General features: G+C 69.1%; 106 protein-coding genes and 1 tRNA gene (2 of these 107 cut by a window edge). 56 read left to right on the top strand and 51 right to left on the bottom strand.

Going from position 1 to position 113595, the window contains the following annotated elements; all coding sequences use genetic code 11:
• Window positions 1-227 carry the 3' end of an SDR family NAD(P)-dependent oxidoreductase gene (locus tag LRQ07_RS05345; RefSeq protein WP_047521679.1) on the top strand. The gene continues 589 nt to the left of window position 1, outside the view, so 227 of the gene's 816 nt are visible here — the last part of the coding sequence; its start codon lies beyond the left edge, outside the window; its stop codon occupies window positions 225-227.
• Between the two features lie 12 nt (window positions 228-239).
• On the opposite strand, the gene LRQ07_RS05350 is transcribed toward LRQ07_RS05345, so the two are convergent.
• The 8 genes from LRQ07_RS05350 to LRQ07_RS05385 form a co-directional block, all read right to left on the bottom strand.
• Complete coding sequence (locus LRQ07_RS05350; protein ID WP_256536051.1) at window positions 240-890, bottom strand: HAD-IA family hydrolase; 651 nt, start codon at window positions 888-890, stop codon at window positions 240-242.
• Between the two features lie 39 nt (window positions 891-929).
• Window positions 930-1622 (bottom strand): ABC transporter ATP-binding protein, encoded by a 693-nt coding sequence (locus LRQ07_RS05355; RefSeq protein ID WP_047521675.1) that lies wholly within the window; start codon window positions 1620-1622, stop codon window positions 930-932.
• Window positions 1619-3391, bottom strand: coding sequence for an ABC transporter permease subunit (locus LRQ07_RS05360; RefSeq protein WP_256536052.1), 1773 nt, complete (start codon window positions 3389-3391; stop codon window positions 1619-1621). Before LRQ07_RS05360 ends, LRQ07_RS05355 begins: the two co-directional genes overlap by 4 nt.
• Window positions 3378-4238, bottom strand: a complete 861-nt coding sequence (locus LRQ07_RS05365) for a branched-chain amino acid ABC transporter permease (protein WP_256536053.1) — start codon at window positions 4236-4238, stop codon at window positions 3378-3380. The genes LRQ07_RS05360 and LRQ07_RS05365 overlap by 14 nt, the downstream gene beginning before the upstream one ends.
• Window positions 4239-4311: 73 nt before the next feature.
• The gene (locus tag LRQ07_RS05370) at window positions 4312-5484 is read right to left on the bottom strand and encodes an ABC transporter substrate-binding protein (protein WP_047521669.1); all 1173 of its coding nucleotides are present in this window, start codon (window positions 5482-5484) and stop codon (window positions 4312-4314) included.
• An 82-nt stretch (window positions 5485-5566) separates the two neighbouring features.
• A complete protein-coding gene (locus LRQ07_RS05375; protein WP_047521667.1) occupies window positions 5567-5956 on the bottom strand; it encodes a nuclear transport factor 2 family protein in 390 nt (129 codons plus the stop codon).
• 23 nt (window positions 5957-5979) lie between these two features.
• Window positions 5980-6768 (bottom strand): MoaF C-terminal domain-containing protein, encoded by a 789-nt coding sequence (locus LRQ07_RS05380; protein ID WP_256536054.1) that lies wholly within the window; start codon window positions 6766-6768, stop codon window positions 5980-5982.
• A gap of 229 nt (window positions 6769-6997) precedes the next feature.
• The gene (locus LRQ07_RS05385; protein WP_047521664.1) at window positions 6998-7954 is read right to left on the bottom strand and encodes a helix-turn-helix domain-containing protein; all 957 of its coding nucleotides are present in this window, start codon (window positions 7952-7954) and stop codon (window positions 6998-7000) included.
• Window positions 7955-8056: 102 nt separating this feature from the next.
• On the opposite strand from LRQ07_RS05385, the gene LRQ07_RS05390 reads away from it, so the two are divergent.
• Entirely contained in the window at window positions 8057-9163 is a 1107-nt protein-coding gene (locus LRQ07_RS05390; RefSeq protein ID WP_256536055.1) for a DUF998 domain-containing protein, read from the top strand.
• Between the two features lie 18 nt (window positions 9164-9181).
• On the opposite strand, the gene LRQ07_RS05395 is transcribed toward LRQ07_RS05390, so the two are convergent.
• Window positions 9182-10039 carry a MurR/RpiR family transcriptional regulator gene (locus tag LRQ07_RS05395; protein ID WP_256536056.1) on the bottom strand — a complete coding sequence of 286 codons (858 nt, stop codon included), beginning with the start codon at window positions 10037-10039 and terminating at the stop codon, window positions 9182-9184.
• A gap of 135 nt (window positions 10040-10174) precedes the next feature.
• Here LRQ07_RS05395 and LRQ07_RS05400 point away from each other — a divergent pair, with 135 nt between their 5' ends.
• Window positions 10175-11068 carry an N-acetylglucosamine kinase gene (locus LRQ07_RS05400; RefSeq protein ID WP_256536057.1) on the top strand — a complete coding sequence of 298 codons (894 nt, stop codon included), beginning with the start codon at window positions 10175-10177 and terminating at the stop codon, window positions 11066-11068.
• Complete coding sequence (murQ, locus tag LRQ07_RS05405; RefSeq protein WP_047523144.1) at window positions 11058-11993, top strand: N-acetylmuramic acid 6-phosphate etherase; 936 nt, start codon at window positions 11058-11060, stop codon at window positions 11991-11993. The genes LRQ07_RS05400 and murQ overlap by 11 nt, the downstream gene beginning before the upstream one ends.
• A gap of 164 nt (window positions 11994-12157) precedes the next feature.
• Here the strand turns inward: murQ and LRQ07_RS05410 are convergent, their stop codons facing one another.
• Complete coding sequence (locus LRQ07_RS05410) at window positions 12158-14143, bottom strand: primary-amine oxidase (RefSeq protein ID WP_256536058.1); 1986 nt, start codon at window positions 14141-14143, stop codon at window positions 12158-12160.
• 94 nt (window positions 14144-14237) lie between these two features.
• Window positions 14238-14822, bottom strand: a complete 585-nt coding sequence (locus LRQ07_RS05415; RefSeq protein ID WP_131493772.1) for a TetR/AcrR family transcriptional regulator — start codon at window positions 14820-14822, stop codon at window positions 14238-14240.
• Window positions 14823-14888: 66 nt separating this feature from the next.
• On the opposite strand from LRQ07_RS05415, the gene LRQ07_RS05420 reads away from it, so the two are divergent.
• The 3 genes from LRQ07_RS05420 (at window position 14889) to LRQ07_RS05430 (ending at window position 18353) form a co-directional block, all read left to right on the top strand.
• Window positions 14889-15440, top strand: coding sequence for a hypothetical protein (locus tag LRQ07_RS05420; protein WP_256536059.1), 552 nt, complete (start codon window positions 14889-14891; stop codon window positions 15438-15440).
• 39 nt (window positions 15441-15479) lie between these two features.
• Window positions 15480-16145, top strand: a complete 666-nt coding sequence (locus tag LRQ07_RS05425) for an SDR family oxidoreductase (protein WP_232762292.1) — start codon at window positions 15480-15482, stop codon at window positions 16143-16145.
• 1536 nt (window positions 16146-17681) lie between these two features.
• Window positions 17682-18353 carry a tetratricopeptide repeat protein gene (locus tag LRQ07_RS05430; RefSeq protein ID WP_256536060.1) on the top strand — a complete coding sequence of 224 codons (672 nt, stop codon included), beginning with the start codon at window positions 17682-17684 and terminating at the stop codon, window positions 18351-18353.
• 107 nt (window positions 18354-18460) lie between these two features.
• On the opposite strand, the gene LRQ07_RS05435 is transcribed toward LRQ07_RS05430, so the two are convergent.
• The 6 genes from LRQ07_RS05435 to LRQ07_RS05460 form a co-directional block, all read right to left on the bottom strand.
• Window positions 18461-19681, bottom strand: a complete 1221-nt coding sequence (locus tag LRQ07_RS05435; protein ID WP_256536061.1) for a multidrug effflux MFS transporter — start codon at window positions 19679-19681, stop codon at window positions 18461-18463.
• Window positions 19678-20661 (bottom strand): alpha/beta hydrolase, encoded by a 984-nt coding sequence (locus tag LRQ07_RS05440; protein WP_256536062.1) that lies wholly within the window; start codon window positions 20659-20661, stop codon window positions 19678-19680. Before LRQ07_RS05440 ends, LRQ07_RS05435 begins: the two co-directional genes overlap by 4 nt.
• Window positions 20658-21656 carry an alpha/beta hydrolase gene (locus LRQ07_RS05445; protein WP_256536063.1) on the bottom strand — a complete coding sequence of 333 codons (999 nt, stop codon included), beginning with the start codon at window positions 21654-21656 and terminating at the stop codon, window positions 20658-20660. Before LRQ07_RS05445 ends, LRQ07_RS05440 begins: the two co-directional genes overlap by 4 nt.
• 33 nt (window positions 21657-21689) lie before the next feature.
• Window positions 21690-22652 carry an aldo/keto reductase gene (locus LRQ07_RS05450; protein ID WP_256536064.1) on the bottom strand — a complete coding sequence of 321 codons (963 nt, stop codon included), beginning with the start codon at window positions 22650-22652 and terminating at the stop codon, window positions 21690-21692.
• A 7-nt stretch (window positions 22653-22659) separates the two neighbouring features.
• Window positions 22660-23760, bottom strand: a complete 1101-nt coding sequence (locus LRQ07_RS05455; RefSeq protein WP_256536065.1) for a zinc-binding dehydrogenase — start codon at window positions 23758-23760, stop codon at window positions 22660-22662.
• 139 nt (window positions 23761-23899) lie between these two features.
• Entirely contained in the window at window positions 23900-24634 is a 735-nt protein-coding gene (locus tag LRQ07_RS05460) for an SDR family NAD(P)-dependent oxidoreductase (RefSeq protein ID WP_256536066.1), read from the bottom strand.
• A gap of 100 nt (window positions 24635-24734) precedes the next feature.
• Here LRQ07_RS05460 and LRQ07_RS05465 point away from each other — a divergent pair, with 100 nt between their 5' ends.
• The 11 genes from LRQ07_RS05465 (at window position 24735) to LRQ07_RS05515 (ending at window position 36353) form a co-directional block, all read left to right on the top strand.
• Window positions 24735-25697: an aldo/keto reductase gene (locus LRQ07_RS05465; protein ID WP_256536067.1), complete on the top strand. Its 963-nt coding sequence runs from the start codon at window positions 24735-24737 to the stop codon at window positions 25695-25697.
• A 92-nt stretch (window positions 25698-25789) separates the two neighbouring features.
• Complete coding sequence (locus LRQ07_RS05470; RefSeq protein WP_256536068.1) at window positions 25790-26200, top strand: hypothetical protein; 411 nt, start codon at window positions 25790-25792, stop codon at window positions 26198-26200.
• Window positions 26201-26249: 49 nt separating this feature from the next.
• Window positions 26250-26855, top strand: coding sequence for a hypothetical protein (locus tag LRQ07_RS05475; RefSeq protein ID WP_256536069.1), 606 nt, complete (start codon window positions 26250-26252; stop codon window positions 26853-26855).
• A 146-nt stretch (window positions 26856-27001) separates the two neighbouring features.
• Window positions 27002-28342 (top strand): HNH endonuclease signature motif containing protein, encoded by a 1341-nt coding sequence (locus LRQ07_RS05480; protein ID WP_256536070.1) that lies wholly within the window; start codon window positions 27002-27004, stop codon window positions 28340-28342.
• Between the two features lie 371 nt (window positions 28343-28713).
• Window positions 28714-30243 carry an ABC transporter substrate-binding protein gene (locus LRQ07_RS05485; RefSeq protein WP_256536071.1) on the top strand — a complete coding sequence of 510 codons (1530 nt, stop codon included), beginning with the start codon at window positions 28714-28716 and terminating at the stop codon, window positions 30241-30243.
• A 75-nt stretch (window positions 30244-30318) separates the two neighbouring features.
• The gene (locus LRQ07_RS05490) at window positions 30319-31260 is read left to right on the top strand and encodes an ABC transporter permease (protein WP_256536072.1); all 942 of its coding nucleotides are present in this window, start codon (window positions 30319-30321) and stop codon (window positions 31258-31260) included.
• Window positions 31257-33092 carry a dipeptide/oligopeptide/nickel ABC transporter permease/ATP-binding protein gene (locus LRQ07_RS05495; RefSeq protein WP_256536073.1) on the top strand — a complete coding sequence of 612 codons (1836 nt, stop codon included), beginning with the start codon at window positions 31257-31259 and terminating at the stop codon, window positions 33090-33092. Before LRQ07_RS05490 ends, LRQ07_RS05495 begins: the two co-directional genes overlap by 4 nt.
• A complete protein-coding gene (locus LRQ07_RS05500; protein ID WP_256536074.1) occupies window positions 33089-33922 on the top strand; it encodes an ATP-binding cassette domain-containing protein in 834 nt (277 codons plus the stop codon). The genes LRQ07_RS05495 and LRQ07_RS05500 overlap by 4 nt, the downstream gene beginning before the upstream one ends.
• A 47-nt stretch (window positions 33923-33969) precedes the next feature.
• Window positions 33970-34557, top strand: coding sequence for a TetR/AcrR family transcriptional regulator (locus LRQ07_RS05505; RefSeq protein WP_131494410.1), 588 nt, complete (start codon window positions 33970-33972; stop codon window positions 34555-34557).
• 34 nt (window positions 34558-34591) lie between these two features.
• Entirely contained in the window at window positions 34592-35290 is a 699-nt protein-coding gene (locus LRQ07_RS05510) for an alpha/beta fold hydrolase (RefSeq protein ID WP_256536075.1), read from the top strand.
• A gap of 73 nt (window positions 35291-35363) precedes the next feature.
• Entirely contained in the window at window positions 35364-36353 is a 990-nt protein-coding gene (locus tag LRQ07_RS05515; RefSeq protein ID WP_256536076.1) for a methyltransferase dimerization domain-containing protein, read from the top strand.
• A 129-nt stretch (window positions 36354-36482) separates the two neighbouring features.
• Here LRQ07_RS05515 and LRQ07_RS05520 read toward each other — a convergent pair whose 3' ends face one another.
• Entirely contained in the window at window positions 36483-37826 is a 1344-nt protein-coding gene (locus tag LRQ07_RS05520) for an amidohydrolase (protein WP_256536077.1), read from the bottom strand.
• Window positions 37827-37986: 160 nt separating this feature from the next.
• Here LRQ07_RS05520 and LRQ07_RS05525 point away from each other — a divergent pair, with 160 nt between their 5' ends.
• Both LRQ07_RS05525 and LRQ07_RS05530 read left to right on the top strand, forming a co-directional pair.
• Window positions 37987-39435 carry a glyceraldehyde-3-phosphate dehydrogenase gene (locus tag LRQ07_RS05525; protein ID WP_134353260.1) on the top strand — a complete coding sequence of 483 codons (1449 nt, stop codon included), beginning with the start codon at window positions 37987-37989 and terminating at the stop codon, window positions 39433-39435.
• Between the two features lie 44 nt (window positions 39436-39479).
• Entirely contained in the window at window positions 39480-40526 is a 1047-nt protein-coding gene (locus LRQ07_RS05530) for a winged helix DNA-binding domain-containing protein (protein ID WP_256536078.1), read from the top strand.
• 27 nt (window positions 40527-40553) lie between these two features.
• Here the strand turns inward: LRQ07_RS05530 and LRQ07_RS05535 are convergent, their stop codons facing one another.
• The gene (locus LRQ07_RS05535) at window positions 40554-41996 is read right to left on the bottom strand and encodes a helix-turn-helix transcriptional regulator (protein WP_047523168.1); all 1443 of its coding nucleotides are present in this window, start codon (window positions 41994-41996) and stop codon (window positions 40554-40556) included.
• 111 nt (window positions 41997-42107) lie between these two features.
• On the opposite strand from LRQ07_RS05535, the gene LRQ07_RS05540 reads away from it, so the two are divergent.
• Complete coding sequence (locus LRQ07_RS05540) at window positions 42108-43970, top strand: phosphoenolpyruvate carboxykinase (GTP) (protein WP_256536079.1); 1863 nt, start codon at window positions 42108-42110, stop codon at window positions 43968-43970.
• A gap of 268 nt (window positions 43971-44238) precedes the next feature.
• Here LRQ07_RS05540 and LRQ07_RS05545 read toward each other — a convergent pair whose 3' ends face one another.
• Both LRQ07_RS05545 and LRQ07_RS05550 read right to left on the bottom strand, forming a co-directional pair.
• Entirely contained in the window at window positions 44239-46125 is a 1887-nt protein-coding gene (locus LRQ07_RS05545; RefSeq protein ID WP_256536080.1) for an ABC transporter ATP-binding protein, read from the bottom strand.
• Window positions 46126-46202: 77 nt separating this feature from the next.
• A complete protein-coding gene (locus LRQ07_RS05550) occupies window positions 46203-46409 on the bottom strand; it encodes a hypothetical protein (protein WP_047523260.1) in 207 nt (68 codons plus the stop codon).
• Window positions 46410-46482: 73 nt separating this feature from the next.
• On the opposite strand from LRQ07_RS05550, the gene LRQ07_RS05555 reads away from it, so the two are divergent.
• Window positions 46483-47514 carry an LD-carboxypeptidase gene (locus tag LRQ07_RS05555; RefSeq protein WP_256536081.1) on the top strand — a complete coding sequence of 344 codons (1032 nt, stop codon included), beginning with the start codon at window positions 46483-46485 and terminating at the stop codon, window positions 47512-47514.
• Here LRQ07_RS05555 and LRQ07_RS05560 read toward each other — a convergent pair whose 3' ends face one another.
• The 5 genes from LRQ07_RS05560 to LRQ07_RS05580 form a co-directional block, all read right to left on the bottom strand.
• Window positions 47515-48975: an MFS transporter gene (locus LRQ07_RS05560; protein ID WP_153243781.1), complete on the bottom strand. Its 1461-nt coding sequence runs from the start codon at window positions 48973-48975 to the stop codon at window positions 47515-47517.
• Window positions 48976-49122: 147 nt separating this feature from the next.
• Window positions 49123-50871: a glycoside hydrolase family 35 protein gene (locus LRQ07_RS05565; RefSeq protein ID WP_256536082.1), complete on the bottom strand. Its 1749-nt coding sequence runs from the start codon at window positions 50869-50871 to the stop codon at window positions 49123-49125.
• Between the two features lie 77 nt (window positions 50872-50948).
• Window positions 50949-52310, bottom strand: a complete 1362-nt coding sequence (locus tag LRQ07_RS05570) for an ABC transporter substrate-binding protein (RefSeq protein WP_256536083.1) — start codon at window positions 52308-52310, stop codon at window positions 50949-50951.
• Between the two features lie 67 nt (window positions 52311-52377).
• On the bottom strand, window positions 52378-53268 hold the full coding sequence (locus LRQ07_RS05575; RefSeq protein ID WP_256536084.1) for a carbohydrate ABC transporter permease: 891 nt from the start codon (window positions 53266-53268) through the stop codon (window positions 52378-52380).
• Window position 53269: 1 nt separating this feature from the next.
• Window positions 53270-54187, bottom strand: coding sequence for a carbohydrate ABC transporter permease (locus LRQ07_RS05580; RefSeq protein WP_047523174.1), 918 nt, complete (start codon window positions 54185-54187; stop codon window positions 53270-53272).
• Between the two features lie 159 nt (window positions 54188-54346).
• On the opposite strand from LRQ07_RS05580, the gene LRQ07_RS05585 reads away from it, so the two are divergent.
• Window positions 54347-55333 carry a LacI family DNA-binding transcriptional regulator gene (locus LRQ07_RS05585; protein WP_413775546.1) on the top strand — a complete coding sequence of 329 codons (987 nt, stop codon included), beginning with the start codon at window positions 54347-54349 and terminating at the stop codon, window positions 55331-55333.
• Window positions 55334-55346: 13 nt separating this feature from the next.
• Here LRQ07_RS05585 and LRQ07_RS05590 read toward each other — a convergent pair whose 3' ends face one another.
• From LRQ07_RS05590 to LRQ07_RS05620, 7 genes are all read right to left on the bottom strand, one after another.
• Complete coding sequence (locus LRQ07_RS05590) at window positions 55347-55706, bottom strand: Fe-S protein (protein ID WP_256536086.1); 360 nt, start codon at window positions 55704-55706, stop codon at window positions 55347-55349.
• A gap of 174 nt (window positions 55707-55880) precedes the next feature.
• Entirely contained in the window at window positions 55881-56354 is a 474-nt protein-coding gene (gene ribH, locus LRQ07_RS05595; protein ID WP_047523177.1) for a 6,7-dimethyl-8-ribityllumazine synthase, read from the bottom strand.
• Window positions 56351-57619, bottom strand: coding sequence for a bifunctional 3,4-dihydroxy-2-butanone-4-phosphate synthase/GTP cyclohydrolase II (locus LRQ07_RS05600; protein ID WP_047523178.1), 1269 nt, complete (start codon window positions 57617-57619; stop codon window positions 56351-56353). Before LRQ07_RS05600 ends, ribH begins: the two co-directional genes overlap by 4 nt.
• Window positions 57616-58245: a riboflavin synthase gene (locus LRQ07_RS05605; RefSeq protein WP_256536087.1), complete on the bottom strand. Its 630-nt coding sequence runs from the start codon at window positions 58243-58245 to the stop codon at window positions 57616-57618. Before LRQ07_RS05605 ends, LRQ07_RS05600 begins: the two co-directional genes overlap by 4 nt.
• Window positions 58245-59288, bottom strand: a complete 1044-nt coding sequence (gene ribD, locus LRQ07_RS05610; protein ID WP_256536088.1) for a bifunctional diaminohydroxyphosphoribosylaminopyrimidine deaminase/5-amino-6-(5-phosphoribosylamino)uracil reductase RibD — start codon at window positions 59286-59288, stop codon at window positions 58245-58247. Before ribD ends, LRQ07_RS05605 begins: the two co-directional genes overlap by 1 nt.
• 287 nt (window positions 59289-59575) lie before the next feature.
• Entirely contained in the window at window positions 59576-60439 is an 864-nt protein-coding gene (locus LRQ07_RS05615; RefSeq protein WP_256536089.1) for an Fpg/Nei family DNA glycosylase, read from the bottom strand.
• Between the two features lie 49 nt (window positions 60440-60488).
• Window positions 60489-61052 carry a GNAT family N-acetyltransferase gene (locus LRQ07_RS05620; RefSeq protein ID WP_256536090.1) on the bottom strand — a complete coding sequence of 188 codons (564 nt, stop codon included), beginning with the start codon at window positions 61050-61052 and terminating at the stop codon, window positions 60489-60491.
• A 76-nt stretch (window positions 61053-61128) separates the two neighbouring features.
• Here LRQ07_RS05620 and mfd point away from each other — a divergent pair, with 76 nt between their 5' ends.
• A complete protein-coding gene (gene mfd, locus LRQ07_RS05625; protein ID WP_256536091.1) occupies window positions 61129-64704 on the top strand; it encodes a transcription-repair coupling factor in 3576 nt (1191 codons plus the stop codon).
• Window positions 64705-64739: 35 nt separating this feature from the next.
• On the top strand, window positions 64740-65366 hold the full coding sequence (locus LRQ07_RS05630; RefSeq protein WP_047523184.1) for a gamma carbonic anhydrase family protein: 627 nt from the start codon (window positions 64740-64742) through the stop codon (window positions 65364-65366).
• A gap of 100 nt (window positions 65367-65466) precedes the next feature.
• Here LRQ07_RS05630 and gdhA read toward each other — a convergent pair whose 3' ends face one another.
• Together gdhA and LRQ07_RS05640 are read right to left on the bottom strand one after the other, a co-directional pair.
• Window positions 65467-66837 (bottom strand): NADP-specific glutamate dehydrogenase, encoded by a 1371-nt coding sequence (gene gdhA / locus LRQ07_RS05635; RefSeq protein ID WP_131493460.1) that lies wholly within the window; start codon window positions 66835-66837, stop codon window positions 65467-65469.
• Window positions 66838-66969: 132 nt separating this feature from the next.
• Window positions 66970-69663, bottom strand: a complete 2694-nt coding sequence (locus LRQ07_RS05640) for a phosphoenolpyruvate carboxylase (RefSeq protein ID WP_256536092.1) — start codon at window positions 69661-69663, stop codon at window positions 66970-66972.
• A 132-nt stretch (window positions 69664-69795) separates the two neighbouring features.
• Between LRQ07_RS05640 and nhaA the strand changes: the two genes are divergently transcribed.
• The 4 genes from nhaA to LRQ07_RS05660 all read left to right on the top strand — a co-directional run bounded on the left by nhaA (window position 69796) and on the right by LRQ07_RS05660 (window position 73871).
• Window positions 69796-70965 (top strand): Na+/H+ antiporter NhaA, encoded by a 1170-nt coding sequence (gene nhaA, locus LRQ07_RS05645; RefSeq protein ID WP_256536093.1) that lies wholly within the window; start codon window positions 69796-69798, stop codon window positions 70963-70965.
• A 37-nt stretch (window positions 70966-71002) separates the two neighbouring features.
• Window positions 71003-71671: a MazG family protein gene (locus LRQ07_RS05650; protein WP_256536094.1), complete on the top strand. Its 669-nt coding sequence runs from the start codon at window positions 71003-71005 to the stop codon at window positions 71669-71671.
• Between the two features lie 73 nt (window positions 71672-71744).
• Window positions 71745-72995 carry a histidine--tRNA ligase gene (hisS, locus tag LRQ07_RS05655; protein ID WP_232763155.1) on the top strand — a complete coding sequence of 417 codons (1251 nt, stop codon included), beginning with the start codon at window positions 71745-71747 and terminating at the stop codon, window positions 72993-72995.
• 72 nt (window positions 72996-73067) lie between these two features.
• On the top strand, window positions 73068-73871 hold the full coding sequence (locus tag LRQ07_RS05660) for an SGNH/GDSL hydrolase family protein (protein WP_413775533.1): 804 nt from the start codon (window positions 73068-73070) through the stop codon (window positions 73869-73871).
• Here the strand turns inward: LRQ07_RS05660 and LRQ07_RS05665 are convergent.
• Complete coding sequence (locus LRQ07_RS05665; RefSeq protein ID WP_131493468.1) at window positions 73843-74382, bottom strand: VOC family protein; 540 nt, start codon at window positions 74380-74382, stop codon at window positions 73843-73845. The genes LRQ07_RS05660 and LRQ07_RS05665 overlap by 29 nt on opposite strands.
• An 87-nt stretch (window positions 74383-74469) precedes the next feature.
• Here LRQ07_RS05665 and LRQ07_RS05670 point away from each other — a divergent pair, with 87 nt between their 5' ends.
• Window positions 74470-75264: an AraC family transcriptional regulator gene (locus LRQ07_RS05670; RefSeq protein WP_256536095.1), complete on the top strand. Its 795-nt coding sequence runs from the start codon at window positions 74470-74472 to the stop codon at window positions 75262-75264.
• Window positions 75265-75266: 2 nt separating this feature from the next.
• Here LRQ07_RS05670 and LRQ07_RS05675 read toward each other — a convergent pair whose 3' ends face one another.
• On the bottom strand, window positions 75267-76496 hold the full coding sequence (locus tag LRQ07_RS05675; protein WP_256536096.1) for an APC family permease: 1230 nt from the start codon (window positions 76494-76496) through the stop codon (window positions 75267-75269).
• A 43-nt stretch (window positions 76497-76539) separates the two neighbouring features.
• Complete coding sequence (locus tag LRQ07_RS05680; RefSeq protein ID WP_256536097.1) at window positions 76540-77010, bottom strand: PaaI family thioesterase; 471 nt, start codon at window positions 77008-77010, stop codon at window positions 76540-76542.
• 107 nt (window positions 77011-77117) lie between these two features.
• On the opposite strand from LRQ07_RS05680, the gene LRQ07_RS05685 reads away from it, so the two are divergent.
• From LRQ07_RS05685 to LRQ07_RS05730, 10 genes are all read left to right on the top strand, one after another.
• The gene (locus tag LRQ07_RS05685; RefSeq protein WP_047523193.1) at window positions 77118-77516 is read left to right on the top strand and encodes a GntR family transcriptional regulator; all 399 of its coding nucleotides are present in this window, start codon (window positions 77118-77120) and stop codon (window positions 77514-77516) included.
• Window positions 77513-78571: a DUF1648 domain-containing protein gene (locus LRQ07_RS05690; RefSeq protein ID WP_256536098.1), complete on the top strand. Its 1059-nt coding sequence runs from the start codon at window positions 77513-77515 to the stop codon at window positions 78569-78571. Before LRQ07_RS05685 ends, LRQ07_RS05690 begins: the two co-directional genes overlap by 4 nt.
• Window positions 78568-79515, top strand: coding sequence for a CPBP family intramembrane glutamic endopeptidase (locus LRQ07_RS05695; protein WP_248539986.1), 948 nt, complete (start codon window positions 78568-78570; stop codon window positions 79513-79515). The genes LRQ07_RS05690 and LRQ07_RS05695 overlap by 4 nt, the downstream gene beginning before the upstream one ends.
• A gap of 31 nt (window positions 79516-79546) precedes the next feature.
• A complete protein-coding gene (locus LRQ07_RS05700) occupies window positions 79547-80206 on the top strand; it encodes an O-methyltransferase (RefSeq protein ID WP_256536099.1) in 660 nt (219 codons plus the stop codon).
• 112 nt (window positions 80207-80318) lie between these two features.
• Window positions 80319-81599 (top strand): phosphopyruvate hydratase, encoded by a 1281-nt coding sequence (eno, locus tag LRQ07_RS05705; protein ID WP_232762254.1) that lies wholly within the window; start codon window positions 80319-80321, stop codon window positions 81597-81599.
• 80 nt (window positions 81600-81679) lie between these two features.
• Window positions 81680-82234 carry an FtsB family cell division protein gene (locus LRQ07_RS05710; RefSeq protein ID WP_248539987.1) on the top strand — a complete coding sequence of 185 codons (555 nt, stop codon included), beginning with the start codon at window positions 81680-81682 and terminating at the stop codon, window positions 82232-82234.
• Window positions 82235-82281: 47 nt separating this feature from the next.
• Window positions 82282-82824 carry a DUF501 domain-containing protein gene (locus LRQ07_RS05715; protein ID WP_232762252.1) on the top strand — a complete coding sequence of 181 codons (543 nt, stop codon included), beginning with the start codon at window positions 82282-82284 and terminating at the stop codon, window positions 82822-82824.
• On the top strand, window positions 82821-84128 hold the full coding sequence (locus LRQ07_RS05720) for a S8 family serine peptidase (protein ID WP_232762251.1): 1308 nt from the start codon (window positions 82821-82823) through the stop codon (window positions 84126-84128). Before LRQ07_RS05715 ends, LRQ07_RS05720 begins: the two co-directional genes overlap by 4 nt.
• A gap of 25 nt (window positions 84129-84153) precedes the next feature.
• Window positions 84154-85665, top strand: a complete 1512-nt coding sequence (locus LRQ07_RS05725; RefSeq protein WP_232762250.1) for an NAD(P)/FAD-dependent oxidoreductase — start codon at window positions 84154-84156, stop codon at window positions 85663-85665.
• Window positions 85666-85986: 321 nt separating this feature from the next.
• On the top strand, window positions 85987-86652 hold the full coding sequence (locus LRQ07_RS05730) for a DedA family protein (protein WP_131493489.1): 666 nt from the start codon (window positions 85987-85989) through the stop codon (window positions 86650-86652).
• A 6-nt stretch (window positions 86653-86658) separates the two neighbouring features.
• Here LRQ07_RS05730 and LRQ07_RS05735 read toward each other — a convergent pair.
• Window positions 86659-86731, bottom strand: a tRNA-Leu gene (locus LRQ07_RS05735).
• Between the two features lie 86 nt (window positions 86732-86817).
• On the opposite strand from LRQ07_RS05735, the gene LRQ07_RS05740 reads away from it, so the two are divergent.
• The 3 genes from LRQ07_RS05740 to LRQ07_RS05750 all read left to right on the top strand — a co-directional run bounded on the left by LRQ07_RS05740 (window position 86818) and on the right by LRQ07_RS05750 (window position 90032).
• Window positions 86818-88065, top strand: coding sequence for an alanine racemase (locus LRQ07_RS05740; protein ID WP_256536101.1), 1248 nt, complete (start codon window positions 86818-86820; stop codon window positions 88063-88065).
• On the top strand, window positions 88062-89375 hold the full coding sequence (locus tag LRQ07_RS05745) for a D-arabinono-1,4-lactone oxidase (protein ID WP_256536102.1): 1314 nt from the start codon (window positions 88062-88064) through the stop codon (window positions 89373-89375). Before LRQ07_RS05740 ends, LRQ07_RS05745 begins: the two co-directional genes overlap by 4 nt.
• 90 nt (window positions 89376-89465) lie before the next feature.
• Window positions 89466-90032: a LemA family protein gene (locus tag LRQ07_RS05750; protein WP_029262976.1), complete on the top strand. Its 567-nt coding sequence runs from the start codon at window positions 89466-89468 to the stop codon at window positions 90030-90032.
• A gap of 48 nt (window positions 90033-90080) precedes the next feature.
• Here the strand turns inward: LRQ07_RS05750 and LRQ07_RS05755 are convergent, their stop codons facing one another.
• Together LRQ07_RS05755 and LRQ07_RS05760 are read right to left on the bottom strand one after the other, a co-directional pair.
• Window positions 90081-90995: a hypothetical protein gene (locus LRQ07_RS05755; RefSeq protein ID WP_256536103.1), complete on the bottom strand. Its 915-nt coding sequence runs from the start codon at window positions 90993-90995 to the stop codon at window positions 90081-90083.
• Window positions 90992-92248: a winged helix-turn-helix domain-containing protein gene (locus LRQ07_RS05760; protein ID WP_256536104.1), complete on the bottom strand. Its 1257-nt coding sequence runs from the start codon at window positions 92246-92248 to the stop codon at window positions 90992-90994. The genes LRQ07_RS05755 and LRQ07_RS05760 overlap by 4 nt, the downstream gene beginning before the upstream one ends.
• Before the next feature lie 89 nt (window positions 92249-92337).
• On the opposite strand from LRQ07_RS05760, the gene LRQ07_RS05765 reads away from it, so the two are divergent.
• Together LRQ07_RS05765 and ilvA are read left to right on the top strand one after the other, a co-directional pair.
• Entirely contained in the window at window positions 92338-93534 is a 1197-nt protein-coding gene (locus LRQ07_RS05765) for an AI-2E family transporter (protein ID WP_131493498.1), read from the top strand.
• Window positions 93531-94760 (top strand): threonine ammonia-lyase, encoded by a 1230-nt coding sequence (ilvA, locus tag LRQ07_RS05770; RefSeq protein WP_047523205.1) that lies wholly within the window; start codon window positions 93531-93533, stop codon window positions 94758-94760. Before LRQ07_RS05765 ends, ilvA begins: the two co-directional genes overlap by 4 nt.
• A gap of 85 nt (window positions 94761-94845) precedes the next feature.
• Here the strand turns inward: ilvA and greA are convergent, their stop codons facing one another.
• Window positions 94846-95334, bottom strand: a complete 489-nt coding sequence (greA, locus tag LRQ07_RS05775) for a transcription elongation factor GreA (protein WP_047523206.1) — start codon at window positions 95332-95334, stop codon at window positions 94846-94848.
• Between the two features lie 97 nt (window positions 95335-95431).
• On the bottom strand, window positions 95432-95818 hold the full coding sequence (locus tag LRQ07_RS05780) for a DUF4307 domain-containing protein (protein ID WP_047523207.1): 387 nt from the start codon (window positions 95816-95818) through the stop codon (window positions 95432-95434).
• Between the two features lie 68 nt (window positions 95819-95886).
• Here LRQ07_RS05780 and LRQ07_RS05785 point away from each other — a divergent pair, with 68 nt between their 5' ends.
• On the top strand, window positions 95887-96192 hold the full coding sequence (locus LRQ07_RS05785) for a hypothetical protein (protein WP_232762245.1): 306 nt from the start codon (window positions 95887-95889) through the stop codon (window positions 96190-96192).
• 42 nt (window positions 96193-96234) lie between these two features.
• On the opposite strand, the gene trhA is transcribed toward LRQ07_RS05785, so the two are convergent.
• Window positions 96235-96966 carry a PAQR family membrane homeostasis protein TrhA gene (gene trhA, locus LRQ07_RS05790; protein WP_052193639.1) on the bottom strand — a complete coding sequence of 244 codons (732 nt, stop codon included), beginning with the start codon at window positions 96964-96966 and terminating at the stop codon, window positions 96235-96237.
• Window positions 96967-97063: 97 nt separating this feature from the next.
• Between trhA and LRQ07_RS05795 the strand changes: the two genes are divergently transcribed.
• The 4 genes from LRQ07_RS05795 to LRQ07_RS05810 all read left to right on the top strand — a co-directional run bounded on the left by LRQ07_RS05795 (window position 97064) and on the right by LRQ07_RS05810 (window position 101672).
• The gene (locus LRQ07_RS05795; protein WP_134353981.1) at window positions 97064-97843 is read left to right on the top strand and encodes an isoprenyl transferase; all 780 of its coding nucleotides are present in this window, start codon (window positions 97064-97066) and stop codon (window positions 97841-97843) included.
• 39 nt (window positions 97844-97882) lie between these two features.
• Window positions 97883-99013 carry an aminotransferase class V-fold PLP-dependent enzyme gene (locus tag LRQ07_RS05800; RefSeq protein ID WP_232762244.1) on the top strand — a complete coding sequence of 377 codons (1131 nt, stop codon included), beginning with the start codon at window positions 97883-97885 and terminating at the stop codon, window positions 99011-99013.
• A gap of 159 nt (window positions 99014-99172) precedes the next feature.
• Window positions 99173-100555, top strand: a complete 1383-nt coding sequence (locus LRQ07_RS05805; protein ID WP_131493506.1) for a PhoH family protein — start codon at window positions 99173-99175, stop codon at window positions 100553-100555.
• A 286-nt stretch (window positions 100556-100841) separates the two neighbouring features.
• On the top strand, window positions 100842-101672 hold the full coding sequence (locus LRQ07_RS05810) for an endonuclease domain-containing protein (protein ID WP_256536105.1): 831 nt from the start codon (window positions 100842-100844) through the stop codon (window positions 101670-101672).
• A 199-nt stretch (window positions 101673-101871) separates the two neighbouring features.
• Here the strand turns inward: LRQ07_RS05810 and LRQ07_RS05815 are convergent, their stop codons facing one another.
• Genes LRQ07_RS05815 through xseA form a run of 5 tightly spaced genes read right to left on the bottom strand, consistent with a single transcriptional unit; the run spans window position 101872 to window position 106167 of the window.
• Window positions 101872-103293, bottom strand: a complete 1422-nt coding sequence (locus LRQ07_RS05815; protein WP_047523211.1) for a class II fumarate hydratase — start codon at window positions 103291-103293, stop codon at window positions 101872-101874.
• Window positions 103290-103964 (bottom strand): carbonic anhydrase, encoded by a 675-nt coding sequence (locus LRQ07_RS05820; RefSeq protein WP_047523212.1) that lies wholly within the window; start codon window positions 103962-103964, stop codon window positions 103290-103292. Before LRQ07_RS05820 ends, LRQ07_RS05815 begins: the two co-directional genes overlap by 4 nt.
• Entirely contained in the window at window positions 103961-104614 is a 654-nt protein-coding gene (locus LRQ07_RS05825) for a DUF4245 family protein (RefSeq protein WP_248539998.1), read from the bottom strand. The genes LRQ07_RS05820 and LRQ07_RS05825 overlap by 4 nt, the downstream gene beginning before the upstream one ends.
• A complete protein-coding gene (locus tag LRQ07_RS05830; protein ID WP_047523214.1) occupies window positions 104611-104853 on the bottom strand; it encodes an exodeoxyribonuclease VII small subunit in 243 nt (80 codons plus the stop codon). The genes LRQ07_RS05825 and LRQ07_RS05830 overlap by 4 nt, the downstream gene beginning before the upstream one ends.
• Before the next feature lie 36 nt (window positions 104854-104889).
• On the bottom strand, window positions 104890-106167 hold the full coding sequence (gene xseA, locus LRQ07_RS05835) for an exodeoxyribonuclease VII large subunit (RefSeq protein WP_256536106.1): 1278 nt from the start codon (window positions 106165-106167) through the stop codon (window positions 104890-104892).
• Between the two features lie 91 nt (window positions 106168-106258).
• Here xseA and LRQ07_RS05840 point away from each other — a divergent pair, with 91 nt between their 5' ends.
• The 4 genes from LRQ07_RS05840 (at window position 106259) to LRQ07_RS05855 (ending at window position 110181) form a co-directional block, all read left to right on the top strand.
• Complete coding sequence (locus LRQ07_RS05840) at window positions 106259-107311, top strand: 4-hydroxy-3-methylbut-2-enyl diphosphate reductase (protein ID WP_374199068.1); 1053 nt, start codon at window positions 106259-106261, stop codon at window positions 107309-107311.
• Between the two features lie 2 nt (window positions 107312-107313).
• A complete protein-coding gene (locus LRQ07_RS05845) occupies window positions 107314-108102 on the top strand; it encodes an IclR family transcriptional regulator (protein WP_232762239.1) in 789 nt (262 codons plus the stop codon).
• Between the two features lie 258 nt (window positions 108103-108360).
• A complete protein-coding gene (locus LRQ07_RS05850; RefSeq protein ID WP_256536107.1) occupies window positions 108361-108900 on the top strand; it encodes a DUF6264 family protein in 540 nt (179 codons plus the stop codon).
• Between the two features lie 30 nt (window positions 108901-108930).
• Window positions 108931-110181: a hypothetical protein gene (locus tag LRQ07_RS05855; protein ID WP_256536108.1), complete on the top strand. Its 1251-nt coding sequence runs from the start codon at window positions 108931-108933 to the stop codon at window positions 110179-110181.
• Window positions 110182-110261: 80 nt separating this feature from the next.
• Here the strand turns inward: LRQ07_RS05855 and fbaA are convergent, their stop codons facing one another.
• The gene (gene fbaA, locus LRQ07_RS05860) at window positions 110262-111290 is read right to left on the bottom strand and encodes a class II fructose-bisphosphate aldolase (protein ID WP_047523221.1); all 1029 of its coding nucleotides are present in this window, start codon (window positions 111288-111290) and stop codon (window positions 110262-110264) included.
• Between the two features lie 185 nt (window positions 111291-111475).
• On the opposite strand from fbaA, the gene glpX reads away from it, so the two are divergent.
• Window positions 111476-112462 (top strand): class II fructose-bisphosphatase, encoded by a 987-nt coding sequence (glpX, locus tag LRQ07_RS05865; protein ID WP_047523222.1) that lies wholly within the window; start codon window positions 111476-111478, stop codon window positions 112460-112462.
• A gap of 203 nt (window positions 112463-112665) precedes the next feature.
• Window positions 112666-112956 (top strand): hypothetical protein, encoded by a 291-nt coding sequence (locus tag LRQ07_RS05870; protein WP_047523223.1) that lies wholly within the window; start codon window positions 112666-112668, stop codon window positions 112954-112956.
• A 30-nt stretch (window positions 112957-112986) separates the two neighbouring features.
• Here LRQ07_RS05870 and LRQ07_RS05875 read toward each other — a convergent pair whose 3' ends face one another.
• On the bottom strand, window positions 112987-113595 hold the final stretch of the coding sequence (locus LRQ07_RS05875) for a DNA recombination protein RmuC (protein WP_256536109.1). The gene runs 681 nt beyond the window's last position; only the last 609 of its 1290 coding nucleotides appear in the window; the start codon falls outside the window, past its right edge; it ends in the stop codon at window positions 112987-112989.

Here is a 113595-nt window from a genome sequence, read left to right on the forward strand (position 1 = left end):
ACGAGTTCGCCTCGCACGCCGGCCTCGACTCCCGGGAGGAGGCCTACGCCAAGGTCACCGCGGACGTTCCGCTGCGTCGACCGGCACGCCCTGCCGAGATCGCGTCGGTAGTCCGGTTCCTCGGCTCGGGCGAGTCGTCGTACATCACCGGTGCGGTGATCGTCGCCGACGGGGGTTCGCACGTGGTCGATGTGCCCACGATCGCTTTCGACCATGCCGGGATGTGACCCGGCGCGAGATCAGTCGATCGTGAGGTCGAAGCCCTGGGCGGTCGGGACGACGGTCACCGCGGTGAGGTCGTCCACGCGGTAGGTGGGCTCGTGGGCGGCGGCGTGTCTGCCCACCCCGATCACCCGCATGCCGGCCGCGAGACCGGCCTGGATCCCCGCGCCGGAGTCTTCGAACACGACGCAGTCGGCGGGCTCGATTCCCAGCAGCTCCGCCGCGCGGAGGAAGCCCTCGGGATCCGGCTTCGACGCCGTGACGTTCTCGGCGGTCACGGTGAGGTCGGGGATCGTGAGTCCGGCCTCTCCCATGCGCGCGGTCATCAGGGCCACGTTCGCGGAGGTGACGATCGCGTGCGGGTGGGGGCGCAGGGAATCGAGCAGGGCGTCGGCGCCGGCGATCCGGATCACGCCGTCGACGTCGTCGGCCTCGGTGGCGAGCATCACGTCGTTCTCGCGGAGGTTGATCTCGTGGTCGCGCTCCGGCAGCAGGATCGCCATGCTCTGGTGACCCTGTCGGCCGTGGACCACGCTGAGCACGGTCTCCGGGGCGATCCCGTGCGGCTCGGCCCACGCGAGCCACAGCCGTTCCACCACCGCGGTGGAGTCGACGAGGGTGCCGTCCATGTCGAGGAGGGCGGCGCGGGCGGAGATCGTCTGGGTCACCTCTTCAGGCTAATGCCCGAAGGCTCCGCGAGTGCCGGGTCAGCCGCCGAGGTAGGCGCGGTGCAGCAGCTCCGGATCCGCCTGCAGGGCCTCGGAGGTCCCCTGGAACGAGACCCGGCCGCCGGCGACGACCACCGCTTCCTGCGCAAGGCCGAGCGCGAGCTGGGTGAACTGCTCGACCAGCAGCACGCCCACCCCGGAGTCCGCGATCGACTTGACGATCGGCATCAGCCGCATGAACACCACGGGCGCGAGGCCGAGAGACATCTCGTCGATCAACAGGATGCGCGGCTTCGCGGCGAAGGCGCGCGCCAATACCACCATCTGCTGCTCGCCCCCGGAGAGCAGGGCGGTCGGTGCATCGATGCGCTTCTGGAGTTCGGGGAACGGCGTGAGCGCGGCGTCGAGTTCACCGGCGGTCCGTGCGGTGAGGGAGATGTTTTCGCGCACGGTCAGCGAGGGGAACACGGCGCGCCCCTGCTCGATGTGGACGATCCCACGGCGGGCTCGCGTGACGCGCGACAGTTTGTCGATCGGTTCGCCGTCGAGGGTCATCGTGCCTGCCGAGTGGGCGGTGACGCCCGACACCGACTCGATCAGGCTGGTCTTGCCCGCGCCGTTCGGACCCACGAGGGCCAGCACCTCGCCGCCGGCGACCCGCAACGAGACGTCGGAGATCACGGGCCCGGCGCCGCGGCGGACGGTCACGGAGTCCAGGACGAGTTCGCTCATTTCAGCAGCTCCGTCTCTCCCATGTACGCCTTGACGACGTCGGGGTTCGCGAGGACCTCGGCCTGCGGTCCGCTCGCCAGCACGCGGCCGAAATCGAGCACCGTGAGGGTGGGGCAGACGGAGCGGACGAGATCGAGATCGTGCTCGATGATGATCAGCGCCACACCGTAGCGCGCCGGCAGTTCCCGCAACCGCGCCGCGAGCGCCAGATGCTCTTCGTGGGACAGGCCGGCGGCCGGCTCGTCGAGGATCAGCAGCCGGGGGCGGGAGACCACGTTCGCGGCGACCTCCACGAGCCTCCGCGTGCCGACGTCGACGCTCGACAGCCGCGCTCGCGCGGGCGGGCAGCCGAAGAACTCGAGCACCTCGTCGATGTCGGCGGCCGCGAGTCGGCGCCGGGCCACGAACCTCACGTACGCGCCGACCGTGAGGGAGGGAGGCACCCGGTCCTGCTGGAACGTGCGGCGCAGACCCAGGCGGGCGCGTCGGGTGGGGGACAGGCCGGCGAGGTCGCGGTCCCCGAGCAGAACGCGTCCGCCGTGCTTCGGGAGGAAACCGCTGATCGCATCGACGAAGGTCGACTTCCCCGCACCGTTGGGACCGATGAGTCCCATGATCGAGGCGGGCGGAACCTGGAAGGAGACGTCGTCCAGGGCTTTGAGGGCACCGAACTGCACGGTCAGGCCCTCGACGGTCAGCACGGGTGCGCCGTCGAGCATCGCTTCGTCGACGGTCGCCGTGGTCGTGGTGGTGATCTCCGTGGCGTCCGGACCGGCATCCGGAGGAAGCGCCGACAGTGCGGCTGCGGCCGTCTTGCGGTCCGCGCGACGCCAGATCAGGTTGCGGATGCCCTGTCCGAGGTTCGTGCCGCTGGTGAGCGCCTGGACGCCGAGCACGCCGAAGACGACGAAGGCCCAGTCCTGGGGGACGCCCCAGCGCTTGAGGAGCTCGGGGACCAGCACCCAGAGGATCCCGCCGAAGATCGCCATGTCGATCAGATGGGCGCCGGACATGATCGCGAGCACGTAGAGCGCGAGCGACTGCAACGGGGTGAAGCTCGACGCGAACGGAAGCTGCACCTGGCCGGCGAGCAGCCCGCCCGAGATGCCGCCGAGCGCGGCCGAGACCGCGAAGGCGGTGAGCTTCGCGGTGCGCACGCTCTGCCCCGCTGCGGCCGTACCGCGCTCGGAGAATGCGACGGCCTTCCAGCTCGACCCCCAGCGGCCCCGCTGCAGGAAGAAGGCGCCGAGCGCGCAGACGGCGAGGACGATGATCGAGAGGAAGAAGAACTGCCGGTCGTTGGAGAACATCTCGGGGCGTTCGACCGCGATGCCGTCGGCCGAGCCGGGGAACTGGATCTGCACGAGGGTCACGCCGGCCGCCGCCGCGAAGCCCAGGGTGACGACGGCGAGGTTCACGCCGCGCAACCGCAGTGCCGGGAGGCCGACGAGGATGCCGACCAGGCCCGCCGCGATCCCCCCGAGGATGAGCCAGACGATGAACCCGCCCGGAGCCTGCATGACGTTCAGCAACGAGACGACCCAGGCCCCGACGGCGGCGAAGGTGAGCTGGCAGAGCGCGATCATCCCGGCCGAGCCGGTGACGATGCCGAGGCCGAGGATGGCGATCGCGGCGGTGACGGCGCTGATCGCGAGGAAGACGAAGTACCCCGGCAGGGCGGCGCTGAGGATCGCGCCCACGCCGATGCCGGCGAGGGCGACCGCGAACGGCCAGGTGGTCCGGAACCAGGGACGGTCAGCGAGCGGCATCCCACACCTCCTTGCGCTGCGTCCAGAGCAACAGGACGACGATGAACAGGAACGGGAGGAAGTTGCGCACCAGCGCCACTTCGTCGATCTGGGCGACGAGGCCGCCCAAGACGCCCAGGACGATGCCGCCGACGACGGCGAGGTCGAGTCGGCGGAAGCCGCCGAGCAGGGCGGCCGCCGCGGCGGGGACGATGAGCATCGACAGGCTGGTCGCGTCGTTGGACTGCGAGGGGGCGACGATGATGATCGCGATCGCGCTGATGACGCCCGTGACGAACCAGACCGCGATCGACAACGGGCGTGAGCGGATGCCGAGGAGCTCGGCGGTGGTCGGGCGCTCCGAGAGCGCCCGCAGCTGGGTGCCGACCCTCGTGCGGCGCAGGACGATGTGGACGACGATGGCCGTGACGATCGCCATCGCCACGGTCGCGACCGTGACCTGGCTGATCACGACGCCGCCGAACGAGAAGGCCGGGCCCGCGATGATCGGTGTGAACGGCTGCGGCTTGTTGCCGAACAGGATGAACGACATCGAGATGAGCAGGAGGAGCGGGCTCACGGTCATCGCCGAGCGCGTGGTGGTCGACGCCTCGGAGAGCCAGGTCGCAGCGATGAAGCCGATCGCCGCGGCGAGGACCCCGGCGACAAGGACTCCCAGGACGGATCCCAGCCAGATCGGCAGGCCGAGCTCGCGCACGAACCACACCGCCGTGAAGGCGCCGAACATCCCGGTCGCGGCCTGAGCGAAGTTCACCACCCGCACGAGGCGTGACATCAACGTCAGGCACACGCCGAGGACGGCGTAGAGGCCGCCGGCGGCGAGACCGGCGATGGCGCCTTGCAGCATGAGGCGTCCTTTCTGTTCCGAGGGGAGTGGGGGCCTGCCGCCGGGAATGCGCCCGGCGGCAGGCGAGAGGTGGCTACTCGCCGATGCGGAGCCAGTCGTCGGCGACCTTCTCCCAGGCGTTGGTGCCGGATTCGAGCACGATGGGCCAGCCCGCGGTGTTCTGCGTGCCGAACGCGTAGGGCGTCCCGACCATCGGGTTCTCGATCGGCTCCATGCTCTTCAGCGCCTCGGAGACGGTTTCGCGGGTGATGTCGCCGTCCATGCCCTCGAGCACCTCGATGAAGTACTTCGCGGCCAGGTAGCCGCCCTGACTGAACGAGGTGAGCGGGATGTCGTTGGCCTCCATCAGCTCGCGCCAGTCGGCATTGATCTCGTCGTCGTCGGTGAACGGGTAGAACTCGGCCGGGACGTAGATGCCAGCGCCCGCGTTGTCGATCGCGTCGGCGAAGTTCTCGCTGTAGACGCTGGTGAGGTACAGCCAGGTCACGTCATCCCAGCCCTGGGCGTTCGCGGCTTTGACCTGGCCGATCGCGTCGGGCTCCACCGGGTTGATCGCCAGCGCCTTGCAGCCCTGGTCCCGCGCCTTGACGATGTAGGGCGTGTAGTCGGAAGCGCCGTACGGGACGGTGTCGTCGACGTACTTCGGTTCCTTGCCGGTGATCTCGGTCCACTTGTCGATCGCGGCCTGGTAGGTCGGACGAGTCGAGCCGGCGATCTCGAGCAGGATGCAGATGTCGTCCATGCCGAGCACCTCGGAGCCGTACTGCAGCGTGAGGGTCATGTCGTTGAACGGTCCGACGTTCGCCGGAGAGATGTTGTCACTGGCGAAGCAGCCCGTGTCCACCCCGATGCCGGGCATCGAGAGGATGCCCTCCTGCTCGTAGTACTTGGCGTTGATCTCGCACTCGATCAGGCTGGCGGAGCCGACGAGCGCGACCGCGCCGTCACTGCCGACCAGTTCCCGGGCGGAGGCCGTGGCCGTGGCCGGGTCGCCCTTGTCGTCCAGCATCTTGTAGTCGATCGTGCGTCCGTCGAGCCCGCCCGCGTCGTTGAACGCGTCGAACACGGCCGCAGCAGCTTGAGAGGCCTCCGGGAAGGTCGCCGGGCCGCTGATGGTGTTGACGGAGCCGACGACGATCGGGTCGCCCCCGCCTCCGCCTGCGCCGCCGTCTCCACCGGCGCAGCCGGCGAGGGTGAGGGCGGCCACGGCGAGGAGCGCCGCGGTGCCGGATGCTCGTGTGTTCATGTGCTTCCTGCCTCTCGTGTCAGGTGGTGCTGTGTCAGGTGGTGCGGTGTGGGGATGGTGCGGTGTGGGGATGGTGCGGTGTTCAGGTGCGCAGCGCGCGGTTGACGAGTTCCGTGTCGGTGAACTGCTCGAAGGCGACGACCTGGCCGCCGGAGACCCGCCACACGTGTGCGACGCGCGCGGCGAAGAACCGGCCGGTCTGCCTGTACGTGCCGGAGTAGGTGCCGATGCCCACGACGACATCGCCGCCGTCGACGACCTCATCGATCGCGACGGTGTAGTCGTCCCACTCCTCCTGGATGCGGCCGAACACGTTCCGGGCCACGGCGTCTGGACCGATGTAGGTGCCGGCGTACGGGAAGCCGGCGGCCTCCGTCCACTGGATGTCGGCGGCGAAAGGGGCCAGCATCCCGTCGAGGTCACCGCGGTCGTTGGCGGCGTAGTGCTCTCGGATCAGGTCTGCGTTGCTCATGGGGTCTCCTCGGATGCCGGAGGTCAGACGGGCTGTGCGTCGGGGTAGACGACGGAGCCCAGCGGATAGATGTGGCCGCCACCACGGGAGTGCTCGGCGTCGCCGTCCCCGTTGAGTCCGAGGAAGATCCCCGTGGTCATGAGCTGATAGCCGAGGTCGTGCAACCACACGCTGGCCACGGCGATGCGGAACTCGCGGAAGCAGAACAGGTACAGGCCGTCGGCGAACTTCCACACGGTCGACAGGTCCATGTCTCCGTGGCCCCGCTGCACGCCCTCCACGCACTGCCAGGCGTAGCGCTGGCTGGAGATGTACACGTGCTCGTACAGATGGTGCGGGCTGTAGCGGTAGAGGTTGCGCTTGCCGATGAGGTCGCGGCTCGGGCCGGGGGTTTCCCCGCTCACGGGAGCCCCGTCGATCGTCGCCGCCCAGAAATCCTGGCCGACCTGAGGCATCCCCTCGACGGGTTCGGCGGCGATCCGGGAGCGGATGACGGTGGCCCGGTTCGTGCCGGTCGAGAACACGACGGTGATCGCTTCACGGGGGCGGCTCTGCAGCGGGACGTTGACGAACACCACGTCCTCCCGCACCCGCACGGCATCGTACGGGTCGGTCCCGGATGCCTCGAGGCCGTTCCAGGAGACGGTGTCGTCGGCGAACCGCAGGGTCAGCGCCGATCCGTCGTCGAGCGTGAGGGCGAGGTCGGTTCCGGTGAGCGTCGTGTTCGGCAGCCGGAACGTGTCGATTCCCGCGGCGAACTCGTCATAGGTGCGCCACTGGTCGAGGGCGGGGTCGGCGGAGATGTCGGTCATCGGGGTCCTGACGTCGCACGCGGCGGGGCCGCATCGCCCCGGGCACCGCCTCATCGCGGTGCGCTTGCCTCATGCTGTGTCCGCGCCCGTCATCCCCTCAAGGTCGCAGCCGCCATCGCGCGCCGAGAGTCAACCGGCGTGCCCTCCGGGGCAAGCGCGGTGCGGGATCGAAAACGTGCGCCACGGCGCTCGCCGAGGAGCGTTATCGATCCCGCAGCGGGGCCGGGGCTCAGTGGCCGGCGCGGTATTCGCTGGGGGAGACCCCGAAGGTCGACTTGAACGCCCGGCTGAAGTGCGCGGCGTCGACGAAGCCCCACCGGGCGGCGATCGCCGCGACGGGACGGTCGGCGAGCATCGGGTCGAGCAGATCCCGGCGGCACTGTTCGAGGCGGCGGGTGCGGATCCAGGTCGAGACGGTGACTCCCTGCTCCTGGAAGAGCCCGTGCAGGTGGCGCGTGGAGATGAAGTGCGCGGCCGCGATCGATGCGGGGCCGAGGTCCGTCGAGGCCAGATTGCGGTCGATGTGGGCGCGGATGCGCTGGACGAGAGCGCGGTGCGGGTCGGCCGACACCTGGTCGAGTCCGAGTTCGCGGGTGAAGACGGTGGTCACGAGGTCGAGCCCGCTGTGCGCGAGGCGTGCGCCGGTGGTGCCGGCGAGCTGATCCAGGTTGCCGGCGAGCTGCGTGAGATACGGCACGACCATGCCGCCGAGGCCTTCGTGGCCGGAGATCCGCACCGCGGTGAGCTGCCCGACCATGTCCGCGGGGAGGCTGATGAGATGCTTCGGGAACATCACGACCATGGTGCGGAAGTCCTCGTCGAACACCAGGGAGTACGGTCGGTCCGTGTCGTACACGGCGAGGTCGCCGGCCTGCAGCACGGCCTCGCGGTCGTCTTGGATCAGCAGACCGGTGCCGGCGAGCATCAGGCTGACCTTGAAGTACGAGCGGTCGCCACGGGCGATGAGCTCGGGGGTGCGCTCGACGATGTGCGAGGTCGCGCGCACGTCGCTCACGTGCACCTCGTCCACGGAGGCGCCGCGGATCACCCCGCGGAAGTGGTCGGGGCCCTCGGTCGTGACCTGCAACGGGACGAACGACTCGGAGACGGCCGCGCGGAAGTCGCTGATGTTGCGCGCGACGAGCGTGGAAACCGATTCGGCGGTGGCGGCGGGTGCACCGTTCATGACTGATCACCTCGGGATGGTGGAACGACGACGTTGTATACGATCCGTTCCGCGATGGTATCACCGGCTCCGCCCGCGTGGGCGACTTCTAGGATGTGGACCGTGACCGAACGACCGATGAAGACGCTCGCCGACCGTGTGCTGCAGGTGCTGCGACAGGTCCGCGGGCCGGACGCCTCCGATGCGGTGTTCGAGGCCACGGCCCTGATCGTGGGCAGTGCCTTCCTCGTGATCGGTTTCCTGGTGGCACTGCCGGTGTTCTGGGGTCACGAGCTGGCGATCAGCGGTTCCGGTTCGATCGGCGTCTTCGCCGCCTTCGGGGGCGCGCTCGCCGCAGCGATCGCCTTCGCGCTCGGACGCCTCGCCGTCCGTCCGGAGGAGGTCGATCCCGGGGCTGCGCGCGACGGCTTCAGCGTTCCGGGTGATCGGCTGCGCTGGTACGACCTGGCCGCCATCGCCTTCGCGCACGCGGCGATCGCGTACCTGGGATGGCTCGGGGTCGCCGAGCTCCTCGAGCGGAGCTTCACGGACGCCCCGGTCTACGCGTTCCCCGGTGCCGTGCTGGTGGCCGTGGCGTTCGCGCTGACCGGATACGTCTCGTTCCTGAGCGCGGTCGCTCTCACGCCGATGGTGCTCTCCCTCGTGCTCGCGGTGTTCCTGGTCGTGGGGGCGTTCGCGAGCATGCTCGCCTCCAGCGATGTGCACTGGTGGCGCGACAACCTCTCGGCGCTGGGCATGAGCAGCAACAGCTCCTCGATCGCGTTCAACACCACGCTGGTCATCGCCGGGATCATGGTGACGACGATCTCCCGCTACGCGACGGCGGGTCTGCCCGCGGAGGATCCGGTGGATCGCCGCGGGCGGTTCATGGTGAGGGGAGGCCTGATCCTGCTCGGGATCCTGCTCGCCTGCGTCGGCCTCTTCCCCGTCGACGAGTTCTTCCTGCTGCACAACACCGTGGCGACCGGGATGTGCGTGGTGTTCGCGGTCATCGTGGTGGGTCTGCCCTGGTTCCTCCGCACGATCCCGCGGGTCTTCGTGGGTCTGGGGTGGGCCTACGTGCTCGTGATCATCCTGCTCGCCGCCTTCTTCGCCGTCGGCTACTACAACCTCACCGCCGTCGAGCTGATCGCGGCCGTGCTGATCTTCAGCTGGATCATCGTGTTCCTGCGCACCGCAGGCTCGATCGGAGCGCGCGCGACCACGTGAGCGGTCGGTCGTCCGGCCTCAGTCGCGGAGCGCGCGCGTCGCCTCGCGGGTGCGCTGCAGAGCGTCGACGGTCTCGGCGAACCGTCGCTTCGCCACACCGATGAACAGGCAGTCGACGAGGGCGAGCTGTGCGATCCTGCTGACCATCGCGCCGGCGCGGAAGGTCGATTCGCGCACCTCGGTGAACAGGGCGTGGTCGGCCGCACGCGCGAGGGGGGAGTCCTTCGCCGACGTCACCGCCACCGTGGCGGAGCCGTTGGCGCGGGCGGTCTCGAGGAAGCGGACGGTCTCGATCGTCGATCCCGCGTGGGAGAACCCGATCGCGACGGTGGGCGCTGACTGCAGGACGCTGGCGGCCACCGCCTCGTGGGAGTCGGAGAGCACATGCGCATTGCGTCCGACGCGCAGAAGCTTGTGTGCGAGGTCTTCGGCCACGAACTGGCTCGCCCCGATGCCGTAGAGCAGGATGCGGTCGGCGCTGTCGATCGCGTCGATCGCCGCTTCGAGCACGTCGAAGTCGAGCTTCGCGACGGTCTCCTCGATGGCCAGCAGTTCGAGTGCGGCGAGCTTCGACACCGCCTCCTGCAGGGTGTCCTCATCGGAGATCTCCGATCCGAAGGCCCCGCGGGCGGAGAACTGGGCCGCTTCCTTGCCGAGCTCGGTCGCCAGCGCCATGCGCAGCGGGGCGTAGCCGCTGAATCCGATCGCCCGGCAGAACCGCACCACGGAGGCGACCGAGGTCCGGCACTCGTCCGCCAGTTCGTTGATGGTCTTGTCGATGACGATCGAGGGGTTCTCTCGGACCACCGCGGCGATGCGTGCGAGCGACGGCGGCAGGGTCGAGGCGGCGGCTTCGATCGTCGACTGGATGCTCAATCAGTCCTCCGAGGGTGTGGGATTCTCAGTATGTCGTGATGGGGCTCACGACAAGGATGGTAAATTCTTTTCAGAGAGTCTATGTCGCGTGTAGTCTCTTTTCGTTACGTCCCGACCAAGTCCCGAGGAGAGCCGATGACCGCGCAGTCGACCGCATCCGTCGATCTCGGCAAGTCACGGTGCCGAGTCGTCATCCACGACGCTACGCGTATCGAGCGCTCGGGGACGGGAGCGCCCGGGCTCGCCGCGGCAGGCGGCGTCGATGCCGCCCTCGATGCGATCCTCCCGCTGCTCGCCGATGCACCGGTCCTCGACAGCATCGGGGTCGGTGCCGCTGGGGGCTGGCTTGCCCCGGAAGCCGCCCGGGAACTCGCGGGGCGCCTGGCCGCGGCGACCGCGGCGCGGGTCGCCGTCGCCTCCGATGTCGTCACCGCCCATGCCGGTGCCCTCGAGGGGGCGCCCGGTGTGCTCCTGATCGCCGGCACCGGTGCCGCGGCACTCGGGATCGACGCCGATGGCGTCAGACTCGTCGACGGCTGGGGTCCCGAGCTCGGAGATCTCGGCAGTGGATCGTGGCTCGGCCGCGAGGGGCTTCGCGCCGTGCTGCGTGCGGACGACGGACTCGGCCCGGCGACCGCGCTCACCGCCGCGCTCGCGGATCCGGTCGGCGCTGCCTCCGACATCCAGGGCTGGCTCGCCCGGAGCGCGCCGCTGGCCCGCCATCTCGCCACGCTGGCGCCTCTCGTCCTCGACACGGCGGAAGCGGGCGACCCGGTCGCCTCGGGCATCGTGACCGAGGGGGTCCGGCTGCTCACCGCGACCGCGGTCGCCGCCTCAGCCGTGACCTGCGACGTGGTGGTGCACGGAGGGCTCGCCGAACACTCCTGGTTCCGCGCCGCCCTCGGATCCGCCCTCCTCGCCGCCGGTCGCCGTGTCGTACCGGCTGCGGGCGACGCCCTCGACGGCGCGCAGTTGCTCGCGCGCCGTGCTGACCTCCCCCATGAAAGGTTCGTGCACCGTGCCGAATGACGCCCCCCGCCTCGCCGCTCTCCTCTCGGTGCTGGAGAACCTCGACACCGAGGCCTCCACGACCGAGCGCGGCGACCTGGACCTCCTCGGCACCGCCGAGCTCGTGCGGAGGATGAACGCCGAGGACCGCCGCGTACCCGAAGCCGTCGCCGAGCGCGCCGAGGAGATCGCCGCCGCCGTCGACGGCATCACCGCGCGGTTCCGGCGCGGGGGGCGACTCATCTACATCGGAGCCGGGACCGCGGGGCGCATCGGCGTGCTCGACGCGAGCGAGTGCCCGCCCACGTTCGGCACGGATCCTTCGCTGGTCGTCGGCCTGATCGCTGGCGGCGAGACCGCGATCCGCTCGGCCGTCGAGAATGCCGAGGACGACGCCGACGCAGCGGGTGTCTCTTTGCGCGAGCTTGACCTGTCGGAGAGCGACACCGTCGTGGGCATCTCCGCCTCCGGACGCACGCCCTACGTCGTCGGTGGCCTGGAGTACGCCCGCAGTGTCGGGGCGCTCACGGTCGCGATCGCGTCCAACGCCGCATCCGAGATCGGTGCCGTCGCGGAGATCGCGATCGAAGTCGTCACCGGGCCCGAGTTCATCTCCGGCTCCACGCGCCTGAAATCCGGGACCGCGCAGAAGCTCGTGGTCAACATGCTCACGACGCTCTCGATGATCAACCTCGGCAAGACCTACCGCGGAGTGATGGTCGACCTGCTCGCGACCAACGAGAAGCTGCGTGCGCGGTCGATCCGCACGGTCTCGCAGCTCGCCGGCGTCGGGATCGACGAAGCCGCCGCCGCTCTGGAGGGGGCGGACGGCTCCGTCAAGCTCGCCCTGCTGATGCTCGCCAGCGGTGCGTCGCCGCAGTCCGCGGCCTCGGCTCTCGAGGGTGCCGACGGCATCCTCCGCGACGCCATCGCCGCGCTCGCCTGACCCTCCCTGCGCCGGCCCGTCCGCTCCGGTCGCGAACTCGCACCTCCCGGTTCGCTCCGGTCGCGAATTCGCATCCTATTCGCGCGAGTTCGCGACCATTTTGCGACCGGAACGTCGGTTCTGCGACCGGAGTGTGGAGTTCGCGACCGGAACGGGGTCGGGGGTCAGTGCTCGCAGGTGCAGGTGTCTCCGCCGCAGCAGCTGCCGGATGAGACCGCGTGTGCCTGCGAGGATTCGGGCACATCCATCGCGGGGTTCTGGTCGAGGAAGCCATTGGGCTTGAACCGGAACCCAGCCGTGTCGACGGGCATGATCGGCCAGTCCTCCGTGCGCGGGAAGTGCGTGAGGCCGAACGTGTGCCAGAGCACCATGTCCTCGCCGTCGATCGACCGGTCGCCTGCCGTGTAGGCGGGGAGTCCGCCGCCGCCCTGGTGTGCGTTGGGATACCGCCCCGCAGGCCAGATCTGACCGTGTTCGTAGCGTGTCGCCCAGAGGTGCTTGGTGGCGAACGCGGCGCGCGCGGCGACCGAGGACTCCGGATCGGCCATGAGCAGCGCGGTGGGCTCCGGGACGAGGTGGTAAGCGGTCGGCCGTCCGACGTGATTCGTGCGGGACGTGCTCTGCACCTCCCAGACGCGCGCGACGGAGGAGTCTGCGTCACGCTGCGCGGCGGTCTCGGTCGTGAGCGGGGTCTCGGACCAGCTGAACGCGTTGCCGAACGGGTTGTCCGGCCCCATCGGCACGCGCTGTGCGTCGACCTCGACGAGCCGATTCCGGTCGCCGTCGATGGCGACGTCGAGTCGCGCGCAGAACAGGTGCTGGTGCACGGGCGCGAAGACGCCCGGGGCGAGTTCGGTCGCGTGGCGCTGCCGGATGCCGGGCTCGCCGCCGCCCACGAACACGATGCCGGTGGCCTTGGCGACGACCTCGATCGAACCGTCCAGGCCGAAGTACCAGTAGAAGCCGTAGTCGTAGTTGCCGATCGTGGAGAAGTACGAGACCACGAACCGGCGGGAGCGGCGCACGTCGGCGCGGCCCGCGAGGTCGGTGTGCTTCCAGAGGATCCCGTCGTCCTCCTCGTGCATGCAGACCACGTTCGGGATGCGCACCGGGTTGCCGTGGTCGTCGGCCACGTAGCCGTCGAGGTAGCGGATCACGCCCAGGCAGTCGCAGCCGAGTTCGAGGTGGTTGGCGTTCTTGCCGAGGAGATATTCGCCGGCATCGAAGTAGCTGATCCAGAAGCGGCCGGGGGCGGTGTCGCCGTAGGGGACCACCATCTCGGGAACGCTGGCGCGGCTGAGCACGGAGCGGTCCTGGAAGGTGACGTCGTGCAGCACGAGGCCTTCGCGGGCGTTGAAGTCGACACGCATCGACCAGCCCTCCCACTCGACGAGCGAGCCGGTGACGGTGAAGCTCGGTCCCTCCGGCTGCGTGATCTCGATCGGCTTGAGCGAGGTGCGCGCCTCGCCCTGCACCTCGGGGTAGTAGTTTCCGTGGCCGGCGGGCACGGGCACGTCGCCGTGGTCCTCGACGCGGATGACGCTGTTCGAGGTGAGGTCGATGTGCACGACGAGTCCTTCGACGGGGTGCGCCCACGGGGAGTCCTGCTCGTCGTACTTGAGGAACGTCAGGGAGCGGATCACGCGGCGACCGACTTCATCGGCACGACCGGTGTAGCCCGGGGCGAGCGGTCCGCAGAACGCGAGGTCCATGTGGTCGGCGAGGCCGCGGCGCGTCATGGCCGCCTGCCACTCGGGGGAGGCCTTCGCGATCGCCTCGGCGCGTTCGTACTCCTCGAACAGGTACTGCGGCTGGCCGTAGGGCGGGGCGTCATTCGGCACGCGTTCGGTGCGCAGGACCTCGCCGCGGGTGATCGACACGATGGCTTCGGTCGCGACGCCGGTCGCCGTGTCGAGCAGTGTCACGTCGACGCGGCGGTCGATGGGGGAGCCAGGGGTCCAGGCGTCGAATTCCTGTTTCGTGGGCTCATCGGGCAGCAGCATCGGCACGCGGGTGGTCTCGGTCAGGAGCCCGGCCGCGTCGAGGATGGCTCGGGCGGCGGCGATCTCCTCGCCCGAGAGCGGATCGTGCGGGTGCGGGGCCGCGATCTTGTCGAGGGAGACGGGCTGCGGTGCGTGGTGGGACATCATCGACCTCACTATTTTCGAGCAGATGCTCAATAAACGGGTTGCGATGATGATACGACGGCTCGTCGCAGGTCCACAAGCACCGTTTTCGCGGGGCTCAGGCGCGCCAGGGGGCGAGGATGCTGTCCAGGACGGCGAGATGCGCCGCCGCGGGCTGAGGTTCGGTGACCTCGACGATCTGCTGTCCGTACGTGATCGAGCGCAGCAAGGCCATCACGGCGTCGGCGGGGGTGTCGGCGCGCAGCTCTCCGTCGTCCACGGCCTCGGCCAGGGCGAGACGGATGCTGTCCTGCCAGGTCGCGAGGGTCGGGGCGCCCGCGTCGGGAGTCGGCGCGAGGGCGGCCAGGCGCCCCCAGAAGCCGACGACCACGTGCGCTTCCGTGCGGGTGTCGTCGTCGATCGGAAGGACCTCGCGCATCAGTGCGTGCAGCCGGTCCAGCCCCCGGAGGCCGTCGGTGGCGGCGGCGATGCGCGCGTCGGTGCGGCGTGTCACCTCGGCGGCGGCGGCGCGCACGACCTCGTCGAATCCGTCGAAGTAGTGCCAGAGCGAGCCGGTCGCGACGCCGAGCTCCTTGGCGACGGCGCGCGAGGAGACGCTTTCGTGTCCATCGCGGGCGGCGACGGCGAGCAGCGCCTCGGCGATCTGCCGGCGGCGCTCATCATGGTCGACGATGCGGGGCACGTGCCCATCTTGTCGCATCCGACCTAGGTCTAGCGTTATTGAGCGATCGATCAATATACTTCCCGGATGGAGCTCCTCCTTCCCGCAGCACCGTGGCTGATGGCTGTGGCGGCGATCGTCGCTGCGGTCGCCTGCATCGGTGCGTGGCGTGCGGTGCCGTGGCAGGGGCGGCAGACGGCACTGATCATGGCGGCGGCGATGCTGGCGCTCGCGGTCTCACCCGGCGACGCGCTCGCGGGACTCCTGCTCGGGGTGCTGCTGCTGTTCTCGGCGATGCTCGGAACGATGGGCGTTCGCGGCACTTCGGCCGCCGCCGCGTGCTGTCACCGGGCGCTCGGGTCGCTCGTGATGGCCGTCTGCGCGTTCCAGAGCGCCTCGACGCGCGCGGCGGAGTCCGCCGGTGCGGGCGCGGAGGTCGCGGTCTCAGGACACGGCGGGCACGGGATGAACGGCGTCCTCTCCGTTCTGATGCTGGTCGGGGTGGCCGGGGTCGTCGTGTGGACCGTCGTCTCGGAGTGGTTCCTTCCCTCCGTGCATCGTGGCAGGACGGCACGGTTGCTGGCGACGGAATCGTGGGCCATGGCAGCGGGCGTCGTGATCATGTGCGTGGGGTTCTGAGGGCAGCGGGACGCGTGTGCGTTCCGGTACGGTGGCCGGATGCCCCTCGCTCTGATCACCGGCGCTGCCCGGGCGAACAGCATCGCCGCCGGCATCGTCCCTCGTCTGCGTGCGGCCGGATGGACGGTCGTGACCAGCGATCTCCACGACGCCGACCACCTCGCCGACCTCGCGACCCCCGACGGCCCCGGCGCACTCGTGGATGCGGTCGTCGCCGCGCACGGACCCATCACCGCGCTCATCCTGAGCCACGCCCACGACGTCGAGTCCGGCATCCTCGACACCACCGCGGAGAGTTTCGACAGGCACGTCGCCGTGAACGCGCGGGCGAGTCTGCTGCTGATCGCGGCCTTCGCGCGTCAGGTCGGCGACGACGGGGGAGTGATCGTGGCACTCACCAGCGACCACGTGACCGGGAACCTGCCCTACGGTGCATCGAAGGGCGCACTCGACCGGCTCGTGATCTCGGCCGCTCGTGAGCTCGGTCCTCGTGGGATCTCCGCGAACGTGCTGAACCCGGGACCGATCGACACCGGCTGGATGGACGACGAGACGCGGGCCTCGCTCGAAGCGATGACCCCTCTGGGGCGCCTGGGGCGTCCGGCGGATGTCGCCGCGGTCGTGGAATTCCTCGTGTCGGATGAGGGGCGCTGGATCTCCGGTCAGCTGCTCCAGTCGGACGGGGCGTTCTCGGCTCGCTACTGAGGGGGCGCGGCGGGCGTCGAGGGCTGATCGGGCGCGGCGGGGCCGCGGTCGCGGGTGATCATCCCCATAATTCGAAGGAAGTTATGAATTCGTGATGCGGTGCCGCTCGCGGTGAGACCTCAGCATCCGCTATTTGTTTCCTATGCGGCATTCGATCATCGCGGACGGGAGCTGAGGTCGTGTCGTCAAACAGTGTGCAGAGTCTTCTCAAGCCACTCCGAACCAACCGTCCGCTCGCACCGGGCGGGGGCTTCAAAGTCGGACGCTTCCATGTCTCGTCATAGCGATGAGGGCCGTTCGGGACGACTTGGGCGCGCGGGGAGACTTGCGGTGGCTTCTGTCTACAGCGGCCTGCTTCCAGCGCTGATCCTTGCGAGTCCATCAGCAAGAGATGCACTCGGCCCGCTTCGATTCCTCGCCGTCGCGCTACTCCTGCTTACGGTATGGCTTTGGGTTCGACTTCCTTTCACAGGCGTGGCAATCAAGGGCGACGATGTGCGCGTGCGCGGCTGGTGGTCGCGCAGAGTGTTCAAGCGCGGGGATCTAGAGCGGTTTCGAGTGCAACCGTATGGGGGCCCCTTCTACTACCTGGCATGGGCAATTGATTCCGGCCCCTTTGAGAGCGGTGAGTTGCGTGCTGAATTCAAAGACGGGAGTGCGGTGCGTCTGGGGGGGGGGGGGGGGGACTGTGTGTAGTCGGCGCACGGCGAACGAAGTCGCTCGATCCTTGAATCACAGGCTGGGGATCTTTTCGGAGCCGGATGTTACACCGCGCGTTCGGACTCGGTCGCCGAGGGGAGCCCTCTCTCGTCGAAGAGGTGTCTAATGGTTCCTACCGGCCGCGTGATCCCTGCTGCGTGGACTCTCCACCAAACGCGGCTTCATCGTCAAATGACGACAGGGAGGCTGGGTGGTGGACGACAGAATCGTGCTCGATTCGAGTTCAAGCGAAGCTCTGGTTTTCTACGATTGGCTTGCGACTGCTCACGAGAAGGAATGGTAGGAGCCGATGAGGCGAGCACAACAACTCCGCCAGGCAGGCCGACGTCATGCTCCACGGGACGACTTCTTTGTAGGGATGGAAGCTGACTTCGGCGCAGATCGAGAACTCGCTGACAACAGGAAGGGTTGTCGGTGGCTGACAGTGTGATGCTCGCATTGAGCATGGAGGAAGCGCTCGTGTTGTACGACCGGATAGCGAGAATCAACGACTCTGAGGCTCAAGCTGTTGAGTCAGCCGAACAGAGGGTCCTGGGGGATCTCGAATCGCAACTCGAGTCCCGATTGCCGATGAATTTTGACGCGGACTATTCCGAGCGCGTACGAGAGGCCAGGGACACGATCGGCTAGGATGGCAAGCCCTAGGCCGAACGAGAGCGCATCAATCTGCACCGCTGACCGAAATCGCCTGAGGAGGCGCCGGTGAAACCGGATCGACGTGCCGCGGAGGATGCGTTTGTCGCGGGGCAATACTTGGACTTTTTGCGGGCGGCGTGCGGACGGGATGGCGCGTGTGACCGAGCTGCCATCAGCCGAATGATTCCCACCGTCGACCTGGATTCTGTCGATTTCGGAGCAGGGGCGACACCAAGCACCCTGTTCGAGCTTGCAGCTGCTGTATGGGACGTCGACGAGCGTCTGGCGATTTCGATGTTTCGCGAAGCTGCCGATGGCGGCTCAAGCGCAGCGCTCGCAGCACTCGGCGAGAGTCTCAGCTGGATGGGGCACAACGAAGAAGCGGAGGTGTGGTTGAGGAAAGCGATCGCCGCGGAGGCCGGTAACCCCGCTCGACTCGCTGGCCTTCTTGGGGAGAGCCTCGTAAGCGCGGGAACGTCTACAGATCTCCACGAAGCGGAGGATCTGCTCAAGAAGGGGCTAGAAGACTCGGAGGAGTTCGGAGTGCCGTTGGCACACTTTTTGCTCCGTCAAGGAAGGACGTCCGAGGCTCGAGAGTTTCTCGCACGAGCAGTTGCTGCCGACGTCTACGGTGCCGCACTCTTGCTCGGAAACCTCCTTGCCGAGGAACCAGGAGAGCTTGACGCAGCTGAGGCGGCCTACTGGGCGGGCATTTCTAGCGGGGATGGCCATAGTGCACACAACCTTGCGGTGATGTTGCTGGAGAAGGGCGAAACCGAGCGCGCACATGAACTTCACGAGCTCGCCAAGCGGATGGGCGATTCGACGCCTCTGGAGGCATCGCCTGACTAGGGGTCAGCGCAGCTACCGTGTCGATCTCTTGGCTGCCGACGAACGAGTATGTGCCCCAGGCAGTCGTGGACCGGTTCCGGCGGGGGTGTCGCTACTGAGCGCTGCGGCTACTGAGGCGCTGCGGCCGGCCGCACGAACACCCACGCCGCGACCGCGGCGGCGGCCGCTGCGAGCGTCATGGTGACGGCCATCGTGACCGCGTTCGTGCCACCCAATCCGGCCGCGATCGGCGCCACGACGGGCCCGAACAGGAAGGTCGCCATGCCGAGCAGGGCGGAGGCTGTGCCCGCGCGGCTGCCGTGGTGCGCGAGGGCGAGGGTCTGACCGTTCGGGCCACCCACTCCCGAGCAGAGCATGAACCCGATCAGCGCAGCGATCACTCCGTAGACGCCGGTGCCGGTCAGCGTCAGCACGAGGAACGTCGTCGTGGCGAGCAGCGTCGCCGTGATGCCACCCAGATAGACGCGCAACGGTCCCCACCGCCGCACGACGAGCCTGCTGGTCTGGCTGCCGACGATGCTCGCCAGCGCCCCCGCCGCGAACGCGAGACTGAAGGTCTGCGGGGTGAGACCGAACTGGTCTTGCAGGACGAACGATGACATCGACAGGTAGGTGAAGAACGCGACGCCGCCTCCCGCCGCCGCGCACAGCACCGCGACGAACAGCCGGTCGCGGATCACGGCACGGGCATGATGCCGCAGCACCACGAGGCCGCCGCCGTGCCGCGCCGAGGCGGGCAGCGTCTCGGGCAGGGCGAACACGACGATGAGGAGCAGCACGACCCCGACGGCGCTGAGCACGCCGAAGATACCCCGCCAGTCCATGACCCGCGCGAGTTGCCCACCGACGACCGGCGCGATGATCGGTGCGGTCCCGGAGACGAGGAACAGCAGCGACAGCATCCGCGACAGCTCGACACCCTCGAACTGGTCTCGTGCGATCGCCAGGCAGATCACGATCCCCGCCGAGCCCGCGAGCCCCTGCAGGAAACGGGCGAGCAGCAGCAGCTCGATGTTCGGCGCGAGGGCGCACACCAGCGACAGCACCGCGAAGGCCGAGACTCCGACCATCAGCGGCAGTCGCCTTCCGAGTCGATCGCTCAGCGGTCCCGCGATGAGCTGTCCGAGCCCGAGACCGATCATGCACGCCGACATCGTCACCTGCGCCAGAGCCTCGGTCGTGCCGAGCGACGCGGCGAGCTGCGGCAACTGTGGCAGATACAGGTCCATCGACAACGGCCCGAAAGCCTCCAGCATCCCGAGCACCAGCATCGCCCGCAGGGTGCTCATGCGCGGGCGAGCCGGCTCCTCGGGAAGGGGCAGGCTCATCCGCCCAGGCGCAGGATGCGGCGCAGCCAGCTCTCCCGCGCGGCGACGGCGGCCTTCGAGACCTCGGCCTCGGGCGAGAACCCGGAGAAGCCGTGGTATCCGCCGGCCCACACGTGCAGCTCGGCGTGTCCGCCGGTCGCCCAGATGCGCAGGGCGTAGTCGACGGCTTCGTCGCGGAACGTCTCGGCAGCGCCCACCTCGATGAAGGCGGGTGCGAGCCCGGCGAGGTCCGTGGCGCGGGCGGGTGCCGTGTACGCGGAGACGCGGTCGGTGAACCGGTCGTCCCCGGCGATGGCATCCCACGCGGTGTCGTTGTTGTTCCGATCCCACGCGCCGAAGCCGTCGTACTGCCGACTGGAGGCGGTCTCGTTGCGGTCGTCGAGCATCGGACAGCCGAGCAGCTGGCCGGCCAGGTGTGGACCGCCGCGATCCCGGGCGATCAGCGCGACGGCAGCCGACAGGCCCCCGCCGGCGCTCATCCCCGAGGCGATGATGCGGGCGGGATCGATGCCGAGCTCGTCGGCGTGGGCGGCCATCCACTCCAGCGCGGCGTAGCAGTCCTCCGCCTGCGCGGGACCGGGATGCTCGGGTGCCAGCCGGTATTCGACGGCCACTCCGACGACGCCGTGCCGCTCGGCGAGGTCGATGAGCTCCGCGGTGCCGAAGAACCGGGTGCCGAGCACCATCCCGCCGCCGTGGATCGACAGGACCGCGGGGGCGGGCACGGAAGTCGCGCGGGCGGGGCGGACGATCGTGATCTCGATGTCCGGTGCCCCGTGCGGTCCGGGGATGACACGGTCCTCCCAGACGGCCTCCCGACCCGCGGCCTGTGCGGCTATGGGCGGGATGATCGTCGCGAAGTGGTCGCGGTTGGCATGGATCGTGTCGGCACGCAGCGGGATGATCTCCACCATTCCGACGAACGCGTCGAGGCCGGCGACGAGCTCCGGGTCATACGGGACCGGCAGCGGCGCGGTCATCGGTCCGCCCGCCAGATGCGACGCAACCACGAGGCGCGAGCGGCGAGAGCGGCTCGGGAGATCTCAGCCTCCGGCATGTACATGTCGAAGCCGTGCGCTCCGCCGCCCCAGACATGCAGTTCGGCCTGTCCTCCGGTGGCCCAGATGCGCAGCGCGTACTCCGTGTCCTCATCGCGGAAGGCCTCGGCCTCGCCGACTTCGATGAAGGCGGGCGGGAGTCCCGACACATCGGTCGCGCGGCTGGGGGCGGCGTAGGCGGGAGCGTCCGGGTGGAAGGCGAGGTCGTCGCCCAGCACACACGACCACGCCAGCAGGTTCATCTCGCGCTGCCATGTGCCGATGCCGTCGTACTGGCGGCTCGCGACGGTGGTGTTCGTGTTGTCGATCATCGGGCACAGCAAGAGCTGCCCGGCCATGACGGGCCCCTGTCGGTCGCGCGCCATCAGGGCGACAGCGGCTGTCAGCCCTCCGCCCGCACTGCCGCCTCCGACGATCAGGCGCTCCGGGTCGATGCCGAGTTCCGCGGCGTGCTCATGAACCCACACGAAGGCGGCGTAGCAGTCCTCGACGCCCGCGGGGTAGGGGTTCTCCGGAGCGAGGCGATACTCGACGTTCACGGCGACGACCCGGTGTTCGTCGACGATGTCGACCACGCGGCCGGTCTCCCACGAACGGTGGCCGACGATCATGCCGCCGCCGTGGATGTTCACGAAACCGGGGAGCACCTCCCCGTGGACGCCGGCGGGGCGGAACACCGTGATCTCGAGGTCGGGTGCTCCGGCGGGACCGGGGATGACGCGGTCCTCCCACTCGATGTCGCGCCCGGCGATCACGGAGTCGTTGTCGGGGAAAATCCGGTCGACACCGTCACGCGGAAGGGTGTCGCGGGTGAGCGCCGGCTGTGGGTTCTTCGCGATCTCGTCGAGCACGGCCTGCACCTCGGGGTCGAAGGGCACGGGGGTGACGGTCGGGCGTCCGGCGGCGGTGGCGGTCATGGTTCTCCTTGGATGGAAGGGCGAAGCGGCGGGTCAGGGGCCTTCGGGGTCGACGACCCCGCGATCGGCCCAGAACGGTTCGACCAGGCGGCGCAGCTCATCGCCGCCGACCCGGTCGACCAGGGCTGCGGCGTCGAGGTTGGCGCGCAGCTGTTCCGCGCTCGAGGCGCCGAACAGCGTCGTGGTGAGGGCCGGATGGGTGAGGGTGAACGCGATCCCGAGCTGCGCGGGTGAGACGTCGAGGGATGCGGCGACCTCGGTGAAGGCGGGCACATCCTGGATGATCCGCTCCCGGATGTCGCCGGGGTCGCGGCCGATCTGCCGGTCGCCGTTGATCTTGCCGGCGAGCACGCCGCCCTCGAGGCAGTCGGAGGCCTGCAAAGTGAGCCCCTGTTCCCACAGGCGGGCGAAGGGGCTGCCGTCGGGGATCGAGCGCCGGGAGACGCTGTACTTCAACTGCGCGATCTGCGGTCCGGCCACGCCCTCCGCCGCGGCGATGTCGATCAGGGACTGGATGCTCGATGCCGACCAGTTGTTCACACCCCAGGTGCGGATGAGGCCGGCCTCCGCGAGGCGGGCGAGGTCGAGCACGAGGTCACGCAGGTCGAGGTCGTCGCGCCGCAGGTCTCCGAGGATCACGAGGTCTGCGTGCTCGACGCCGACCCGCATCAGCGCGTTCTCGAGCTGGGGGCGGAAGCCGTCGTCGCCGAAGGCCTCGAGCCACAGCTTCGACGAGAGCAGCCAGTCGTCGCGCCGGAGGCCTGCAGCGCGCACCATCGCCGAGAAGATCACGTCGGTGAAGACCGGTGGCGCTCCCGGCGCGGAGTACACGCCCACGTCGAAGAGGTTCACGCCGCGGTCCACGGCCTCGCGGAGCATTGCGACCGCGTCGGCGAAGTCCATCCGGTCGTAGGTGTGCCAGGAGCCGAGAGAGAACAGTGAGGCGTCGATGCCGCTGCGGCCGATCTCGCGTCGGGGCAGGAGGGGAGTGGTCATGGAGTCCTCACAGTCTCGGGTCGATGACGGCTTTGACCTCATCGAGGTCGTGCATGTGGGCGATCTTCGCGGAGGCGTCGGCGAGGCCGACCGGGGCACTGAAGAGGTTGTCCCAGGGGTAGCGATCCGCGAACGCGGTGAAGAAGTCGATCGCACGGGAGTAGTCGGAGATGTCGCCGTTGAGTGAGCCGACCACCGTGAGCTCCTTGCCCATGATGGTGCTGAGCGGGAAGCCGTCGCCCGCGGGACCGGTCGAGCCGACGATCGTGACGGTCCCGCGCTGAGCGGCCATCGCGATCGCGTCAGGGCCGACGCTGGGCGCACCCGCGAAGTCGAACACGTGGTCGGCGCCGCGGCCTCCCGTGAGCGCCATCACCTGATCGACCACCGGGCCGTCGCGGAAGTCGACGACCGCATCGGCGCCGAAGCGGCCGGCGAGTTCGAGTCGGGAGGCGGGGGCGCCCACCGTGATGACCTGGCCTGCACCGGAGATCTTCGCGACGGCTGTGGCGAAGATGCCGAGCGCTCCGGCGCCCTGCACGACCACGGTCGAGCCGGGGCGGATGCGCCCTGCCCGCTCGAAGGCCCGCAACACGGTCTTGGCCGCGCATCCGGCCATCGAGGCCCAGGTGTCCTTGACGGATGACGGGAGCAGCAGCTTGGCCGCCCCCGGGGTCACGTAGGCGTACTCCGAGAGTCCCGCGGTGGCGAACGGTGGCACGTCCGCACGCTGCAGGAAGCCGTATCCGCGGCGTGAGCAGGCGACGGGCTCGCGCAGCACCACACAGCCGTAGCACTCGCCGCAGGTCGACTCGGACCAGCCGATGCGATCTCCGGGGGAGAGGGGGTGGCCCAGGGCATCCTTCGTGTCGGGGCCGGTGGCGACGATCTCGCCGACCATCTCGTGCCCGAGCACCATCGGGAGCATGCCGGGGAAGGTCATCCGTCCCTCCCAGATCTCGATGTCGGTGCCGCACAGCGTGGTGCACGCGATGCGCACGAGCGCGGCGCCCGCTTCGATCTCGGCGGGGAGAGGCAGGTCCTGCAGGGTGAGCGGCTCGCCGTGCGCGGTGAGCACGGCGGCCTTGGTGCGGGTGGGGAGGGGCATGCGGTTCTCCAGTCGCGCGCGGGTGGCGGGTCAGCGGGGCGGGTGGCGGGTCAGCGGGGCGGGTGGCGGATCAGCGGGGCGGGTGGCGGATCAGAAAGGGGCCTCGGAGGTGACGGGAAGACGCGGAATCGATCCCGCGTCAGACCAGGAGCTGTCCGCCGTCGACGGGGACGGAGATTCCGGTGATGTGGCTGGCGGCGTCGCTCGCGAGGAACAGCACGAGCGGGGTGATCTGGTCGACCTCGGCGATGGAGCCGAGCGGGATGCGGGACTCCCACGCCGCACGGGCTTGCGGGTTCGAGGCGAAGTCCGCGGTGAGAGGCGTGAGCACGGGGCCGGGCGCCACCGCGTTGACCCGGACGCCCGAGGCGGCGAGCTCGATCGCAGCGGTGCGGGTGAGGGCGTCGACCGCGGCCTTCGTCGCCTCGTAGTGCCCCAGTCCGGGGGTGGGCTGCCGTGCGCCGATGGACGAGATGTTGACGATCGCGCCGCGTCCTGCGTCGGCGAGCAGCGCGCCGAAGATCCGGAGCATGAGGAAGGTTCCGCGCACGTTGACCCGCAGGGCTGCGTCGACGACGTCGACCGGGACGTCCTGCAGGGTGCCGCCGCCGGCGACGATGCCCGCGTTGTTGACCAGGACATCGATGCCGCCGTCGGCAGTGAGCCGTTCGGCTGCGGCGCGCACGGAGGACTCGTCGCCGATGTCGAGGGTGAGCGCCGTGGCGCCGATCTCGGCGGCGATCGCCGTGGCGGCGTCCGCGTTCACATCGCCGATGAAGACCTCGTCTCCACGGTCGCGGAACGCGGTGGCGATGCCAAGGCCGAGGCCGGACGCGCCGCCGGTGACCAGGATGCGGCGGGGGGATACGGTCATGTTCGTCCTCACTGACGGCGGTTCTGACGGGATGTCTCCGTTATATTCTACAAACATAGAAAAACACAACCCCGTGTCTCGAGACGGCGAAGGAGCCTTCATGCCCGAAACGACATATCCCTGGAAGCCTCTGGATTCCCCGGGCGCCCCGGTGCCCCCGCTGGCGCTCGGATCCTGGAACACCTGGGATCGGATGGCGCCCGACGACGCGGTGGCGCTGATCCGCCGGGCGGTCGAGCTGGACGCCGGCTTCTTCGACGTCGCGTACTACAACATGGGTCCGCACTCCGAGAACTCGAAGACCGACATCCTCTTCGGGCAGGCTCTGAGAGCGAGCGGCGTCGACCGCGATGACATCGTGCTGTGCGGCAAGCTCTGGCTGTGGGACTGGCCGAACCAGGGCTTTCGCGCACAACTGGTCGAGTCCCTGGAGCGAGCGGGCCTCGACCGGTTCGACACCCTCGTCGTGGGCGACTACCTCGACGCTCCGGACCTGCCGCGCCTCGTCGCCGACGTGAACGAGCTGATCGCCGAGGGGCTTGTGGGCTCCTGGGGCATCAACAACTGGCGGATCGAGCACACGAGGGAGGCGCTCGCCGTCGCCGCGGCGCAGGGCATGGCTGGCCCGGCGTTCGCGCAGCTGAAGTACGGGATCGCTCGGCGCTCGATGGCGGAGGGGGACGCCTACGGCCCCCTGTTCGCCGAGGGGGCTCTCGCGCTCCAGGCGTCGGACGTGTTCGAGGGTGGAATCCTCGCCACCGGACGCATGCCCGAACGGAAGATCGGTGCCGACGTGGGAGGCATCCGGGAGCAGATCGTCGCCGTGTACCCCGAGGTCGCGCGGGTTGCGGGAGAGTTCGGGGTCACGCCGGCCGCGCTCGGCATCGCCTTCTGCCTGTCGAACCCCGCCACCGCGAACGTGCTGTTCGGTGCCTCGCGTCTCGCGCAACTCGAGGCGAACCATGCGGCGCTCGCCCTCGCGCGAGACCAGGGGGCCGAGGTGCGGGCTGCGCTCGCCGACTGCTGGGTCGACCGGGAGGTGCGCGCCGACGGGGCGTGGTGAGGAGGGCCGGAGGTTCTGGGGCTGCGTGCTGCCGGTGTGGGAACATGAGGCGCGCCGAGATCCGCCGTGGATGTCGGGGGAGTGGAGATGAGATGAGCCCGGAGCCCACACTGCTCATGGCCGTGGTCTTCGGCGGATTCCTCTTTCTGGTGGTCTTCTTCGTCGGCTGGTATCTGATTCTCGACAGACGCGCTCATGCGAGACGCCGGGCTGCCGAGCAAGACGGTGGCTTGACCGATGCGAAGCCTGGCGACGCTGAAGCCCACGCTGAAGACGTGGAGCTGCGAGTGACCCGGGCCGAGGCGCTGGTCCTCTTCGATTGGCTGGCCTCTGTGCATGACGGGGGAGCGGCAGGCATCGATGAGGCAGAACGGCGTGTGCTGTGGGACTTGGAGGCCAAGCTCGAGTCGGAGCTGGTCGAGACGTTCCGCCCCGAATATGCGCAGCTCGTTGAGGCCGCGAAGAAGGCGGTGCGTGGTGCGTCCGATGCGGAGGGGGAGTGAGTCGATGATGGGTGCGGGGTCGCCTAGCGAAGAGGGAAGCTTCTCTCGAGTGGAGCTTCTTCGCCTCGCCCCCGAGGGGCCGTTGACGACGCTCGGCCGCAACATCTCGATGTGCGGTGCGGTTCTCCTCGGCGTCGTCGTTCTCGTGCTCCCGGCGCTGCAAGGGGCATCGATCGGCAGTGTGATGCTGTTCGCCGCCGCCGGACTCGCTTTGATCGCTGCCGCTGGATGGAACGCGCTTCGGTGGCGGTGGCTCGTTCGAGCCGCCGCGCGCGACGTGCAGGGTGCCGGAGCATTGGCTGGCTTCGCGTTTTCGCGGGCCGATCTCGACGTGGATGGCACCCCCGCGGATCGTGTGAGCGCCGGGTGGTTGCTGGTTCACCCGGACCGCCTGACGGTGTGCATCCACGCAGGGCTGGCGAGGCCGCGCCATTCAGTCGAGAGGCAGGATTACGCTCTTCGCGACATCGTTTCGGTATCACGGCGCAACGAGACGAGCGTGTCGTATGGGCGGCTTGACATCACCGTGCGCGGAGGATTGCTCTCCTTCATCCTCACACCGACCAACGGGTCCGGTATGCGAGGCCCGCGCGAAGCGGAGATCGAATCGGCGGCCGAATTGCTCCGAGTGAAGAGAGCCCTTCGCGACGACTGAGGATCCGGCTTCGCCGCGCACCTTCCGTGACGGGGCGGGGGGTGGCTCTGGGATTGCCTGGAGGGCCCCCTGGGTGGTCTGCGATATGCTGGCATTCATTCGAACAAATCTTCGAAAGTCGGGCGACTCTTCGGTAGAATCTGGGTATGTCGAAGTTGGCCGTGTTGCATGAGGCGATGTCCCGTCTCGACGCGGCGTGGGCTGATGCCGACGACTCGGGTGAGTTGTCGCGGGAGCAGCTCATCGCGGTCAGCGCGTCCCTCGGGGTGCTCCAGCGGCGGCTGGACGTCGTGCACGTCGAGGTGGCCGCGTGCATCTCTCGCGAGTCCCGCCCCGAACTCGGTGCCGAGAGTCTCGCGAAGCAGCAGGGGTTCCGCAATCCGGCGACGATGATCGCGGCGACCGTGGGTGTGTCACGCGGTGATGCGACGCGGCTCGTGAAGGTGGGGGAGGCCGTTGCTCCGCGTGCAGACCTCCTGGGGGCGCCGCTGCCGGCGAGATACCCGGTCGTGCGGGAGGCGCTCGGCGCGGGAATGCTGAGCGCTCAGTCGGCGGCGGTAATCATCTCATTGCTCGATCGATGTCGCGTCGTGGTGGGTCTGACGCGCGTCGCCGAGGCAGAGCGTGTGCTGGTGGAGAAAGCGTTCGGGCTCGCGCTGGACGATGTGCGGAAGCTAGTGGTGCGGGCGGAGGCGTGGCTGGACCCGGATGGGGTGGAGCCGCGACTCGAGGAGCAGCGTTCCCGTCGATCCCTCACCATCCACGAGCGTGAGGGGATGGTGCATCTGAATGCGGTCCTCGATGCCGAGACGGCCGCCCCTGTCATGACCGCGATCCGCGGCTACGTGACGGCCGCGTTCGCCGCCCGGAAGGATGCGGCCGCTCCCGACGCGCCTGACGCCGACCGTCGCACCGTGCCGATGCTGCAGGCTGATGCGCTCTCTGTGTTCGCCGCCCACGTGCTCGGCTGCGAAGCCAGGGTGCCGCTAGCAGGGGCGACGATCGTGGTGAGAATGAGCCTCGATGATCTCGAGGTCGGCACCGGCTCTGCGGAGATCGACGGGGTCGAGCAGCCGATCAGTATCGGAGCCGCGCGACGGATGGCCGCCGGCGGGGGTGTGATTCCGTGCGTGCTCGGCGCCGCGAGTGAAGTGCTCGACTGGGGGCGCGAGAAGCGCCTGTTCACGCGATCGCAACGGTTGGCGCTGGTGGAGCGCGACGGGGGCTGCGCCATGTGCGGGTTGCCGCCGGATATGACGAAGGCGCATCACATCCGGTGGTGGAGTCGTGACCGCGGGCCGACGGATCTGTCGAACGGCGTGCTGCTGTGTGAGACCTGCCACCACCGAGTGCATGACAACGGGTGGGAGATCCGTATCGATGGGGGCGGTCCGGTGGGGCGGGTATGGTTCATCCCTCCCGCCTCGGTCGACCCTGCGCGCAGCCCGCGCCTCGGCGGTCGAGCGCGCTTCGACATCGCCGCCTGACCTCGCCGCCTGACATCGGTGCCTGGCATCGCCGCCTGACCTCGACGTCTGATGCCGGTGCCTGACATCGACGGCTGACATCGACGTCTGATGCCGGTGCCTGCGTGTGCGGCTCGGGATGTGCTGGTCTGCTGATGGGCGCGCGCTCATGCCCGCGCGCCCATGTCCATGCGCTCATGCCTGCGCGCTCGGTCAAGCCCGGTGCGCCCCCGGGCATGATCCGGCGCAGCGCGGGGGGGAATCGCCCTTGCGCTCTTTTTCCACGCATGTAGACTAACCAGCACGACACATCGAAGTGACGTCGGACCCGGCTTCCGATCAGCGGCACCTCGACCCTTCTTCACCACCCCCTGCACCCGAGAGAAGGAATCATGAAACGAATGCCCCTCGCGCTCGCCGCGGCTGTCGCCGTGACGCTCGCCCTCACCAGCTGCAGCGGCGGCGCCTCGCCCTCGCCGTCCGACGGCAGCGGGGTCGACAGCCCCGACGCCCTCAACATCGGGAACTTCCTCGACGTCACGTCGTGGGATCCCTCGCTCGCCGACATCGGCTTCGACGGCCCGTATCTCTCCGCCGTCTACGACGCTCTGATCGCCCTCGACGCCGAGGGCGATCCGATCCCCTCACTCGCCACCGAATGGACCGTCGCCGACGACGACCTCAGCATCGACCTCGACATCCGCACCGACGCCGTGTTCAGCGACGGCACCCCGGTCGATGTCGACGCCGTGATCACGAGCCTCGAGTACCTCAAGGCGGGTGCCCGCTCGGGTGAGGCCTATGTCAACGTCGCCTCCTTCGAGAAGGTCGACGACGACACCGTCCGCATCGCCCTCACGCAGCGCGACGACACGATCCTCTACTTCATGGGTCTCGGACGCAGCTACGTCGCCTCCCCGGCCGCCATCGAAGCGGGCACGCTGGGCAGCGAGCCCATCGGCTCCGGCCCCTACGTCCTCGACAGCACGACGAGCGTCGCCGGTGCGGAGTACCACTTCACCAAGACCGCCGACCACTGGGACGCCGACGCGTACCCCTTCTCCGAGCTCGCGATCTTCCCGATCACCGATGCCACCGCCCGTCACAACGCCATGCTCAGCGGCCAGATCAACGTGCAGTACGGCGACGTCGCCAACCTCGAGCAGGCGAAGCAGCAGGGGTGGAACACCGCGGAACGCGTGTCCGGATGGGCGGGCCTCGTTATCACCGACCACACCGGCGTGAAGAGCGAGCCGCTCGGCAAGCTCGAGGTGCGGCAGGCGCTGAACTACGCGTTCGACGGAGCGGCGGTCCTCGCCGCGGTCGGCAGCGGAGCGGGCGTCGCCACCAACCAGGTGTTCCCCGACGGCGGCCCCATCAACGATCCGTCGCTCAACGACACCTACGCCTACAACATGGACAAGGCCAAGCAATTGCTGGCGGACGCCGGCTACCCCGACGGCTTCGAGATCTCGATGCCGATGTCGCCCATCTTCGAGATGTGGAAGCCCTCTGCCGAGCAGGCGCTCAACGAGCTCGGCGTGAAGGTCACGTGGGACAACATGCAGATGCCCGACTACCAGTTGAACGCGCCGAACTACCCGATGTTCATCTCGTTCCTCGCGATGGACGGCAACGACGTCGCCACCGTCGCCCGCCAGGTGACCAGCGTGCAGTGGTTCAACCCCGCGCCCGACTATGCGGAGAACGAGGTCATCGCTCCCCTCGTCGAGAAGGTCCAGACCGAGCGCGGCGACGCGCAGACCGACGCCGTCAAGGAGCTCAACAAGGCTCTCGTCGACCAGGCATGGTGGTCGGTCTGGTACCAGGCGAACAACATCTACTACACGGCGCCCGGCATCCAGCTGCAGCCCGTCGTGGGGATGATGTTCCCGACGCTCCGCTACATCACCCAGGGCTGACGCCCGCCGGGGCGGCCGCGACACCGGCCGCCCCGGCTTCCTTCCCCCTCCGACTCCATCCTCCGAGAGGCCCCCATGTTCCTGTTCACGGCGAAGCGGGTGCTGTCCGGCATCCTCCTGCTCGTCGCGGTCTCGATCGGCACCTTCTTCCTGGCCCATCTCGCCATCAGCGACCCGACGGCCTCGCTTCTGGGCACCACGGCGAGTCCGGCTCAGCAGGCGGCGCTCGCCGAGAAGATCGGCCTCGACCGTCCGCTCCTCGTGCAGTTCTGGGACTGGCTCTCGCACGCGGCTCTGCTCGACTTCGGCGTCTCCTGGCGCAACTTCCAGCCCGTCAGCGCACAGCTCGCGATCAAGGTCCCCGTGACCCTGTCGGTGGTGACGTTCGCGACGCTGATCACTGCGGTCGTCGGCGTCACGTTCGGGATGGTCACCGGACTCCGCCCCGGCACCTGGTTCGACCGCGTGATCAAGGGCATCTCGGTCGTGCTCTTCGCTCTCCCCGGCTTCTGGGTGAGCCTCGTGCTGGTCATGTGGCTCGCGGTGCAGCTGAAGTGGTTCCCGGCCGTCGGCTACGTGCCGCCGACGCAATCCGTGGACGGATGGCTGCGCTCCATCACCCTCCCGGCGATCTCGCTCGCCCTCGGCGGCATCGTTGCCGTCGCCGAGCAGCTGCGCAACGCCGTGATCGCGCAGAGCCGCCAGGACTGGGTGCGCACGCTTCGCAGCCGGGGTCTCTCCGCCACCAGGGTCAACCTGCACATCCTCCGCAACGCCTCGCCCGCCGCCCTCACCGTCATCGCCCTGATGTTCGTGGGGCTGCTGTCCGGCGCGATCGTGGTCGAGCAGATCTTCAGCCTCCCCGGTCTCGGACAGCTCACCAACCAGTCCTCTCAGAACGGCGACATCCCGATGCTCCTCGGCATCACGGTCATCTCGATCGTCTTCGTCGTCCTCATCAACCTCCTGCTCGATCTCGTGCTCGGCTGGATCAACCCGAAGGTGCGCGTCGCATGACCACCACAGACATCCGGGTCGCCTTCGACCGAGCGGCGCAGAAGCGACGCTCGAGCCTCTTCCGTCGCTTTCTCCGTCACCCCGGCGGATACATCCCGCTGGCGATCTTCCTGCTCATCGTGCTCGTCGGGGTCTTCGCACCCCTGCTCGCGCCGATGGACCCGAACTTCGTCGACCTCGCCGCGGCCAAGGCGCCTCCCGGGCCCGAGCACCTCCTGGGCGGCGACTCGACCGGCCGGGACATCCTGAGCCGACTCATCTACGGCACGCGCACGACCCTGTGGGGCGCGCTCATCACGATCGTCACCGCGCTCGTGATCGGTGTGCCGTCCGGAGTCGCGGCCGGCTACTTCGGCGGCACGTTCGACCGCATCGCCACCTGGATCAGCGATGCTCTCCAGTCGATCCCCGGAATGATCATCCTGCTCGTGGTCGCCGCGGGCAGCCGCAACAACTTCGAGCTGCTCATGGCCACCGTCGGTGTGTTCATGGTTCCCGGCTACTTCCGCATCGCGCGCTCTCAGACCCTGGCCGTGCGCAGCGAGCCCTACATCGACGCCGCTCGCGTGTCAGGCCTGTCCGACGGGCGCATCATCTTCCGCCACGTCATCAAGGCCGTGTATCCGCCGGTCATCATCCAGACCGCCCTCACCGCCGGCATCGCGATGGGCATGCAGGCCGGTCTCCAGTTCCTCGGCATCGGCGACTCCAACGTGCCCAGCTGGGGCGCGATGATGCTCGAGGGCTTCCGCCTGATGCTCACGTACCCGCTCATGCTGCTGTGGCCCTCGGCCGCCCTCGGACTCACGATCGCGGTGCTCGCGATCATGGGATCCACGCTCGCCGAGCTGGTACAGGTGCGCACGCCGCGCGTCTCCCGCCGGTCCGGCACCGCCGCCAGCACGGCTGCCGGTACCGGTGCAGGCACGGCTGCCGGGACCACCGCCAGGACCGCGACGCCGCTCGCCCCCGCGACCGGAAGCGCGCAGCACACCGCAGAGGAGTCCGCGCTGCGCGTCGAGAACCTGCGGGTCGTGCACGCCACCCCGACCGGCGAGACCGAGGTCGTGCACGGCGTCACCCTCGACGTGGCACCAGGCGAGGTCGTCGGCATCGTGGGCGAGTCGGGTTCCGGCAAGTCACAGACCGTGTTCTCGGTGCTCGACCTGCTGCCGTCCAGCGGGCGCGCGACCGCCGACGCCATCTGGGTGGGCGGGGCCGACGTGACGAAAGCGACGCCGAAGCAGCGACACGCTCTGCTCGGACGTGAGATCGGCTACGTGCCCCAGGAACCGATGAGCAACCTCGACCCGTCGTACACGATCGGCCACCAGCTCATCGAGCCGCTGCGCCGCACCCACGGGCTCCGCAAGGCGGAGGCCAGGGAGCGGGCGCGAGCGATGCTCGTGCGCGTCGGCCTCACCGACCCCGACCGTGTCATGCGCAGCTACCCCCACCAGGTCTCGGGCGGTATGGCGCAGCGCGTGCTCATCGCCGGCGCGATCGCGGGCAAGCCGTCTCTGCTCGTGGCCGACGAGCCGACCACGGCGCTCGACGTCACGGTGCAGGCCGAGGTGCTCGAGCTCCTGCGAGAGCTGCAGGCCGAATACGGCATGGCCCTGCTGATCGTGACCCACAACTTCGGCGTCGTGGCCGACATCTGCGACCGGGTGATCGTGATGCGCGGCGGTGACGTCGTCGAGACAGGACCGGTCGACTCGCTGTTCGCGTCACCCGCCGAGGAATACACACGCGAACTGATCGCCGCGTCGCTGGACGATGCGGAGGGCCGCGCCGAACTCGACCGCACCGGAACGGAGGTGACCGCATGAGCGCCCTGCTCGAAGTCGACGACCTGATCGTGGAGTACGGCCGTGGCCGACACGCCTTCCGCGCGCTGCACGGCGTATCCCTCGACATCGCGCCGGGTGAGTGCCTGGGCCTCGTCGGAGAATCCGGCTCGGGGAAGTCGACGCTCGGCAAGGCGATCCTCGGCCTCGCACCCGTCACGGGCGGGAGCATCCGCTTCGACGGCAAGGAGATCAGCAGGCTCGGCGGCCGTGCCCGGCGTGCGCTCGCGGATGACGTGCAGGTCGTCTTCCAAGACCCGTACGGATCGCTCAACCCCGCGATGACGATCGGCGACATCCTCGCCGAACCGCTGCTCACCACCGGTATCGGCACGAGAGCCGCCGAGACGAAGGTGCGCGAGATGCTCGACCGCGTGCGCTTGCCGGAGTCGGCCATGGATCGCTATCCCAGTGAGTTCTCGGGCGGCCAGCGTCAGCGCATCGCGATCGCCCGAGCCCTCGTCCGCGGGCCGCGCCTCATCGTGTGCGACGAGCCCGTCAGCGCCCTCGACCTCACCACGCAGGCGACGATCCTCGATCTGTTCATCGAGCTGCAGCGCGACACCGGCGTGGCCTACCTCTTCGTCTCTCATGACCTCGGTGTCGTGCGCCGTGTCTGTCACCGCGTGGCGGTCATGTATCGCGGGGAGCTCGTCGAGGTCGGGGAGGGGGAGCAGGTCACCCGTGCCCCGCAGCATCCCTACTCCGAGCGGCTGCGCCTCGCCTCGCCCGTCGCCGACCCGGTCGCGCAGCGTCAGCGACGTGCCCAGTGGCTCGCTCTGCGGGAGGTGCGCGATGCGGCGGTACGGTAGCTCCAGGCCCGATCACCCCACGCCTCGGAATCGGCCGGAAGGACCTCATGCCGAAGATCATCGATCACGACCAGCGTCGACGGGACATCGTCGAGGTCGCCAAGAGCATCATCCTGAAGGGTGGCTTCGAGGCCGCGACCATGCGCAGCATCGCGGCGGAGGCCGGCTTCGCGAACGGTGCGCTGAAGCACTACTTCCCGGGCAAGGAGAGCATCGTCGCGGCGACGTTCGAGACGATCCTCCAGCAGATGTCCGAAGGCGTGCAGGCCGCCGGCGAGGAGCCGACGTCCGCGGATGCCGCGCTGCGGGGCTTCCTGCAGGCGACGATCCCTCGCGATCAGGAGCAGATCGCCGCGGGGCGGGTGCTGCTCGCGCTGTGGGAGTACGCCATGGCGAACGAGTCGCTGGCCGAGCTGTATCGCGGACACCTGGCGTCCTGGCGTGCTTCTCTCATCGAGCGGATGGAGGCCGCGCGGGACGAGGGGTCGATCCGCGATCAGGACTACGGCCCGCTCGCGAACGAGTACATCTCGGCGGCGGTCGGTGCGACCGTCATCAACCTCATGTATCCCGACGGCGAGCGGATCGCCGACTACGAGACCTACATCGACCAGTTCCTGGCACGCCTGCGCTGAGCACGGCGCGCCGGGTCCGAGAGGACGGCGCGTCATGACCTCATCCCTGTTCCTCGAGCGCCACCAGGGCACCGGGCGTCCTGTCGTGTTCCTGCACGGCCTCGCGTCGCGCGGAGCGCAGGACTGGCCGGATCACGAGTGGGCCGGCGTCGTCGGCGACCGTTCCCGCCTGGTGGTCGACCTCCCCGCGCACGGTGAGAGCCCGGCACTCGGCACGGCGCCCACGACCGCAGTGCTGGACGCACTCGCCTCGGCCGTCGGCAGCGACGAGATCGACCTGGTCGGATACTCGCTGGGGGCTCGCCTCGCGTGGGATCTGGCGGCGCATCCGCGCGTCGCCGTGCGACGCCTCGTGCTCGGCGGTCTCAGCGCGGGGGAGCCGTTCACGCAGGTCGACCTCGCCGCCGCACGCGACGCGGTCGACGGTGGCGCCATGCCGACGGATCCCCTCACGGGCATGATCGTGCACATGGCGTCGTCGCCCGGCAACCGTCCGCACGACCTGATCGGCCTGATCGAGGGTCTCGCCGCAGAGCCGTTCGCGCCACGGGCCGAGGGCATCGCCGTGCCCGTGCTGCTGCTGGGCGGCACCGACGATCCGATGGCGGCCGAGATCGACGACCTCGCGCGGCTGCTCCCGAGCGCCCGTGTGCAGCACGTCCCCGGCGATCACCTCTCCGCCCTGCACACGGCGGAGTTCCGTGCTGCCGTGCGCGACTTCCTGGCGGACTGAGCCGCAATCGCGACCGGGAACACCTCTGCCGTTTAATTCCAACAATCGTAGAAATATAAGGAAAGGCCCACACATGACCGACACCCCCACCGCGGATGCGGCACGGATCCTCGACATCGCCACGGGGTACATGGCGTCCAAGCAGCTCTTCCACGCCAGCCGCATCGGCCTCTTCCGTGCCGTCGACGGCGGAGCGGACACGGTGGCGGCGATCGCCGAGACGTGCGGAGTGGGCGAGCGCATCGCCCGTCTGCTCGCCGATGCGATGGCCGCCAAGGGCCTCCTGGTGCGCACGGACGGGCGCTACGCCGTCGCCCCGGATGCTGCCGCGTATCTGACCGGTGCCGATGCCGCGATCGACCTCGCGCCCTTCCTGACGTTCCTCGATGAGATCAGCTACCCGCACTGGCTCCAGTTCGCGCACACGGTCGACACCACCGAGCCCGGCGATCTGCAGATGGACGATGCCCGCTGGGCGACGTTCATGGCGGGGGTGATGACGTACAACCGCCTGCACGCACAGGAGTTCGGCCGTCACCTCGACCTCTCCGGTGCCACCCACGCGCTCGACTTCGGCGGCCTGTCGGCCGACTTCGCGCTGTCGGTGATGGCGCGCAATCCCGAGCTGCGGACGACGTTCCTGTACGCACCCGGCTTCGAAGACGGGATCGCCGAGGCCGTCGAGGCGGCCGGGGTCGCCGATCGTGCCGTGGTGGAGGTCGCCGACACCGCGACCGCCGCGCCGGAGGGCGCCTACGACGCGATCTTCGCGAACCACGTCATCCACCGCTTCGGTGCCGAGGAGAACGCCCGGATCTTCCGCAATCTGCGAGCGGCGGCGGCACCGGGGGCGACCCTGACCGTGCTCGACTTCTTCCTCGACGACGATCCGGCGCAGCGCGGACTCGACGCCCTGCATGCGGGGGAGTACCTCGTGATCGACGGGACCGTCGTGTATCCGGAAGCCCAGGTGCGCGGCTGGCTGAGTGATGCCGGCTGGGAGGTGCGCGAGAAGGTCGCTCTGCCGGGGAGTCCCCGGGTGCTCGTGGCGACCGCGGTGTGAGGCCACCCCGGCGTCGGGGGACCGGCGCCGGGGTTCATGGACTGGTCCGAGGGGGATCAGAGGCGGGCGGCATGCGTGAACATGCCGCCCGCCGTTTCCGTGCGCACCCGCGTTCGGTCGTGCGAGAGCTCACTCGCGGGTGAACACCGTGCGGCCGTCGACCATCGTGCGCTCGACCTCGAGGGAGGAGAACGGACGCCCGGGAGTCAGGGGATCCTCATCGAGGATCGTCAGATCGGCGACCTTCCCGATCTCGAGCGTTCCCTTCCAGGCGGACGCGCCGTCCTGTCGCGCGGCATCCACCGTCATCGAACGCAGCAGGCGGCGGCGCGATCGTGCGTCATCGGCGACGCCGGCATCGCCGAGCAGGCCGAGCGAGGCGTCGAGGCCGAGCCGCCAGTCCGGGCTCGCGATCGGCGAGTCGCTGGTCACCGTCGTGAGTGTGTCCGAGGTGAGCATCGCCGCCAGGGGCCAGGCGGTGGCGAGGCGTGCTGCGCCGAGCTGGAGCGCTGCCCAGGAGTGCGTGTGCGCGGCGATCAGCGGCTGCACGGCGAATCCGGCGTCGACCCTGCCCATCCGGGCGATCTGCTCGGGAGTGGCCAGGTCTCCGTGGACGACGTAGTGGGGCGCGGGCGGCCGGGGTGCGTCGGAGAGGCGTTCCAGGACGGCGAGGAACTCCGCGATCGAGCGGTCACCGGTCGCGTGCACGGCGATCTGCATGCCGCGGGAGGCGGCGAGCTCCACCATGCGCTGGAACGCGGAGAGCGGATCATCCCCGCCCCGCGTGAGCAGGGCGCCGGTGCTGCCGTCCGTGTAGGGCTCCTCGACCCAGGCGGTGGCCATCGGCGGGATGCCGTCGGCGAAGATCTTGACCCCGGGGATCGCGAGCCACCGGGGGTCGTGTGTCGGCGCAGGGGTGCGGATCCCGCGCTCGAAGTCCTCCAGTGTGCTCTCGCCGTCGATCGTGCCGAACAGCCGGAGCAGGGTCACGCGCGAGGTCTGGGCGCCTTCGTGGTGCAGCTCGCCGTAAGTGTCGAGCATGGCCGTGCCGAAGCAGCCGGTCTCGCCGGCGTCCTCTCCCGGGCCGATCCCGGGCTCGGTGTAGCTCGTGATGCCGCGTTCGGCGAGGAGGCCCCACGCGCGGAGAAGGGCGGTGCGCCGCTCTTCCCGGCTCGATACGAGACGCCCGGACGGCTGCTCCGCGGATGACGTGTCGGAGAAGAACAGGTGCGGCCAGCGCGCGCCGAGCCAGGCGGCGTGCAGATGGGCGTCGTTGATGCCGGGGATCGCGGTGCGCCCGTCGAGTTCGAGGGTGGTGCGCGCTCGGAGCGGTGCGACGGCTTCGTCCACGGCGACGATCACGCCGTTTCGCACGGCGAGGGTGTGGGCGATGGAGTCCGTCCCGTCGAGGGTGTGGATGCGGCCGCCGCGGATGATCAGGTCGGCGTCGTCGCCGGGCAGTGTCTCACTCATTATTCCACCAGTGTAGACGTAAAGCGGGACCCGCGGTGAGACCGGGAAGACCTGGATTCGGCGCGCGGTTCCGGGGCTTGTACGCTGGAGTCATCCCCCGATCACCCGGCAACCCGCGCGCCGGTGACCTCGGTGCGCGCTCACACATGCAAGGACGCAGATGAACGATTCCGCGGCACACCGCGAAGACTGGACGGCGAGCGAAGAACTGGCGGAGCGGATGATCCCGCTCATCGGGGCGCTTCGACGGGAGCACGACGTGGTCACCTCCCTCCACGGGCACCGCCTGCTCGGCCTGTCGGCGACCGGGCTCGTCGAGGTGCACGAGCGCGTGGCCCAGCTCGGACACGAGCGCCTCCCGATCGAAGACAGCCTGGCCGTGCTGGAAGCGATCCACGCGCTCGCGCCCGGCGCCTCCTCGCTCGATGTCGCCCGTCTCGTGGCCGGGCATGCCTCCAGCGGCGAGTCCTTGGAGACCTACCTCGCCGACGTGCTGGCACCCGCGATGGGTGCCGTCGCCGCCGAACCCACCGACGTCGTGCTCTACGGCTTCGGACGCATCGGCCGTCTGCTGGCCCGCATCCTCATCGCCCACACCGGTGGCGGCAGCGGTCTGCGGCTGCGCGCGATCGTGGTGCGGCGCGGCTCCGAGAACGACCTCGTCAAGCGGGCATCGCTGCTGCTGCGCGATTCCGTGCACGGCCGCTTCGCCGGATCCGTCACGGTCGACGAGGAGGCCGAGCAGATCATCGCGAACGGCACCCGCATCCAGGTGATCTACTCCGACGATCCCGCCACCATCGATTACACCGCCCACGGGATCGACGACGCCATCGTGGTCGACAACACGGGCCGCTGGCGCGACGAGGCGGGGCTCTCGCAGCATCTGCGGTCGAAGGGGGTCGCCCGGGTCCTGCTCACCGCTCCGGGCAAGAGCCCGCTCAAGAACATCGTGCACGGGATCAACGACGACACCATCACCGACTCCGACCGCATCGTCTCCGCGGCCTCGTGCACGACGAACGCCATCACACCGGTGCTCGCGGCGATCGACGAGGCCTACGGCGTGGTCAAGGGGCACGTCGAGACGGTGCACTCGTTCACGAACGATCAGAACCTGATCGACAACTTCCACAAGGGCGACCGGCGCGGGCGTTCGGCGGTGCTCAACATGGTCATCACCGAGACCGGTGCGGCGAAGGCCGTCGCGAAGGCGCTCCCGCAGCTCGAGGGCAAGCTCACGGGCAGCTCGATCCGCGTCCCCACCCCCGATGTCTCGCTCGCGGTGCTGCATCTGACGATCGAGCGTCCGGCGACCAAGGACCAGGTCAACGACTACCTGCGCCGCGTCTCCCTGCACTCGAAGCTGCGTCAGCAGATCGACTACGTCGAGAGCCCCGACGTGGTCTCCACCGACTTCGTCGGGTCGCACCGGGCCGGCATCGTCGACGGACTCGCCACGATCGCCGACGAGGACACCCTCATCCTCTACGTCTGGTACGACAACGAGTTCGGCTACTCCTGCCAGGTGATCCGCGTGCTCGAGGTCATGGCGGGCTCGCACCCGATCGTGCTCCCGGAGCGCCGTGAGGTGACGCTGCAGGGCTGACGTGGCGCGTGCGCGGCGTCGGAGGCGCCCGGCATGATGGGGTCATGAAGTCCGCGACCCTGCTCGCCGAGCGCCTCCGCTCGCATCGCCTCACCGCGCCGACGCCGACGGTGGAAGACGCCGCGCATCACCTGCTGGCCGTACAGAGTCAGGACTTCACCGCCGGTCGGTGGGCCCTCGCGGTGCGCACCCGCGGAGACGTGACCCTGCGCGACGTCGATCGCGCCTTCGATCGCGGTGATCTCGTGCGGGGCTGGACCATGCGCGGCACGCTGCACACGGTTCCGGCGCGTGACCTCGGCTGGATGCTGGAGGTCACGGCCGCACGGCAGCGCCAGCAGGCGGCGACGCGTCATCGACAGCTCGGCATCGACGACGACATGATCGGCGCGGTCGTGCGGGCGGTGACACCGGCGCTGCGCGACGGCGGCCGCACCCGCGCCGAGCTCTTCGAGATCCTCGAGGGAATCGGCATCGACCCCGCGGGGCAACGGGGGAGCCACCTGCTCTTCACCCTCACGATCGACGGGCTCATCTGCCAGGGACCCGTCGCCCCGCGCGCCGGCGTGACGCGGGAGCAGCGGTTCGTCCTCGTCGAGGACCACATCCCCGACCCGGCGCGCCCCGACGACCCACTCGCGGAGCTGTTCGTGCGCTACATCGACGGCCACGGTCCGGCGGGTGTCGCGGACTTCTCCTGGTGGTCCGGACTCACGCTCGGGCAGTCCCGCGAGGCCGCCGCGCGCGCGGCAGAGCGCGTCGTCGAGGTCGAGGAGGGACTGTTCACGGCAGTCCGGCGACCACGACGGACGATGGATGCGTCCGCCGTCCACGCGCTCGGTGCCTTCGACGAGTACTACATCTCCTACGCCGACCGCACGGACGTGTGCGCCCCGGAGCATCTGGCGGCTGTCGGTCCGGGGAAGAACGGGATGGTGCGCGCGACGCTCGTCGAGCAGGGCCGCGTGATCGGAACCTGGTCGCACGCCACCGCGACGCGTGACGCACCTCCCGAGTTCTTCGCGGACCCGGCCGATCCCGCAGGGGTGACCGCCGCTCTGGGGCGATTCGCACGGTTCCTCGACGACTGACCCCGCTCGCCGCGAGGACGGTCGCGATCACTCTCCGGCGTGCCGTGCGAGGAAGCTGTACACCTCGTTGTCGTCCACGCCGGGGAAGGCGCCGCGGGGGAGTGGCGAGAACATGTGCGTGTGCACGCGTGCACTCGGCCACGCCCGTCCGCTCCAGCGCTCGCTCAGCTCGGCCGACGGGCGGCGGCAGCACGACTCGTCCGGGCAGGTGGAGACGGCCCGGTCGTTGGTCTCCCGGCCACGCCACCACCGGGCATCGTCGAACGGCACTCCGACGGTCACCGAGAACTCGCCGTCGCTCGACGATCCGGTCTGGGTCGAGCACCAGAACGTGCCGGAGGGTGTGTCGGTGTACTGGTGGTGCTCGACCGTACGGTTCTGCTGCGTGAACGCCGCGCGCGCCTGGAACTTGCGGCACACCCGCTGGCCCTCCACCGCGCCGGTCACGTCCATCGGCAACGGCAGGTCATCGTTCTCGTAGACCCGGGTGATCGCCCCGGTGGAGTCGACGCGCAGGAAGTGCAGCGCCATCCCGAGATGCTGGGTCAGCAGGTTGGTCATGCGCATGCCCGCGGCCTCGTGCGTCACGCCGAAGCCGTCCCGGAAGTCCTCGACCGCGAGGTTGCGGTCCTTCTTGGCCTGCTGCAGGAAGGCCACGGCGGCGGTCTCGGGCATCAGGCAGCACGCGGCGAAGTAGTTGATCTCCAGGCGCTGCTGGAGGAAGTCGGCGTAGTCGGTCGGCGGCGTGTGTCCGAGCAGGCGGTGCGCCATGGCCTGCAGAGCCATCGAGCGCAGTCCGTGGCCGCCGGGGATGGAGGCCGGCGGCAGGTAGATCCGTCCGTTCTCGAGGTCGGTGACCGAACGAGTGGAGTGGGGGAGGTCGTTGGCGTAGATCAGCTCGAACCCGAGCTTCTCGGCCATGATGCTCACGGTGCGGTGCGTGAGTGCGCCCTGGACGTGACCGGCCGCCTTGAGGTGCTTCTCGGCGAGCTTCTCGATCTCGGGGAGATAGTTGTTCTGCGCGCGCATCCGCAGCCGCAGTTCGGTGTTCGCACGACGCGCTTCTTCCGGTGTCGCGATCGCCTCACGCTCGCGACGCTCGAGCTCGCGGTGCAGACCGAGGACCGACTCGATCGTCTCATCGCTCATGCCTTTGGTCACGCGCACGGGAGCGACGCCGAGCTGCCGGAAGACGGGGCTCTCCTGTGCGCGCTCGAGCTCGATCTCGAGAGCCGCTCGTCGGTTCGGCGGTTCGCCGGAGATCAGGTCGGTGACCTCCGTGCTCGTGGCCTGCGCGATCGCCTGGAGGAGGGACAGCTTCGGCTCGCGCTTGCCGTTCTCGATCAGGCTCAGCTGTGAGCCGGCGACACCGACGAGCGCACCGAGCTCATCGAGCGTGAAGCCGTTCTCCAGCCGGTGGTGTCGGATGCGGTGGCCGAGGGTGGTGAGGTGGATGCCGGAGGACGCCATTCCTTGAGTGTAGCGAAAGAATTGCGTTTCTTATCGCTTGATTTGCCCGAAAGTTGCGTCCGAACCGGAAGAAGATAGGTGCAACGCCCCCACTTCGAAGGAGCACACGTCATGGCCATCGCCGAAGTCTTCACCCCCCGCACGTCTCCCGTCTCCGCGGCGCGTACGTTCGGCGAGGCCCCGACGTATGACACCCCTGCCATGGCCGAGCTGGCCGCCTGGGTCGAGGAGATCCGCGAGCTCACCCAGCCCGACGCCGTGCACTGGGTCGACGGTTCGCGGGCCGAGAACGACCGGCTCCTGCGCGATCTCGTCGACGAGGGCAAGCTGATCAAGCTCAACCCCGAGTGGCGTCCCGGCTCCTACCTCGCGCGTTCGCACCCCAGCGACGTCGCACGCACCGAGGGACGCACCTTCATCGCCTCCGAGCGCGAGGAGGATGCCGGTCCCACGAACAACTGGGCCGCTCCGGTCGAGATGCACGCGAAGATGAACGAGATCTTCGCGGGCTCGATGCGCGGCCGCACGATGTACGTCGTGCCGTTCTCGCTGGGACGCGTCGGCGGTCCCCTCTCGCACATCGGCGTCCAGATCACCGACAGCGCCTACGCCGTCGCCTCGATCGGCATCATGACCCGGGTCGGCGATGCGGTGACCCGTCAGATCGCCGAGGGGGCCCCGTGGGTCAAGACCGTGCACTCGGTCGGCGCGCCCCTCGCTCCGGGGGAGCAGGACGTCGAGTGGCCCTGCAACGACGACAAGTACATCGTGCACTTCCCGGAGACCCTCGAGGTCTACTCCTACGGTTCGGGATACGGCGGTAATGCGATCCTGGCGAAGAAGTGCTTCGCCCTGCGTATCGCCTCCGTCATCGCCCGCGACGAGGGGTGGCTCGCCGAGCACATGCTGCTGATCCGCGTGATCGACCCGCAGGGCAAGGCCTACCATGTCGCCGCCGCGTTCCCCTCGGCGTGCGGCAAGACGAACCTCGCCATGCTGCGGCCGACCATCCCCGGGTGGCGGGTCGAGACCCTCGGTGACGACATCGCGTGGATCCGTCCGGGAGAAGACGGTCGCATGTGGGCGATCAACCCCGAGGCCGGCTTCTTCGGGGTCGCGCCCGGAACCGGCGAGTCGACCAACGTCACGGCCGTCGAGACGTTGTGGGGCAACACGATCTTCACGAACGTCGCGCTCCGCCCCGATGGCGATGTGTGGTGGGAAGGCCTGACCGACGCGCCGCCCGCGAACCTGACCGACTGGGAGGGCAACGACTGGACGCCCGAGTCCGGCCGACCCGCAGCGCACCCGAACTCCCGCTTCACGGTGTCGGCGGCGCAGTGCCCGCAGATCTCCGAGGACTGGGAAGAGGCCGTCCCGCTCGACGTCATCCTCTTCGGTGGGCGCCGCGCCAGCAACGTGCCGCTCGTGGTCGAGGCCACCGACTGGACGCACGGCGTCTTCCTCGGCTCGAACATCTCGTCGGAGCGCACCGCTGCCGCCGAGGGCACGGTCGGGGAGCTGCGCCGCGACCCGTTCGCGATGCTGCCGTTCTGCGGATACAACATGGCCGACTACTTCGGGCACTGGCTGAAGGTCGGCCGTGGCCTGCGCTTCGACCGCGCACCGCGCATCTTCCAGGTGAACTGGTTCCGTCGCGGGGAGGACGGCCGCTTCCTGTGGCCCGGGTTCGGCGACAACTCTCGCGTCGTGGACTGGATCATCCGGCGCATCGCGGGCGACGTCCCGGCGGTCGACAGCCCGATCGGACGCCTGCCGCGCGTGGAGGACCTCAACCTCGACGGCCTCGACATCCCGGCCGCAGACCTCGATGAGCTGTTCTCCGTCGACGCCGAGGCCTGGAAGACCGAGGCCGACCTGACGGAGGCGTTCTACGACACCTTCGGCGACAAGGTCCCCGCGGCGCTGCGCGCGGAACTCGCCTCGCTCCGCTACCGCCTCGACAAGGCGTAGCCCCCAGACCGGTGCCGGTTCGGGGGAGCCGGCACCCTCAGGGCCTCGTGCCCTGCAGACCCGCGAAGGCGGGACATCAGAGACGAACCCATGGCTGAGTGGTCTCCGACGTCCCGCCTTCGTGTCGTCCGCCCCTCCTTCTCGTCGACACCCCGCCTGCTCGTCGACACCCCTCCGCAGGAACGCCACGAAACGGGGGCGTGGACGCTGGACGGGGGCGTCGGCGCTGGGCGTGGACGCGGAAACCGGGGTCGGGGCGGGGTGCCGGTCAGGCGAGCAGCTGGTGGCGGGCGAGGTCGCGGTAGAGGGGCGTCGACTCCACGAGCTCCGCATGCGTTCCCTGGCCGACCACGACGCCGTCCTGCAGCACCACGATCAGGTCGCTGTCCACCACCGTCGAGAGGCGGTGTGCGATCACGATGAGCGTGCGGTCCGTCGACACGGCGTCGATGGCCTCGCGCATCCTCTGCTCGTTCACGCCGTCGAGGGAGGATGTCGACTCGTCGAGCAACAGGATCGGAGCGTCCGTGAGCAGTGCGCGGGCGATCGCGAGGCGCTGGCGCTCGCCGCCCGACAGCATCACGCCGTCCTCGCCCACGGGGGCCTCGATGCCGAGCGGATTGCGTTCGAGCACATCGCCCAGGTTCACGGCGCGCAGCACGCGTTCGCAGTCGGCATCGGTCGCGTCGGGGGATGCGAGTCGCAGATTCTCGGCGAGCGTGCCCGCCAGCGTCGGGGCGTCCTGCTCGACGTAGCCGAAGTGGGCGCGCAGGTCGTCGCGCGGGTAGGTGCGGGCATCATGGCCGTGCACGCGGATCGACCCTCCAGTCGGGTCGTAGAACCGCTCGATCAGCGACAGGATCGTGCTCTTGCCCGCGCCACTGGGGCCGACCAGCGCGACGCGGGAGCCGTGCGGGACGGCGAACGACACGCCGCGGAGAACCTCGTGATCCTGCGGGGCATCGGCAGCATCTTCGGTGGGTTCCACGTGGGCGTCCGCGAGCAGGGATCGCGCCTCCTTCGCCGCCGCCTGGCGGGCGGCCACCACGTTTGCGGGGTAGTGGAAGCGCACGTCACGGAACTCGATCGCCGGCGCATCCGCCGCTGCGGGCTCACGCGGCAACGAGGTGGCGATCTTCTCGTCGTCCTGCGACTCGGTGGGAAGATCGAGCACTTCCTGGATGCGGCCGAGCGCGCCGAGCGCTTGGTTCACCGAGGTGATCGCCCCGAAAGTGGTCGCCAACGGCATCACGAGCAGGAAGAGGAACATGATGAACGAGATCAGCGACGCGATCGTGATGGCACCGGCGGCGACGCGGAACCCGCCCACGCCGAGGACCACCAGAAGCGAGAGCTGCAGAGCGATGCCGGAGACCGGGACCACCAGTGAGGAGATCTTGGCGATGCGCACGCCGATGCCGTAGGTCTCGGAGGCGAGCTTCGTGACGGTGTCCGCTTCGCGCTCGGTCGCTCCCGAGGCGCGGATGGTGCGGATCGAGCCGATCGCCCGCTCCACGCCGGACGCCAGCTCGCCGACCTTCATCTGCTGGGCGGTCGAGGCCGTGCGGATCCGGCCGCTCAGCAGCACGACGACCGTGACCGAGAGGCCGATCACGAGCACGATCATCAGCAACAGCACGGGGTCGATCACGAGCATCGCGATCAGGGCGCCCAGGAACAGGACGGCACTGCCGACGGCGTCCGCGAGACCCTGGGTGAGGACGGCGTAGAGCAGAGTCGTGTCGGTGCCCACGCGCGAGACGAGGTCGCCGGTCCGGCGGGCGTCGAACTCGGAGGTGGGCAGATGCAGGATGCGCGCGATGAGCTTGCGCCGGCTCGAGTACACGACCGCGGTTCCCGTGCGCTGCAGCAGATAGTGCTGGAAACCGGAGATGATCGACGACACGATCACGAACCCGACCAGCAGCCACACGAGGATCCCGATGCCGGCGTCGGACTGCACCGCTTCGATGACCTGTCCCACGAGCAGAGGTTGCACGAGCGAGGTCGCGGCACCGACGACGCTGAGCACCGCGACCACGATCAGCGTGCGCTTGTGCTCGAACAGGAAGGGGAGGAGCTGGCGGAAGGTGGCGCGCGGGCCTTCGGGCTGCGCGCCCCGTCCGCGGCGGCGTGCTGTCGCCGAACCGGACATGCGGGACCTCTATCTGGAGATGGTACTTCGACCGTACTTCGTGCGTGGACGAATCCTATGGAGGGGCTGTATGCGGATCAGGAGCGGCCGAATCGCCGATGCGCGGCCTGCTTGCTCACGCCGAGGGCGCTGGCGATCGCCTGCCAGGAGTATCCGAGGTTCCGTGCGCGACGCACGTTGGCCTCCTCGGCGCGGGCGATTTCCGTGCGCAGCTCGGCGAGTCTGTGCAGGGCGGCCAGCGGCTCGCTTCCGTCGTCCTGTGCGATCGCGGTCGGCATTGTCATGATGTCCTCCTGCGTCAATCGTCGTTGACGCGGTACGCGCTGTCAATGTCTGTTGACGTGCCAGACTGGGCGGATGCTGTCCGCACCCCGCCTCACCCCGGGAGACCGTGTCGCGGTCCTTTCCCCGTCATTCGCTGCTCCGGCCGTCGCACCGGACCTGCATGCGCAGGCGATGCACCGGCTCGAGGACCTCACGGGGCTGATCCCGATCGAGTATCCGACCACGCGTGAGCTCGGCGCGAGTCCACAGGCCCGCGCCGCCGACGTGAACGCGGCGTTCGCCGACCCGAGCATCCGTGCGATCCTCGCCACGATCGGCGGAGACGACCAGCTCCTCGTCGTCCCGCACCTCGACCCGGCGCTGCCCGTGGCCGACCCCAAGCCGTTCGTCGGGTACAGCGACAACACGAACATCCTCAACTGGCTCTGGGGCCTCGGGGTTCGGGGCTACTACGGCGGCTCGACCGCCGTGCATCTCGGGCCCGGACCGTTCGTCGACGACATCCACCTGCGCTCCCTGCGTGCCCTGCTCCTGACCGGTGGTGTGCTCGACATCACCGAGCCGGGCGAGTCGGAAGACGTCGGGCGACGGTGGCACGACCCCCGGGCGCTCCTCGAGTTCGGCGACCGCGTCCCGACCGAGCCGTGGGCCTGGGCAGGGCCCGCATCACGGGTGGAAGGCGTGACCTGGGGCGGCTGTCTCGAGGTGATCGACGGCCTGGCCTTCGCCGACCGGCTGCCGCGCGCGGCGGACCTGGACGGAGTTGTCCTGCTGCTCGAGACCAGCGAGGAGCGGCCGTCCGCGGGCTGGGTGGCCCGGTGGTTGCGCGGACTGGGGGAGCGCGGCATCCTCGCGGCTGCGGCAGCCGTGGTCGTCGCCCGCCCACCCGTGAGCGACTTCGAGTTCCAGCCGTCTCCTGCCGAGGCTGCTGCGCTTCGTGCGGCGCAGCGGGATGCAGTGTTCGACGTCGTGACGCACTACAACCCCGACGCCGTCATCTGCGTCGGCCCGCCGTTCGGGCACACCCGACCGCAGTGGATCCTGCCCTACGGCGGGACGATGATCGTGGACGGCGCTGCGCGCACGATCACCGCCGCGTACTGATCAGAGCTCGACGGCGGCGGCGACGCCGAGGTCGCCGTCGTAGTCGTGGTCCTTCGTCTCCGGGCTCAACAGCAGCGCGATGAAGGTCAGGACGCCCATGGCCGACAGGTACAGGCCGACCAGCCACGGGGCGCCGTCGCCGAGCGCCCACAGCCACAGGGCGATCAATGGGGCCACGGCCGCACCGAGGATGGAGGACACGTTGTAGGCGATCGCCGAGCCCGTGTACCGCACGTTGGTCGGGAAGAGCTCCGGCAGCAGCGCGCCCATCGGGCCGAACGTGGCCCCCATGAGCAGGAACCCGAACACGAGGAACGCCTGGGCGAGCGCACCGGTGAACTTCGGGTCGACCGCGGGGAGGAGGAACGTGTTGAAGGTGAAGCCGAAGACGATGATCGCCCCGGTCACCCACAGCAGCAGCTTCCGGCGTCCGACCGCATCGGCGATCGGGCCGGACAGGAGCGTGAAGATGCCGAAGAACACCACGCCGATGATCTGCATCAGCACGAAGTCGGTGTATCCGAAGCCGAGTCCCGGGTAGAACTGCGCCGCGAACTCGCTCGGGTCGAAGGGGGCGCCGGTCGCCTCCGCTGCTGCCTTCGCCGCGGCCGAGGCGGTCTCCAGCGACGCGGGCTTGGTGCCGTACGCGAGCGTGAAGTTGGTCATCAGGTAGAAGAGCACATACGTCGCCAACATGATGAACGTGCCGAGGATGAGCTGCTTCCAGTGGTGACGGAACACGGTCGCGAGGGGAAGCTTGCGGATCGCGCCCTTCGTCTCGGCCTTCTTGAAGGTGTCGGATTCGACGAGCTTGAGCCGCACCCACAGGCCGATGATGACCATCACCGCGGAGAACAGGAACGGGATGCGCCAGCCCCACGCCAGGAACGCCTCGGACTTCAGGGCCGGGTTCTCGGAGTGTGGCAGCAGCCAGTTGATCGTGAGGAAGAGGAAGTTGGCGATGATGAAGCCGAGCGGGGCGCCCAGCTGAGGGAAGGTGCCGTACCAGGCGCGCTTGCCCTTCGGGGCGTTCTCCGTTGCCACCAGCGCCGCGCCGGACCACTCGCCGCCGAGTGCGAAGCCCTGCGCCAGACGCAGGATGAGCAGCAGGAGCGCCGCCCACCAGCCGATCTGCTGGAAGGTCGGCAGCAGTCCGATTACGAAGGTGGCGATGCCCATCGTCAGCAGCGACGCCACCAGCGTGGCCTTGCGGCCGAACTTGTCGCCGAAGTGCCCGAAGACCACGGCGCCGATCGGGCGGGCCACCATCGCGGCGCCGAAGACCGCGAACGAGGAGAGGAGCGAGGTGGTGTCGTTGCCCGTGGGGAAGAACAGCACCGGGAAGACGAGCACGGCCGCCGTGGCATACGCGTAGAAGTCGTAGAACTCGATCGTGGTGCCGACCAGGCTCGCGGTGATGACGCGCGAGCGGGGATTCGCGGGCGCAGTGGCAGTACTCATGACGCTTCTCCGATCAGCCCCGGTCTGCCCGGGGACCTGGGCGAGTTTACGCCTTCCTGAGTGTTGCCTGTGTGCGCCGCGACCCGTTCGAGTCGCGCAGACGGCTGCATCTGCGTACCGGATGCAGCCGTCTGCGCGATTCGAGGGTCACTCCTCCGTGGCGCCGAGCGACGGGGAAGGAACGAAAGCGGCCCGGCGCTCGATGAGCTGCTCGAGCTCCAGGACGACGAGGCGATTCGTCCCGGCGACGGTGGCGGGGGCGGGCACGTAGAGCGTGCGCTGCGGTCCGTTGCGCCAGTAGCGGCCGAGGAAGAACCCGTTCACGAACGCGTAGCCCTTGCTCCAGCTCGCGGTGTCGAGGAAGAGATCGGCGCGGGCATCCAGCTCGAACTCGGCGGTCCATGCGGTCGGACCGTCTCCGGAAGTTGTTGCCTCGGCGTCCGCGACAGCGTCCGTCCCGATCCCCGCGGCGATGGCGGCGACGTCCAACGGCGTGCAGCGCCATCCGCTCAGCGGTGCCCCGTCGAGGGTGACCGCCCCGATGAGTCCCTTCTCCTCGCCGAGCCGGTGGTCGTAGTTCACCCGCCCCTGGTCCTCCACCAGGATGCTCAGGGTGCGGCCACCGGGGATCCGGATCGCGCGGTCGTGGCGGGTGCGGGAGATCGCGCCGACCGCGCGCCCGTCGACGCTGACCCAGCCGAGGTCCCGGAGTTCATCGACGAGGAGCACTCCGCCGTTGCGGTGGGGGAGGTCGACGTCGTAGCGCATCAACGCGCTCTGGTGTCCGAGCGCGTCGAAGGTCTCGGGGTCGGCCGTCGGTTCCGCCGATCCCGCGGTCGTCGTCCAGGCACCTTTGGCGACGAGGGGGACCTCGAGCGCGGGGGCGGGGGTCGCGCTCGCGGGCAGCTCGTCCGGCACGGGCGCATGGCGCGCGATCACGTCGCGGAAGGCGAAGAACTTCTCCGTCGGGTTGCCCGCCTCGTCGAGCGGGGCGTCGTAGTCGTAGGAGGTCACGAGCGGGAGATAGCGTCCCTTGTCGTTCGCGCCGTTCGTGAGTGCGAAGTTCGTGCCGCCGTGGAACATGTAGATGTTGACCGAGGCGCCGGCGGCCAGGAGCGCATCCAGGTCGGCGGCCGCGGTCGCGACGTCCGTCGTGTGGTGCACGCCGCCCCACCAGTCGAACCATCCGTCCCAGAACTCCGAGCACATCAGGGGGCCGGTGGGCTGATGCCGGCGCAGCGTTGCGAGGCGCTCGGTGCTGCGCGAGCCGAAGGATCCGGTCTTGTGCAGCCCGGGGAGACTCCCGTTCGTCAGCATCCGGTCGACCGGCTGGTCGACGGTCGTCAGCGGCACCGTGATCCCGGCCTCGCGGGTGACCGTGACGAGTGTCTCGAGATACGCCGCGTCGGAGCCGTAGGCTCCGTACTCGTTCTCGATCTGCACGAGCACGACCGGTCCGCCGCGATCGATCTGGCGCGGTGCGACGATGTCGTAGACGCGGCGGAGGTACGCGCTCACCTCCACGAGGTACTCCGGCGCCGAGGAACGCAGCCCACCCGTGCCACCGGTGAGCCAGACCGGCAGCCCGCCGTTGTGCCACTCCGCGCAGATGTACGGACCGGGGCGGACGATCGCGTCCAGACCCTCCGCGTGGATCAGGTCGAGGAAGCGCCCGAGATCGTTCCATCCGCTCGCGTCCCACTCGCCGCGTCGAGGTTCGTGCGCGTTCCAGGCCACGTACGTCTCGATCGTGTTCAACCCCATCAGTCGGGCTTTGCGGATGCGGTCCTGCCACTGATCCGGGTGCACGCGGAAGTAGTGGATCGCGCCGGAGATGACCTGGTGCGGTCGTCCGTCGCGGAGGAAGTCGGTGTCGCCGAGGGAGAAGGAGGTCACGAGTCGTGGTGCTTTCGATGAGGCGAGCTGTGCCGATCCCGTGACGGGGGATCCGGGACCGGCACAGCTCGCGGGTATTACTTGTTGACGGTGAAGCCCTGCGCGTTGCCGTACTCGACCAGCGCGTCCTGCCAGGCGGTCAGGCCGTCGTTCAGATCGCTGCCGTTCTGGTACGACTGGCCGACGGTGTCGCCGAAGATGCTGTTCGCGTACACCTGGTAGGGCAGGTAGCTCCAGCCTTCGACGACGTCATCGGCCGCGGCGGCGAGCACCTCGTTGATCTTCTGGCCGCCGAAGTACTCGGGAGCGTCGGAGAGGAACTCCTCGCTGGACAGCTCGGCGGTCGTGGACGGGAACCCGCCGCTCTCGAGGAAGATCGAGATGCTCTCCTCGGAGTTGTTCAGCCACCACAGGAAGCCGGCCGCCAGCTCGGGGTTCTCGCTCTGCGTCGTGACGGCCTGGCCGCCACCGCCGTTCTCCGCGCTCGCCGGGGTGCCGTCATACGTCGGCATGGGGGCGACGCGCCAGTCGCCTGAGCCGTCGGGTGCGCCCGAGATGAGGTTTCCGGGCATCCAGGCGCCGATCACGAGGCTGGCGAGGCTGCCGTCGCCGAGGGCACGGAACCACTCGTCGCTCCAGCTGCCGTAGGGCGCGATCAGGTCTTCCTCGACGAGGCGGTTCCAGTTCTCGGTCCACTTCTTCGAGCCCGCGTCCTGCAGGTCGATCGTGACGTCGGTGCCCGAGGTCTCGAACGGCTTTCCGCCGGCCTGCCAGATCATCGAGGTCGCGAAGCCCGCGTCCCCGGCGTCGTTGGTGATGTATGCGTCGGGGTTCGCCGCGTGGATCTTCTTGGCGGCCTCGTAGTACTCGTCCCACGTGGTGGGCACCGCGACACCCGCGGCGTCGAACACGGTCTTGTTGTAGAACAGGGCCATGGGGCCGGAGTCCTGCGGCAGACCGTAGATCGCGTCCCCGTTCGTGACGGAGTTCCAGGTCGAGGCGGTGTAGTCGTCCTCGAAGTCGGCGAACCCGTAGGCCGAGAGGTCGGCGAAGGCGTCGGTGAGGGCGAACTGCGGGAAGGCGTAGTACTCGATCTGCACGACGTCGGGGGCGCCGGAGCCCGCCTTGATCGCGTTCTGCAGCTTGGTGTATTCCTCGTTGTTCGTCCCGGCGTTGACCAGGTTGACGGTGACGTTGGGGTACTCCTTCTGGAAGGCCTCGACCTGCGCTTCGGCGGACGGGGTCCACGACCAGTACGTGATCTCGCCGCCCTTCTCGAGCGCGGCTTCGACGGCGTCGAAGGAACCGGAGCCCGCATCGGTGCCGGAACCGGAGTCGGTCGTGCCGCCGGTGCTGCAGCCGGCCAGCGCCAGTGCTGCCACGGTTCCGGCGGCGAGCACGGCGAGGCTGCGCCGGGTCGGTGAGGGAAGGTGCTTCATTGCTGTGTCCTTTCGGGAGGTGCGGTCCAGCGTCGGATCGCGGGGGTGTTGCAGAAGATGCGGGGAGCTATTGCTTGACGCTTCCCGCGGTGAGACCTGACTGCCAGAAGCGCTGCAGCAGCAGGAAGGCGATGACGATCGGGATGATCGTGAGGAGCGAGCCCATGATCACGAGGTTGTAGATCGGCTGGGATCCCGCGCCGATGGCCTGAGCGCTCCATTGGTTCAGGCCGACGGTCAGGGGGTACCAGGCGGGGTCCGACAGCATGATCAGCGGCAGGAAGTAGTTGTTCCAGGTGGCGACGACCGTGAAGAGCGCGACCGTGACGATGCCCGGGGCGAGAAGCCGCATCGAGATCGTGAAGAACGTCCGGAACTCGCCGGCTCCGTCGATGCGCGCGGCCTCGAGGAGTTCGGTCGGCACCGATTCGGAGGCGAACACCCAGATCAGGTACAGCCCGAACGGGCTGATGAGCGAGGGGATGATCACGGCCCAGGGCGTGTTCGTGAGCCCGAGCTCGCTGAAGAGCAGGAAGGTCGGCACGGCCAGTGCCGTACCCGGCACCGCCACGGCGCCGAGGACCACGGCGAACACCGCGCGCCGCCCGAGGAAGCGGAACTTCGCGAGTCCGTAGCCGGCCATCGTGGCGAGCAGTGTCGCACCGCCGGCGCCGACCACCACGTAGAGCAGGGTGTTGCCCAGCCAGCGGAGGAAGATGCCGTCGCGGTAGGAGAACGTGGCGACGAGGTTGTCGAAGAATGCGAAGTCGTCGGCGAACCAGAGGCCGAAGGAGCTGAAGAGTCCGGCCTGCGTCTTGGTCGAGCTGAAGAGCAGCCACACCAGCGGGACGAGCGTGTACAGCGCGTAGACGACCATCACGATCAGCAGCGTGTTGGACTTGCGGGGCTTCAGCGGATCGTCGCGTCGGCGCGAGGGGCGGGCGAGGGGGAGTGCCATGTCAGCGCACCTCCGATGTCGAGCCGCGCAGCTGCACGACGTAGGCGATGACGGCCGTGATCACGCCCATGATGATGGCGATCGTCGCGGCGTAGTTGAACTGCTGACCGGCGAACGACAGGTTGTACGCGTACATGTTCGGGGTGAAGAACGTGGTGATCACGTTCGGAGCCAGCGGGCGCAGGATGTTGGGCTCGTTGAACAGCTGGAAGCTGCCGATGATCGAGAAGATCGTCGCGATCACGAGCGCCCCGCGCACGGAGGGGATCTTGATGGAGAAGATCGTGCGCCAGGCGCCCGCGCCGTCCAGGGCGGCCGCCTCGTACATGTCGGTCGGGATGGTCTTGAGCGAGGAGTAGAAGATCAGCATGTTGTAGCCGACGAACTCCCAGGTGACGATGTTTCCGATCGAGACGAGCATCCATTCCTTGGCGAACGGCGTGATCGCGTCGATGCCGAGGAAGTCGTTGATGTTGCTGGTGAGCCCGAACTGGTCGCCGTAGATGTAGCCCCACATGAGGACCGCGACGACGGCGGGAACCGCGTAGGGGAGGAAGATCAGGATGCGGAAGAACGACGCTCCGCGCAGGCGTGCGCTGTCCAGCGCGAGGGCGGCGCCGAGCGCGAGGAGGAGCATGATCGGCACCTGCACCACCAGGAAGATGAGCACGCGGCCGAACGCCTCCCAGAACTGCGGGTCGGTGAGCGCGCGGACGTAGTTGTCCAAGCCGACGAAGGCGGTTCCGCCGATCAGCTTCTCCTGGAAGAAGCTGAGATACAGCGCGTAGGCGAGCGGTGTCAGGAACACCAGGGCGAACACGACCATGAACGGGCCGACGAAGGACCAGCCCTTCCAGTCGCGCCTGTCGCGCCGTCGGACGCCGGGGGCGCCCAGGGGTGCGGGGATTTCAGTCGTCATCGACGAGTCCTTCTTACGATCCGGGCGCTTGCTGCGCCGTGTGTCAACGTCAACATATTCGATGGACTGCTAGTGTGTCAACGTCAACACATGAGGGGATGGGTGATCGTGAGCCCAGAGCATCCGACCGAGACGTCGACGCGTCGTCGTGAGCCCTCCATGGAGGACGTCGCCCGGGAGGCCGGAGTCTCAGGCCAGACCGTGTCCCGTGTCGTGAACGCCCGGGGCTACGTCGGCGCGACCACCCGTGAGCGCGTCGAAGCCGCGATGCATCGTCTCGGCTACCGACCCAACAGCGCGGCGCGTGCTCTGCGATCAGGACGCTTCCGCACCATCGGCGTCGTGATGTTCTCGTTCAGCTCGTACGGAAACCAGCGCACGCTCGACGCGATCGCGGTGCGCGCCGCCCAGCTCGGCTACGCCCTCACCCTCATCCCGGTGGAGTCGAGCGCGGGCGAGACCGTGGCCGGCGCCTTCCGGAGGCTCGAGGAGCATGCCGTCGACGGCATCATCATCGTGATCGAGGCGCACCAGCTCGACGAGGCCGACATCGAGATCCCCGAGGCCCTCCCCGTCGTGTTCGTCGACTCGAACCGCGGTGAGACCCATCCGTTCGTCGACACGGATCAGGCGCAGGGAGCCCGCTTGGCGACCGAGCACCTTCTCGAACTCGGCCACGACACCGTCTGGCATGTCGCCGGACCCGCCCGCTCCTACTCCGCGGAGCGACGCAGGGAGGCCTGGAGGGAGACGCTGGAGCAGCACGGGCGTCGCGTGCCGGAGCCGCTGCCGGGGGACTGGTCCGCCGCTTCGGGTTACGAAGCCGGTGTCGAACTGCGCGAGCGCGGCGAGGTCACTGCCGTCTTCGCCGCGAACGACCAGATGGCGATCGGCGTGCTGAGGGCCTTTCGCGAGGTCGGCCGCGAGGTGCCGGGCGACGTCAGCATCGTCGGTTTCGACGGCCTGCCCGACGCTGCACAGCTGTGGCCGCCCCTGACCACCGTGCAGCAGCATCCGGAGCGCGTGGGAGCTCTCGCGGTGGACGCGCTGCTCGCCGAGCTCGACGGCACCGGACGCCAGCAGACGCCGCTCGTGAGCTGCGAACTCATCGTGCGCGCGAGCACGTCACCTCCGCAGAAGCGCTGAGGATTGACGCCGGTCAGCGCCAGAGGACGGCGAGACCCGCGTTCAGGAGCGCCAGGATGCCGATCAGCCAGAACACGGCGGGCGGCACGGCGGCACCGCGCTTCTGGCGGGCGGAGCCGATGCCGAGCAGGGCGCCGATGATCAGCAGCACGACCAGCTTGACGCCGATCTTGACGTAGTTGGGGTCGTAGCCGTCGGGGAGTCCCCACGGAGCGGCGAGGGCGAGCCCGGCGACACCGGCGATGGCGAGGCCGTAGTCCATGATCTTCGTGATCTGGCGCTTGCCCCCGAATGCCTGCGCCGCCCAGGCGCCGAAGAGCACGGCGAATCCGATGAGGTGGACGAACAGCACGATGTGGCGGAGGGTCTCCATGCCTTCACCGTACGAGGTGCGGGCGGTCTGCGCTAGCAAGGCCAGGCTGACCTCAGGCACGGGCTATCGACGTGCGCCTGTGTTCACCTGTCGGGAGATTGCACGGATGTCGGGCGGAAACCTCGGTCTCGCCCCTGCGCCCGGTCACTCTCCCGACAGGTGCACGCGCCCGCCTCAGCCGCGCAGCTCCCGGGTCACGAGGGCGGTGCGCAGGGCAGCGTCCGCAGCTTCGGCGCCCTTGTCCTCCTTCGAGCCGTCGAGGCCCGCGCGGTCGAGTCCCTGCTGCTCGTCGTCGAGGGTCAGCACACCGAACCCGACCGGCTTGCCGGCATCGAGCGCGACCCGGGTGAGGCCGTCGGTGGTCGCGGCCGACACGTACTCGAAGTGAGGGGTCCCGCCGCGGATGATGACGCCCAGCGCGACGACCGCATCCGCACCACCGGCGAAGGCCGCCTGCGCAGCGATCGCGAGCTCGAAGGATCCGGGCACGCGTACCAGTCGGTGCGTGGCCTGCGCCGCCGACAGCACACGCTCGGCTCCGGCGATCAGGCCGTTCGAGATCGTCTCGTGCCAGGTGCCGGCCACGATCACGACATTCAGTCCCCGCCCGTCGATGTTGCCGGTCTCGGGTGCTCCTGCGCCGCTCATTTCTCGTCCTCTCCCTTGGCGAGAGCTTCTGCGAGCTCTGCTTCGCCGATGATGTGACCCATCCGGTCACGCTTGGTCTCCAGGTACTGGTGGTTGTTGGGTCCGACGCCGACGATCAGCGGTACCTGCTCGACGACGTCGAGGCCGAGTTCACGCAACTGTGCGACCTTGTCGGTGTTGTTCGTCAGGAGGCGCACCTTCGACACACCCAGGTCGGCGAGGATCCCGGCCGCTGCCGCGTAGTCACGGGCGTCGGCGGGCAGACCCAGCGCGAGGTTGGCGTCGACCGTGTCGAGCCCCTCTTCCTGCAGGCTGTACGCGCGCAGCTTGTTGATGAGCCCGATCCCGCGTCCCTCGTGCCCGCGCATGTAGATGACGACGCCGCTCTCCTTCTCGATCGCGTCCAGGGCGGAGTCGAGCTGCGGACCGCACTCGCACTTCAGAGACCCGAACGCCTCACCCGTCAGGCATTCGGAGTGCACCCGCACGAGCGCCGTCTCGCCGGGCTCACCGGAGACGACGGCGATGTGATCGGTGCCGGTGATGCGGTCCTTGTACGCCAGGAATCGGAAGCTGCCGTGGGTCGTCGGCACCGTGGCGTCGGCGCGCAGGCTCACGCGACGACCGCGGTGCGCGCTCGGCGTCGCGCCGTCGGGGTCGATCTCGTTCAGGTGGTCGATGAGCTGTTCGATCGTGATGACCGGCACCCCGTCGCGGGCGCCGAGTTCGATCAGGCCCGGAAGGCGCATCATGCTGCCGTCCTCCGCGACGACCTCGGCGATCGCTCCGACGGGGCGGAGCCCGGCCAGCTTCATCAGCTCGACAGCGGCCTCGGTGTGCCCGCTGCGCTCGCGCACGCCGCCGTCCACGGCGCGGAGCGGCAGGACGTGTCCGGGGCGGATGATGCTGGTCGACGTCGACTCCGGATCCGACAGCACGTTCAGGGTGTGTGCGCGATCATGCGCGCTGATGCCGGTCGTGACGCCCTGGGCGGCGTCGACGCTCACGGTGTACGCGGTGGAGCGGGCGTCTTCGCTGGCGGCGACCATCGGTGGCAGGTTCAGGTGATCGGCGAGGTCGGCGGGCATCGGGGCGCAGATGAATCCGGACGACCAGCGCACGGTCCACGCCACCCACTCGGGGGTCGCGAGCTCTGCCGAGAGGATGACATCGCCTTCGTTCTCACGGTTCTCGTCGTCGGCGACGAGGACGGGTCGCCCGGCGCGCAGTGCGTCCAGGGCCTCGGCGATCGTGGAAAGGCTCATCGTGAGCCTCCCTCCGGTGCGGCGCGGAACGCGAGCAAGCGCTCGACGTGCCGGGCGAGGATGTCGGTCTCCAGGTTCACGCGGTCCCCGACGGCGCGGACGCCGAGGGTCGTCGCGGCCAGGGTCTCCGGGATCAGTGAGATCTCGAACCACGGGGAGGGGTCGGCGGGGGCGCTGACGGCGCTCACGGTCAACGAAGTGCCGTCGACCGAGATCGACCCCTTGTCGACGACCAGCGGCGCGAGGTCGGCGGGGAGGCTGATGCGCAGCACGCTCCACTCGACCCCCGGGCGCACCGCGAGCACGTCGCCGGTGCCGTCGACATGGCCCTGGACGATGTGACCGCCGAGCCGGGCGCCGACGGGCATGGCCTTCTCGATGTTCACCCGGGTGCCGACCGTCGCCGACCCGATGGCCGAGACGTCGAGCGTCTGCTTCATCACGTCGGCGTCGAAGGTGTCGGCTGTCGAGCCGACCACGGTCAGGCAGACTCCCGAGACGGCGATCGACTCGCCGTGGACGGCATCCGCGGCGGCTCGGGGGGCGCGCACGGTCAGGCGCCAGCCGTCTCCGGACGGGGCGATCGCGGTGATCTCGCCCATCTCCTCGATGATTCCGGTGAACATCAGGCGGCTCCTTCGTGCTGCGGGTCGGTCTCTTCCGCGGGGTGTGCGATGGCGAGGAGGTCGCCCCCGAGGGGCACCCACTCGTGGATGGTGAGGCGCCGGGCCTCGGTGAGGGAACCGACCCCGATGTCGGTCAGCGCGAGTCGCCGGCCGCCGAGCAGCACGGGCGCGACGTACGCGAGGATGCGGTCGGCGAGCCCGGCCGCGAGGAAAGCGCTGGCGAGGGTCGGACCGCCTTCGACGAACAGGCTCTGCACACCACGGGAGTGCAGATCGGCCAGGACCGCGTGCAGATCATGGGTGTCGAAGAACAGCGGCGTGTGGGGATGCCGACGCACCATGGCATCGTCCGGAGTGGCCCGCGCGCCGATGACCACCGGGATCGGCTGGTGGGGCAGCAGCGCGTCGCCGTCGCGGGCGGTGAGGGAGGGGTCGTCGGCGAGGACGGTGCCGGTGCCGACCGCGATGGCGTCGGCCTCTGCGCGGCGTCGGTGCACGTCGGCGCGCGCCTCCGGGCCCGTGATCCACATGCTCGAACCGTCGTCCGCAGCAGCGCGCCCGTCCAGACTCTGCGCCCACTTGACCGTGACGTGCGGGCGTCCCAGCCGCTGCGCGGTGAGCCACCCGTCGATCACGGCGTGCGCGGCCTCGGCCTGTTCTCCCGACTCGACGTCGACCCCGGACGCACGCAGCCGATCGGCCCCGCCGCCGGAGACGGCGCCCGGGTCGTCGAGCGCGTACACGACGCGGGCGATGCCGGCCTCGATCAGCGCGACGGCGCACGGACCCGTGCGGCCGGTGTGGTTGCAGGGTTCCAGGGTGACGACGGCCGTGGCGCCGCGGGCCTCGAGGGGGTCGAGCTTCGAGAGCGCGTCGACCTCGGCGTGCGGGGTGCCGGCGCCCTGGTGCCACCCCTCGGCGAGCACCCTGCCTTCGGGGGAGAGGATGACCGCGCCCACCTGCGGGTTCGCCCCTCGTGGTCCGCGGGCGGCGAGGTGGAGCGCGCGAACCATCGCGTCGCGCTCTGCCGCGTTCACTGCCATCCGTCGTCCTCCTCTGAGGCTCCGGGGGTCGGAGGGATGGCGGAACGGACGCACGGATGCGTCTCGTGCTGCCTCCCTTCCGGACTAGCGAAGTCTCCCTCGCATCACCGTCGGTCCCGGAGTTCCACCGGATCGGCATCCCGATCTCTCGAGACGCTCGCGGACTGTCACCGCCGGTTCGGATTCTCACCGACCCCGGAGCACGTTGTTGCTCTGAGTGTACTCAACGCGCCTGCACGCATTTCATTCCACGACAGGGACCTTGCGCCTGCCGCTCGCCACCGCCGTCACTTGAGCAGCCGCGAGAGCCGCCGGTCGGCGAGCACTTTGCCGCCGGTCTGGCAGGTGGGGCAGTACTCGAGCGAACGGTCGGCGAAGAAGACGCTGCGCACCGTGTCGCCGCATACCGGGCAGGCCTCTCCGCGGCGGGCGTGCACCTGCATCCCGCGGCGCTTGGCGTCTTTCAGATCGGCCGGCGGTTTGCCGGAGGCTTCGGCGATCGCTTCCGTCAGCGTCTCGCGCAGGGCGGCGAACAAGCGGTCGATCTCGGCATCGTCCAACTTTCCGGCGATCGCATACGGCGACATGCGAGCGGCGTGCAGGATCTCGTCGGAGTACGCGTTGCCGATGCCCGCGATCACCGCTTGGTCGCGCAGCAGCCCCTTGATCTGCATCCGGCGCTCATCCAGCAACGCCGCGAACGCCTCTCTGGTGAACGCGGGGTCGAGCGGGTCGGGCCCGAGCCGCGCGATGCCGGGGACCTCCTGCGGGTCGCGGACCACGTAGACGGCGAGTGACTTCTTCGTCCCGGCCTCCGTGAGATCGAAGCCGCTGCCGTCGTCGAGTGCGATGCGCAGCGCGATGGGGGACTTGCCCGGCTTGAGGAGCGTGGTCGGCAGCGCGTCGTACCACCGGAGCCATCCCGCCTTCGCGAGGTGGAACACGAGGTGCAGGTCGTCGCCGCACGAAAGAACCACGAATTTTCCGAGGCGAGCGCAGGCCGTGATCGCGCGTCCCTGCAGCGCAGTGATCGGTGGGTCGTAGGTCTTGAGCGCGGCGATGGCGGCCACGGTCGCCCGCGTGATCGTTCGCCCCACGGCGCGCTCGTCGAGGAAGGTGGTCAGGCCCTGGACTTCCGGCATCTCCGGCATGCGTTCATCCTGTCACCGGCCGCCGACACTGTCACCCGGCGGGTCGCCCTCAGAGCACCGGCCAGTCCACCGGGGTGCGGTCGTCGTCGGGCAGCAGCCCCGCGATCCACCCGTCGTCACGGCCGCGCTGGCTGGTCAGCGCCTGGCGCTGCAGACCTTCGTAGCGGAAGCCGAGAGCGCGCGCGGCCCGTGCGGAAGGGACGTTCCCCACCACGGCCTGCCACCGGATGCGGGCGAGGCCGAGGTCGGTGAACCCCCAGTCGATCACGGCATGGGCCGCTTCGACGAGGTAGCCCTTGCCGCGCGCGGAGGCCTCGACCCAGTAGCCGAGTTCGGCCGTCGCGCCCGTGAAGTGCTCGGTCCTGTTGTGGAGACCGATCATGCCCACGAGCCTGCCGTCCGCGTAGACGCCCCAGACGGCCTCTGTTCCCGCGTTCCAGTGCTCGGTCACCAGGCGCACGAAGGCCTCCGCATCCTCGCGCGAGTACGGGCTCGGCACCGTGGTCCAGCGGGGGAGTTCGGGGTCCTGGCACGCGTCGGTGATGGCATCGACGTCGGCATCCGTCGGAGCATGAAGGACGAGACGTTCGGTGGTCAGCACGACGGATTCCATCCCGACAGCCTACGCAGGTGAGCGCTCGTCGTCGGACGGCGGCGGGAGTGTCCGTGGGCGCGACTAGTCTTGTCCGGTGACTGTTCCGGGGATTCTGCGCGCCTTGGAAGAGGCGTCTCTGTACCGCGACGCCCTCAGCTGGGCGCGCACCGACGCCGACCTCGGCCTGGTCGACGGGCTCGACGCGCCGACTCTGGCCGGCTTGCTGGCTCGACGGACCGCGGCGGGACATCCGGCCGCTCTTCTCGCGGTCGTGCCCACCGGTCGGCGGGCGGAGAGTCTGGCGCTGGCGATGCACGCCTACACGCCCGATGCCGACATCCTCACGTTCCCCGCGTGGGAGACGCTCCCGCACGAGCGCCTCAGTCCGAGCCCCGACACGGTGGGTCAGCGGCTGCAGACGCTGCGTCGGATTGCGGAGTGGTCGGGCGACCACCCGTTGATCGTGGTCGCGTCCGTCCGCGCCGCGCTGCAGCCGATCGCGGGCAACCTCGGCGAGATCGCGCCGCTCGAGCTCCTGGTCGGCAGTCGGGGTCACGAACTCGACCGCGTGGTGGAGCAGCTCGTCGAGCGGGCGTACTCGCGCGTCGACATGGTGTCGCGGCGCGGGGAGTTCGCGGTGCGCGGGGGCATCCTCGACGTGTTCCCGCCGACGTCCGAGCATCCCTACCGCGTGGAGTTCTTCGGCGACGAGATCGATCAGATCCGTGCCTTCTCGGTGGCCGACCAGCGTTCGCTTCCGGGCGATGTCCCGAGCGTCGACCTTCCTCCGACCCGTGAACTGCTGCTCACAGCAGACGTCCGCGAACGCGCCCGCGCGCTGATCGGTGGTTTCCCCGCGATCTCCGGCATGCTCGAGAAGATGGCCGAGGGGATCCCGGTCGAGGGGATGGAGTCGCTACTCCCCGCGGTCGCCGGACCCTTGAAGTCGTTGGCCGAGTACCTGCCGGCCGGCAGCGCGACGGCGGTCATCGATCCCGAGCGCGCGAGCGCACGTGCCATCACCCTGGGCGACACGAACCGCGAGTTCCTCGACGCCGCTTGGAGCGCGGCCACCTCCGGTGCTTCCGCGCCCATCGATCTGGGGGCCGGGGATTTCCTGACGATCGCCGAGCTCCGGGAGGTCGTGCGCGACCGCGGCGGCGTGTGGTGGCGGCTCAGCCCGTTCGGCGCCGGCCTCGGCGAGGGCGAGGTGGAGGCGACCAACCTCGGCGCCGCCGTCATCCCCTCCTTCCACGGCAACGTCGACGGTGCCATCTCCTTCGTCGAGGCGAAGGTGACCGACGGATGGCGTGTGGTCGTGATCGCCGCCGGTCACGGACTGGTCGATCGTGCACGCGACGTCCTCGCAGACCGGGGCCTGGCCGCTCGCGTGCTCGAGACGCTCGACGAGGCGCCGGAGCCCGGTGTCGCGACACTCGTCACCGGTTCGGTCGAAGCGGGCTTCCAGATCGAGGAGGCGAAGCTCGCGGTCCTCACCGACAACGAGTTCTACGGCCGCACGATCGGCGGCGACCAGCGCGTCGTCAAGAAGCTCGCCTCCCGCCGCAAGAACGTCGTCGATCCGCTCCAGCTCAAGCAGGGCGACTTCGTCGTGCACGCCACGCACGGCATCGGCCGGTTCGTCGAGATGACGCAGCGGGAGGTGTCGACCGGGGGACGCAATGCCGCCAAGTCGGTCCGCGACTACCTCGTGCTCGAGTACGCACCGTCCAAACGCGGCTACCCGGGCGACAAGCTCTTCGTGCCGACCGACCAGCTCGACCTGCTCTCGAAGTACGTCGGCGGCGAAGCGCCCACGCTCTCGAAGATGGGCGGAAGCGACTGGTCGCAGGCCAAGGGCAAGGCGCGCAAGGCGGTTCGCGACATCGCCGTGGAGCTCGTGAAGCTCTACTCCGCGCGCATGAGCGCCAAGGGACACGCCTTCGGTCCGGACACGCCGTGGCAGCGCGAGCTGGAGGAGGCGTTCCCGTTCGCCGAGACCCAGGACCAGCTGCAGACCATCGACGAGATCAAGGCCGACATGGAGCGGCCGATCCCGATGGACCGACTGCTCTCGGGGGATGTCGGCTTCGGCAAGACCGAGGTCGCCGTCCGTGCCGCGTTCAAGGCGATCCAGGACGGCAAGCAGGTCGCGATGCTCGTGCCCACGACGCTTCTCGTGAAGCAGCACCTCGAGACCTTCACCGAGCGCTTCGCCGGGTTCCCGGTCAAGGTGCGGCCGTTGTCGCGCTTCCAGACCGACAAGGAAGCCCGGCTCACCCTCCAGGGGCTGTTGGAGGGCTCGGTCGACATGGTGATCGGCACCCACCGCATCCTCACCGATCAGGTGATGTTCAAGGATCTCGGCCTCATGATCATCGACGAGGAGCAGCGGTTCGGGGTCGAGCACAAGGACTCGCTCAAGAAGATGAAGACCAACGTCGACATCCTCGCCATGAGTGCCACTCCCATCCCGCGCACGCTCGAGATGGCGGTCACGGGCATCCGGGAGATGTCGACGCTGGCGACTCCGCCCGAGGACCGTCATCCGATCCTCTCCTTCGTCGGTCCCCGCAGCGACAAGCAGATGGCCGCCGCGATCCGACGTGAGATCCTGCGCGAGGGGCAGATCTTCTTCGTGCACAACCGCGTGCAGTCCATCCAGCGCGTGGCGAGCGAGCTCGCCGAACTCGTGCCGGAGGCCCGCATCGCCGTCGCCCACGGACAGATGGGCGAGCACCAGCTCGAACAGGTCGTCGACGACTTCTGGGAGCGCAAGTTCGACGTCCTCGTCTCGACGACCATCATCGAGACCGGCCTCGACATCGCCAACGCGAACACGATCATCATCGACCGCGCCGACAAGTACGGGCTCAGCCAGCTGCACCAGCTTCGAGGTCGTGTCGGACGAGGGCGCGAGCGCGCGTACGCGTACTTCCTCTACGACGAGACCAAGCCGCTCTCCGAGACCGCGGCAGACCGTCTGCAGACGATCGCGGTCAACAACGACCTCGGCTCCGGCATGCAGGTCGCGCTGAAAGACCTCGAACTGCGTGGGGCGGGCAACCTCCTCGGTGCCGAGCAGGCCGGACACATCGCCGGCGTCGGATTCGACCTGTACCTGCGCATGATCGGCGAGGCCGTGGCGACCTTCCGCGGCGACGAGGTCGAGACCGGACAGGAGCTGCGACTGGAGTTGCCGCTCGATGCGCGCATCCCCGAGTACTACATCGACAGCGAGCGTCTGCGACTCGAGGCCTATCAGAAGCTCTCGGCTGCCTCGGCGGCGACGGCGAAGGACGAGGCCATCGACCTCGTGATCGAGGAGCTCGTCGACCGCTACGGCACACCGCCGGAAGAGGTGGAGGGCCTGGTCGCGGTCTCGCGTCTGCGGCGCCGTGCCGCCCGCGCCGGGCTCACGGATGTGGTCGTGATGGGGTCGAACCTGCGCATCGCGCCCGCACGCCTCGAAGACTCGATCAAGGTGCGGTTGCAGCGGCTGTATCCGAAGGCGAAGCTCGTGGCCGGGGGAGAGGCGCTGGTCGTGCCGATGCCCATGGTTCCCGCAGCGGTCGGCGTCGGTCTCGAGCCGCTGCCCGATGCACAGTTGCTCGAGTGGGTCGGACAGCTGTTCACCGCGATCTTCCCCGAGCCGGTCGCGGCCGAGTAGCGCGCGGCGACCGGCGACGGTACTAGTCTGGCCGCATGTTGTACGAGCACCTCGGGGCTCGGCCCCGCATCCATGACACCGCCGTCATCGCCCCCACCGCCGTCGTCTCGGGCGACGTGGAGATCGGGCCGGGCTGCCAGGTGCTGCACGGCGCCGTGATCACGGCCGAAGGAGGAGCGATCACCCTCGGCGAGCACGTGATCGTGATGGAGAACGCGCTCATCCGGGCGACCGCCGCAAACGCGGTGCACATCGGCGCGCACACCCTGATCGGCACACTGTCGAGCATCGCGGGCGCGACCGTGGGTGAGGAGACGTTCCTCGCCTCGGGGTCGCGTCTGTTCAACGGTTCCCTGGTGGGGGCGCGCTGCGAGGTACGCGTCAACGCGATCGTCCTCCGTCGCGCCGTCCTGCCCGAAGGTACGGTGGTCCCGATCGGCTGGGTGGCGGTCGGTGATCCGGTGCAGCTCTTCTCGCCGGACCGTGAGGACGACATCGCGGCCGCCCAGCCCGACCTCGACTTCCCCGGGCACGTCTTCGGCGTCGACCGGGACACCCCCGACCTGATGGTGCAGCTCACCGAGCGCTACGGCAGCTCCCTCGCGCGGCATGCGCAGGACGTGCATCTCGACGACGCACACCGCCGCCCGCACCGCTCCTGACCGCCGGCGCGGTCCCTCACGAGCCCTTCCCGTCGCGATATGTCAGCCGAAATCAGCCGAAACGGTGACATATCGCGACCGGAACGGATCAGGCGAGGGATCAGATGACGCCCTGGGCGAGCATCGCGGCGGCGACGCGCTCGAATCCCGCGATGTTGGCACCGGCCACGTAGTCACCCGCGACACCATGACGCTCCGCGGCGTCGAACGCGGCATCGTGGATGTCCGCCATGATCTCGCGCAGCTTGTTCTCGCTGTCCCCGAAGCTCCAGCGCTGGCGCGACGCGTTCTGGCTCATCTCGAGGGCCGAGGTCGCGACACCGCCCGCGTTGGCGGCCTTCCCGGGGGCGAACAGCACGCCCGCCTTCTGGAACGCGTCGACGGCATCCGGCACACATGGCATGTTCGCGCCTTCCGACACCACGCGCACGCCGTTGGCGATCAGCGCTTCGGCGTCGGACAGGCTGACCTCGTTCTGCGTGGCCGAGGGCACCGCGATGTCGACCGGGACCTCCCAGACGCTGCCGCCCTCGATGAAGCGTGCGCTCGGGCGACGGTTGGCGTACTCGACGATGCGGGCGCGCTCGACCTCCTTGAGCTGACGGAGCAGGTCGACGTCGATGCCGGCGTCGTCGACGACGTAGCCGGAGGAGTCGGAGGCGGTCACCGGGGTCGCGCCGAGCTGCGTGGCCTTCTGGATCGCGTAGATCGCGACGTTGCCGGAGCCCGAGATGCCCACGCGCTTGCCGGCGAGGGAGTCGTCGTGCACAGCGAGCATCTCCTGGGCGAAGAACACCGCGCCGTATCCGGTCGCCTCTGTGCGCACCTCCGCGCCGCCCCACCCGGTGCCCTTGCCGGTGAACATGCCCGACTCGTGGCGGTTGGTGATCTTGCGGTACTGGCCGAACAGGTAGCCGATCTCGCGGCCGCCCACCCCGATGTCGCCGGCGGGGACGTCAGTGTGCTCTCCGAGGTGACGGTAGAGCTCGTTCATGAACGACTGGCAGAAGCGCATGACCTCGGCGTCGGACTTGCCGTGCGGATCGAAGTCGGATCCGCCCTTGCCGCCGCCGATGCCCTGACCGGTGAGCGCGTTCTTGAAGATCTGCTCGAATCCGAGGAACTTGATGATCGACAGGTCGACCGAGGGGTGGAAGCGCAGCCCACCCTTGTACGGGCCGAGCACCGAGGAGAACTGCACGCGGTAGCCCCGGTTGACCTGGAGCTTTCCGGAGTCGTCGACCCACGGTACGCGGAACAGGATCTGGCGCTCGGGTTCGACGAGCCGTTCCAGGATGCCGCCCTCGACGTACTCCGGGTGCTGCTCCAGGACCGGCGCGATCGAGTGCAGCACTTCGTGGACGGCCTGCTGGAACTCCGGCTCATGCGGGCTGCGGGCGAGCACCGTGTCGAAGACGGGCTGCACGGCGGGGGCGAGCGGGTGGAAGTCGACGGGAGTCGTAGCGGTCACGCGGAAGGGGCTTTCTGGTGGGGGATGGTGGTGCAGGCGATCGTGTCGCGTGAGGCTTCGCCGGATCCGGCGCGAGATTTCACTCTAGCGGCGGTCCATCGTGGGCGACGCACGCGGCAGGCGGCCCGCCGGTCACCCGGTGTTCTGCAGGCCCGCGGCGACTCCACTCACCGAGAGCAGGAGCAGCCGCTGCTGTTCGGCGTCGGCTCCCGAGCCCGTCGGCTCCTCGTCCGCGGAGCGCAGCGCGCGCAGTGCACGCAACTGCAGGAGCGAGAGCGCATCCACGTAGGGACTGCGCAGCTGCACGGCGCGTTGCAGGACCGGCTTGTTCTCCAGGAGGCTGTCGCCGCCGGTGAGCCGGATCACCCAGCGCCGCGTGGTCGCCAGCTCATCGAGGACGAGCTGAGCGAGGTCGTCACGGTCGCCGAGGGCCAGGTACTCCCGGGCGATGCGCTCATCCGTCTTGGCCAGGCTCATCGCCACGTTGTCGATCATCGTGTGCAGCAGCGGCCACTCGCGGTACGCCTCGGCAAGGAGCTCCTCATCGCCGACGGCATCCAGTGCGGTGCCGAGCCCGAACCAGCCCGCGAGGTTGATGCGCGCCTGCGTCCACGCGAACACCCACGGGATCGCCCGCAGATCTTCCAGCGACTCGACCGAGAGTCCTCGGCGTGCGGGGCGGGACCCGAGTGCGAGCAGGCCGATCTCCTCGAGCGGCGTCACGGTGGCGAACCACGGGGCGAAGCCCTCCGCCTTCACGAGTGAGAAGAAGCGCTCCCGGGAGGCGGCGTCCATGATCGAGGCGATCTCGGCGTAGCGCTCGGCGGCGCGGCTGGTGCGCGCTTCCTCCGTGGGGGAGGACGCCAGCAACGTCGCGGCGGCGACCTGGTCGATGTGCCGCATCGCGATGGCGGGCTCGCCGTAGCGCGCGAAGATGACCTCGCCCTGCTCGGTGAGCTTGAACCGACCGTCCACCGAGTGCGGCGGCTGCGCGAGGATGGCGGAGTTCGCAGGCCCGCCACCACGGCCGAGGGCGCCGCCGCGACCGTGGAAGAGCGTCAGGACGATGCCGGATTCCTGCGCCCAGCGGGCGATCTTCTCCTGCGCCTCGTACAGGGCCAGGTTCGCGGCGACCGGACCGACGTCCTTGGACGAGTCCGAGTAGCCGAGCATGACTTCGAGGCGGTTGCCCGTGGCGGCCATGCGTTCGCGGAACTCCGGGAACGTCACGACTTCGGCGAGGATGCCCGGCGCGGCCTGAAGGTCGGCGAACGTCTCGAACAGCGGGACCACGTCGAGCACCGGGGCGTCGTCGCCCAGGGCGTACCGCGCGAGGCGATGCACGTTGGCGAGATCAGAGGCGGCCTGGGTGAACGAGACGACGTAGCGCCCTGCGGCCCGCACACCGCGATCGCGCTGGATGTCCGCGATCGCGCGGAAGACCTCCAGCACCTCCTCGGTCTGGGCGCTGAGAGCCTCGCCGGCGTCCAGCTCGGCCAGCGCCTTCGCGTGCACCTGCGAGTGCTGACGCACCTCGAGCTCGGTCAGGTGGAAGCCGTAGGTCTCGACCTGCCAGATCAGGTGCTGCACGCCGCCGAATGCGTGACGCTTCGCGCCGGCATCCGCGAGCGACGACTGCACGGCCCGCAGATCGGCGAGCAGCTCTTCGGGGCGGGCGTAGGCCCGTGCACCATCGCCCTGACGGGTGGCGGCGATGCGGCGCGCCATCACCAGCAGCACGCGACGGTGGGGCTCGTCCGGCGAGCGGGTCGCGAGTTCCGCGGCCAGCTCGGGGTCTCCAGCCGCGAATCGGTCCCACACGGCCGTGACGTCGGCGCTCGGCGGGGTGTCGTCCGCCGAGAGCGTGAGTGCACGACCGATCCGCTCGAGCGCGCGCTCGAGGCCGCGCAGCACATGGTCGGCGGCGATCTGCGAGGCCTCGCGGGTCACGGAGGCGGTGACGAACGGGTTGCCGTCCCGATCGCCGCCCACCCACGAGCCGATCCGCACGAACGCGGGCACGACCGGGGCACTGGCGCCGGATTCCTCGCCGCGGAGGGCGTCATCGATGCGGCGATAGACGTGCGGCACGGTCGTGAACAGCGTCTCGTCGAACACGCCCATCACGGTGCGGACCTCGTCGGTCGGGGACGGCTTCTGCGACCGCAGGGGAGCCGTGCGCCAGAGCGTGTCGATCTCCTCCAGCATGCGTCGGCGAGCACGGTGCTCCTCCGAGCCGCCCTCGCTCGCTGCGTCGTGCTGCGTGAGGAGCTCGGACAGGCGACGGATGCTCGACGAGACCGCGCGGCGGCGGGCCTCCGTCGGATGCGCGGTGAAGACCGGGTGGAAGCGCAGGCCTTCGAGGCGGCGGCGCGCCTCGTCGTCGCCGACCTCGGTCCGCAGTCGCGCGTATGCGGTCGCGACGGTGTCGGCGGCATCCTCGCGTCCTGGCTGTCCTGCGCGCTCGCGCAGCACGCGCACGCGTTGGTGCTCCTCGGCGAGGTTCACCAGGTGGAAGTAGCAGGTGAACGCGCGCGCGACCTCGTCGGCGCGGGCGACCGTGAACGACTCGGCGATCGCCGCGGCGCGTTCGAACGCATCGGGGGTCTCCTGGTCGTAGGCCTGGATCGTGGCGAGCCGGAGGCGTTCGACGTCTTCGAAGAGTCCGTCGCCGCCGGCTTCGCGCAGTACCTGCCCGAGCAGCTGCCCGAGCATCCTGACGTCGGTGCGCATGGCATCGGGGATGCCGCGGCCGGCTTCGAAACGGCCGATCACGCGGATCGCCTCGGTGTTCGTGGGTTCGGAGAAGGAGTGTGCGGGGGTCACACTTCGAGAGTATCCCGCACGCCGAGGGTGTTCTGCACGCATGACGGACGCGGGACGGACGCCTGACCGCGGAGCGCGGATCGCGGAAGGCACGGGGACCGCGGAGTGAGCCGGGACCATACGATGGGACGGATGCGCATCTCAGCGAACCCCCTCCGCGGGCAGCAGTTCCCCGCCGTCCTCCTCCTCCTCGCGGCCGGTCTCGGCTTGTTGCTCGCGAACCTGCCCACGCACGATCCGTTGGCCGCCTTCCTCGACTTCCACATCGCGGTGCCGGGGACGGACCTCGACCTGTCGATCGAGCACTGGGTGTCGGACGGACTCCTCGCGGTCTTCTTCCTCGTGGTCGCCATCGAGCTGCGCCACGAACTCACCCACGGCGAGCTCGATTCGCTGCGCAAGGCCGTGCAGCCCGCGATCGCGGCGACCGGCGGTGTCCTGGTCCCGATCGCGGTGTACCTGCTGATCGCCGGGGGAGACAGCTCGACGTCTTCGGGGTGGCCCATTCCGACCGCGACCGACATCGCTTTCGCCCTCGGTGTGCTGGCGATGTTCGGGAAGGGTCTGCCGTCTCGTGTGCGCGTCTTCCTGCTCGCCCTCGCGATCCTCGATGACATCATCGGCATCATCTTCATCGCGGTCCTCTTCGCCGGCGACGTGCAGTGGCTGCTGCTCGGCCTCGCGGTCGTGGGGGTCGCCGTGTTCTGGGCCCTCAGCCGCTTCCTGCATGCGAAGGGGCACCCGCTGATCGCCGTCGCGATGGTGGTGGTCGGTGTCGTGACCTGGGGTCTCGTGGCTTCGTCGGGCATCCACGCCACGATCGCCGGTGTGCTGCTGGGTCTCGTCATGGCTCCGGTTCCCGCTGCCCGCACGCGTCACGCGCTCGAGCCGACCGTGAACGGGGTGATCCTCCCGATCTTCGCCTTCGTCGCGGCGTTCGTGGTGATCCCCGCCCTCTCGCCCACGCAGCTCTCTCCGGCCTTCTGGGGGATCGTGGTCGCGTTGCCGGTCGGCAAGATCATCGGGATCTCGCTGTTCGGCTGGCTTGCGATGCACATCCGTCCGAAGGGCTCGGATCCGGCGCTGCCGTTCGCCGACATCCTCGCGGCCGGGGCGCTCGGCGGGATCGGGTTCACGGTGTCGCTGCTGTTGGCGAATCTCGCCTTCGCCGATGATCGCGGTATCCGGGACCAGGCGATCCTCGGCGTGCTCGTCGGGTCGTTGATCGCCCTTCTGCTTTCTGCGCTCATCGTGTCTTTGCGTGCGCGCTGGTACCGTCGCACCGCATCCGCCTCGTCCTGAGCGCGGAGCCGGTTCCGCTCTGTTCGAAGGAGGACGCATGAGCTCTCATCCTGAGCCCGGTGCCGGGGTGGACGATCCGCTCCGCGCCGCTGCCGAGACCATGCGGGAGGTGCGTGCGCGCTGCGTCTGGTCGCAGCGCATCACGCACCAGGACCTGGTGCCGTATCTGATCGAGGAATCGCATGAGGTGATCGACGCGGTCGAGACCGGCACCCGGGACGATCTGCGTGAGGAGCTGGGCGATCTGCTCTGGCAGGTGCTGTTCCACGCGGCGATCGCCGCGCAGGATCCCGAGGATCCGTTCGACATCGACGACGTGGCACGGACACTCACCGAGAAGATGGTGCGCCGGCATCCGCATGTCTTCGCCGGTGAGGTCGCCGAGACCCCGGAGCAGGTGCTCGTGCACTGGAACGCGGCGAAGGCCGCGGAGAAGCGCACCCGCGGCAGCGTGCTCGACGGCGTGCCGCGGGGGATGCCGGCACTCGCCCTCGCCCAGAAACTGGTCGGCCGCGCCGCTCAGGTGGAGGTGGCGGTCGAACCCGGCGACGAGGCCGACGTTCCGGCATCGGAAGCCGAGCTCGGTGACGCATTGCTCGCGCTGGTGGCGACGGCCCGCGTCGCGGGGTGGGATGCGGAGCGCGCACTCCGCGAGCGCCTGCGCGTGCTCGAGGACGACGTGAGAGCGGCCGAAGCGGCCTCCTGATCGTCCGGGCGCACGGACCCTCGGGCCGACCTGGGAAGATGGACCCGTGGCTACTGTGAACCCGCCGCGCGGTATGCGCGACATCCTCCCCGCCGACAAGGCCCGCCGTGAGCGGGTCCTCTCCGTCATTCGCGAGCGCTACCTCGCGCACGGCTTCGACGAGATCGAGACGCCCGTCGTCGAGGACTACGATCGCCTCCATGCCGGGATCGGCGGCGATAACGAGAAGCTCTCGTACAACATCCTCCGTCGCGGCCTCGATGCAGACGCGATCCGGGCCGCGGCCGACGACCCCGCCGCGCTCTCGGACCTCGGTCTCCGCTACGACCTGACCGTGCCGCTCGCGCGCTTCTACGCGAGCAACCGCGGCCAGCTCCCCACCGTCTTCCGGTCGATCCAGATCGGCCCGGTGTGGCGCGCCGAGCGGCCGCAGAAGGGGCGCTATCGGCAGTTCGTCCAGTGCGACATCGACATCATGGGTGACGACTCCTCGCGGGCCGAGGCGGAGCTGATGGTCGCCTCCCTCGACGCCGTCGACGCGCTCGGACTCGACGGCGCGACCGTGCGGATCAATGACCGCCGGGTGCTGGACTGGATGCTGGACAGCTTCGGCTTCACGGCCGAGGAGCGCCCCGGGGTGCTCATCACGATCGACAAGCTCGACAAGATCGGACCGGAGGGCGTCGCCGCGGAGCTGCGCGAGCGCAGCGCTTCCGCAGCCGCCGCCGACGCCTTCGATGCTTTCCTGCAGCGCCCGCAGACGATGGAGTACCACCCGTTCGGGGAGCGGCAGATCCGCAAGGCGCTGCCCGAGGGAGCACCCGTCGAGCTCGTCGAGCACCTGGTCGGCATCGGCGAGGCGGTCGCAGCCGGGCGTGGGCAGTCCGACATCCCGCTCGTGTTCGACCCGTTCCTCGTGCGTGGCATGGGCTACTACACGGGCACGATCTTCGAGCTCGCGCACCCCTCCGTCCCATACTCGCTCGGCGGCGGCGGGCGCTACGACGGCATGATCGGGCGGTTCCTCGGCCAGCAGGTTCCGGCGGTCGGATTCTCGCTCGGGTTCGAGCGTCTCGTCGACCTGATCGCCGAGGAGAAGGACACCGTGGCGCAGGCCGTGGTCCTGATCCACGATGCGGATGTCCCGGTGCAGGAGCTGGTCCGGCAGAAGGCCGCGCTGATCGCCGAGGGCACCCGCGTACGGCTGGAGCGACGGACGAAGAACGTCAAGGCGCTGCTCGAGCGGTCGGCGGCTGACGGCTACACGGCTTTCGCGATGGTCACGGCAGGCGGGGGCGACCTGGAGGTCAAGCCGCTCTCCTGATTCCGGCCCGGGGCACGTGAGCGGCGTCGGGCCGTTCACGCCGTGTTCACGGTGATCGGGTCGAATCGGGTCATGGGCCGGTTCCGTCTCGTGATGCTCACGGCGCTGATCGCCGTGACGGTCGCGGCGTCCCTCCGTCTGGTGCTCGTGCAGCAGGCTGCGCTCGCGCGGAAGCGCATCGGCAAGCCGTTGGGGGAGGAGTCGCTCGATGCGGATCGCGTCTGGCGTGGCGCGCTCGACGGGGAACCGCTCGATCTGCTGATGCTCGGCGACTCCATCGCCGCCGGTCTCGGGGCCGAGCGTCGCAAGGAGACGCTCGGCGGGCGTCTGGCGAAGGCGATCGGACGCCGGATGCACCGTCCGGTGCGGCTGCGTACGGCGGCGGTCGTCGGCTCGGAGTCACCCGACCTGACTGCTCAGCTCGATGCCCTCCCCGCCGGGTACCGTCCGCACGTCGCGGTGATCGTGGTGGGCGGCAACGATGTGACGCATCGGCTGCCCGTGGCGCTGTCGGCGCAGCACCTGCAGGAGACGATCCGCAGGCTGAGCGCGCTCGGGGTCGAGGTCGTCGTGGGCACGTGCCCCGACCTCGGGGCGTTGCGCCCGGTGCCGCAGCCTCTCCGTCGGATCGCGTCGAGCCTGTCGCGTCGTCTCGCCGAGATCCAGGACGAGACGGCGCGACAGGCAGGCGCGGAGGCGGTCGATCTGCGTCGCGCGGTGGGGCCGATGTTCTTCGACGAGCCGGAGACGATGTTCAGCCCGGACCGGTTCCACCCGAGTGCCCTGGGTTACCGCCGTACGGCCGAGGCCCTGACACCCGCCGTGTGCCGGGCGGCGGAGCGGTCGCTCAGCTCGCGTCGGCGGGAGCCTCGCTGAACGATGCCGCCCATTCCGCGACCCGTCGGCTGCTCTCTTCCTCGGAGATGTCCTCGACGCGCGTCATGACGGACCAGCGCACGCCGAACGGATCGCGGATGCTGGCGAACCGATCGCCGGAGACGAAGAGGGCCGGTGCCTCGCGCACGGTGGCTCCGGCGACCACGGCCTTCTCGACGACGGTGTCGACGTCGGAGACGTAGAGACCCATCGAGTAGCAGTCGTCATCGCCCTCGGGTGCGCGGACGAGGTGGTACTCCGGATTCGGTTCGCCCAGCTGGAGACGGCCCAGCCCGAAGTCGAGGTCGGCGTGCACGACGACGCCGCCGAACTCGGTGACGTCGACGACCCGCGCGCCGAACACGTCGCGATAGAAGTCGATCGCCTGCTTCGCGCCTCGGATCGCCAGGAACGGGGTGAGGGAGGTGGCCCCGTGCGGGCGGCCGTCGGTGGTGTGGGTGCCGGTGGCACCGGTGGTCGGGGTGGCTGTCGTGGAGGTGTCGTCGCTCATGTCGCCACGGTACGTCGCGCGGGCGGACCACGGCTTGAAGATCCGCGACAACCTCCGCACGTCGGTGGCAGCGCCTACCCTGGCCCCATGGTGAATCCGACTCGTGGCGTGCTCTATCCGGCGCGGCTCCCGGAATTCCATCGGCTGCCCGCGCCGGCGGAGGTCGCGGAGCTGGTCGTGTGGTTCTGGATCCCGGAGTGGGACATCGCCGCCGGGCGCTCATCGCGGCAAGAGATGGTGGCCTACCCCGCACTCAACCTCGTCGTGGATGCCGATGCCGTGATGCTGTCCGGTGTCACGACCCGCGTCTCCCACCGCGACCTGCGAGGGCGAGGCTGGGCGGTCGGTGCCCTGCTGCGCCCCGCCGCGGTGGCCGCGCTGATCGACGACCCGGCTGCGTTGATCGACGGCGAGCGCGCACTGACCGCACCCGAGACCGCGGTGGCCGCGCTCCGCCACGACGTGGTGGCCGCGATGGCCTCGGGCGACGGGCGCCGGGAACGAGCGGTGGAGGTCTTCGCACGGTGGCTCGCGGATCGGGTCGGGGCGGTGAGCGAGCCCGACCGGCAGGCGAACGCGTTGACGGACGTGCTGATGGACGACGCGGCGGTGCTCACGCCGGAGGAGGCGGCGACGCGCATGGGGGTCTCCGTGCGGACCCTGCAGCGGATGACGCATCGTCATGTGGGCATCTCGCCGGCCGCGATGATCCGGCGACGGCGTCTGCAGGAGGCGGCACAGCGCGTCCGGGATCAGCCGGGCGTCGACCTCGCCTCGATCGCGGCCGACCTCGGGTACTCCGACCATGCCCATCTCACCCGCGACTTCCAGTCGGTCCTGGGCATCGCGCCGCGGGTGTACCGCGCCGAGTCGAGCCTCTGAGATCAGGATCGGGAGACGCGCAGACGCACCAGCCGATAGGCGACGCCGAGGAGGACCACTGCTGCTCCGATGAGCGAGGCGAGCACAGGAAGCGTGTTCACCAACAGGAGGCAGCCGAGTGCTCCGAGCACCTGCAGCGCGCGGGGGTAGCGGCGAGCGCTTCCGGCCTGTCGGAAGGCGGCCGCATTCGCGATGAGGTAGTACAGGAGCACTCCGAACGACGAGAACCCGATGGCATCGCGGAGATCAGCGACGAGGACGATCGCGATCACGGCGATCGCGATCACGATCTCTGCGCGCTGCGGCACCTGATGGCGCTGATCGATCTTCGCCAGGAACCTCGGCACGTCGCTCTCCCGTGCCATGGCCAGCGTGGTGCGTCCGATACCGGTCAGCAGCGCGAGGAGGGCTCCGAGTGAGGCGGCCGCGGCGGCCACGCGCACGATCGGCGTGAGCGCGGGCCATCCGGTCGCCACGAGCACGTCGACGAGGGGAGCGGTCGACTCCGCCGCGTCGGCGCCGAGCACGACGACCACGACGACTGCCACGAGCAGGTAGACGACGACGGCACCGCCCAGCGCGACCACGATGGCACGGGGGATGGTGCGCGCGGGGTCGACCACCTCTTCGCCCATCGTCGCGATGCGGGCGTAACCGGCGAAGGCGAAGAACAGCAGGCCAGCCCCCTGCAACACGCCGTACGCCGTGGCATCGGGCAGCGGAGCCGCGCTGGTGATCGCGCCGGCGCCGAACCCGAACCCGACCGCGACCGCGATCCCGAGGAGCGAGCAGACGACCAGCACGCGGGTGAGCATCGCGGTGCGCGTGACGCCGAGGCAGTTCACGATCGCGAGCGCGGCGACCGCGGCGACCGCCACCGGAACGGTCCAACCTTCGGGGGCGGCATAGGCGGCGAACGTCATCGCCATAGCGGCGCAGCTGGCGATCTTGCCGATCACGAAGCTCCAGCCGGCGACGAAGCCCCACCAGGGGCCGATCTCCGCGCGTGCGTAGGCGTAGGTCCCGCCGGCGACAGGATGGGCCGCGGCGAGTTGCGCCGATGATGTGGCATTGCAGTACGCGACGACGGCGGCGATGGCGAGTGCGACGAAGACTCCGCTTCCCGCGACGCCGATCGCCGGTGCCCACACCGCGAACACGCCGGCACCGATCATGGAACCCAGGCCGATGGCGACGGCGTCCGTGAGCGTCAGGCGACGAGCGAGGGGCATCCCGTCATCGTGGCATGCGACGGTGAACGGCGGGTGACGGCGGTCAGCTCCGTGCGGCGGTGACCCGCCTCTTCTCGCGGATGTAGACCTCGCGGCGCACCTTCGCGACGACGTCGCCTTCGCGGTCGGTGATGACCGTCTCGAACCACTCGAGCACCTTGGCCCCGCCCCGCGCACGCTCGCGGATCTCCTCGGCCTTCTCCTTCGACACCTCGAACTCGGCCGTGAGCACGCCTCGTCCTGGCTTGAGGAACTCGATCTCGCCGCGCGTGTCCCACACGACATGGTCGCGGCCGAGCTGGTGCATCACCAGCATGAAGAAGTACGGGTCGGTCATCGCCGACATCGAGCCGCCGAACGCGGTCTCGACGTAGTTGCGGGTGAAGACGTTGACGTGCAGTTCCACGGTGGCGTGCGTCCAGTCCTCACTGAAGCGGCGGATGCGGATTCCGCTGAAGAGATTGGGGATCCACAGGCTCATACCGATCGCGAGACGGCGGGGAGTGATGCGCATGAGGTCAGTGTGGAGTACCGCTCCGAGAGCGACAAAGACGTGTGGAGGATTGTGACAGTTGTTCTAGTTCACATAGAATAACTAGAGATTCGAGGAGAGGGGGCCACATGCTCATCCGTGTCGATGTCGACAGCCCGCGTGCGCTGTACGACCAGGTGGCGACCTCCGTCCGCTCCGACATCCTCGCCGGCGTCCTGGCTCCCGGGGACCGGCTCCCCGCGGCGCGCGATGTCGCCGAAGCGCTGTCGATCAATCAGCACACCGTGCTCCACGCCTACCAACGGCTGCGCGACGAAGGGCTCGTCGACCTCCGCCGGGGCCGAGGGGCGGTCATCGCAGCGTCGGCGGCACCGCTCGCCGAACTCGCCCATGACATCGACGACCTGGTGCGCCGCGCCGCTGCGCTCGGTGTCTCCGCCGATACGCTCGCGGGCATCGTGCGCTCCCATCGAGAGGTCCGCTCCGACCTCGACCACTCCGACCGTCGCGAGGAGGACTCGCCATGACCACCTACGACCTCACCCGCACGCCACCGCCGCTCCTGAAGCGCGCCCGACGGATGTTCTTCCTCGTCGCCGTGCTCGTGCCGATCGTGATCACGACGGTCGCGCTGGTGGTGCTGCTCTCCTGGTTGCCGTCGCTTCCGGAGCAGGTCGCGACCCACTGGGGTGTCGACGGCGCCGACGGGTTCGGATCCGCGGCCACGTATCTCTGGCTCCTGCTCGGGGTGGGCCTCGGGATCCCCGCACTGATGGTCGTCACGACACTCGTCGCGGTCGGGTCGCACTGGGGCGGCGCAGCGCGGCTGATGGGTGCGCTCGCCGCCGGGATGGCGGCCTTCGCCGCCGTGACGAGCGTCGGGTCGCTCGCGATCCAGCGCGATCTGTCCGAGTCCTCCGAAATTCCCGGCATCGGCGGTGTCGTCGCCGTTTCCTTCGTCGCGCTCCTCGTCGTCGCCGGAGCGGCCTGGGCCGTGCAGCCTCGCGTCCGCGCTCCCCGGGGGCGCACGCTCGAGCCGCGCTACGCCGTGCACATCGAGAAGGGGGAACGCGTCGTGTGGATCGCCACGACGAGCATGCCCCGCGGTGTGGTCGCCTTCCTCCTCGTCGTGCTGCTCGGACTCGTCGCGCTCGCCGCGTACCTGCTCGGGACCGGAACCGAGGGAGGAGCGCTCGTCGCTCTCGTGGTGCTGGTCGTGGGCATCTCGCTGGCGGCCACGGCCTCCTTCCGCGTCATGATCACGCCGGAGGGCTTCGCTGCGCGGGCGCTCCTGGGGTGGCCGCGGGTCCGTGTCCCGCTCGACGAGGTCGAGTCGGCGCGCGCCGTCGACATCTCGCCGTTCGGTGAGTTCGGCGGATGGGGATGGCGCGTCTCCGTCGACGGCCGTTCGGGCATCGTCCTGCGCCGTGGGCCGGCGATCGAGGTCTCGCGCCGCGGTCGACGTCCCTTCCTCGTGACGATCGACGGCGCAGAAGAGGCGGCCGCACTGCTGCAGGCGTATGTCGACCGCACGCGAACATCGGGCACGATGCCCACCGACACCGGAAAGGCGACGTCATGATCGACTCCACTCCACAGCTGCGGCGCGTGCCCTGGGCCGCCGTCCTTCTCTTCGTCGTCGTGGCCTTCGCCCTGGCGTGGCTGGTGGCGCTGCCGCTGTGGCTCGGTGACGGACTCGCCGAACCGCTGACCGTCGTGCTGCTCCCGCTGATGATGTGTACTCCGGCGGTCGCCGCGGTCATCGTCACCTTCGCGATGGGGGTTCCTGCTCGGGGTGGGCGCGCCCGGTTCCTCGGACTCTGGCCGCTGCGTCCCGCGAAGCGCGTCGTATGGCTCATCGTCGTCGGATGGCTGGTTCCGCCCCTCCTGGTCGGAGCGAGCCTCCTCGTGGCGGCGGCGTTCGGCTTCGTGCAGTTCGACCCGACCTTCCCCGCCTTCGCCGCCGAACTCGAGAAGGCCGTGCCGGCCGGCACGCCGTTGCCCCCGGTCGGAATCCTCGTGTTCGCGCAGCTCGCCGCGATCCCGGTGGGCGCGTTGATCAACAGCTTCTTCGCGTTCGGTGAGGAGCTCGGCTGGCGGGGCTGGCTGCTGCCGGCGCTGCGCCCGCTCGGGACCTGGCCCGCCCTGATCCTGAGCGGTGTGATCTGGGGCGCCTGGCACAGCCCGATCATCCTGCTCGGGTACAACTTCGGGCGTACCGACATCCTGGGCGTGGTGCTCATGATCGGCGGATGCGTCGCCTGGGGTGTCCTGTTCGGGTGGCTGCGTCTGCGCTCGGGGTCGGTGTGGCCTGCCGTGATCGCGCACGGATCGCTCAATGCCGCCGCCGGACTCGTGCTGATCTTCGCCGCCTCGCAGCCGGACATGGCTCTCGCCGGGCCGCTCGGGCTCGCCGGGTGGATCGTGCTCCTCCTCGTCGCGGTCGTGCTCGCGCTGACCGGGCAGTTCCGCACGCAGCCGGAACTCGCCGCTCCGGCACCCCGGCTCTCTCCACCGCAGCCTTGACGGGCCGAGGCGTCGGGGGTTGGCTGAGGGCATGGAATCCACTCCCGCGGCATGGTCGCAGACCGATTCGTTCCTCGCCGATACCCTGATCGGCTCCGATGCCCACCTCGAGGCGGCGCTCACGGCCCAGCGGGCAGCGGGTCTGCCCGAGATCGAGGTCGCCCCCGTGGCGGGCAAGCTGCTGAACCTCCTCGTCCGGATCAGCGGCGCGCGGCGGGTGCTCGAGATCGGCACGCTCGGCGGCTACTCCACGATCTGGCTTGCTCGCGCCGTCGGGCCCGAGGGGCGGGTGGTGACGGTCGAGGCGGAGCCGGACAACGCCGCCGTCGCCCGGGCGAGCATCGACGCGGCGGGCGTCGGCGATCGTGTCGACATCCGGGTGGGCAGGGGAGCGGACGTGCTCCCGAGCCTGGTCGGCGGTTTCGATCTGGTGTTCATCGACGCCGACAAGGAGTCCAACACGATCTACCTCGACTGGGCGGCGAAGCTCGGGCACGCGGGGACCGTGATCGTGCTGGACAACATCGGGCGCGAGGGGGAGATCGTGAGTGAGGACGCCGTCGACCCGAAGGTGGTCGGCACCCGTGACGGACTCCGGATGCTCGGGGAGGATCCGCGCTTCGACGCCACGGCGCTGCAGACCGTCGGGGTCAAGGGCTGGGACGGCTTCGCGATCGCGGTCGTGGTCTGACTGCGCGTACCGGGAGGAAAGAGTCCCTGAGCCGGTCGGGAGCGCGGGCTAGACTGGGCGCGGATCGACGACGCTCCACACCACGTTTTCCCCCTGAGCAAGGAGCACATCAGTGGCACTGATCGAGGCTGTAGGCGCACGCGAGATTCTCGACTCGCGCGGAAACCCGACCGTCGAGGTGGAGGTCCTCCTCGACGACGGCATCGTGCAGCGGGCGGCTGTCCCGTCCGGCGCATCCACCGGCGCGTTCGAGGCGTACGAGCTCCGCGACGGCGACAAGGACCGCTACGGCGGCAAGGGCGTGCTCAAGGCCGTCGAGGCCATCATCGATGAGCTCGGCCCGGCGATCGAAGGTGTCGAGGCGAGCGAGCAGCGCATCGTCGACGAGATCCTCAACGAGGTCGACGGCACCGAGAACAAGAAGCGCGTCGGCGCCAACGCCATCCTCGGCGTGAGCCTCGCGGTCGCCAAGGCTGCCGCCGACTCGGCCGATCTGCCGCTGTTCCGCTACCTCGGCGGCCCGAACGCGCACGTGCTGCCCGTTCCCCTGTTCAACGTCATCAACGGCGGCGAGCACGCCGACAACGGCATCGACATGCAGGAGTTCTTCCTCGCCCCGATCGGTGCGGAGACCTACTCCGAAGCCCTCCGCTGGGGCGTCGAAACCTACCACGTGCTGCGCGCGGAGCTGAAGGCCGCGGGTTACGCGACCGGCCTCGGCGACGAGGGCGGCTTCGCCCCCGACCTGCCCAGCAACCGCGAGGGACTGGACTTCCTGGTGAAGGCGATCGAGAAGGCCGGCTTCACCCCCGGTACCGACATCGCGCTCGGCCTCGACGTCGCCGCCACCGAGTTCTTCAAGGACGGTGTCTACCGTCTCGACAACAAGGACTGGGACGCCGCCGCGCTCACCGAGTACTACGTCGGACTCGTCAACGACTTCCCGATCGTCACGATCGAGGACGCGCTGGCCGAGGACGACTGGGACAACTGGAAGCACCTCACCGACGTCCTCGGCTCCAAGGTGCAGCTGGTCGGCGATGACCTGTTCGTCACGAACCCGGCACGTCTGGCCGACGGCATCACGCGCGGTGTCGCGAATTCCCTGCTCGTCAAGGTGAACCAGATCGGGACGCTGACCGAGACGTTCGACGCGGTCAGCCTCGCTCAGCGCTCGGGCTACACGGCGATGCTCTCGCACCGCTCGGGCGAGACCGAGGACACCACGATCGCCGACCTCGTCGTCGCGACGAACGCCGGTCAGATCAAGGCGGGTGCGCCTGCCCGCAGCGAGCGCGTGGCGAAGTACAATCAGCTTCTGCGCATCGAAGAAGAGCTGGGAGATGCCGCGGTCTTCGCCGGTCGATCGGCGTTCCCGCGCTACCAGGCCTGAGCGCAGCCGAGACAGCGAGACATCTCGCCCGGCGGAGGATGCACGAACGACCCGCCGGGCAGCACGACGAAGGAGGAGCCGTGGTACGACGACCGGCTCCTCCTTCGGCGTCTCCCGCGCCGAAGACTCCGCGGACGACGGGGAAGTCGGCCACGAAGCCGAAGCCCGCGTCCGCATCGAGGTCGACGCGTGGCTCCGCTCCGCGTGTCGACGTCCGCGAATGGGCGGCGGGTATCCGTCTGTCCGCCTTCTCCGTCATCATGCTCTCGCTGGTGGTGCTCGGCGCGTGGGTCCTCGTGCCCACGCTCGGCACCTTCATCGATCAGCGCCAGAAGATCGCGGCGCTCGAGGCCTCCGTGCAGGTGAGCGAGGACGAGATCTCGGCGCTCATCGCGGAGCGGGACCGCTGGAGCGACCCCGCCTACATCACCACCCAGGCCCGGGAACGGTTGTACTACGTGAAGCCGGGGGAGGTCGTGTACCTGATCGACAACGATCTCGATCCCTCCGCGCTGCCTCGTGAGCAGGCGCCGGTCAGCGACACCATCCAGGAGAAGCCCGCGGACTGGATGCCGCACCTGTTGCGCACGCTCGTCTCGACGGGCCTGAGCGACACGGCGGCGGTGGCTCGCTGAGGGGTCGCGTCGAGCATCTTCTCGGGCGGCTCCCGTACGCTGGAGAGGTGACCACGCCGCCGTTCCCCGCCCCCACTCCCGCCGAACTCGCCGTCGTATCGGCCCAGCTCGGCCGTCCCGCTCGGGGTGTGGTGGGCATCGCCGCCCGGTGCGCCTGCGGCAACCCGACGGTGGTCGCCACGACCCCCCGTCTTCCGGACGGCACTCCGTTCCCGACCTTCTATTACCTGACCCACCCGGCAGCGACCGCGGCCATGTCGACGCTCGAAGCCACGCAGGTGATGCCGGAGCTCGCCGCCCTGCTCGTCGACGACGAGGAGGTGGCCGCGGCCTACCTCGCCGCCCATCAGGCCTACCTCGCCGACCGCACGAGGTTCGGAGAGGTCCCCGAGATCGACGGCATCTCCGCCGGGGGCATGCCGACGCGCGTGAAGTGCCTCCATGCGCTCGCCGGACACGCTCTCGCGGCGGGCCCTGGAGTGAACCCCATCGGCGACGCCGCGCTGTCGCGCTCCTCGTGGTCCCCGACGGTCTGCCGGTGTGAGGACCCCGGCGCCGCCACGCGTGAAGAGGCGGCTCTCCCGGAATGACCGTGCGTCGGACGTTCCGCAGCGCTGCCGCCGTCGTGGTGGTCGCGGCCTCCGTCCTGCTCCTCGGAGCCTCCGCGACCCCGCCGCCGATCCCGGATGATCCGGCCGACCCGACGCGTGCGTCTGAGTACTGGCTCGACGGAGCGCGGATCCGCGAGGCCTGGCAGACCACACGGGGCGAGGGCGTGACGATCGCCGTGATCGACACGGGCATCGGCAAGGTGCCACAGGTGTTCGGCGATGCCGTGGTGGGCGGGACCGACGTTTCCGGCGCGGGAACTCCGGACGGACGCACACCGCTGGGCGCGGTCGACGGCAACCACGGCTCCTGGGTGGCGTCGCTCGCGGCGGGGCGGGGCGCGGCGGACGGCACCGGCATGATCGGTGTGGCACCAGAGGCGAACCTGCTGTCGATCTCCGTGGGGTTCGGTGCGGCGGCGGCCGTCCCGTTCACGGAGCAGGTCGCGAAGGGCATGCGCTGGGCCGTCGACAACGGCGCCGACATCATCAACCTCTCCTTCACGACGAATACGCTGGATTGGGACGAGAGCTGGGACGATGCGTTCCTGTACGCCTTCGAGCACGACGTCGTGGTGGTCGTCGCTGCAGGGAACAGGGGGAGCGGGACGAACATCATCGGCGCCCCAGCCACGATCCCCGGTGTGCTCACGGTCGGCGGGGTGGACCAGACGGGCACGGCGAGTGTCGAGGCCTCCACGCAGGGCATCACGATCGGCATCTCGGCGCCCAGCGAGGGCTTGATCGGCGTCTCGGCCGACGGGACGATCCAGCCCTGGCGCGGAACGAGCGGCGCGGCCCCCATCGTCGCCGGCGTCGCAGCTCTGATCCGTTCGGCGCACCCCGACATCAAGGCGATCGACGTGATCAACCGGATCATCCAGACGGCCATCCCGGTTCCGGATGCCGTCAAGCCGCGGGATCCGCTCTACGGCTACGGGCTCGTGGATGCGGCGGCGGCGATCTCCGCGGACATCGCGCCGGTGACCGAGAACCCGATGGGCGATCTCGCCGAGTGGATCCGGTGGTTCCGCCGCGCGGAGGCGAAACCGGAACCCGAGGCGTCCGTCACACCGGTCGCCGTGCCGCCTCTCCCGGCCGCGGACGCGCCCAGCGAGGCCGGTTCACCGTTGCTTCCCAGCGCTGATTCGCTGCGTTACGGTACCCTGCCGCTCATTGCGCTCACGGTCCCTGGTATCCTGATAGCGCTTGGCGTCACCGCAGCTGCCCGGCGCATCCGATCGGCGCGCGTTCCCGTACGCCAAATCCCCGACTCCGAGGAGTAGTTCTTCTGTGCCTCAGAACAGCACTGTGCCCAAGATTCTGATCGTCGGCGGAGGGTACGCAGGTTTTTACACTGCGTGGAAGCTCGAGAAGCACCTGCGCAAGGGTGAGGCCGACGTCACGATGGTCGACCCGCTGCCGTACATGACCTACCAGCCGTTCCTCCCCGAGGTCGCCGCCGGTTCGATCGAGGCGCGGCACTCGGTGGTCGCCCACCGTCGTCACCTCAAGCGCACGCACGTCCTCACCGCGAAGGTGACGAACATCAACCACGCGCAGAAGGTCGCGACGATCACGCCGCCCGTGGGCGAGCCGTACGAGTTCGCGTACGACCAGATCGTCGTCACCGCCGGAGCGGTGTCGCGCACGTTCCCGATTCCCGGGATCGCCGACAACGCGATCGGGCTGAAGACGATCGAGGAAGCCGTCGCGATCCGCGACAAGGTGATGTCGAACTTCGACAAGGCGGCGTCGCTGCCGGCCGGCCCCGAGCGCGACCGTCTGCTCTCCGTCGTCGTCGTCGGTGGTGGCTTCGCCGGCATCGAGGTGTTCGCGGAGCTGCGCTCGCTCGCCTCCTCGCTCGTCGGCAAGTACCCGCAGCTGAGCTTCGAGGACACGCACTTCCACCTCATCGAGGCCATGGGGCGCATCATGCCCGAGGTCTCGCTGAAGACCAGCGAGTGGGTGCTGAAGGACCTCGCCAAGCGTGGTGCCAACGTGCACCTCGACACCCAGGTCACCGGGGCGATCGACGGCAACGTCGAGCTCTCCACGGGCGAGGTCATCCCGACCGACGTCATCGTGTGGACCGCCGGTGTCATGGCCAACCCGACGGTGGTGCGGGGCGGAGACCTTCCCGTCGAGGAGCGCGGTCGCATCCAGACCCGCGCCGATCTGCGCGTCGGTACCCCCGAGGCGTTCGTCGAGGGTGCCTGGGCCGCGGGTGACGTGTCCGCCGTGCCCGACCTCTCCGGCGGGGGAGTCGGCGGCTTCTGCGTGCCGAACGCTCAGCACGCGGTCCGTCAGGCGAAGCTCCTCGCCAAGAACCTCGTCGCCGTCCTGCGCGGAGAGAACCCCAAGGAGTACTTCCACAAGAACCTGGGCGCCGTCGCCGGCCTCGGCCTCTACAACGGTGTCTTCCAGTCCGGCAAGATCGCCCTCAAGGGCTTCGTGGCCTGGGTCGCGCACCGTGGCTACCACGGCCTCGCGATGCCGACCTGGGAGCGCAAGTTCCGCGTGATCTGGGGCTGGTGGAACAACCTGTGGCTGGGCCGCGACCTGGTGAACCTCGAGACCGTGCAGAACCCGCGTTACGTGTTCGAGGAGTTCGCTGCCCGCCCGCGTCCGGCCGCTCCCGCGGCGCCGGCTGCGGACACGGCTCCGGCCGCGAAGTCCGAGCCTCCCGTCAAGAAGTCTGCGGCCAAGGTTTCCGACGCGGAGGGTGAGGCGGAGGCGAAGAAGCCGGCGACCAAGAAGGCTCCCGCCAAGAAGGCTCCCGCGAAGAAGGCCGCTGAACCCGTCGAGGCTTCGGCGAAGTAGTCGGACGCTCTCGCGTCTCCGGAACGGCCCCGTGCGCTCAGCGCCGGGGCCGTTCCTCGTTTTCTCGGCACCTGTGCGTTTCCGAGGCGTTGCTCAGGCGTGCTCCGATAGTGTCGTCACCGCGAAGGGGAGTACTCCCGTCTGCAGCGTCGTCGTCATTACGAGCACGAGAATGTGCTCCGGCCCGCTGGCCCGCGAGGGTGGAGGAGACCTTGGCACCCGTATCGCGGGCCGCCGAGAAACCCCTGCCGTCTTCTCCGACGTGGGGATGCCCGGTGGTCTGCCCCACGAAGGGACCACCATGGGAAGGCTCGCCCACTGATGCTTCTGTCCATCGACACCGATCACGGCTTCACCGGCCTCACCGGGTTCGCAGCCGATGTGCTCATCGCTCTCGGCGACTTCGGCGTCGGCCTTCTGGTCTTCCTCGAAGTGCTGATTCCGCCGATCCCGAGCGAGGTGATCCTTCCGTTCGCGGGGTACCTGAGCCAGAGCGGCCAGCTGAACCTGGGCTGGCTCATCTTCTGGAGCACGCTGGCATCGTGGATCGGTGCGCTCCTGCTCTACGGCCTCGGCGCAGCGATCGGGATGCACCGGGCGGTGCGTCTGCTCGCGGCGACGCGTCTGGTGAGCCGCTCGGACCTGGAGCGCGGATCCGAGTGGTTCGTGCGCAGCGGCGCGTGGACGGTGCTGGTCGGGCGCATGGTGCCCGGCGTGCGCAGCCTCATCTCGATCCCCGCCGGTGCTGCTCGCATGAACCTGGTGACCTTCAGCCTCTTCACGATCATCGGCAGCGGGCTCTGGAACACGCTGCTCCTGGGGGTCGGCGCGGCCCTCGGCACACAGCACGAGCAGCTGGAGCAATATCTCGGCTATCTCGACTACGCCGTCTACACGGCGATCGCGATCGCCCTCGTCGTGCTGGTCGTGCGTCGGATACGTGAGGCGGCGGGTGAGCGGAAGAAGCTCGCACGCGCACAGGACTGAAAGCGGTGCCCCCGCTGGGACTCGAACCCAGACTGAAGCGATTTTAAGTCGCCTGCCTCTGCCATTGGGCTACGGGGGCCTGCTCGTCAGCCTAGCCCGGTCAGCGGATGCGACCCGGTGCCGTCGGGGGTGATCCGGAGTACGAGGAGGCCGTAGGGTGGGGGAGTGCTCGACCTCATCGACGAACTGAGCCCGGCCCCCGGCGCGCTCGCGGTCGCCCCCGAATGGGAGGATCCGGCCCGCTATTGGCCGCGCCTCTCCGCCGTGACGGGCCATCTGCCGGCGCCTGTCGCGGTGATCGACCGGGAAGCGCTCCGCTACAACGCCATGGATCTCCTGGTCCGCGCCGGTGGTCTTCCGATCCGCGTGGCGTCGAAGTCGGTGCGTGTGCGTGCCGTGCTCGATGCGGTGCTGAAACTCCCCGGGTTCCGGGGCATCCTCGCGTTCACGCTCGAGGAGGCGCTCTGGCTCGCTGAGACGCATGACGACATCATGCTCGGCTACCCGACCGTGGACCGCGCGGGGCTGGAGAAGCTCTTCGCCGACGAGCAGGCGGCGCAGCGGATCACGCTGATGGTCGATGACCTCGTCCACCTCGATGTGATCGACAGTGTCGCCGGACCGGGATCCCGTCCGGAGATCCGAGTGGCGATCGACGTCGACGCCTCGTGGCGCTCCTCGCTCCTCGGACACATCGGTGTGCGTCGCTCGGCTCTGTTCTCGGCGGGAGAGGTGGCTGCTTTCGCCCGAAAGGTCATCGCGCGCCCGGGCTTCCGGCTGGTCGGACTGCAGATGTACGACGCGCAGATCGCCGGGCAGGGCGACGACGCCGGCCCCGACGCGCCCCTTATCCGGATGGTGCAGGCGCGCTCCCGCAACGAACTGCGGGAGCGTCGGGCGGACATCGTGGCCGCGGTCGGAGCGATCGCGTCTCTGGAGATCCTCAACGGCGGGGGGACGGGTTCGCTCGAGTTCACCGGGAGCGATGAGTCCCTCACCGAGGCGAGCGCCGGCAGCGGCCTGCTCGGAGGACACCTGTTCGACGGCTACCGCTCCTTCCGTCCCGCGCCGGCTTCCGCATTCGCGTTCGACGTCGTCCGACGCCCGGCCCCGGACATCGCCACCGTGCTCGGCGGCGGATGGATCGCCTCCGGGCCCGCCGTCGCCTCGCGCCAGCCGCGAGCCGTCTGGCCGCAGGGACTCCACACGCTCTCCCGCGAAGCGGCGGGTGAGGTGCAGACACCGCTGCAGGGTCCTGCCGCCAGGTCACTCGGAGTGGGGGATCGGGTCTGGTTCCGCCACGCCAAGAGCGGGGAGCCGGCGGAGCGCATCGACGGATACCACCTGGTCTCGGGTGAGGAGATCATTGACGAGTTGCCGACCTATCGCGGCGAGGGAAAGGCGTTCCTGTGACGAGAATCGGCGGATCCTGGCAGAACTGGGGCCGCTCGGCCTCGGTGCGGCCCGTGCGTGTGGAGCGTCCGCGCAGCCCGGAGGGTGTGCAGCGGGCGGTTCTGGCTGCGGTGAAGCAGGGGCTCAGCATCAAGGCGGTGGGCGCCGGACACAGTTTCACGGGCATCGCCGTGGCGCCGGGAGTCCTGCTCGAGCTCGACGATCTGCAGGGACTCGTCTCGGCGGATGCCGCAACCGGCCGGGTGACGCTTCTCGCAGGAACCCGGCTGCATCGGATCCCGCGCTTGCTCGCACCCTTCGGGCTCGCGATGGAGAACTTGGGGGACATCGACCGCCAGTCGATCGCGGGTGCCATCTCGACCGGAACCCACGGCACCGGCGCCGGGTTCGGCGGGCTCGCGACCCAGGTCGTCGGAGTCACGATGGTCACGGCGGACGGCGAGTTCCTCCGCATCGATGACGAGCGCGAGAGTGAGCTGCTCCCGGCCGTCGCGCTCGGCCTCGGCGCGCTCGGGATCATCGTCGAAGTCACGCTCCAGTGCGTGCCGGCCTTCGTGATGCATGCGATCGATGAACCGGCTCCGCTCGACGATGTGCTCGAGACGCTCGAGGAGCGGGTGGCGGCGTCCGATCATTTCGAGTTCTACTGGTTCCCCCACACCGATGTCGCCCTGACCAAGCGTCAGACCCGCCTGCCTGAGTCGACCGTGCGCCATCCGCTCCCTGTCGTGGGGAGGTGGATCGACGAGACGCTCCTGTCCAACGGTGTGTATCGGGTGGTGTGTGCCGCGGGACAAGCGGTTCCCGCGATCACCCCGCCCTTCAGCCGGCTCGCGGTCAGGCTCACGGGGAATCGCGAGTACACCGAGCTCTCGCACCGAGTGCTGATCCAGAGTCGCACCGTGCGGTTCCGCGAGATGGAGTATGCGCTCCCCGCAGAGAACGTGGTGCCGGCGTTCCACGCGGTGCGTGCTCTCATCGCCCGACGCGGGTGGCGGATCGAGTTCCCGATCGAGGTGCGCTTCGCCGCGAGCGACGACCGCTGGCTGTCGACGGCGCACGGGCGGGCGACGGCGTACATCGCCGTGCACCGGTACTGGCGGGCTGACCCGACCGAGTACTTCGGCGCGGTGGAGGAGATCATGCTCGAGTTCGGCGGTCGTCCGCACTGGGGCAAACTCCACACGCTGACCGAAGAGACGCTGCGGTTGCGCTACCCGCGCTTCGAGGACTTCGTCGCGTTGCGCGACCGCCTCGACCCGGAGCGCCGGTTCGGGAACCGTTACCTGGAGCGAGTCCTCGGGAGCTGATCCGACGTCCGTGGAGAGTGCGTCGGCGCCCAGTCCACGTGCAGGGTGCGCGTCTAGGATGGGAGAAACACGAGGAAGGGTGGGCCTCTGATGGAATGGCTCGTGCCGGTACTGATCGTTGTCGGAGTGATCCTGCTCGCCGGCATCTATCTGTGGGCCACGTACAACTCGTTGGTGCAGCTCAAGGTGCGCGTCGATGAGGCGTGGAGCGGGATCACGGTGCAGTTGAAGCGACGAGCCGACCTCATCCCGAACCTGATCGAGACCGTCAAGGGCTACGCCTCCCATGAGAAGGCGGTCTTCGAGAACGTCACCCGTGCGCGCGCCGAGACGCTCTCGGCCGGTGGACCCGGCGAGGCGGGCATCGCGGAGGGGCACCTGCAACAGGCCCTGCGCAGTCTGTTCGCGGTCGCCGAGGCATACCCGCAGTTGCAGGCCAGCACCAACTTCCTCCAGGTGCAGCAGGCACTCGTCGACACCGAGGACAAGATCCAAGCCGCGCGCCGGTTCTACAACGGCGGTGTGCGCGAGCTCAACACCAAGATCAAGGTTTTCCCGAACAACCTGTTCGCGAAGGGGCTGGGCTTCACCGAGCGCGAGTTCTTCGAGGTCGCCGACAGCAGCGCGATCTCAGAGCCGCCTCGCGTGCAGTTCTGACCTCGCGTACAGTTCTGACCTCGCGTGCAGTTCTGACGGAGAGCGCACTCACCAGACGGACAGCACCAGGCCCTCGTCGGTGAAGGTCACGTCTCCGCGCACGCCCCAGGAATCCGTCCGGTACGTCGTGGTGCGCGCCGTGCCGTCCTGACCGGTGCCGACCAGCGTGGCGACGAGTGCCCCGCCGTCGGCGCGGAACCCGGTGCCGTCGAGCGTCACATCCGGCAGTTCTTCCACGCGGTAGCGGAACTCCGACACCGCGCGAAACTCGGTGCCCCACGGGATCCGGATTCCGCACCCCTCGGGTGCCGCGTCCGACGACGTCGTGCACGCCGTGAGGTAGTCGTCGAGTTGCTTCTGCGCCGCGACCGTCGCCTCCGGTCGGAGCGTTGCCTCCACGGCGAGCTCCGACTCTTCGCCGGGGAGCACCACCAGCGCGCTGCGGCCGTCGAGCAGTGCGACCGGCGCGGGGGCGACGGAGTAGGCGGCAGGGAGCAGGGACGCCTTCTCTGCGGCGGGCAGGGCCTGCTCGCCGACCGCGACGAAGGAGCCGATCGTGGTCGTGGGTGTCACCGTGCCCAGGCCGGACGCGTCGACGGTCCAGCGTCCGCCGACAGCCGTCAGAGACAGCTCTGCTGTGTGTTCCTCACCGTCGAGCACGAACGAGATCCCCACGGTCGCTTCTTCACCGTCGCGGGCGCGTCGGTCGTCGCTCGCAGATGTCACCGCGGCGTCTTCGATGACACCGGTCGCGGCGGCGAACGCGGTGAGAGCCTCGGTGGAGACGTCGACTCCCGTCGCCTCGACGGCATCGGGATCACCGGATTCGAGCGCCCGGAGATAGCTGATGGCGGCATCCGCCGGCGTCGGGGAACCTGAGGTCGACTGCCAGATCCAGACGGCGGCAGCCACGAGCACGACTCCTGCGGCTCCGCCGATCATCCACCACCGAGCCCGACTCACGTCGCGCCCTCCCTGACATGTGCGTGCCGCCCGACGGAGCCACCGGCCCCGACCAATGCGCCGTGCACCTCGGCGGTGGCGTCGCCCCAGCCCGACACCGACACGTGCTCGAGACCCTGCCAGTGCGCGGCGAGCATCAGTTCGGCGGCGATCGCATCGGCATCCTCGGGACGGGCGTGGGGTTCCCACCAGGCGGACTGCACCTGAAGGGTGGAGGTGGCGCGATCGGCCTTGAGATCGACGCGCGCGACGATGCGGTCGCCCACGAGGACCGGGAGCGAGTAGTAGCCGAACCGACGCTTCTCGGCGGGCACGTAGATCTCGATCCGGTAGTCGAGGTCGAAGATGCGAAGAGCGCGCTCGCGGAACCAGACCACCGGATCGAACGGAGTCAGCAGGGCGGCCGCGTCGACTCTGCGAGGGAGCACGGCGTCACGGTGTCGCCAGGCGGGGAGCGGGCGTCCGCCTCGTTCCCATCCGCGGACGTGCACCGGGATCAGCTCGCCCTCGTCGACCAACGCGGCGATCGATCGCGCGATGGTCGCGCGATCGCGGATCCGGTAGTAGTCGGCGAGGTCGGACTGCGTCGCGACGCCGCTCGAGCGGGCGGCACGGCGCGTCAGCTCGAGGATCGCGTCGGCGCGCGAGACCTCCTGCGAACGGATCGGGTCGGGGATGACCTGCTCGGCAAGGGCGTACGTCCGCTCGAAGCCCTTGCGCCCACTGACGGCGACGTCACCTGTGCGCCAGAGGTGCTCGAGCGCCAGCTTGACCTCGTCCCAGTCCCACCAGGTGCCTCGTTCGCGGGGCGCGTCCGCGCGGAGGTCGGCGGGGCGCAGCGGACCTCGGGAGCGCAGTTCGTCTTGCACCCACGCCACGGTGCGGGCGTTGCGACTCGGCCAGGAGTCTTCGTCCGCCCAACGCCGACGGAAGTCCTCCATGCGAAAACGCCAGAGCGGCCAGTCCGCGATCGGGATGAACGTCGCCTCGTGCGCCAGGTACTCCACGTAGTGCGTGGTGCGGGAGAGGAAGACCCGGTCCAGGAGAGTGGGGTCGTAGTCGCCGAGACGGGAGAACAGCGGCAGGTAGTGGGAGCGCGCGAACACGTTCACGGAGTCGATCTGCAGCACGCCGAGACGATCCATCACCCGATGCACGTGGCGCGCAGCGACCGACGCGGGTCGTGCTCGCGTGAAGCCCTGAGCGGCCAGCGCGATGCGGCGCGCCTGGGTGGCGCTGAGGGATTCGGTCACGTCGTCAGCGTATCGCCGGCGTCCGACATCGCGGTCCCGGCGGTGAAGGATGCGTCCAACGGCATACGGCATGACCGTAGACTTGGGCGATGAGTGAGGATCAGCGACCCCGGCTGCGAGATCTCTTCCGTCCGCGCCCGGTCTCCACGGACCGCACCGTGACGACCGAGGCCGACGAGGCGGTACCGCTGCCACTGCGGATCACGGCGAGCTACGCGTGGCGTCTGCTGCTCATCGCGGCGGCGATCGGCGTCTTCATCTGGCTGGTCATGCTGCTCAAGCTCCTGGTCATCCCGCTCATGGTCGGCATCCTCATCACCGCTCTGCTCTGGCCGGCGTTCTCCTGGATGCTGCGTCACGGCGTCCCGCGCTGGTTGGCGATCACGCTCTCCCTCATCGGCACAGCCGCCGTCGTCACGGGGCTGATGTGGCTGGTGGTCTGGCAGGTGCGCGCTCAGCTCCCTGACGTCCAGGCGCGATCGACCGAGGCGTTCGATCAGTTCCAGGTCTGGCTTCACGAAGGTCCGCTGAAGCTCTCCGACACGCAGATCGCCGACTACCTGCAGCAGGGACTCGATTTCCTCACCGAGCAGACCCAGGCCCTCTGGACGGGCGCTCTCGCCATCGGCACGACCGTCGGGCACGTCGCCACCGGCGCACTGCTGTCGCTGTTCATCCTCATCTGCCTGCTCGCCGACGGTGCGGGCATCTGGCGGTGGACGGTCAAGATCTTCCCGCGCAAGGCACGGCCGGCGGTCGATGGAGCTGCGCGCAACGGCTGGGCCACGATCGTGAACTACGCCCGCACCCAGTTGTTCGTGGCGACCATCGATGCGATCGGCATCGGGCTCGGAGCCTTCCTGCTCCAGGTGCCCCTCGCCCTTCCCGTCGCCGTCCTGGTGTTCCTCGGCTCCTTCATCCCGATCGTCGGTGCCGTCGTGACCGGCGCCGTCGCCGTCTTCCTCGCGCTCGTCTACAACGGTCCCTGGATCGCGCTGTGGATGCTCGTGGTCGTGCTGGCCGTCCAGCAGATCGAGGGGCACATCCTGCAGCCGATCATGATGGGCTCGGCGGTCAAGGTGCACCCTCTCGCCGTCGTCCTCGTGGTCGCGGGCGGCGCGATGATCGCGGGAATCCCCGGAGCCCTCTTCGCCGTCCCGTTGGCGGCTTTCGTCAACGTCGCGGCGGTGACCATCAGCACGGGATCCTGGCGCACCGGCGCGGGCCCGAGCGGAGACCTTATCTGGAGCACAGTACCGCGCGAGCGGAGACGGAGGAATCGATGAGCGAAGTCCCCAGCCTGACCGAGTTCGAGCACGCAGCTCAGAGTCTGGCTGAGGTGATCTCGCACACGCCGACGCTGCCGTCGCGAGCGCTGTCGGACATCCACGGCAGCACGGTCCTGCTCAAGATGGAGAATCTTCAGCGCACGGGTTCCTTCAAGATCCGCGGCGCCGCGTACCGGCTGTCGCGGCTGAGCGCTGAGGAGCGCTCCCGCGGTGTCGTCGCCGCCTCCGCGGGCAACCATGCCCAGGGTGTCGCCCTCGCCGCCCAGGCCCTCGGGATCCCGGCCACGATCTTCATGCCGCTCGGCGTTCCCGTGCCCAAGCTCCTCGCCACCCGCGGGTACGGCGCAGAGGTCGTGCTGGAGGGGGAGACCGTCGCGACCTCGCTGCGACTGGCGGCGGAATTCTCCGAGCGCACCGGGGCCGTGCTGATCCACCCGTTCGACCACCGCGACGTCGTGATCGGACAGGGAACGCTCGGCCTTGAACTGCTGGAGGATGCGCCGGACGTCGACACGGTCGTCCTCGGCATCGGGGGAGGCGGTCTCATCGCGGGTGTCGCCGCGGCCGTGAAGGCCCGAGCCGCCGAGCTCGGGCGGACAGTCCGCATCATCGGTGTCCAGGCGGAGAACGCCGCCGCCGTGCCGCCGTCGCTCGCGGCGGGGGAGCCGGTCGACATCGTCACTCGTCCGACCATCGCCGACGGCATCCTCGTCGCCCGTCCGGGAGCCGTCCCGTTCGAGATCATCAAAGACCTCGTCGATGAGGTGGTCACCGTCTCCGACGATGATCTCGCGCGGGCTATCCTCATCCTGCTAGAGCAGGCGAAGGTGGTGGTCGAACCCGCCGGTGCCGCAGGTGTGGCGGCGATCCTGGCCGGCAAGGTCTCCGGAACGGGAACGACGATGGCGGTGCTCTCCGGCGGCAACATCGACCCGCTCCTGTTGCAGCGTGTGGTCTCTCACGGCCTCGCGGCCTCCGGCCGGTACCTGACGATCCGGATTCCGCTCCCCGACCGGCCGGGGCAGCTCGCTCGAGTGTCGGAGCTCATCGCCGAAGCCGGGGCGAACGTCATCGAAGCCATGCACACGCGGCACGGCCACGGACTCCAGATCAGCGACGTGATCCTGGAGCTCAGCGTCGAGACACGGGGACCCGAGCATTCGGAGCACACGCTCGACACGCTGCGTCGCGCCGGGTTCGCGCCCATCCTCGTCCCGGATTGAGCACGAGGGCCCGGATCCTCCGCGCCCCCCCACGCAGAAGCGCCCCCGCGTCCGAGAGGATGCGGGGGCGCTCTTCGACGGTGCGTCAGCCCGTGTAGGTCTCGACGTTCACGATCTCGACGTCGATGCTGCGTCCGTTCGGTGCCTCGTACGACGACTTCTCGCCGACCTTGAGGCCGAGGATCGCCTGGCCCAGCGGGCTGGCCTCGCTGTAGACGTCGAGGTCGCCGCCGGAAGCGATCTCGCGGCTGCCGAGGAGGAAGACCTCTTCGCCGCCGGCCACGAGCGCCGTGACGACGGTGCCGGGCTCGACGATCCCGCGGCTGGCCGGAGCTTCACCGACCTTGGCGGTCTTCAACAGGCCCTCGAGGGTGCGGATGCGGGCTTCTTGCTTTCCCTGCTCGTCTTTGGCGGCGTGGTACCCGCCGTTCTCCTTGAGGTCGCCTTCTTCGCGGGCCGCCTCGATGCGCTTGGCGATCTCATCGCGACCGACGGTCGACAGGTGCTCCAGCTCGGCGACGAGCCGGTCATACGCCTCCTGCGTGAGAAAGGGGACCTGAGCATCGGTGGACATGGCGAAGCTCCTTCTTTCGGGATCCCACCGACATGCTGCGGGGGATATGCCAAGACGCCCCGGCACGGTGCCGGGGCGTCGTCTGTCTGGCAAGAGTCTAAGCGACCCAGCAGGTGTTCACCAAACCTGTCGTGGCCTGCGCGACGGTCGGGATGGTGACCGAGACGGCCTGGGAGTGGCTGTCTCCGGCGGCGATCTCGACGATCTTCCAGCCCACCACACCGAACTCCTCGTCGAGTGCTTCGAGGGCGCACACCACGTCCTTGCCCTGCACGCCGGTGACCTGGAAGCTCACATCGACGGAGTACTCATCGACGAGGGTGAAGCCGAGGTCGTCGGCGTCCACCGAGGCGATCGACTGCGATACGGTCATCCAGCTGAAGGCACCGATGACCACGAGCGCGACAGCGCCACCGATGATCCACGGCAGCCGACGCCGTCGCGTTCGGCCATAGCGTTCGTCGAGCTGCTGTGCGGTCGTCACTGGTGGGTCTTCCCGGTCGTTAGGCTGGTGTTACCAGGTTATGCGACCTGCGCACGAAAGGCCGATTCATGCTCGCTCTGACCGAGACCCCGATGCCGACGCCATCCATGACCGTGGCTCCGGAGGCCGTCACGCCGGGCTTCATCGGCTTCGCCGCGATCGTCGTCGTCGTGATCGCGGTGATCTTGCTGATCTGGGACATGAATCGTCGCATCCGCCGGGTCCGTTACCGCGACGAGGTGCGGGAAGAGCTCGACGCCGAGGAAGCCGCGCGAGCCGCGGCCGCAGGGGAGGGCGGCACGTCCGCTCCGGATTCGCCCTCACCCGATGGGACGAGCACCCGCGACGGGGACGACCACCCCCCGACGCGCTGAGAGACCCTGCGTGGCGGATGGGGGAGCCGCACCACGCAGAGGCTACGGCGCGCCCAGCGAGGGCGACAGCGGGGCGAGGGTGATGAGCAGACACGCGGTCCAGTGGCAGAGGAACGCGAGCACCGTGCACACATGGAAGATCTCGTGGAAGCCGAAATGGCCGGGCCACGGATTGGGCCTCTTCAGCGCGTAGACGACGGCGCCGCCCGTGTAGAGGAGGCCGCCGACGATCACCAGCACCATCATCGCGAAGTTCGCGTTCATGAGGTCGACGATGTACATCACCGCTGCCCAGCCGAGCAGCAGGTAGAGGGCGACGTAGAGCCAGCGCGGGGCGTTGATCCAGAACACGCGGAAGAGGATGCCCACCAGAGTTCCGCCCCAGACCACGCAGAGCAGCAGCAGGCCCTTGTCCGGGGGCAGCGCCAGTGTCGCCAGGGGAGTGTAGGTCCCGGCGATCAGCAGCAGGATGTTGGCATGGTCGATCCGCTTCAGGACGACCTTCACCCGGGGGGACCAGTCGAACCGGTGGTAGAGGGCGGAATTGCCGAACAGCAGCAACGACGTGAGCATGAACACGGCGGACGCCCATTTCGCCGGGGCACCGTCGGCCACGATGATCAGGACGATGCCCGCGGCGATGGCCACCGGGAAAGTGGCGGCGTGGATCCAGCCGCGCCAGGTCGGCTTGATATCGACCGCAGCATCCACGGCGGCGGCTTCGAGAAGCGGCAGCTGGGGGACATCGGGACCGGACTGCTCGGGTGTGCTCACGTGCTCACTCTAAGCCGCGTGGCATTCCCTGCAGGGCACATATCCTCAGCATCCGCACACGGTGGCCGAGAGGTCGGCACGATAGTGTAGCGGGGTGATATCACGCGAGAATCCGGTGCGGGGACCGCTGTATCGGCTCTACACCAGTCGGCTGCGTCGCGATCTCGATCCTGCATCGGTGCCGCATCATGTCGCGATGATGATCGACGGCAACCGGCGCTGGGCGCGTCAGCTCGGGTACGCCACACCTGCCGAGGGATATCGGGCGGGCGCGGCGAAGATGCACGAGTTCCTCGGCTGGTGTGACGAACTCGGCGTGCGTGTCGTCTCGCTGTATCTGCTCTCCAGCGACAACCTGCGAAAGCGGGACTCCGCCGAGCTCGCCGACCTCATCGAGATCATCGCCGAGCTGGCGGAAGCTCTGTCGCAGGAGGGGAACTGGCGCGTCAAGCACGTCGGACGATCCGACCTCCTGCCGCCGGAGCTCGCGCGCGTGCTCGCAGAAGCGGAGGAGCGGACGAAGGGTCACAGCGGACTCCACGTGAACCTCGCGGTCGGGTACGGCTCACGCAACGAGATCGTCGACGCGGTGCGGAGCATCATCACCAAGCACGAGGCCTCGGGCGGCACGCTGGAAGACCTCGCCGCCCAGCTCACCCCGGAGATGATCGGCGAGCACCTCTACACCGGAGGACAGCCCGATCCCGATCTGGTGATCCGGACGAGCGGCGAGCAGCGGCTCAGCGACTTCCTGCTCTGGCAGAGCGCGCACAGCGAGTTCTACTTCGTGGAAGCGCTGGGGCCCGATCTCCGGCAGGTGGACTTCCTCCGTGCCATCCGCGACTATGCCGACCGCGACCGCAGATACGGCCGGTGACCGTCCGCGCGATGCACGGCGCCGTGCCACAATGACGCAGTGAGCACTTTCCAGGACTACGTCGACACCTTCGACAATGAGTCCGGCTATCTGAACTGGGCCGCCTTCGGCCCGCTGTCGCCCTCCGTGCGCGAAGAGGTCTTCGCCGACGCCGACCTTCTCGGCAGCGGCCGCCCGTCTTCGCTGTCGCTCGTCGCCGAGCGGATCGGCCAGGCACAGGAGCTCGTCGCAGAACTCCTCGGCGGCGAGTCGGATGACGTCACGCTCCAGCCCTCGTCGACCCACGGGCTCATGCACGCCCTGTACGGGCTCAAGGGCGCCGTCATCGCGAGTACGGCGGAGTTCCCCAGTGTCAGTCTGACCGTCGAGCGGGCCGCAGCGGCGTCGGACCGCGCCGTGACGCCGCGATGGATCACCCCCGCAGACGGACGCGTGACCACCGACGCCGTCGCCGAGGCGCTGGACGACGACGTGGTCGCGCTCGCCGTGAGCCACGTCGACTTCCGAACGGGCTATCGGGTGGATCTCGCGGCACTTCGTGAGCTCATCGGCCCCGATCGCCTGCTCATCGTCGATGCCGTCCAGTCCTTCGGCATCATGGACGTCGACTACGGCCCGGCCGATGTCGTGGTGGGCCACGGCTACAAGTGGCTGCGCGCCGGGAGGGGCAGTGCCTTCGCGTGGTTCTCGCCGCGAGCGCGGGAGCGGATCACGCCCGTGCTCTCCGGGATCACCGGGACCACCGCGACCGGATTGTTCGTCGACGAGCTCCCGGCGCCGGCGGCATCGGCGCGGGCGTACACGGTCAGTCAACCGGACACGCTCGCCGCCGGCCGACTCGCGATCGGTGTCCGGGATGTGCGGGATGCCGGCGTCGCCGCGATCGAGGCGCGTCTCGCCGAGCACGTCGACACCGTGATCGAGATCGCCGATCGTCACGGCATCGAGGTGAGCTCGCCGCGGGAGCGGGGAGAGCGGGCGGGTATCGTCGCCCTCGAGCCGGACGAACCGGCGCGTCTCGCCGCTGCTCTCGCGAACGCCGGTCTCGTGGTGACGGCACGCGGCTCCTCGGTGCGTCTCGCGCCGCACGCGGGAACCGATGCGGCCACTTTCGAGCTCCTCGATGAGGCGTTGCACGCATTCGGCAACGAGACGTTCACCAGCACGTAACGAAATCCACTGGCGTGTCGGTGTCGGGTACGCGCGCTCACGGTCGTACGTTCTAGGCATCGGGCAAGGCGCCCGGTCGGGTCGGCCTCAGGTTGACGACTCGTGACCCCCTGGTCGACTCGTTCGAATAGCCGGGATTCCCCGGGTCGGGAGTGGGTCGTGACCACACGTACAGCGCAGCAGGCCACCAGCACCGCGCAGCAGTCCACCCGTAAGACGACGAGACGCGCATCATCCGCGGAGCCTGATCAGGATCTGCGGACGTATGTCCTCGACACCTCGGTCCTGCTGAGTGATCCGCAGGCGTTCTTCCGGTTCGCCGAACACTCGGTCGTCCTTCCGGTCGTCGTGATCACAGAACTCGAGGGCAAACGTCACGACCCGGAGATCGGGTACTTCGCACGCCAGGCGCTGCGACACCTCGACGACCTGCGCATCGAGCACGGGCGACTGGACTTCCCGGTCGAGGTCGGTGAAGGTGGCACGCTTCGCGTGGAGCTCGCGAACACCGACTCCTCGGTCCTCCCGGCAGGCATCCGGCTCAGCGACAACGACACGCGGATCCTGTCCGTCGCCATGCACCTCGCGCAGGACGGGCAGGACGTCACGATCGTCTCCAAGGACCTCCCGATGCGCGTGAAGGCGGCGTCGCTGGGGCTGCGCGCCGAGGAGTACCTCGCCGAGCAGGCCGTGGACTCCGGCTGGACCGGCATCTCGACGCTCGACCTCTCCGGCGACGACATCAGCGACCTGTACGAGAGCGAGGTCGGCATCAGCGAGGAGGCGCGGGGCCTTCCGGTCAACACGGGCCTGATCATCCACTCCGAACGCGGCTCCGCGCTCGGACGCGTCACCGGGGACGGCGAATACCGACTGGTGCGCGGCGACCGCGACATCTTCGGGATGCACGGTCGCTCGGCCGAACAGCGGATCGCGATCGACCTGCTCCTCGACCAGGAAGTCGGCATCGTCTCTCTCGGCGGTCGGGCCGGCACCGGCAAATCGGCACTCGCGCTGTGCGCGGGTCTCGAAGCGGTGCTGGAGAGGCAGCAGCAGAAGAAGATCATCGTGTTCCGGCCGCTGTTCGCCGTGGGCGGGCAGGAGCTCGGCTACCTCCCCGGGGACCAGGGCGAGAAGATGGGACCGTGGGGGCAGGCGGTGTTCGACACGCTCGGCTCGGTCGTCTCCGGCAACGTCATCGAAGAGGTCATCGAACGCGGATTGCTGGAGGTGCTGCCGCTCACCCACATCCGCGGTCGTTCCCTTCACGACGCATTCGTGATCGTCGATGAAGCGCAGTCGCTCGAACGCAACGTCCTCCTCACGGTGCTGAGCCGGATGGGCCAGAACTCGCGAGTCATCCTCACCCACGATGTGGGCCAGCGCGACAACCTCCGCGTCGGCCGGCACGACGGCATCGCCAGCGTGATCGAGACGCTGAAGGGACATGACCTCTTCGGGCATGTGACCCTGACACGCTCCGAGCGTTCGGCGATCGCAGCCCTCGTCACCGAGCTCCTGGAGGGTGGAGAGCTCAGCTGACGACGGGCGACAGCGGATGCCGCGCGGACTGCCCCGCGGCATCCGCTGTCGTGTGTGCGGGGACCGGGTGGGGGTGGGGGAGGGACGGTTGCATGACGGATTTCCGGATGCATGACTGTTCGCCTGAGTGAGGTCATGCGGGTGTGCGATCCTCCGGCGTCTGAGCTCTCGAAGAGCTCGTGCTTCCGCGGAGTCCTTTCCTGCACAGTTGCCGACCTCGCGCCGCGTCCCACCGCCCTCGGGATGGTGGACGAGAGGCGTCGTCCGCCGGGGTGAGGATGACTCGATGATCGACGTTGTGTTCATCCTCAAGCACCTCGGGGGAGTCGCGCGCGGAACCACGCTCCAGGGATTCGGGTGTTCGCGTTCACGGCTCTCCGCGGAGTGCAGATCAGGCCGCATAAGCCGCGTGCGACCGGGAGTGTTCGCGTCGGGGGAGGCGTCCGACCAGGCGATCACGGCGGCGGCTCACGGCGGTGCCCTCACCTGCGGGAGTGCGCTGCGTGCGAGAGATGTGTGGACGCTGGAGGAGCCGACCCAGGTGCATGTCTGGATGGGGGTCGGCGGTCGGCGACATCACCCGCCGTCATGCGGTTGCATCGCACATTTCACCCCCGGTCGTATGGATCTCGGCGTCGCTCCGATCGACGTGGCGCTGGTGCACGCCTTCACCTGCTACGGAGCGGAGTTCTTCTTCGCCGCGTACGAGTCGGCGTGGAACAAGAGGATGTTGAGTGCTGCCGCGCGAGCGAGCATCCGCGCCCGGCTCCCACTGACAGCACGTTGGCTCGTCGATTTCGCGCGCCCCGATGCCGAGAGCGGTCTGGAGTCCCTGATTCGGCTGCGGCTCCACCTGATGGGCATCGAGGTGCATGTCCAGGTCGCCATCACCGGCGTGGGGCGGGTGGACTTCGTGATCGAGGGCCGGGTCATCCTCGAAGCGGACGGACGCGAGAACCACGCCGGATCCGCGCACCGTCATCGAGATCTCTTAAGAGACGCGAGGGCCTCCGACCTCGGCTTCGAGACGCTCCGTTTCGACTATGCGATGATCCTGCACTCGTGGGACGTGGTCGCGGCCGCGGTTCTGGCTGCCTTGGCGCGAGCGCGGGCGTGAATTCCGCTCACCTGCATGAGGTGCGAGCAGATGCATGACCAGCAGCGCCGGATGCTCATGCATGTGACGGCGGCTCATGCACCCGTACCGGGAACCAGGGACGGAGGGCCGGAGCCCCGGAGCAGAAGCCCGAAACGGTGTCCGCAAACCACGGATGCCGCGAGGAACGTGTCCTCGCGGCATCCGGAAATCGCTCGGATCAGCCCGGGTGGGTCATCGAGAGGAGGTCGAGCTTCTCGTCGAGCTGCTCGAGGGTGAGGTCGCCCCGCTCGACGTAGCCGAGATCGATCACGGCGTCGCGCACCGTGATGCCCTTCGCGACCGAGTGCTTGGCGATCTTCGCCGCCGCCTCGTAGCCGATGAGCTTGTTGAGGGGGGTGACGATCGACGGGCTCATGCCGGCGAAGGCGGCGGCACGCTCGACGTTCGCCTGCAGGCCGTCGATGGTCTTGTCGGCGAGCACCCGGGAGGCGTTCGAGAGCAGGCGGATGGACTCGAGCACCGCCGTGCCCATGACCGGGATCGCGACGTTGAGCTCGAAAGACCCGGAGGCCCCGGCCCAGGCCACGGTCGCGTCGTTGCCGATCACTCGGGCGCACACCATGAGGACGGCCTCGGGGACCACGGGGTTGACCTTGCCAGGCATGATCGAGGAGCCGGGCTGCAGGTCGGGGATGTGCAGTTCGCCGAGACCCGTGTTGGGGCCGGAGCCCATCCAGCGGAGATCGTTGTTGATCTTCGTGAGCGAGACGGCGATCGTGCGCAGCGCGCCGGACGCCTCGACCAGACCATCGCGGTTGGCCTGTGCCTCGAAGTGGTCCTTCGCCTCGGTGATCGGCAACTCCGTCTCAGACGCGAGCAGCGCGATGACCTTCTGCGGGAAGCCGAGCGGGGTGTTGATGCCGGTGCCGACAGCCGTGCCGCCCAGGGGAACCTCGGCGACGCGGGGGAGGGCGGACTGCACGCGCTCGATGCCGAGGCGCACCTGGCGGGCGTAGCCGCCGAACTCCTGGCCGAGGGTCACAGGCGTCGCATCCATGAGGTGCGTGCGGCCGGACTTGACGGCGTCCTTCCACAGCTCCGCCTTCGCCTCCAGCGCGACGGCGAGGTGGTCGAGCGCGGGGATGAGCGTGTCGATGAGCGCCTGAGTCACGGCGATGTGCACCGAGGTCGGGAACACGTCGTTCGACGACTGGGAAGCGTTCACGTGGTCGTTGGGATGCACGGTCGCACCGAGGATGCGGGTCGCGAGAGTCGCCAGCACCTCGTTCATGTTCATGTTCGACGAGGTGCCGGACCCGGTCTGGTAGGTGTCGACCGGGAACTCACCGTCGTGGGCACCCGAAGCCACCTGGTCGGCAGCCTGGGCGATCGCGTCGGCGATGGCACCGTCGAGCGTGCCCAGCTCCTTGTTGGCAAGGGCGGCGGCTTTCTTGATCCGGGCGAGCGCGGCGATCTGCGTCGACTCCAGACCCTTGCCCGAGATCGGGAAGTTCTCCACGGCCCGCTGCGTCTGCGCCCCGTAGAGCGCGTTGACGGGCACCCGCACCTCACCCATGGTGTCGTGCTCGATCCGGTAGCCCTGCGAGCTCTCGCCGCTGCGCTGGTCGTTGTCGGTCATTCCGAACCCTCCTTGGTCACGGGGCTGTTCCCCTCGGTGTCGATGCCGACCGTGATCACCGGCGTCGCGGTGCCCTCGGCCAGACGGTAGTTCGCGCCGACGAGGCCGAGACGACCTTCGGCGACGGCGTTGCTGATGATCTCGGAGGACTGCAGCAGGTCGTTCACGGTGTTGCGGAGGTGCTCGCGTCCGACGAGCTCCGAGTCGATGTCGGCGACCGTGCCGCCGCCGCTCTCGGCGAGGACCTTCCGCGCGGCGGGCACGATCGGCGCGACGAGCTTCCAGATGTGCGGCGGGAGAGGAGCGGCATCGATCGCCGTCCCGTCGATCGCGGCGCGGACCGCTCCGCACGAATCGTGCGCGAGGACCACGATCAGCGGAACCTCGAGGACGGCGACCGCGTACTCGAGGCTCGCGACGATCGACTCGCCCATGACCTGACCGGCGTTGCGCACGACGAACAGGTCGCCGAGACCGAGGTCGAAGATGATCTCGGCCGCCAGGCGGGAATCCGAGCAGCCGAAGAGCGTCGCCACGGGGTGCTGCGCCGCGGCGAGATCCTTGCGCCGTACCACGTCCTGGTTCGGGTGCCGGGGCTCGTCCGCGACGAATCGACGGTTGCCGTCCAGCATCTGCTGCCAGGCTGCGGAAGGAGTCAAGGGGTGCGTCATGAGGCCTCCGAGAGTGAACGGATCTGTGGGATCAGCGACTCCGCGAGCTCTGCCGTGGAATCGGGCGAGCGCGAGCCGTAGAGCAGGATGTAGTCGTCGCCGGCCTGGGTGCCGATGGCGTAGGTGACGTTGGCGTTCGAATCGGCGTTGCCCGGCTCGTAGACGTCCCAATCGAGGCCGCCGATGCGGACCGTGTCCGTGGGGGCGATGCCGTTCAGGCGCTGCGGAGCCCAGGACGCATCGGCGTCGAAGGCCTGAGCGACCTTGATGAACCCGCGTTCGTCATCGGCGGACGGGGCCAGCGTGACCTCCCAGACGACGGTGGCACCGCCGAGCAGCTTCGCGCTGTTCGCCCGCCAGAAGTCGCCCAGTTCGGGAACGAGCACGGGGCTGTCCATCGTGGATTCCACACCCGCGGCGATGCCGGCGACGTCGATCGGCTCGGGCTCGACCGGCTCACCACGGGGGACGGCGAGGATGATCACGGCGACCACGGCGACCGTCACGAGGAGGGCTGCGATGAGGTTCCGGAACGTCTGACTCGAGCGATACGCCTTGCTGGAGGCGGCTTTGCGCGCTGCGGTCTCGTCCGGCGTCTCCGGGCGACCCAGCTCCGCGATGATGGGCGGCTGCTTGGTCTGCTTGCTCATGACTCCGCGCCCGAGGTCTCGGTGGTGGATGATGCGGCCCTGGCTTCTTCCAGACGGCGCTTCGCGCCCAGGAGCCATTCCTCGCACCGGGCGGCCAGCGCCTCGCCACGCTCCCAGAGCGCGAGCGAGTGCTCGAGGGTCGGTGACCCCTGTTCGAGTTCGGCGACGACCTTGACGAGCTCGTCACGGGCTGCCTCGAACGACAGCGTGTCCACGGGGGTGTCGTTGAGGGCGCTCACTCCTCCATCCTACGTCGTGGGGCGTGGCGCTCCGGCTCAGGGGGACTCCGGGATCTCGCCCTCCGAACGCGCAGCGACGGAGCCGCGATCGACGGTGATCGTGAGGGCGCTGCCTGCCGGGGCATCGGCGGCGTCGCGCAGAATCACGCCGCCGTCGAGGTGGGCGATCGCGTAACCGCGCGCGAGCGTGGCCGCGGGGGAGAGCGCGCGGAGGGAGGCACGCAGCTCCCCGGTCCGCCGACCGGCGGAATCGATCTCCCGGGTCACGGTGTCGCGCCCGCGCGAGAGCAGCAGCCACAGCTCTTGGGAGCGGGCGTCGATGATCGGATCGGGGGAGCGCAGGACAGGGCGCGAGCGGAGCTGCTCCAGTTGCGCGATGTCGTGCGAGAGGCGCTGGGTGAGGCGCGTCGTCGCGCGCGAGCGCAGCTGGGCGATGAGGGCACGTTGCTCACCCACGTCCGGCACGACGCGTTTCGCCGCATCGGTCGGCGTCGATGCGCGCAGGTCGGCGACGTCGTCGAGCAGGGGATGGTCGTTCTCGTGTCCGATCGCGCTGACGACCGGGGTGGAGGCAGCGGCGACGGCGCGGATGAGTCGCTCGTCGCTGAAGCCGAGGAGGGTCTGCGGGTCGCCGCCGCCCCGAGCGATGATGATCACGTCGACGTCCGGGTCGGCGTCGAGCCGTGCGAGCGCGGCGAGGGTGTCCGGCACGCACCGGTCGCCCTGCACCGCGGCGTATTCGGTCCGGAACCGGACCTGGGGCCAGCGGAGCTCGGCGTTGCGGTGCACGTCCTTCTCGGCGTCCGACCGCTCACCCGTGATCAGCCCGATGACGTGGGGGAGGAAGGGCAGGCGCTGCTTGCGGGCGGGGTCGAACAGGCCCTCCTGGCGCAGCTGGACGCGGAGCTTCTCGAGGCGTTCGAGCTGATCGCCCAAGCCCACGTGCTTCATCGCCGAGACTGTGAAGCTGAAGTCTCCTGCCTTGACGAAGTAGTCGGCTTTCACCGCGGCCACGACGTGATCGCCGATGCCGATGTCGGAGGGGATGCGCCCGCGAACGCTCGACCACACACGGATCGAGATCTGGGCGTCGGACCGGGTGTCCTTCAGGCGCGCGAAGACGTTGCCGGCACGCACATTCCAGGAGGTGATCTCCCCTTCGACCCAGACCGTGTTCCAGCGCGCGATGAAGTCGCGGATGGTCGAGTTGAGGCGGGTGACCGAGGTGGGTGCGTCGGCCGTGGAGTCGCGCGGGGCGACGGAGTCGGCGGGCGGAGTCTCGCCCTGTCCCGTCGTCGCTTCGAAGACTGTCATCCGCTCCCGCTCCCGTCTGGAGTCTCCCCGGCCCCGCACAGCTGTGCGGCGGTAGAATTCAGGGGTGACTTCGACTGCCGTTCATCTTCCCATTCCCCGTCTCCCTCGAGTGCGGGCGGCGGCCGGGCGGCTTCAGGATAACCCGGTGGTCGGACGCAAGCGGGTTCTGCTCGCCGCACCGCGCGGCTATTGCGCCGGTGTCGACCGCGCCGTGGTGGCCGTCGAGAAGGCGCTGGAGCGCTACGGAGCGCCTGTGTACGTGCGCAAGCAGATCGTCCACAACATCCACGTGGTGACGGAACTCGAGGAGAAGGGCGCGATCTTCGTCGAAGAGGTCGACGAGGTCCCCGAGGGCGCACACGTCGTGTTCAGCGCCCACGGTGTCTCCCCGGCGGTCGTGAACGCAGCATCCGACCGCGGCCTGCACGCGATCGACGCCACCTGCCCCCTGGTCACCAAGGTGCACCGTGAGGCCGTGCGCTTCGCACGGGACGATTTCGAGATCCTGCTCATCGGCCATGACGGGCACGAAGAGGTCGAGGGTACGGCGGGAGAGGCTCCCGAGCACGTCACGGTCGTGAACTCACCCGAAGAGGCCGACACGGTTGTCGTGAAGGATCCGAACAAGGTCGTCTGGCTCTCGCAGACGACTCTCTCGGTCGACGAGACCATGGAGACGGTCAACCGTCTGCGCACGCGCTTCCCCGAACTGCACAATCCGCCGTCCGATGACATCTGCTACGCCACGCAGAACCGCCAGGTGGCCATCAAGAAGGTCGCTGCGGGCGCCGACCTGGTGATCGTCGTCGGGTCGTCCAACTCGTCCAACAGCGTGCGCCTGGTCGAGGTGGCCCTCGAATACGGCGCCAAGGCCGCGTACCGGGTGGACTACGCCGAGGAGATCCAGCAGGAGTGGCTCGACGGGGTCGAGACCATCGGGGTGACCAGCGGGGCGTCCGTCCCCGAGGTGCTCGTGCGCGAAGTCCTCGACGCGATCGGCGACGCCGGCTACCGTGACGTCGAAGAGGTGAAGACGGCCGAAGAGGATCTGATGTTCTCCCTCCCCAAGGAGCTGCGTCAGGACGCCGCGGGCAAACGCGACGAGCGGGCGCTCGGCGGTCGCACAGCTGGAGGAGGCGCGTAGCGTTGAGCGCCGCGGAGGCGGAGCCCACCCTCATCGGGTCGGTGCAGCGCGCTCTGCGGTTGATCGACATCGTCGCGAACTCTCCCCGTCCGCTGCCTGCCAAGATGCTCGCGGCGATCACGGGGCTGACGCCGGGCACGACCTACAACCTCGTGCGCACCCTGGTCCATGAGGGCTATCTGAACGCCGAACCGGACGGGCTCGTGCTCGGTGCGCGATTCCCCGCCTTCCAGCAGCAGGTCGATTCGCGGGGCGTCTTCCTCGCACGCGTCCGTGCGGCTCTTCGCGACGTGACGGAGGTCGTGGGAGCCACCGCCTACCTCTCCCGTTTCCACGACGGTGAGATGCACCTCGTCGACATCGTCGATGCGGTCCGCAACCCGCGGGTCGAGCTGTGGGTGGGTTTGCAGTCCAGTGCCCACGCGACGGCGCTGGGCAAGCAGATCCTCGCGGACCTCCCGGATGACGAGAGGCTCGACTACCTGTCGCGACATCGCCTGGAGGAGCTCACACCGCGCACGATCAGCGATCGCCGGACCCTCTTGACGCAGCTGGAGCACTCCCCGGGGTGGACGGTGGATCAGGAGGAGTACGCGATCGGCGCGACGTGTGTGGCCGTGCCGGTGATCGCGCCCGGGGTCACCGCTTCCTTGGCGATCTCCCTGCCCACGGACCGCGCCGTGGTCGACCGCGCGCTCGTCACGACGCTGCAGCGCGAGGCGCGGCGACTGTCCCTGCAGCTCGGCGCCGCTTCTCTCGATGGCGATGCAGGCCCGGAGTTCACTATCTGAACAGAGACCTCTGGTGCCGCGGCATGCGTTTTCCTATGATCAGGGGAGTAGCGCCATACGAGATCGCTACTGATCGTCCGAGCGTCCCCAGCGCAGGCGGTCACTATGGATGAGAAGCGTCCCCAGCGCTTCACGTCCGCGGCCCCGAGGAGTCCCCACTTCTCCGGGGCCGCTATCGTCTCCGGGTGTGATGCGGTGTCACGCCGTCCGGCCGCTTCGCTGTGAGCTGTGCGAAGCCGGGACGGTTAGCATGGCGGGATGACCGATCAACGTCCGCAGTACGGCGAACTCGCAACGCCGGAGGAGCAGCGCCGAGCCGCCGGCTTGCCGCCGCTGGACGAGGTCGCCGTCGCGCCGCCGACGCCTCCCGTCGCACCGACCGCCGCCGCTGCGTCCGCGGCACCGGGTGATGGCCCGACCCCGCGTCGGCGCTCCGTGGATCGGCTCGTGACGATCGCGCTTCTCGCGTACGGCTTGGTGAACGTCATCGTCACGGGACTGTCGTATCTCGACCTTCCGAACGTGATGAACGAGACCATGAGGATCCTCGGCATCGACGGGGAATTCACGAACTTCGCGCAGGGACGCACGTGGGGCACGATCGGTGCGATCGTCCTGGCCGTCGGGTGGGCGATCACGGCTGCACTCTCCATCCGTCGCCTGCGTCGCGGGCGTCTCACATGGTGGCTGCCGATCGTGGGCGCGATCGTGACGGGGATCATCGTCTCGCTGTGCATCGCCGTCCCGATGATGAGTGACCCGGCGTTCACGGCCTACCTCACGTCGGTCGGGCCGTAGCGGCTGCCGACGCCCCGGTACTGTCGAAGGATGCTTCAGAACAGCTTCGGCGTCCACATCTCTTCTGCGTCCGTCGATCGCGGCGATGGCTCCGACCCTCGGTCGCTCGCGCACGACATCCTGGCCGGACTGCGGGTCCCCGCGGGCGTGCGGGATGCGGAGGACGAGTGGGATGACCACTCCGCCGCCCTGCTCGCGATCCCGGTGACGGACGATGGGCACGTGCTGACGCTCACCGAGGAGGACCGGATCGCGTCGACGCTCTCTGTCGCCGACCTGCGTGAGGCCTTCCGATCTCAGGGTCTCACGCTCTGGCTGGAGGACGGCACCGAGCCTGACGACGACGGAATCGACGCCGAAGACCCCGAAGACGTGGGAGACGAGGAAGACGAGGACGATCTGGAAGACGAGGAGCTCGACTCGAATACCTCGCCCTTCACCCTCCCCACCGTGCAGGTCTGCGCGTTCTCGCATCGTGGTCCCGCCGTCGCGCGCCTGCTCTCGTCGATTCGTCGGACGGTGGTGGATCACCAGGAGTCCGGGGAATGGTCTCTCCAGCAGTTCGAGACCTCGGAGCCGACGGGAGACTGGACCACCTCCCGGGCGGAGCTGCCCGTGATCGAGCTGAACCGCGTCGACTCCGACGCCTGGATCGAAGTGACGCCACCGAAGGGAGGCCCGATCCCGTTCTGGATCGATGCCGAGCGCGGCACCCGACCCGTTCTCGACATCGAAGCCATCCGTATCCCCGAGACGGCGGAGATCTGCCGACGGCTGCTCGCTGAGGGGGACGGAAGCCGTGATGAACTCCTCGAGCTCGCCGCGATGGTGCGGCTCGATGTGGATGCGGCCCATCGCGCGCTGATGCCGGAGTCGCTGGGGGGAGTGGTCGGTACCGAAGCTCGTCAGCGTGCGTTCCTGGCAGCGTTCGGGATCGCGCCCGACCTGATCGATGCGGCGTTCGGCGGTCAGACTGCGCGTCCGAACCGACGGTTCCTTCCTCTGGGGCCGTGGGCGACGGTGCGGGAGACGGCCATCGCCGGCGTCGGAGAGTTCACGGCTCTGACCCGTCGGGACCGACCCCTCGCGCGCCTCGGAGAAGCGATTCGGCGGCGGCCGGTGGTCGGGCTCGCGCTGGCACTGGCGGAGTTCACGGCCGGAATGTGGCTGACCTCACGGACGCGCGGACGCGGCAGGTCATTCGGCGTCCTGCTCGTGGTGGACGCGCTGATCGATGTCGCGATCTGGATCACACGCATCCGTCGCGGACGCCAGGGATAGGTCTTCCGGCAGCCGGACCGGCACCCAGACGAGAGATGCCCCGGCCGTCGCGGCCGGGGCATCTCTCTCCACGCGAAAGGTCAGCTCTGGGACTGACCGTACGAGCCGAGCTGACGGGTCGACTCCACCACGCGGGCGGCCATCGCCGTCTCCGCGATCTTGCCCCAGGCACGCGGGTCGTACTGCTTCTTGTTTCCGACCTCGCCGTCGACCTTGAGCACGCCGTCGTAGTTCTTGAACATGTAGTCGGCGATCGCGCGCGTGTATGCGTACTGCGTGTCGGTGTCGATGTTCATCTTGATCACGCCGTTGGCGACAGCCAGCGCGATCTCGTCATCGGTGGAGCCGGATCCGCCGTGGAAGACCAGGTCGAGCGGCTTCGCGCCCGTGTTGTACTTCGCCGCGACCTGCGCCTGGATCTCACCGAGGAGCTCCGGGCGAAGCTTCACGCCACCCGGCTTGTACACACCGTGCACGTTGCCGAACGTGAGGGCGGCGATGTACCGGCCCTGCTCGCCGAGGCCGAGCGCCTGCACAGCCTGGTCGACGTCGGCGAACGTGGTGTAGAGGGCTTCGTTCGAGCCCTCGTGCTGCACACCGTCCTCTTCGCCGCCCACGACGCCGATCTCGACCTCGAGGATGGCGTTGATGTTCTTCATGCGGGGGAGGAGGTCCTTCGCGATCTCGATGTTCTCCGCGAGGGGAACCGCCGAACCGTCCCACATGTGCGACTGGAAGATCGGGTTGCGTCCTGCCTTGACCTCTTCCTCGGAGGCGGCGATCAGCGGCTCCACGAAGCCGGCCAGAGCGTCTTTCGGGCAGTGGTCCGTGTGCAGAGCCACCGTGACCGGGTAGTTCTTCGCCACCTCGGTGGCGTATCGGGCGAACGCGAGCGCACCGGTGGCGCGGGCCTTGACGGTGTGGCCGGCGAAGTAGTCGGCACCGCCGGTGGTGACCTGGATGATGCCGTCGGAGCCGGCCTCGGTCAGCCCCTGGAGGACGGCGTTGATCGTCTGCGAGCTCGAGACGTTGAAAGCGGGGTATGCGAAGCCGCCGGCCTTCGCGCGGTCGAGCATTTCGGCGTACTGATCCGGGGTGGCGACGGGCATATGAACTCCTGCGGTAGGTGAAGCCGGGACAGGTGCCACTCTATCGGGGCGCATACGGACTTGCCGCCGACGTGACGGGGCGCGGGCGGCCCAGCTTCTGCGGTGACGTTAAGAATCGAGATTCCTTCGTTGTCACGGGCAGGAAAACCGGGTAGTTCCGCTTCTTCGGTCGCTAGGCTGACCGCATGGTGAGTCTGACAGCGGATCTGAGCCCTCTTCGTCCCGATCGAAACCTCGCGATGGAGTTGGTCCGTGCGACCGAGGCCGCAGCCATCCGCGCGGTCCCCTTCATCGGGCGGGGTGCGAAGGAAGCCGCGGACGGTGCCGCCGTCGATGCGATGCGCGCGTTCCTCGGCACCGTCGACTTCCAGGGCCGCGTCGTGATCGGTGAGGGCGAGAAGGACAACGCGCCCATGCTCTTCAACGGCGAGGTCGTCGGGACCGGCCGCGGCCCGCTGTGCGACATCGCCGTGGATCCCATCGACGGCACCTCGCTGACCGCAGCCGGTCGGCAGAACGCACTCTCCGTGATCGCGGTCTCCGACCGGGGGACGATGCTGGACGCCTCCTCCGTCTTCTACATGGACAAGCTGGTCACGGGACCCGCCGGCGTCGGAGTCGTCGACATCCGCCTTCCGATCGGCGAGAACATCCGCAAGCTGGCCGGTGCGCTCGACAAGCCCGTCGATGAGATCGTCGTCTCCGTGCTCAACCGTCCGCGTCACGAGCGGTTGATCCAGGAGATCCGCGATGCCGGGGCCGGTACCCGCCTGATGAGCGACGGCGACGTCGCCGGCGGGATCAACGCAGCTCGGCACGATGCCCGCACCGACATGTGCGTCGGCGTCGGGGGGAGCCCGGAGGGGATCGTCACCGCGTGCGCCATCAAGGCCCTGGGTGGACACATCCAGGGACGCCTCTGGCCGCGCGACGACGAGGAGCGCCAGCGGGGGATCGACGCCGGCCTCGACATGGACAAGGTCTACGAGGCCGATGATCTGGTGCAGGGGAGCAACACGATCTTCGTCGCGACCGGAGTCACAGACGGGCAGCTCGTCGCCGGGGTACGGCGTGAGCGGGGCTACGTGTACACCGAGAGCGTCGTGCTTCGCGGTGCCTCCGGAACACTGCGTCGTATCGCCTCGGAGCACCTCGTCTCGAAGTGGCTCTGAGCTTGCGTGTCCCCGGTTTCCGCCCGGTCTGAGGCCGCGGCCTCGCGGTGACGGCCGCGCGGCGCATCGGGGCATCGTTATCGAGCCGGTATCGGTTCCGAGTGGCGTGAGCCACGCTTTCGGGAGCGCCGTGTCACAATTGTCACTGGGTTTGTCGCCGTGGACGGAGCCGCAAGGCACCGCAGGCACAGGAGGGCGAACGGATGACAACGCAGCACACGAGCGGCTCGAAGGCCGCCGCGACGAAGATAGTCACCACGAACACGGGGCGTATTCTCCGGGTGAGTGCCGATGCCGAACCCGGCCTCGGTGTCACTCCTCCCGTGACACCTCCACCCGCAGCTCTGGTGGATCCCGCGCGTCGCGCTGACGTCCTGTTCCGGGTCCGCCGCGACGAGGGTCACGAGATCAGCGCGTGGTGGATGATCGGAGCCTTCCTCGCGACCAGCGGTCTGGTCATCCTGCTTCTCAGCGGCGTCCCCGGCATCGCCTGACCTCTTCTGTCGCACCCCCGACGCGCTCGGTCATGGCGTCGACGTCTCGTCGCCTGCCAGGCGCGCTCGCACGTCGCCGACGTCAGCGGTGACTGCCGAGGCGCTCACGCGGTCCACTGTGACATCGGCGCTCTCGGGAAGATCGTCTGCGGCGAGCAGCTCGGGAGCCGTGAAGCGGCGTGCGCTCGCCGCGGTCGACGGGGGCACGGAGGCGAGCGCGGTTTCGTCGACCCCCGGGAACTGTCGGGCCGTGACCAGCACACGCGTCTCGAGGGAGCCGGCGAAGCGGTTGTAGCTGTCGACCGTCCGCTCCAGAGCGCGGCGCAGATCGTCGGCGTGCCCGGCGAGGGTTCCCAGGCGGTCGTACAGCTGCGTGCCGAGCGCGAGCAGGGTGCGGGCCTCGGTGGACACTTCCTGTTGCGTCCAGGTGAAGGCCACCGTCTTCAGGACCGCCCACAGGTTGACGGGTGACGCGAGTGCGACGCGGCGGCTGAATGCGTAGTCGAGCAGCGTCGGATCCTCATCGATGGCGGCAGCCAGAAGCGACTCGCTCGGCAGGAAGCAGATCACGAACTCCGGGCTCGCGTCGAGGCCGGTCCAGTACGCCTTCTTCGCCAGCGCGTCGATGTGCGCGCGGAC

The organism is Microbacterium sp. J1-1 (assembly GCF_024498615.1).
Classification (GTDB): Bacteria; Actinomycetota; Actinomycetes; order Actinomycetales; family Microbacteriaceae; genus Microbacterium; species Microbacterium aurugineum.

Coding starts and splice junctions, on each gene's coding strand:
- LRQ07_RS05385 (WP_047521664.1), bottom strand. CDS start 7,954: ATGAACGGTGCACCCGCCGCCACCGCCGAATCGGTTTCCACGCTCGTC.
- ilvA (WP_047523205.1), top strand. CDS start 93,531: ATGAGCGAAGTCCCCAGCCTGACCGAGTTCGAGCACGCAGCTCAGAGT.
- LRQ07_RS05630 (WP_047523184.1), top strand. CDS start 64,740: ATGTTGTACGAGCACCTCGGGGCTCGGCCCCGCATCCATGACACCGCC.
- LRQ07_RS05355 (WP_047521675.1), bottom strand. CDS start 1,622: ATGAGCGAACTCGTCCTGGACTCCGTGACCGTCCGCCGCGGCGCCGGG.
- LRQ07_RS05690 (WP_256536098.1), top strand. CDS start 77,513: ATGACCACCTACGACCTCACCCGCACGCCACCGCCGCTCCTGAAGCGC.
- LRQ07_RS05670 (WP_256536095.1), top strand. CDS start 74,470: ATGGTGAATCCGACTCGTGGCGTGCTCTATCCGGCGCGGCTCCCGGAA.
- LRQ07_RS05400 (WP_256536057.1), top strand. CDS start 10,175: ATGACCGCGCAGTCGACCGCATCCGTCGATCTCGGCAAGTCACGGTGC.
- LRQ07_RS05445 (WP_256536063.1), bottom strand. CDS start 21,656: ATGACCGCCACCGCCGCCGGACGCCCGACCGTCACCCCCGTGCCCTTC.
- LRQ07_RS05555 (WP_256536081.1), top strand. CDS start 46,483: ATGCTGTCCGCACCCCGCCTCACCCCGGGAGACCGTGTCGCGGTCCTT.
- fbaA (WP_047523221.1), bottom strand. CDS start 111,290: ATGCCCGTCGCCACCCCGGATCAGTACGCCGAAATGCTCGACCGCGCG.
- LRQ07_RS05380 (WP_256536054.1), bottom strand. CDS start 6,768: ATGACCGACATCTCCGCCGACCCCGCCCTCGACCAGTGGCGCACCTAT.
- LRQ07_RS05425 (WP_232762292.1), top strand. CDS start 15,480: ATGCCCCTCGCTCTGATCACCGGCGCTGCCCGGGCGAACAGCATCGCC.
- LRQ07_RS05665 (WP_131493468.1), bottom strand. CDS start 74,382: ATGAGCGACGACACCTCCACGACAGCCACCCCGACCACCGGTGCCACC.
- LRQ07_RS05680 (WP_256536097.1), bottom strand. CDS start 77,010: ATGCGCATCACTCCCCGCCGTCTCGCGATCGGTATGAGCCTGTGGATC.
- LRQ07_RS05575 (WP_256536084.1), bottom strand. CDS start 53,268: ATGGCACTCCCCCTCGCCCGCCCCTCGCGCCGACGCGACGATCCGCTG.
- LRQ07_RS05605 (WP_256536087.1), bottom strand. CDS start 58,245: ATGTTCACCGGAATCATCGAGGAGATGGGCGAGATCACCGCGATCGCC.
- LRQ07_RS05850 (WP_256536107.1), top strand. CDS start 108,361: ATGACCGATCAACGTCCGCAGTACGGCGAACTCGCAACGCCGGAGGAG.
- LRQ07_RS05545 (WP_256536080.1), bottom strand. CDS start 46,125: ATGTCCGGTTCGGCGACAGCACGCCGCCGCGGACGGGGCGCGCAGCCC.
- LRQ07_RS05570 (WP_256536083.1), bottom strand. CDS start 52,310: ATGAAGCACCTTCCCTCACCGACCCGGCGCAGCCTCGCCGTGCTCGCC.
- LRQ07_RS05430 (WP_256536060.1), top strand. CDS start 17,682: ATGATTCCCACCGTCGACCTGGATTCTGTCGATTTCGGAGCAGGGGCG.
- LRQ07_RS05585 (WP_413775546.1), top strand. CDS start 54,347: ATGGAGGACGTCGCCCGGGAGGCCGGAGTCTCAGGCCAGACCGTGTCC.
- LRQ07_RS05675 (WP_256536096.1), bottom strand. CDS start 76,496: ATGCCCCTCGCTCGTCGCCTGACGCTCACGGACGCCGTCGCCATCGGC.
- LRQ07_RS05535 (WP_047523168.1), bottom strand. CDS start 41,996: ATGGCGTCCTCCGGCATCCACCTCACCACCCTCGGCCACCGCATCCGA.
- LRQ07_RS05730 (WP_131493489.1), top strand. CDS start 85,987: ATGCTTCTGTCCATCGACACCGATCACGGCTTCACCGGCCTCACCGGG.
- LRQ07_RS05695 (WP_248539986.1), top strand. CDS start 78,568: ATGATCGACTCCACTCCACAGCTGCGGCGCGTGCCCTGGGCCGCCGTC.
- LRQ07_RS05600 (WP_047523178.1), bottom strand. CDS start 57,619: ATGAGCCTTTCCACGATCGCCGAGGCCCTGGACGCACTGCGCGCCGGG.
- LRQ07_RS05580 (WP_047523174.1), bottom strand. CDS start 54,187: ATGACGACTGAAATCCCCGCACCCCTGGGCGCCCCCGGCGTCCGACGG.
- LRQ07_RS05480 (WP_256536070.1), top strand. CDS start 27,002: ATGTCGAAGTTGGCCGTGTTGCATGAGGCGATGTCCCGTCTCGACGCG.
- LRQ07_RS05815 (WP_047523211.1), bottom strand. CDS start 103,293: ATGACCGACAACGACCAGCGCAGCGGCGAGAGCTCGCAGGGCTACCGG.
- LRQ07_RS05700 (WP_256536099.1), top strand. CDS start 79,547: ATGGAATCCACTCCCGCGGCATGGTCGCAGACCGATTCGTTCCTCGCC.
- LRQ07_RS05360 (WP_256536052.1), bottom strand. CDS start 3,391: ATGCCGCTCGCTGACCGTCCCTGGTTCCGGACCACCTGGCCGTTCGCG.
- LRQ07_RS05420 (WP_256536059.1), top strand. CDS start 14,889: ATGGAGCTCCTCCTTCCCGCAGCACCGTGGCTGATGGCTGTGGCGGCG.
- LRQ07_RS05455 (WP_256536065.1), bottom strand. CDS start 23,760: ATGCCCCTCCCCACCCGCACCAAGGCCGCCGTGCTCACCGCGCACGGC.
- xseA (WP_256536106.1), bottom strand. CDS start 106,167: ATGACAGTCTTCGAAGCGACGACGGGACAGGGCGAGACTCCGCCCGCC.
- LRQ07_RS05520 (WP_256536077.1), bottom strand. CDS start 37,826: ATGAGTGAGACACTGCCCGGCGACGACGCCGACCTGATCATCCGCGGC.
- LRQ07_RS05810 (WP_256536105.1), top strand. CDS start 100,842: ATGATCGACGTTGTGTTCATCCTCAAGCACCTCGGGGGAGTCGCGCGC.
- LRQ07_RS05660 (WP_413775533.1), top strand. CDS start 73,068: ATGGGCCGGTTCCGTCTCGTGATGCTCACGGCGCTGATCGCCGTGACG.
- LRQ07_RS05470 (WP_256536068.1), top strand. CDS start 25,790: ATGAGCCCGGAGCCCACACTGCTCATGGCCGTGGTCTTCGGCGGATTC.
- nhaA (WP_256536093.1), top strand. CDS start 69,796: ATGCGCATCTCAGCGAACCCCCTCCGCGGGCAGCAGTTCCCCGCCGTC.
- LRQ07_RS05510 (WP_256536075.1), top strand. CDS start 34,592: ATGACCTCATCCCTGTTCCTCGAGCGCCACCAGGGCACCGGGCGTCCT.
- LRQ07_RS05375 (WP_047521667.1), bottom strand. CDS start 5,956: ATGAGCAACGCAGACCTGATCCGAGAGCACTACGCCGCCAACGACCGC.
- ribD (WP_256536088.1), bottom strand. CDS start 59,288: ATGGCAGTGAACGCGGCAGAGCGCGACGCGATGGTTCGCGCGCTCCAC.
- LRQ07_RS05490 (WP_256536072.1), top strand. CDS start 30,319: ATGTTCCTGTTCACGGCGAAGCGGGTGCTGTCCGGCATCCTCCTGCTC.
- LRQ07_RS05410 (WP_256536058.1), bottom strand. CDS start 14,143: ATGATGTCCCACCACGCACCGCAGCCCGTCTCCCTCGACAAGATCGCG.
- LRQ07_RS05495 (WP_256536073.1), top strand. CDS start 31,257: ATGACCACCACAGACATCCGGGTCGCCTTCGACCGAGCGGCGCAGAAG.
- LRQ07_RS05370 (WP_047521669.1), bottom strand. CDS start 5,484: ATGAACACACGAGCATCCGGCACCGCGGCGCTCCTCGCCGTGGCCGCC.
- LRQ07_RS05765 (WP_131493498.1), top strand. CDS start 92,338: ATGAGTGAGGATCAGCGACCCCGGCTGCGAGATCTCTTCCGTCCGCGC.
- LRQ07_RS05560 (WP_153243781.1), bottom strand. CDS start 48,975: ATGAGTACTGCCACTGCGCCCGCGAATCCCCGCTCGCGCGTCATCACC.
- LRQ07_RS05785 (WP_232762245.1), top strand. CDS start 95,887: ATGCTCGCTCTGACCGAGACCCCGATGCCGACGCCATCCATGACCGTG.
- LRQ07_RS05685 (WP_047523193.1), top strand. CDS start 77,118: ATGCTCATCCGTGTCGATGTCGACAGCCCGCGTGCGCTGTACGACCAG.
- LRQ07_RS05500 (WP_256536074.1), top strand. CDS start 33,089: ATGAGCGCCCTGCTCGAAGTCGACGACCTGATCGTGGAGTACGGCCGT.
- LRQ07_RS05550 (WP_047523260.1), bottom strand. CDS start 46,409: ATGACAATGCCGACCGCGATCGCACAGGACGACGGAAGCGAGCCGCTG.
- LRQ07_RS05460 (WP_256536066.1), bottom strand. CDS start 24,634: ATGACCGTATCCCCCCGCCGCATCCTGGTCACCGGCGGCGCGTCCGGC.
- LRQ07_RS05530 (WP_256536078.1), top strand. CDS start 39,480: ATGAAGTCCGCGACCCTGCTCGCCGAGCGCCTCCGCTCGCATCGCCTC.
- LRQ07_RS05650 (WP_256536094.1), top strand. CDS start 71,003: ATGAGCTCTCATCCTGAGCCCGGTGCCGGGGTGGACGATCCGCTCCGC.
- LRQ07_RS05825 (WP_248539998.1), bottom strand. CDS start 104,614: ATGAGCAAGCAGACCAAGCAGCCGCCCATCATCGCGGAGCTGGGTCGC.
- ribH (WP_047523177.1), bottom strand. CDS start 56,354: ATGAGCGGCGCAGGAGCACCCGAGACCGGCAACATCGACGGGCGGGGA.
- hisS (WP_232763155.1), top strand. CDS start 71,745: ATGCGCGACATCCTCCCCGCCGACAAGGCCCGCCGTGAGCGGGTCCTC.
- LRQ07_RS05365 (WP_256536053.1), bottom strand. CDS start 4,238: ATGCTGCAAGGCGCCATCGCCGGTCTCGCCGCCGGCGGCCTCTACGCC.
- LRQ07_RS05505 (WP_131494410.1), top strand. CDS start 33,970: ATGCCGAAGATCATCGATCACGACCAGCGTCGACGGGACATCGTCGAG.
- glpX (WP_047523222.1), top strand. CDS start 111,476: ATGGTGAGTCTGACAGCGGATCTGAGCCCTCTTCGTCCCGATCGAAAC.
- LRQ07_RS05590 (WP_256536086.1), bottom strand. CDS start 55,706: ATGGAGACCCTCCGCCACATCGTGCTGTTCGTCCACCTCATCGGATTC.
- LRQ07_RS05620 (WP_256536090.1), bottom strand. CDS start 61,052: ATGGAATCCGTCGTGCTGACCACCGAACGTCTCGTCCTTCATGCTCCG.
- LRQ07_RS05450 (WP_256536064.1), bottom strand. CDS start 22,652: ATGACCACTCCCCTCCTGCCCCGACGCGAGATCGGCCGCAGCGGCATC.
- LRQ07_RS05750 (WP_029262976.1), top strand. CDS start 89,466: ATGGAATGGCTCGTGCCGGTACTGATCGTTGTCGGAGTGATCCTGCTC.
- LRQ07_RS05525 (WP_134353260.1), top strand. CDS start 37,987: ATGAACGATTCCGCGGCACACCGCGAAGACTGGACGGCGAGCGAAGAA.
- LRQ07_RS05440 (WP_256536062.1), bottom strand. CDS start 20,661: ATGACCGCGCCGCTGCCGGTCCCGTATGACCCGGAGCTCGTCGCCGGC.
- LRQ07_RS05855 (WP_256536108.1), top strand. CDS start 108,931: ATGCTTCAGAACAGCTTCGGCGTCCACATCTCTTCTGCGTCCGTCGAT.
- LRQ07_RS05720 (WP_232762251.1), top strand. CDS start 82,821: ATGACCGTGCGTCGGACGTTCCGCAGCGCTGCCGCCGTCGTGGTGGTC.
- LRQ07_RS05820 (WP_047523212.1), bottom strand. CDS start 103,964: ATGACGCACCCCTTGACTCCTTCCGCAGCCTGGCAGCAGATGCTGGAC.
- LRQ07_RS05435 (WP_256536061.1), bottom strand. CDS start 19,681: ATGAGCCTGCCCCTTCCCGAGGAGCCGGCTCGCCCGCGCATGAGCACC.
- LRQ07_RS05540 (WP_256536079.1), top strand. CDS start 42,108: ATGGCCATCGCCGAAGTCTTCACCCCCCGCACGTCTCCCGTCTCCGCG.
- LRQ07_RS05485 (WP_256536071.1), top strand. CDS start 28,714: ATGAAACGAATGCCCCTCGCGCTCGCCGCGGCTGTCGCCGTGACGCTC.
- greA (WP_047523206.1), bottom strand. CDS start 95,334: ATGTCCACCGATGCTCAGGTCCCCTTTCTCACGCAGGAGGCGTATGAC.
- LRQ07_RS05870 (WP_047523223.1), top strand. CDS start 112,666: ATGACAACGCAGCACACGAGCGGCTCGAAGGCCGCCGCGACGAAGATA.
- LRQ07_RS05465 (WP_256536067.1), top strand. CDS start 24,735: ATGCCCGAAACGACATATCCCTGGAAGCCTCTGGATTCCCCGGGCGCC.
- LRQ07_RS05615 (WP_256536089.1), bottom strand. CDS start 60,439: ATGCCGGAGATGCCGGAAGTCCAGGGCCTGACCACCTTCCTCGACGAG.
- LRQ07_RS05515 (WP_256536076.1), top strand. CDS start 35,364: ATGACCGACACCCCCACCGCGGATGCGGCACGGATCCTCGACATCGCC.